Genomic DNA, 101,083 nt, shown 5'->3' with positions numbered 1-101,083 from the left:
TTCGTGCGCGAACAGGCGACGAGCAGTGATCCTGCGAGACGGCTCGAGCCGTACGCCCTCGATCTGATGCGCCGCACCCACATCGACTTCATCACCATCATGGCGCCGGATCGGACGCGGTGGACCCACCCGGATCGCTCCGAGATCGGGCAGGCGTTTCGCGGGACGATCGCGCCGGCACTGCACGGCCAGACGTTCACGGAGACCTTCGCCGGCACGCTCGGACCTTCTGTGCGCGCCGTGACACCCATCGAAGACGGTGACGGCAGGGTCGTCGGTCTGGTGGCAGCGGGCGTGACGGTCGCGAACATCTCGAGCGCGTTGGTGCCCCGGCTCGCGTCGGTCATCGCGCTGGCCCTGTCGATCGTCGCGGTGTCAGCACTGTTCTCGTGGCTGCTCAGCCGCTACCTCGACCGCGTCACGGCTGGGCGCGGGCCCGAGGAGCTCGCACGCGTGTTCGCCTCCTACGAGGGTGTGCTGCACTCCATCCACGAGGGGCTCGTCGTCATCGACCGGTCGGCGTCGGTCGTGCTGCACAACGACCGAGCCGCGGAACTGCTGAACCTGCCCGCACCGACCGAGCGCCAGGAGCCGATCCCGCTCGAGGTGCTCGACGTATCGGACGAGCTGCGGACCTTGCTCGCGTCGGGCGACCGAGCCGTGGACGAGAGGTACGTGAGTGCCGACCGGGTGCTCGTCGTCAACCAGGAGATTGCGTTCTCGCGGGCATCGGCGAAGCCCCTCGGCGCGGTAGCGACGATCCGCGACCAGACCGAACTCCAGCACCTGTCCGGCGAACTCGCGGCCACACGGACGCTCACCGACGCACTACGATCACAGACCCACGAGTTCGCCAACCGCCTGCACACGGTCGTGGCGCTCATGGAGCTCGGGCGTGTGGACCAGGCGATCCGGCTCGCCTCTGATGAGATCGACCGGCACGCGGGCGTCGGCGAACGTGACGGAGCCGGCGATTCCGGAGCCGCCACCCCCGAGGTGATCACCGCCGTCCTCAACGGCAAACGAGCCCAAGCACACGAGCGCGGCGTCACGCTCACGATCGACACGTCCGGCCTCCGAGATCCGGTGCCGGTCCCGGCCGGCGACGTCATCACCGTCATCGGCAACCTCATCGACAACGCCGTCGACGCGGTCACGGGAGACGGGGGCAGCCGCGATCCGTCCGTCGCCGTGGTCGTGACCGTCGCCGACGGGCACACCCACTTCGTCGTCCGCGACAACGGTGCCGGCATCCCGGACATCGACACCGCCTACGCGCGGGGCTGGTCGACGAAGCCGTCGGGCCCGGAGGGGCGGGGGGTCGGACTCGACCTCGTCCGCTCCGCTGTCGCGAGGAACGGCGGCGACATCACTGTCACAACCGGACCCGGTGGCAGTACCTTCACGGTTGACCTGGCACCGGGGCGGGGGACGATGTGAGCGGCGACGTCCGTGTCCTCATCGTCGAGGACGAACCGCTCACCGCGGAAGCGCACGCCGCCTATGTGACCCGCCTCGAGGGCTTCTCGGTCGCCGGTTCGGCGGCCACCGGCCGTGCCATGCTGGCCGCCGTCGCTGCCGAACGGCCAGACCTCGTCCTGCTGGACTTCAACCTGCCCGATGCCCATGGCCTCGAACTCGTCCGTGACCTGCGGGCCGCGGGGTCTGCAGTCGATGTGATCGCGGTCACAGCAGCCCATGACGCACGTGGTGTGAAGAGCGCGATCGCGCTCGGGATCGTTCAGTACCTCGTCAAGCCCTTCAGCTACCGCACGTTCGCGGAACGGCTCACCACGTACCGCGACTTCCGAAGCCGTTTCGAGGACCGTCGGTCACTCACCCAGGCAGACATCGACCAGAGCCTGAGCACCCTTCGACCGCCGATGGCAACCGAGCTCACGAAGGGCATCGCCCGCGAGACGCTCGAGCCGATCCAGACCGTCCTCATGCGATCTCCCGGTGGCGCGTCCGCGAGCGAAGTGGCCGCGGCGACGGGTACATCACGCGTGACAGCACGACGCTACTTGGAGTACCTCATCACCTCCGGACAAGTTGAGCGGAATGTGCGGCACACTGGGCCCGGAAGGCCAGAGTACGAATACCAGTGGCTGCGCTGACACGTGCTTCCTGCACTCTGCGAGCAGGAAGTTGGGTATCCATCGAGGGGCAGGCTGACGCACAGCGCCCGGCGCGAGAAGACCAAATCACTCGCGCTCCAGCCAAGCGTTAGGGTGACGTTCCCAGCCCAAAGCATCGATGCTCCACCAGGTTGGTAACCGCCGATGAGAGGATTTCGTTTCTCCTGCTCGATGCTCCGCTTGCTCCGCTGCTTTCATCGATGTCGGCGGGATGGCGCCCTCAGGCTCAGACCCATCCGTTCCGGCGCTCGAGGCGTCATGTCTGCCCGGGCTCACTTGCCAGCTGCTCTGCGTACTCGCATCACTTGTAGAAGTTCGAGCAGGTATGCCTCTGTCATGTCGATAGGTGCATGGCGAGCGTCAGTAGCCAGCGCACACAGAATGCGGTCACCACCACGATGAGCCTCGTCGACAAGGGCGTTCAGGCGGGCCTGAGCCACCTCGCGCTCGTGCTGTCCTGCGCCTCCGTGCTTCAGCCGACGGTACTGCTGGATCAATTCCAAGAGGCTGCGTTCCTCAAGCGGCACTCGACCATCCTTCGCTGGCCCTTCGACCCGGGGAAGGACCTGAGCGGCGAGATCCATGCGACGCGCAGGTCCCTCCCCGGTAGCAGCCCCCGAACGCTGCCTACCCGATCATATCGCGTTTCCAGACTGAGTCCAAAAACTCCTTCTTTCCGTAGTAGACTCCTCGGAGCTACCACGCGGGCTGGAAGCACATTCCGGCCAAGCGACCCCTAGTTGCTTGAGTGCAGCACCAATCCCCGGGGTCGGAGCCGACCCGCTCCGGCTTCGTTACCTTCCACGCGAACCCCACGTCAATGTCGGGCTTGACGATCTCGGCCTGCGGGCTTAGCCGTCCGCTAGTGGGGCCTTCGCCGGGCACTTAGCCGGGCGGGTCTGCTGAGACCCCAAGGTCCCTGGATCTTCGCCGACACCGAGCCAGCCGCTACGAGTGCGGTAGCCGATCGGCTATTGAGACGAGTGTTCGATGCAGTCTCTCGGTTGGATCAGGGGTTCGGCTCCCAGTGCTGCTGCGACGCTACGGTGGAAGCGTGATCGAGACCGAGCGCCTCCAGCTCCGCCGCTGCCGTTCCGCGGATGTCGGGGCGGTCCTGGCGTATCGGGCGCGACCGGATGTCGCACGCCACCTCTCTGCCGGCGTCTGGACGACAGCGCGAGCAGAAGCTGAACTGCGCGTGTACGAGCAGGCGCCGTTCACGGGTCCGGGGGACGAGCTCGTCCTCCTTGCCGAGACACGAGACACTGCAGCCGTCGTGGGCGAGGTCGGTCTCGTGTGGGTGAGTGAGGACCCCCGCACTGCGGAGATCGGTTACGTCTTCAACCCGGAGTTCGGTGGACGCGGACTAGCTACCGAAGCGGTGTCGGGTCTGGTGCAAGCCGCTTTCACCAGCTTCGACTTCGACCGTGTCGTTGCGACCACGGACGAGGACAACGCGACCTCTCGTGCGCTCTGCGAGCGTCTTGGTATGCAGCTGCTCTCGACGGCCATCAGTCGCGATGGCCGCCACGTCAGCGAATGCACTTACGTCATCACCCGTGGGCTGGTGCCCGCTCCGTAACCGATGGACAACCGGACAATCCGCCGAGTGATCAGCGCACTCGGGGTCTGCAGCTGAGGCGGGGTGCGCTGGAATTCGAGGTGATGATTCGTGGCCGTGTGTCGTGTTTCGGGGGCCCTACCTTCACCTGCCGCCGGCGATGCGGATGGTCGTTCCTGTGGCGTACCCGGCGTCTTCAGAAAGCAGCCACAGAACAGCGCCCGCGACCTCCGTGGGGTCGCCCATGGTCCGGTGTGACGCAGCCGGACATCTGACTCGCAGCGGGGCCTCCACGTGACGGATCGTCAAGCGGGCGTGTGGCTGTGGCGCTTCGGACTCCGGAAGGAGAACGGCGGCCGGTCGCCGATCGAGCTTGAAGAGTCCTATCACGACAGGGCTACACAATGCCATTGCGCAATGCTTCTTGTGGACTTAGGGTCTCGGTATGGCTGACGGACGTATTGACGACGCGGCGCAGATGCGTGCTCTCGCTCACCCCACACGGCTGCGCATCCTCGGACTCTTGCGGGCGAACGGACCGCAGACCGCAGCGATGCTCGGCGAGGTCATCGATGAGGCGCCGGGAACCATCAGCTACCACTGCACTCGTCTCGCCGGCGCCGGCCTCGTCGAGCCGGCGGCTGATCAGGGGAGCGATCGGCGCGAGCGCTGGTGGCGGCCCGCGCACGACTCGTCGTTCTGGGACCCCGCTGAGTCGCTCGACGATCCGGAGCGGACCTTGGCCGCGAACGCGCTCGATCACGCGGTTGCCCGTGTCTACGCCGCGAACTACGAAGCGTTCGTGGATCGGGCGGCGACCTTCGGCCGCGAGTGGGTTGCCGCGTCGACGAGCTATGACCGGGTACTGCGGCTCTCTGTCGAGGAGTTGCGGGCGATGGGTGAGGAGCTCCGGGCGGTCGTTGAGCGGTGGGCTGCCGTCAGCGCCACGCACGGCGCTGGCGACAGCTCCGAGCAGGTCTTCGTGCTGCACCAGGCATACCCGTGGCCACGCGGCTGAGCGCCAGGGGACAAGTCCGCGCATTGCTCGCAGTGCAGGTCATCTCGCGGATCGGCAATGTCGTCACGACTGTGACGGTTCCCTTCGTGGTACTCGCACGCGGGGGCTCCGCCACCGACGTCGGGATCACCGCATTCATGGCGACGGTGCCCATCGTGCTCGGTGGGCCGTTCGGCGGGGCGCTCGTGGAGCGAGTCGGGTTCATCCGATCGAGCATCGGGTCCGACATCGTCAGTGGGCTCACCCTCCTCGCGATGCCCCTCCTCGCGTGGACCGTCGGCTTGCCATTCTGGGCGCTGCTCGCGCTGGTGTTCGTCAGTGGGATGTTCGACACCCCGGGTGAATCCGCACGACGGGTGCTCCTGCCCGGGCTCGCAGTGTCGGCAGGCGTGCCGCTCGAGCGCGCGGTCGGCCAGTTCGAGGGCTCCGCGCGGTTGTCCGTACTCATCGGCGCACCGGTGGGCGGTCTCCTGGTCGGAGCGGTCGGCCCCATGGCAGCACTGGCATGCACGGCAGCGGCGTTCGGAACCGCGGCATTGCTCACGGTGGTGCTCATCAGCGGTGTCGAGTCGGCGTCCTCCGCAGACACTGCATCCACGCCGTCGCAGGGCTACTGGCAGGACATCGCCGAGGGTTTCCGCTTCTGTGTCCGGGACCCACTCTTCCGGCTCATCGTCGCGCTCGTACTGGTCACGAACCTGCTCGACGCGGCTCGGTCGAACACGCTGCTCCCGCTCTACGCGGACGATCAGCTCGGTGGCGCACAAGCCCTCGGGCTCGTTACCGGAACGTTCGGCGGGGCGGCGTTTCTCGGTTCTGTCGTGTTCGGTTACGTAGCGCACCGTGTTCCTCGGCGGCTGACGTTCACGCTGTGCTTCATCCTCGCAGGCGGCCCTTCGTTGCTGGTCCCGGCACTCGGGCTCGGGCTTCCTTGGATGCTCGGATCCGCTGCGGTGTCCGGCTTGGCGGCAGGGGCGATCAACCCGATCCTCGGCACCATCGAGCTGGAGCGGATCCCAGAGCGCATGCGGGCACGTGTGTTCGGACTGCTCGGGGCCGGCGCGTGGGCGGGCATCCCTGTGGGCGGGTTGCTCGCGGGGCTGGCGGCCGACGGATTCGGCACATCTGCCACCTTCGGAGCGGTGGCGGTGCTCTACACGGTCGTCACGATGGCACCGCTGCTCGGCGGATCGTGGCGCCTGATGGAGCGACCGCGGCCGGAGGACAGTGTGACGACCCTTCCGGACGGGACGCAGGGCCTGGAATGACGAACTCCGTCCCTCGACGATCGGCCATCGAGACGGTGTCTGCGGGTGGTCGTTAGAGTCAACGCATGAAGAATCGTCCGCTGGTCCTCGTGGCGTTTGCGTCCGTGCTCGCATCCCTGCTCCTCCGGCTGGTACCGGATGCGCAGTTCCTGGGCGGGCTGTCGCTTGCGCTGCAGATCGCCGGGATCGTGATCCTCGCTGTCTACATCGTCGGCTACTTCCGAGACCGATCACGCTCGCACCGCTGAGGGAAGCTGCGCACTGCGGGCGGCGATGAAACAACCGGCGCGGGATCTGCTGTGCCGGTGGACTCGGTGCTGGCCTACGCTCGAAGCACTGAGGCAGTCAGGGGGCGGATCCGTCCCACTACCCGTACCGAAGGGCGGCGCTCCGATGAGCAGCACCGAAGGCGTAAGGCCGGCAGATGGTGCTGCTTTGATTCGCGTCGCAGCGCAGTACCTGAATCCGCAGGAGCTTGACTCACGTGTGTCAGGCGCGGTTGCTGCAGTGATCGTCTCCCCCCAGGGGGATCAGTTCTTCGGCGTGAGTATCGATGTGCCCAGCAGCATGGGGTATTGCGCAGAAGCGGGCGCGATTGGCGCGATGATCACCGCACGGGAATCTCAAATCGCGCAGGTCGTTGCGGTGACACGCGGGGATGACGGTGCGATCGCGGTCTTACCGCCCTGCGGGCGATGCAGAGAGTTCATGTACCAAATCGACCACAGGAACGTCGACACGCAAGTCATCGTGGCGGCGGACCGTGCAGAGACCTTGGACAGCCTGTTGCCCGCCCGTTGGAACTGAGCGCGCGCGGCTCGTTGTCTCACTGAGCTGAGACGACCCGAGTAATTTGTCTCGGTAGCCGATCGGCTATCGAGACGAGATGGCTCTTTTGCCGAGGGCTCGGGTCGATCTGCGTGGTGTCCGTTCTCCCTCATGCGCGCGTTGACCTGAGGGCGGCTGCTCCGGAGCCGGTGCCACGAGCTGCTCGCCGGACGCTGTTCTGTTCAGTCCTCGGGTACGAGTGCAGTGATTGTGGAGATCTCTTCGGAGGTGAGCGTGATCTGTGCTGCGGCGAGATTCGTTCGGAGGTGCTCGAGGCTGGTGGTTCCGGGGATGGGCAGGGTGTTCGGTGCGCGGTGCAGGTGCCAGGCAAGTGCGATTTGCTGGACGGTGGCGCCGTGGTTCTGCGCGATCGGCTCCAAAGCGGCGGTGATCCGTTCCGGATCGCCGCCATCGGCGATGCTCATGGGGTGCCACGGCGAGAAGACTGCGCCGGTCTTCTCGGTCGCGCGGAGCAGGTCCACACCCCGGCGGATTCCGGCGTTGTAGAGCGCCGTCGCTGCGGCGATGGGGGTGATCGTCTGCGCGAGCTCGAATTGCTCGAGGGTGACGTTCGACAAGCCGATGTGCCGGATCAAGCCCTCATCCTTGAGAGCGGCGAGAGTGGCGACCTGTTCCTCGAACGGGACGTCCGTTGCCTGGCCACTGTGCAGGTAGTACAGGTCGATGCTGTCGACACCAAGCCGCCGCGCGCTCATGTTGGCCGACTGCCGGAGGTAGTTCGGATTGCCGACCGCGTCGAGAGTGGAGTAGTCGTAGCCGCCGCGGACGAAGCCACCCTTGGTCGCGATGACCAGGTTGTCCGGGTAGGGGTGCAGGGCCTTTCGGATGAGGAGTTCGTTCGAGTGCGGCCCGTAGACGTCTGCGGTGTCGATGAACGTGACGCCGGCGTCGACGACCGCGCGGAGTAGCGCGATGCCGCCGTCGTGGTCGGGGTATTCGCCCCAGACCTGCTTGCCGGTGAGCTGCATCGCACCGAAGCCGATACGGCCGACAGTGAGGTCTCCGCCGATGGTGAGGGTCGAGGTGGTGGGTGCGGTCATGACTGTGCCTCCCGGCCGTTCGCCGGCCAAGTTCAGAACCGAGAGGCAGTCTCTCGGTTAACTGGTAGCAGGTCTATCACATTTAGGGGAGAATGGGGCCATGACCTTGATGGCGATGCTGGAGGACCGGCGTCCGCGGCGGCTTGATGCGCGGCGGAACTTCGACGCGGTCCTCGCCGCGGCCACGGAAGCGTTCGGTGAAGCTGGCGCAGACGTGGGGATGGAGGAGATCGCGCGCCGAGCAGGTGTGGGTGTTGCGACGCTGTACCGGAACTTCCCGACCCGGGTGGCGCTGATGGAGGCGGTCTATCTGGCTTCCGTGGTCGAGCTCGTGAGCTTCGGCTCGGGTAGTGACGACGTCGATTCGTGGACGGCGTTGCGTCGGTGGTTGGAGAAGTTCGTTGACTTCATGCGGACCAAGCACCCGGTGGTCTCGGTCCTGACCGAGCAGTCTGAGGTGTACGACCCCACCCGTGACGCGATTTACGGCATTGCCGAGCCGCTGTTCGACCGCGCTCGGGAGGATGGGCAGATCCGCGGGGGAATCGATGCTGATGACGTGATGCGGGTCATCTTCGCGGTCACTGGCGGGCTCTACCGCGACGCTGCACAGCGGGTCCGTGCGCTCCAGATCGTTCTCGACGGAATCCGGTCACCCCTACCTGCCCGAGATCTCACGGGGTGATGCAGTCCAGGTATCACCGGTCACGGAAGAGGTCTTGGACGCGAGCGGCGGCCAAGCGACACGGTTAGTGGGACACGAAGGGACTTCCATGCGCACCCCGCACACTCCGTACCCGCTGCTTGATCCGACCGCCGTGCTGTGGTCGTCCCGCCTCTTGGCCGAGTCGGATCTGCTGATCATGATGCATGGGTGGAGCTACGACGAACGGCACCTGTTCGCGCTCCGCGACGAATTCCCCGAGGACCTGGTCATCGCGTCCGTGCGGGCACCGATTCCCGAGGCGGGCGGATACGCCTGGTTCCCCAGCGTCGGGAACCCGATCGGTGACCCGCAGCCGGCAGTGGCCAACGCTGCTGCGGACGCCGTCCTGGACTGGTGCGACTCGTTGCCCACGCCCCGATCGGTGGGGCTGCTGGGCTTCTCGCAGGGTGGTGCGATGGTGCTGCAGATGATGCGCCGGCGTCCCGGCGTATTCGCGTACGGGGTGCAGCTCGGCGGATTCGTCGTCAACGACACCCAACCTGGCGACGAAGCCCTCCGATCGGAGCGCCCACCGGTGTTCTGGGGTCGAGGCGCCCACGACGGGGTGATCCCCGCTGCCGCGGTACGCCGCACCGCCATGTTCAGCACGCAGCATCTCTCCGTCACGGAGCGGGTGTACCCGGATATCGGGCACGATGTTGCTGGCCGGGAAGTCACCGACCTGGCAGCCTTCGTCACCGATCAGATCGCTCGTCGCTGACCGCAAGCGAGTGCCTCGCGCCGCGGGGTTCGCGACGCGAGGCAGCCGGAGCGCCTGATCGTTCAGACGAGGAGCGCTCCGCCGTCGACGGGGATCGAGGTTCCCGTGATGAAGGGCTGCGTCATCGCGTAGAGGAATGCCTGCGCGACGTCGCTCACCTCGCCAACGCGGCCGACCGGGAGCGTCTGGGCCTGCTGGTCGAACATGGCCTGCTGGTCTTCGGCGGTCATTCCCGCCCAGAGGGGGCTGCGGATGATGCCGGGCTCGACGACGTTCACACGCGTCGGCGCCAGCTCGACGGCGAGAGCGCCGGCGAGACTCGTCGTCGCTCCGCACAGGCTCGATGCGACCGCCCACCCGGCACCCGGCCGGGTGCGAGCTGACCCGGAGGTCAGGGTGATCGATCCTCCCGGCCGGATGTGCTGCGCGGCCTTGCTGACCGCGTTGAGCGCGCCGAAGTAACGCACCTGGAAGAACCCGCGCGCCTGGTCAATGTCGAGGCCGTCGACGGGCATCAGCGTGAGGGGTTCACCTGCGGTGTAGACGAGGTGGTCGAACCCGCCGATCTTTTCAAAGAACGACGCGACGTGGTCGGCGTCGAGCACGTCGAGTGCCCGGCCCGTGGCGGAAGCGGTGAGCTCGCCCAGTGCGGCATCGACGCTGGACTGGCGGCGCGAGGCAATGACGACCTCCGCGCCGGCATCCACGGCTGCATGTGCCGTCGCGAGACCGATTCCGGAGGTGCCGCCGATGATCACGACGCGCTGATTGGTGAGGGACAAAGTGTTCCTTTCGATCGAACAGGATCGAGTGTGTGCGCTCGATCGCCAGCCCGTCCAAGACCTCTTCATCACGCGGTGAGACCCAACGGGTATGAGCCATGATGAGGGTGTGAACGCCGATCTCGACCTCCGGAAGCTGCGGTACTTCGCTGCCGTCGCGGACACGTTGAGCTTCGGTCGCGCCGCGGAACAGCTCCACATCGCTCAGCCGGTGCTGTCTCGCCAGATCCGCGCGCTCGAGCAGGAACTCGGCATGCAGCTTTTCGTCCGCGATACCCGCGGGACCGAACTCACCGACAGCGGACGTCTCCTTCTCACCGAGGCGCGCTCGCTGCTCGCTTCTGCCGCCGCGGTGCGTCGACGCGTCGCGATCGCGGCGCGCGGCGAGGACGTCTTCACGGTGGGCTTCATGCCCGGGCTGACCGTCACTGACGCAGTGCGGACGTTCCGACGCGGTGCGCCGTCCGTCGACGTCCGGGTGCTGCGTACCGGGTGGGAGGAACAGGTCGCGGTGCTGCATGACGGTCGTGCAGACGTCAGCTACCTCCGAGAACCCTTCAACAGTGCGGGCATCCAGACTGTGTTCCTCCACGAGGAGCTGAGGGTCGTGATGCTCCCGACGGGGCATCCCCTCTCCGGTGCCGACCAGGTGACGATGGAGGACCTGAGCGCTGAGGTGCTCCTGCAGGACCCGGCAGCCGTGCCCGAATGGTCCACCGCTACGCCCGTTCGGCGTGCGCTCGAAGGTGCTACCCAGCGCAGGTCACGAACCGTTGAGGAGAAGCTGGAACTCGTCGCCGGCGGTGCCGGCATCGCGATCCTGCCGCTATCAACGGCCCGGTTCTACCGCCGCCCAGACGTGGCGTTCTGCGTCATCACCGACCTGGCACCCACCGCCGTGCACATCGCCTGGGAAGCTAGCCGCTTCTCGGAGCACATCACGGCATTCGTCGACGCCGCACAGTCCATCGCTGCTCAACGCTGACGTCAGGCGTCGCAAAGTCTGCCCGGTTGAGGATCGGCTATCGAGACTGGTCCGGGCCTTCTTTGCACGCGTGCCTGTGCTGGACCGCCCTGGCAAGGTGACGGGTGGCCGCAGCTCTCTGGGCTCCCAAATTGGATGAGGCGTCAAGGGGTTGCGGGTTCTGCGCTGGTCCCTATGCTTACCGCAGTAGCAGCCCTAGACCCTGGCCGCGTCGACCGTTTCGCCTTCACTGCCGGGCAGTGTGGGCGTTGCGGGCCGGCTGAGTGTTCCTGGCTCGTGATCTGCCGGCCCGTTGAGATGTCCCGGGGTCTCGTGTCCTGGGGCGGGCGTCGATGGCCGTGTTCCGTGTTGAACGATGCGGGCCGCAGCTGTCGGAGCCGGTACCACGGCCGGCGTTGCCGACCAGCGACCCGAACGCCGATCGGCAACGCCTCCCTGGCCCTGACCCCACCGGGGTGGCGCAACTGTAGCCCCAACTGGGCTGGGACGCATCCCGTCATCCTTATCCGGTTTCGGAACCTGCCTGCAGCGGCTCCCGGTTGCGGTGATTATCGATCCGTGCCTGAACTGATGCGCCGCACCCAACGCGTGACGCAGACCGCTGACCCGGCGGTTGCTGCGGACGCGATCGCTCGTACCCATGCAGCACACGCCGTTGATGTTGACCCCGGTGGTGCCGCCTTCGCGTTCGAGGAACGGGTCCGCGGCACGCACCTGCTGTCCTTGGAGACCACAGCGTGCACCGGGGTCGTCAGCGGCACCATCGAGTCCGACAGCGCGATGGTGTTGGTGTGGTTGAAGTCCGGGAGCGGCACCATCGACGGCAGCCCTGTCCCGATCGGCCGCCCTGTCTTGTACCGGAACGAGCCTCAGCAGGTGCGGTTCGAGTCGTTCCAGAAGGACTTGATCCGCATCGACCGCGCAACGGTCGAACAGGTCGCCGCGCAACGTGGCGAGTGGGCGCCGAGACCGTTGGAGTTCCACCCGCACCACGTTCCCGAAGGGCCGACGTTGGCCGCGTGGTGGTTGATGGTCCGCACCGTCGCCGCGGAGGTGATCGGCGGGCCGGACGTGGTGTCGGAGGAGCGTGAACGCCAGCTGGCCCGGTTCGCTGCCGGCGGGCTCCTCACGGCTATCCCGCACTGGCCGGTCGGCCAGCACGCCCCGACCACTGCAGTCACGCGCTTCGCTCGAGCAGAAGCGTTCCTCCTCGAGCACGCGCGTGAACCGATCACCGTCGCCGACATCGCTGCCGCCGCAGGCCTGAGCGTCCGCGGGGTGCAGGCGGCGTTCAACCGGCACCACGGCATCACCCCGCTGGCCTACCTGCGACACATCCGCCTGCTCCTCGCCCGGGAACGCCTCGAGTCCGATCCAGAGCTCACCGTCGGAGAGGCCGCTCGGTGGGCAGGGTTCGGGCACCTCGGACGGTTCGCTGGCGCGTACCGGGACGAGTTCGGTGAGCTGCCCCGGCAGACGCTCCAGGCGTCACGTCCCTGACGCAGGCTGTCGTCTCGACAGCGACGGGCGCGGTCAGGCGCGGTCGTACGGGGGCGTCGCGATCGCCCGTTGCCACTACGAGAGTTCGGCTCCGTCGATGAGGTCGGTTTCGTGGACGGGTCGTGCGGGCCCTGCGGCTGCAGCGAGTTCCCGGAGGTGCTGCACGAAGCTGTCGTGGTCGGCTTCGAGTTCGTCTTCAGGGGCGGGGCTGACGGTGATCTGGCTCGCCGGTCCGATCAGCAACGTCTCGATCGCACCTTGGCCATCGTCATCGAAGGTGGGGACGTCGATAGTGTCGGTCTTCCCGTTCGAGCCGAGCACGGCTGCGTACTGGATCACCGCGTCTGCAACGTCATCGGCAGCCATCGTCGCCTGCCCGTTGTAGTGGATGTACTTCATGTGACCAATCATCGACGGAACCGATGAAACCACGTTCAGAACGCTCCGCTATCCGCGGGCGAGAAGCCGGGATGGTGTTGCTCGCCGGGTTGCGCCTGATGGGCTGCCGCTTGTCCCGCAGACCAACAGCGCGTGGAATCCCGAGAGAGGGCGAAGTCCTCGAAGTCTGCTCCAGGGTCGAGGCTGGTGCCCGCCCGTCCGCAGTTAGGGGGCTGCGTCGGGCGGGCACCACGGAAGGGGATCAGGCCCTCCGTGGCAACGGTAGAGCGTCAACGAGCGCCGATGGACACGGTTCCGGGGTGACGTTTCTCCGGGGAGGGTGAACGTGTCCGTTCCGGGGTATCTCTGTGGCCCCTCACACACAAAACTCAGCTCCAAGGGCCCGCCTGCTGTACGCGAGCGGCCCGGTAACCAGTTCGTATGGAGCAGAGGGATCAGGATGAGATTGAGTTTGTTCGGAGCGCGTCATCGGTCCGCGGGTCAGGAGAAGCAGCGGATGCTTCCGCAGCGATCGGCGCGGCTGCGCACAGGAGCTGTCGTCGGCGCGCTGGCGATTGCAGGGTCAGTGCTCGGCGCTGGGGCTGTTCTCGCTCCCGCTGAACCTGCCGTAGCTGCGACGGTGCCGACGGTGACGTGCACGACGGATCCGGCGATCTTCAACACCGGGTTCAACTCCTCCAGCGGTGGGCAGACTGGCAACGGCGCTGCTGACGAACGGTGGGAAGTCGCCGGCGGTTACCCCGGCTTGAACCACTCGGACGCGGACTACACCGGTCCCTCCGGAGCGACCTACCCGGCGGGTGCGACCTACGCACCGGCCTATGCCGGCAAGATCAACAACGCGTGGACCGACAGCCAGTCCGGCCGTTCGCAGTGGATCTCCGCTCAGTATGTGTCGCCGGCCGAGGGGCAGAACCAGCAGACTGGTGGCGGCAACTGGTACTACCGGTACCAGTTCAACCTCGCTGCGCAGGTCGACCCGGCATCGTTCCGGCTCGACATGTCTTGGCTGGCGGACAACTCTGTCGCGGCCGTTTGGGTGAACGACGTCGCCCAGTCGGGCGCGAACCTGCCGCAGTCTCCTGCGGACCCCTACAACGCGCCTGGCTTCATCCGCGGTCAGGAAGCGGTCACGCAGATGGCAAGCAACTGGCGGACGGGTCTGAACACCATCCTCGTGCAGGTGAAGAGCAACTACCCGGCCGAGGGCTTCAACGCCGAGGTGCGGTCCCGGGCGCTCTGCCCGACCATGCAGGTGCAGAAGACCGTCGATGGCCGCGTCGACGCCGCTGACCAGTTCACCGTGACCGCCGCGGACACAGCGGGGAGCGCTGTCACTTCCACGACGACCGCCGGCGCCGACACCACGGCAACCAGCACCCGCGTCCCCGTGACGTTCGGCAGCACCTACACGATCACCGACGCGATGGCCGAGGACTCCCCGAACGCGCTCTCCCGGTACGACGGGGTGCTCGTCTGCACGGACACGACAACCGGGCAACCGGTCGCAACCTCCGGGACGGGCCCATCGTGGACGGTCAACATCGCAACGCACGACGCGTACCTGTGCAACGTGACGAACGCGATGAAGCAGTACACGGTCACGAAGACCGCGTCGAAGGACGTCCTCTACCCGGGCGAGTCCATCGACTACTCCGTGACGGTCCGGAACTCCGGCCAGGGCGCATACCGCGAGGACGCGCCGGCGACCATCACCGACGACCTCTCCGAGGTCCTCGACGACGCCACCTACGTGGACGGCTCCGCATCCGACGGTGCCACCGTCGACGGGAAGACGCTGTCCTGGTCCGGCCCACTCGCGGTCGGCGAGTCGAAGACGATCACCTACTCCGCCGTCGTGAACGCGCCAGCAACCGGTGACCGTCTGCTGCACAACAAGGTCACCCCGCCCGAGGGCAACGGCGGCGTCTGCGACGTCTGCGAGACCGAGACCCCGGTCCGGACCTTCGCGGTCCAGAAGACCTCCAAGGCCGAGGGCGGCATCGCTCACGCCGGCGGCAAGGTCTCCTACACGGTGTCCGTGACGAACACCGGCAAGGCCGATTACACCGAGGACGCCCCGGCCTCGTTCACCGATGACCTGGCGAAGGTCACCGATGACGCCACCTACAACGACGACGTCACCGACGGCGCCACCGTCGACGGCGACACCCTGTCCTGGTCTGGTCCGCTGAAGGTCGGCGAGACCAAGAAGATCACCTACTCTGTCACGGTCCACAAGTCGAAGACCGGCGACGGATCGCTGGAGAACTCCGTTGTATGGCCGCCGGAGCTCGGTGGCGGCTGCCTGCCGGATGAGGACGCCTGCAAGACGATCGACCCCGTTGGCAGCTTCACGGTCGAGAAGACCTCGGACAAGACCACGACGGGCCCCGGCGGTGTCGTGCACTACGAGGTGACGGTGAAGAACACCGGTGAGGCCGACTACACGACCGAGCAGCCGGCATCGTTCACGGACGACCTGTCCAAGGTCACCGACGACGCCACCTACAACGACGACGCCAGCAAGGGCGCCGCGGTGAAGGGCAACACCCTTTCCTGGAAGGGTGCGCTGGCCAAGGGCAAGAGCGTCACGGTGAAGTACTCCTTCACGGTGAACGATCCCGACACCGGCAACCGGAAGCTCACCAACGCCGTCATCCCTGGTATCGGTGGCGAATGCGTGACCGCGGCGAGCTGCATCACGCGCACCACCGTCGTGGTGCCGCCCGTGCCCGTGGGCGCGGCGGTTGCGACCGGTGGGACCGCGGTGTCCGCTCCGGTGTGGCCGTGGATCGGTTCCGGCGCGGTTGCTGTTGCCGGGATGGTGACGCTGGGCCTGATGACGCTGCGTCGTCGTCAGAGCACGACGATCGGTGACTGACACCACGCATGAAGGTGGGCGGCGTCGACGGTGGGTGTTCCTCACCGTCGGCGCCGCCACGGCGTTGGCGATCGCCGTCAGCATCTTCGGCTTCACGCAAACGCAGTCGGGTCCGGTCGACCTGCACGGCAACCGTGTGCAGGCAGAAGAAGCACCGACGAGTGCCGCCTCAGCATCCGCCGTCCCGGACACCGGTGCCCACTTCGTGGTGCCCTCCGTCGGCCTCGACGTGCCACTTGGCGCGTTGAACGCCGTCAACGGCGAGGTCGTGCCACCCGGGTTCACCTCGGCGTACTGGATCCGCAACGAGGGCGTCCCGATCACGAAAGCCTCATCGGGGACCGTGTTCGTGGTCATGCACTCGTTGCGTAATGGCGGCGTCGGACCCGGAAACTACCTGATCGACGTCGCCGAGCAGAAAGCAAAGGTGCGCGCCGGGGAGAAGATCCAAGTCGCCGACGTCATCTACACGATCACCGGGTCGCATGTGGTCGAGAAAACTGACCTCGCCCAATCCGGCAAGGTGTGGGCGGATACCCCGAACCGACTGGTTGTGATCACCTGCCTGCAGCGACGCGAAGGCGGGCCCTCGACCGACAACATGGTCATCGAAGCGGTCCGCACATGAGTAATCACAAGGTGCGCCTTGCGCTGCTCAACGCCCGCACCAGACGGATGCTCCGCCACACCAGCGACCCCGCAGAGCGAGCCCTCGCACTAGTCGTCATCGTACGGGCAGCCGCAGACCACGCTGCGGTCGAGGCGTCGCAGCGTCACGGTGGTCAGGCACTGGAGGTGACGGGCTGCGAACGGATCCTGACCGCTGCACTCCAGCACCTGCACGACGTGCACCAGGCATCGCATCACCGACGCACGCCTGCAGCAGGTGCCCGCGCTGAGGACGGCTGACGTGGTGGTCGCCGACAGCGCATGGCGGGCGGGGCTTCCCGAAACGGCGCGGCGGGCGCTGCGCGTTGCGTGGCGCACGAACCTCAGCGGCGCCGCACGAACCTCAGCGGCGCCGCACTGGGGTTTCGTCGGGGTGAACTGTCACCGCTTCAGGGTGATTGCACCAGAGGTACCTCGACGCCGATCCGCCTTTTCCCGGGCCAGTCATTCGCGGTGATGACCGGCGTCGGCCAACGGGATGACGCCGCGTCGACACTGATTCCGGTGAGGTAGTGAGCATGAAGCCCGTCAAGACATCTCTGCTCGCTGCCGGTTGCGCCCTCGTCACGCTTGGGACCCTGGCTGCGTGCTCCGGCACGGTGTCCTCGGGGATCGTCGAATATCGCGTGACGACGACTGCTGATCACATCGGGAAGATCGAGTACCACACGGTGCAGCTCGGGGCTGGCTCGGTCGACTTCGAGGAGACCGTGCGTAAGCAGTCGTGGTCGAAGAAGGTCGACGGGGGCTGGTCACCCGGTGTCACCGCAACGGCGCCGGCGAACGGCACGGTGAGCTGCGAGATCGTCGATGCGGACGGGAAGGTTCTCGCGCATGAGGAAGGCCGCAATGGTGCATCCGCGGACTGCCAAGCGGGCGACACGGAGTAGCCGACGCAGCTACTTGGGAGAGGTTCGGCCGTTCGGGAACCCTGCCCGGTGGGCGTGGTCGACAGCTTGCTGCCGCGAGTTCACCTCGAGCTTTCGGTAGAGACGCCGGGTCATGGTCTTCAGCGTGTTGGTGCTGATGAACAGCGTCGACGCGATCTCGCCGGTGGTGAGCTCGGTGGTCAGTAGCGCCAGGATGTCGTTCTCCCTGGGGGTGAGGTTCGAGAGGTCCCGGCGGGCGGAGCTGATCCGGATCGCGGCGTGCGTCTCACTGCCCGACAGTTCGACGAGCTGCTGCAGATCGTCCGGGGCGATGGTTTCGTATCCGGTGTGCAGGCCGGCGTGCTGGATGAGGGCGTCGGCGCGGATGAATGCGTGGGTGGCGGTGTCGGTGTAGCCGAGTGCGAGCGTGGCGGCGGCGTGGACGAGGAGTGCGTTGGACTGCAGTCTGGGTTCGACACCGGTTTCGGTGATGGGTTGACTGAGGCGCATCGCGTCGCGGTCGCGGCGTTCCACGTGGGCCACGGCCGCAGCGATGACCCGGTCAGAGGGTGACAGCGCTGCGAGGGTGTCGAGGTTCTCCGCGACCCGTCCCCGGAGGAGCAGGACTCGGACCCGGCATGCTCGAGAGAGTCGCCCGTCGAAGCCGGCAGCCTCGAGCACGCCGGGGTGCTCTTGGACGCAGTTCGCGAGGCGTGTCTCGGTGACTGCGGCGTCGGCGACGTTGTGGGCGTAGAGCGAGTGCACCCAGAGTGCGGCAGCCCAGTACTCGCCGACTCCTGCTTCGTCAGCTTGGTCGAGGAACGCCTTCGCGGCCGCGAGGTCGTCACTGTCGATGCCCATCAGTGCCTGGGTGAGGAGCAGGGCGGCGTCGTAGCGGGTGTCCGTGACGCCGGTGTCGGCGGCTCGTGTCACCCATGTGGTTGCGAGGTCGAGGCGGCCGCGCTCGGCGTGCAACCAGGCTGCCTGGCTCGCGGCGCGCCGGGCAACCCGGAGCTGTTCCGTGGCGAGGGCGACTTCGTAGGTGCGCTCGTACTCGAGCCGGGCGCGGGGGCGGTCCGCAGCATCCAACGACCGCGCCCACTGCATGCGCAGGTGTGCCAACGACTTCCCGATCGGTGTCGCGGCGGCCGCCGGCAGTGCGTCGAGCTCGTCGAGGGCTTGCTCGGCGAGCTCGGCTGCTCGGGCCGGGTCGTCCTGGGTGCGTGCTGCTGCGGAGTCGCTGGTGAGCGCGATCAGCCGGTCCAGCGGGGATGCTCCGACCAGCGCCGATCGGTCGTGTTCCATGGCCGCGTGCACGCGGGCGGGGCGTCCGCCGATTGCGACGTGCTCGAGGTGGTTCGCGGCGATGGTCAGGCCCGGGTTGCGGATGAACGCTTCCCCGGGCAGCGCTTTCACGCCGGCGAGCAGCTGCTCGGGATCGGTTGCGGCGAGGGCATCCCAGTGCTCCTCGACGAGCTTGGCCGCTGCCGCCCACCCGTCCCGCGTCCCGGTATGCCGGACAGCGTCCGGGAGGGACGGGGGAGTGGCGGACGGAGTCGTAGGGGAATGGCTCATCGCATCAAGGAGTGTGCCGGGCCGGAGCGTTAAACGGCAACTGTTGCCATGCAACGGCCCGGTCACGCCGCCGCAGCTTGCCGGAGCACCTCCAGGGTGAACGCGTCACTCGCCGGGGTGAACGCACCCTTTCTGACCTATCTGATCGGGAGTTCACACGTGAAACTCAGCTTCGAGAGTCCCGTTCGGCCCCGATCAGGGGAGCTGCGCGTCGTGGGCTCATTCTGGGAGGAAAACCTGTGTCACCACGTCAGAAAGAACTGACAGCGACGAGGTGGGGTGGTCTGCGACGTGTCGTCGCGGGCGTCGCGCTCACCGCGCTTGCGGTCGGCGGGCTATCCGCCATCTCGCTCGCCACGCCGCCTGCAGCTGACGCAGCTCCGGGGAACCCGGGCACGCCGTCGGCGCCGACCACGGTGTACACCGAGGACTTCCAGAATGTCGCCGACATCACACCGATCCAACGGTTGACCGATTACACCGGCGCGACCGGGCAGAAGTACACAGCCAACCAGGCGTGGCTGCAGGCTTGTAATGGCTGGATCGCCGCCTACGCGCAGAACAACGCAGCTCCGGCGCAGATCGCAGACTGCACCTCCGCCGGCTCCAGCGCTGCTGCCGGTCGGGACGCGTGGAACAAGTCGCAGCAGCTGGCGTGGGCTATCGGGCAAAGCAACGGTCTTGCCCGGCCGGACTACAACTTCGCTGACACCGCCTTCACCGCGGGGAACCCGGGTGCGGGGCTGGTCGAGTTCCAGACGGCCACCAACATCCCGTTCACCGCAGCGAACCGGTTCATCTCCTTCAGCGCTGATGTCGCGGCCATCAACTGCAACGTGGCTGTGCCGCTGCTGCAGTTCCAGCTCCTGAACGACGCGGGCACTGCGACCAACGCCGGTTCGCAGGTGAACGGATGCGCGAACGGTCGCGCGATCTCCGTGCCCGCAACCGGGCCCACCCCCGCGGGCACGGTCAACGTGACGAACGCCACCTCGAACGGCGCCGTTCTCTTCAACGGTTCATCGGTGGGTATCCGCATGGTGAACAACCAGGGCTCCGGCACCGGCAACGACCACACCATCGACAACATCCGGATTCTCGACGTCACTCCGCAGCTGGACAAGGCATTCAGCCCGACGTCGATCCGCGCCGGTGGCACGTCGACGCTGACGTTCACGGTGACGAACACCAGCGAGCTCGGGGCGAAGAACGGTTGGTCGTTCACCGACAACCTCCCCGCGGGCCTGACGGTGGCGAATTCCACCGTCGGCGGCACCTGCGCCGCGACCAAGACCGCGACCGCTGGTGCGACCTCGGTTGCGATCACGGACGGTCAGCTCAACGCCAACCAGGCGTCCTGCACGATCACCGTGCAGGTGACCGGCAACAAGGCTGGTTCCTACACCAACGGTCCGGACAACGTGACCACGGTTGGCCTGAACGAGCCGGGTGACACCACGCTTACCATCACCGATCCGCCGGTGTGGACCTGCTCGGCGAACGGGTACCTGTTCCAGTCGCCGGCAGCTGGCGGTCACCAGATCTACCAGGTCGACCTCGTTTCTGGGGCTGCGACGCAGATCGGTTCGACCGCGGACAACGTGAACGCTGTCGGGTACAACACCCTCGACAACTACGTGTACGGCTGGGACGTCGACACAGCGACCATCGTCCGCGTCGCGGCAGATGGTGGGCTTACTGACCTCGGTCGTCCGGCCGGAGTTGCTGCATCGCCTGGCTTCCAGGTCGGCGACTTCGACGACGCTGGGCATCTGTTCCTCCAGCGCGGCGGCAACCAGGACGGCTCCTGGGTCGAGATCGACCTCGCTCCCGGCTCCTCGACCTATGGTCAGGTCCTCGACTCTGGTTCGGTTACGAAGCCGGCCGGAATCGCGAATCTCCCCTCCGACTGGGTGTTCGTTGACGGTGCTTTCTACGGCATCGGCAACACCACCAGCGGTACCGGGGCAGGGCAGCTGATCCGCTTCGACGCCACGACGCACAGCTACCAGAACCTCGGCGCCCTTCCGAACACTCGTGGGGGAGAGACGTACGGGGCTGGCTACGCAGATGCTGCAGGCAACCTGTACTTCAGCGAAAACTCCTCCGGTGCCATCTTCCGGGTTGACCCCACCAACCGGACCGCGCTGCGGATTTCGACGGGGCCGGCCTCGGCGGGCAACGATGGTGCACGTTGCGCGACCGCGCCGATCCCGACGATCACGGTCACGAAGACCGTTGATGGCCGTGATGTTCCGCAGGACCAGTTCACGGTTGGGCTGCGCAACAGCGGCAGCACGGTGCTGACCTCGGCGACGACGACGGGCACGAACACGACCGCGTCGACGACGGACTGGCCCGTTTCGCAGGGCGCGACGTACACGATCACGGACGCGATGGCGGCCGGCTCCGGGAGCCCGCTGTCTCGTTACGACGCGAGCGTCGTCTGCACCGATGCTGACGGGAACACTGTCAGCACGGGCGGGTCGACTGGTGCGTGGACGCTGCGGGTTGCGGACGCGACGTACTACACCTGCAACGTCACGAACGCGGCGCTGGAGGACCCGAAGCTGACGGTCACGAAGACGGCCGACACAACCGATCTGCCGCAGCCGGGTGACACGGTCACCTACACGGTGACGGCGAGGAACACCAGCTCGCAGCCCTTCACGGCCGCTGCTCCGGCACGGGTGTCGGATGACATGTCCGAGGTTCTCGACGACGCCGCGCTCGACGAGGGTTCCCTCGCCGCGACGATCGACAGTGATGCTGTTGCTGACCCCACGTTCACGTCCCCGAACCTGACCTGGTCGGGTCCGCTGGGTGCCGGGAAGTCGGTTGTCCTGACGTACACCGTCACCTACAACGGTGAGGGCGACCACGTGATGACGAACAACGCCTGCGTCCCCGAGGAAGACACCACCGAGGGCGCTGACCCGTGTGTTTCGGTCCGGATCCCCGCACCGGCGATCGATGACTGGAAGACGGTCGAGCGGAACGGCTCAACCCTGACCTACACGCTGCACTTCGAGAACAAGGGTGCGGCTACGGGGCCGGTCAACAAGGTCGACAACCTCGCCGGTGTCCTCGACGACGCCACTGTCACCACCGAGCCGGAGGCGGCCACTGGTCCGCTGACGGCGACGCGCGATGACAACATCATCCGCATCACGGGGAACCTCCCCGCGGGGCAGACGTCGACGATCACCTACACGGTGACGTTCAAGCCTGTCGACGAGCGTGGGGACAACGAGGCGAAGAACTTCCTCCTCGACCCGTACACGCCGCCGCCGTCGACGTGTACGCCGACGGACGAGCAGCGTCCGGACTGCACGGTCACGCCGCTGCCGGCACTGCAGGTGTCGAAGTCGGTTGACCCGAAGTCGGGCACCACGGTCACCGCCGGTCAGGTGCTGACCTACACGCTGACGTTCGACAACAGCACGGGCAAGGCCGACGCGCCCGTCACAGGCTGGAAGGACGACCTGTCCAAGGTCCTCGACGACGCCACCGTCACCACGCAGCCGGCATCCGCGATGGACTCCCTCGACGTCTCCGACATCGAAAACCGGGCGTTCACCGTCGGCGGCACGGTCCCCGCTGGTGAGACCGGCACCGTCACCTACAAGGTGACGGTGAAGGCCGACGGCGCTCGAGGGGACAACAACCTCGGCAACGCCCTCAGCAACGGAGGGCCCTGCGCTCCGGGGCTGTGCACGGAGAACCCAATCCCGGAGGTCGTGTCGTCGAAGACGGTCGACCCGAAGTCCGGCACCGAGGTGACGCCGGGCCAGGTGCTGACCTACACGCTCACGTTCACGAACAAGGGCAAGGCTGCCGGCGACGTCGACAAGACCGACGACCTCACCAAGGTCATCGACGACGCCACCGTCACCAAGCAGCCGACCATGTCCGACAAGGCTCTGGAATCCACCAAGGTCGCCGACGGGTACCAGTTCACCGGTACTCTCGCTGCCGGTCAGACCGTGAAGGTGACCTACCAGGTCACCGTCAAGGCCGATGGCCAGCGTGGTGACAGCCAGCTCGGGAACTTCCTCGTCAACACCGGCGGTGAGCCGGTCTGCGACGAAGACAGGACGAACTGCACCGAGAACCCGGTGACCTCGATCGTCGACTGGAAGACCGTCGACCCGGCCACCACCACTGACGTGGTGCCCGGCCAGGTGCTGACCTACACGCTGCACTTCAAGAACAACGGCGGCAAGGCTGGCACGGTCAAGAAGGACGACGACATCACCCACGCGATCGATGACGCCACGGTGACGAAGCAGCCGACCGTGCAGGGCGGGAACCTCAAGGCGACGACGTTCGGCACCGACAACCGTGCGCACGTGACCGGCAGCCTGCCGGCCGGCGCGACGGCGACGGTGACGTACCAGCTCACGGTGAAGGCTGCCGGCAAGCTCGGTGACGGCATCGCGGCGAACTTCCTCCTGAACTCGAACGAGGAGCCGCCGAAGAGCCCGGTCTGCAAGCCGACCAGCGAGCAGTTCCCGGACTGCACCGTCAACCCGATCGGTGCCCTGAAGGTGACGAAGATCGTCGACCCGAACACTGGCACGACCGTGCGCCCCGGTGACACGCTGCACTACACGCTCTCCTTCGAGAACGTTGGTGCTGGCAACGCCAAGGTGAACCACGTCGATGACATGACCGGTGTCCTCGACGACGCGGACGTCACGTCGCAGCCCGTCGCCTCGAACAAGGCGCTGACGCTGTCGAAGATCACCGACGCGAAGCTCACCATCACGGGCACCCTCGCTGCGAAGCAGAAGGTCATCGTCACCTACGCGGTGACGACCAAGCCCTTCGCGCAGCAGGGCGACCACGTCATGGAGAACTACCTCGACCCGGTCGATGGTCCGCCGCCCGCGACGAAGTGCGTCTCCACCGACCCGACCTGCACCCGCAACCCGATCGCCGCACCGCCTGCCGGGCTGGCGTTCACGGGTACGGAGCTCGTCGGTCCCGGGATCGGTCTGGCGCTGATGCTCCTCGCCCTCGGTGGCGGCCTGCTGGTCGTCCGCCGGCGCCGGAACAGCGGAGACGTGCAGGAGAACGCCTAACAAGTTCACGGGCCGGCCGGAGTGCGACTCGCACAAGTCCAACTCCGGCCGGCCCGGAACCACCGTCAGATCGACCTTGACCCCGGATCTGACGGTGCCCCTCGGGAGCGGATCACCCGAGGAGCGGGAACTCACCAACCCGCAACACGATCGGCGGGCCGTCCCCTAACGGCCCGCCGATCGTGCTCTCGGCACCACCTCGCACCACGCGAGACCACCGGACGGCGCACCCTCGCCCGTCCTCGCCCTCACGGAGACCCGCATGACCAACCCGCCGCACGGGAACAACCCGCAGTACCAGCCCCACCCGCCGACACAAGCGTTCCCGCAGCACGTCGTCGTCGGCTACCAGCCAGGCCCGCCCAAAGGCCTGAGCGTCACGAGCATGGTCCTCGGGCTGGTGTCGATCGTCCTCGGGTTCACGTTCCTGGTGCCCGTCGTCGGGTTCGTCCTCGGCATCATCGGCATCCGCCGCGAACCCGCCGGCCGCGGCACGGCGATCACCGGCCTGGTCCTCAACGGCCTGTTCGTCATCGGCTGGGCGCTGGTGATCATCTTCGTGTTCGTCATCGGCATCGGTGCCGCAACGACCTCCAGCTACCAGCAGTGACCACCACCGAACCGGCATCGACCAGCATGACCGGGCAGCCCGAGTTTCATTCCGTTGGGGAGCGCGAGGCTCTTTGTGTGCTCCTGCAGGCCGCGAAGCAAGCGGAGCTGACTGCGGTCGGTCCAGACCGGCGGGGCGCATTCCGGACCACTCGGTCGTTGATCGGTGCCGCCCGCAAACTCGGCTTCACGCTGCCCCTACTTGCCGAGATGCTCGAGGTCACCGAAGGATCCGTCCGGAACCGGACAGGACCGCCCCTCCCGATGCTGCCAGCGTCTTCCTCGCACTCATCCCCTCCGGGGCCGCGTCGCCGTGGATAGCGGAGATCCGCGACCTCGGCCACGGATCGCAGCGGGAAGTCGACGTCGTCGAGCTGCTCCGCTGGTACATCCGCAACACGGGCGGAGACGACCGTGCGTGACGTGAGCGCCGAACTCATCGTCACAGGTGCCGTGCTGTCGTCGCCGGCACTGGCGCTCTGGTTTGGCACCGGATGGATACCCACGGCGGTGATCGTGCTGCTCGGTGTGCCGCTGATCGTCGGCGGGATCGCCCTTCGCATCGGCACTCCGGACCGTCGGCCCACGGGGCCGGCCACGGGCCATTCACGGAGGGCACCGGTCGATGAGATGGTGGGGGAGTCGCGGTGACGATGCGGTCGGCGAGCGTGCGCTCCCTCGAGCGGCGGCTGGCGCGGTTGTACCGGTCGGCGGACAGCGCGGTCGCGCGGGCGGAACTTCTCGTCACGCTCGCACGCACGTTCGCAGTCCTCGCCGCCACCCACACCCACCGGGGACACCACCACAGCGACCCTGCCGTGCAAGTGGAGATCGAACACGTCCTCCACGCCGCCCAGCAGCATCTCCACGCAGCGCACCGACGTCAACAGGGGCCCTAACGCCGTTGGCGTTCGGAGAGTGATCGGCTATCGAGACACCGTCCCAATGAGCGGCCTATGGACGGGCTATGGATTTTGTGGTGGGCTGCCGGTGAGCACCCGTCCGGGTGCACCAAAGGGGAAAGCAATGATGCGAACTCTCAAGCGGTTCCTCGCAGCCGGGGCTGCGACCGCCTTCATGGTGGCGGGCCTGACACTCGGAGGGGCTACTTCAGCCTCCGCTGCGGGCAGCTGTAGCTACTTCGCCAAGCAGGCCGGCGAGCTGGTTGGCACATGCACCGGCACCGTCTACTTCAACTGGACGTGTAGCTCCGATGCGTTCAACACCTGGAACAAGAAGAAGATGGTCTACGGGTCGACGGCCAGCACGAAGCGCATCGTGGGCTGCAACCTCGGAGGCGTGAACGACTACTACGTTTCCAGCTGAGACAACAGCCGTGCGCTGATTGCTGGGGGCACACTGCCGTGCCCTCAGCAGTCATGCTGCACCCGACTATCGGACGTTGTGGGGTTCCACCCTCGACCTCTGACTACTCAGGGCCACCGAAGACGGACAGGAGTGTCCAAACGATGCCGATCATCACCAGTCCTACAGCGAGCACACGGAGCAGCCCTGGACTCATCGCACCCTGCGGACCTCGGCGATCGCCCGGACCTTACGGAGAACGATCTCCGGCTAGCGGTTGATCACAGGACACCCGCAGGATCCGTACGCTCAGATCATGAGAACTGCCCCGGTACCGCTCATGTCCGCACAGCTCATCTCGACGCACGGCTCGCTGACACCCGTGGTGATCGCCGGTGAACGGGTGGAAGCATGACCATCGGACGCCGACGTCTGTGCTTGGTGGCAGGCATTGCCCTGATCGTTGCCGGGTCGGCCGTTTACTTAGCGCGTCCGTGGCTGCAGCTCAACGTCCCGTTCATGGACGAGCACCGCGGCATCTTCCTGTTCGGGTGGGCTTTCATCGCGTCAGGCGTTCCATTGGTCGTGCATTCCCGCAGCCGGTCAGAGGACAGCGATCACGGGGATCCCCCGAGCGCTTGACATGCAGACTTCCGTGACGCCCAGATGACGATCGGCTACCGGGCCGCCGATTTGGTTTCGGATCTTCAGCCCTGTGCGGTGGGTCGGACGATGATCTCGCCCACGTCGCCGCTGTCGGGCTGCTCGATGGCGAACGCTACAGCGCGTGCGATCGCTTCGGGCGGCATCGCAATGGCATCGCGCTGCTCGATGAGTGCCGCAGCGACATCGGCGCTCGCGCCGACGCCCACGCCCTCCGTGTTGGTCATCCCTAGCGTGACGACCGTGACGCGGAGCGACGGGCCTGCCTCTTGGCGCAGCCCTTCGGAGAGGACGCGGACCGCGGTCTTCGTGGCCGCGTAGACGCCCATTGTCGGGACGACCCGGTGCGCTGCGGTGGAGGCGGTGTGGATGAAGCGACCGGACCCCTGAGCCCGGAACGCCGGCAGCGCGGCAGCAATCCCGTTGAGCACCCCGGTGAGGTTCACGTCGATCATCTGCTGCCAGTCGTCGACCCGGATCTCGTCAAACGGCGAGATCGCCATGCTGCCGGCGTTCGAGAGCAGCACGTCGAGTCGACCGAACTGCTCACGAGCAGCGCTGACGAACCGCTCGAGGTCATCTCGTTGGCGGACGTCGATGGGGACCGCGATCGCCCGTCCCCCGGACTGCGTGATCTCCTCGACCAACGACTCGAGACGCTCCGCCCGACGAGCCCCGAGGACGACGTCGGCCCCGGCGTGTGCGAGGTGCCGAGCGGTCGCTGCACCGATGCCTCTCGAAGCGCCCGTGATCGCCCTGGTCTTGCCCGAGATGCCGTTCATCATGATTCCTCGATGAGACCGTTCGTCTCGAGGACTCGTTGCGATGCGACGTTCTCAATGTCCGTGTCAACGACCGTAATCTTCGCTCCACCCGTGGCAGCGTGGTGAAGGGCGATGTGGATGGCCTCCGTCGCGAGACGGGCCCCTTGGGCGGAGGGAACGAGGCCCTACCTGAACTCGACCGTCCCTGTTTCGGCCGACGGCCGACGGCCGACGAAGCCGAACCCGCCAACAGCAAGACCATCGACGTGCGGCTGCAGCCCCGTTCGTCTCTGGTTCCATCACGTGCCGCACTCGATGAGCTCCCCGTGTTGGAGTTGAAGTTGCCGTCCGCATCGCTGTGCAACCCGCTCACTGTGGGTGACGATCACGAACGTGGTTCCCGCTTGCTGCAGCCGGTCGAAGAGGGCGAGCACGTCGTCTTCGGTCGCCTCGTCCAGTGCGCCGGTGGGCTCATCGGCGAGGACGACGGCAGGGCGCTTCGCGATGGCTCGAGCGATCGCGACGCGCTGCGCTTCTCCTCCCGACAGTCGCCGTGGGCGCTTGACGGCGAGGTGACTGATGCCGACCGCCTCGAGAGCCTCATGTGCTCGGGCTGCCGAGTCAGCGCGAGCAGGAACTCCGAGCCGGACGTTGTCGAGCACGCTGCGGTCGCCGAGGAGGCTGTGGTCCTGGGTGACGATGCCGATGTGTCGGAGTCGGTGCGCCGCCATCCTCCGTACGGTGCGCTCGAGCACGTGCCCGTCGTGCTCGTAGGTCCCGCCGAAGTCGGTGTCGAGGCCGGCGAGGATCCGGAGCAGCGTGCTCTTGCCGGATCCGCTGCGCCCGGTGATCGCGACTGAGTGATCGTCTTCGCGAAGGTCGAAGTCGAGTCGGTCGAACAGTGCTCGGGTTGATCCGTCCGGCTCGGTGATGGTCTTCGAAACGTCGCGCAGCACGATCATCGTGGGGTACCTCTTCGGGGTTGGGGGGTCAGTTCGATGCGGACGGCTCGTCGGCCGAGTAGGCCGTCCGCCGCACACCAGAGGAGCAGAGCGGTGCCGGCTCCGAGTCGAGCCATCGCACTGTCGTTGGGGAGCAGCGCGCTGATTGCGAGGAGCAGCCCGAGCGCGGCGGTGTACTCGGTCAGGCGGCTTGCGCGGAATAGTCGGTTCGTGGCATCCGGGCTCCTCCCGAGGAGATGGTGGACCCGCGCCACAGGCGCTCGACGGTGATGCAGGAGCCGGCGAAGGAAGGCCGTGATGATGCCCACGCCCGCGGTGAGGACGGCGAGCAGCGCGATGATGAGCAGCAGGTTGTCCTGGATGAGCTGGCGGACGAGGGAGAGCTGCACGAGGTAGGTCGGAACTCCGAGCAACGTGTACGACCGGAAGCCGGTGTCGTCTCCGATCGCGTCGAGACGCGCGACGACGGCTCCGAAATCGAGGCTGTGATCGGCGGCGAGATCGGCGTTGAGCACCTGGAACACCAGGCGCCCGAACAGCTCGGGATCCAGTCGGTCCAGTGCTGCTCGGTCGAGTCCGGCGAGTGTCGGCGGGTAGGGCACGATGACGGTGTCGTCGAGGTAGTGGTTGGCCTCACCGCGGAAGTACATGGCGCTGTCCGGTTGGAGGAAACCGACGACTTCGAGCTCCTGCTCCTGCAGGATGACCGCTCCGGTGAATCGCGCTCCGACCTCGTACACGCCGCGGTACTCGTTGCCGAGCAGCACCGGGATCCGGCCAGATCCCCAGTCGACAGCGTCCCAATCGATCGGCACGCCGTCCTGAACGGAGAGCCCCGCGAACTCGTACGCGGTCTCGTTGAGCTGGATGGACTTGATGTCCTGAACGGTCCTGCCGGACTCGTCCTGGTACTTCCCCTTGAGCGTGTACTCGGTGCCGTAACCGACGTCGAAGCGGTCGTCGCCGCGGAAGTCCTGGACGGTGACGGGTTGGTCGTACGAGGAGATGAAGTCGAATCCGGGCTCGGCATCGATGCGGTCGGCGAATGCTGCGACTGCGTCGACCGCGTGCTGGTCCTGCCGGATCGCTTCGAAAGCGTCCGGGTCGAGATCGTCGACCACCGTGTAGAGGTCGACGTCGGCATCAGCGGACAGGCCCTGAGCCACGGCCTGCGAGGTGGACTGGGTGAACGACGCCACGTTGTACCAGCAGAGTGCGAGCAGCACGAGCAAGACGATCTTGGCGACGATGATCGTCCAGTTGGACCGGAGGTCGTTCAGCAGTTCCATCGTCGGGTTCCCTGCCAGAACGAAGCGACGGACACGGCAAGCACGACGGTTCCGACCGCGACGACTGCGGTGGTGACGTCGAGGTCGAGGGGGGTGGTCTGCCTGACGACTGCCGCGCCCGCGAGGGCGGTCGTACAGGCGGCGCTGCCGATGACAGCGACTCTGGCGGCCGCGCTGCGAAGGGTGGTCAGCGGTCGGATCCCGGTGGTGAAGCGGACGGCGGCGGTGCGGAGTTCCCATCGTCCGGCCTGAAGACCTGCGACCACGGCGATGAGCATGACGACGAGTGCGCCGAGCGCGACCAGGACCGGCGAAACGGCGTCGACGTTCGTCCTGCGGTTCGTGCCGTCGTCGATGATCTCGACGCTCCTGCCGGGGAACTCTGCGCTGTAGTGGCGGACGCTGTTCGGGCCGTCCAGGAGTAGCCGCTGTGGTGACGCCGAGAACCGCGACGGATCAGCGAGGACCACATCGTCGGACAGCAGGCTGTCGGCCCGGACGCCGAGTCGCCCCACCACGTTGTAGGTCTTGCCACCGACCGCCATGTCATCACCGTGGACGCTGACGTCGGCGCCGGCGAGGGCTTCGCCGGCGCGCCCGGTCAGTGCGTGCCCGTCGTGCAGTGGGACGTCTGCCCACTGTCCGGACAGGATCGCAACGGCGCGGACACGATCCTCGAGTTCCACGAACACCTTGGTTCCCGGTTCGAACGCGCTCCGCGCCCGCTCGAGATCGTCGAGTGTCGCGGTCACCCACGCGCTCTGGCCCGTACGGAGGTCGTTGCCTTCCGCCGCGATCACACGTCGGCGAGCGTCGAACACCCCGATCAAGACCGTCAACAGCATGGCCAGCAGCAGCAGGCCCGCGATCGCCGTGATCTGTTGCTTCGTCACGTCTTCTCCTCACGCCACAGCGGGTGCGAGCCGTCGACTCGCACCCGCTGCGATGTGTCACCTGCCGTAGTAGGTCTTCGCGGTACCGACACCGTTGCCGGGCTGGTTCGGCCGGTACGGCTTCCACACGGTCACGGCTTCGGTGCCGGACCTGCCCCACTTCCGGCCAGAGTCAGCGATGATCCTGCTGCCGTGCTCGAGTCGCGCGCGCGTGTAGTGCCGCACGCCTGCCCAGGTGGTCCAACCGTGCGAGCGCTTGTGCGTCGTCCCGCTGATCGTCTTCCGTTCCGATGCGCCACGGTGGTTCACCGCGAACACCGACATCCCGGTTTCTGCGCCCTCGACGGTCGCGCTGGTCTCAGACCATCCGCCGACGACCCCTCGCCCTCGACGTCGCTCTGCGCATGCGCGGGGATCGCGCCGAGGAACACCGTCCCCCCGACGGCGACTGCGGCGAAGCCTGCGGCGATTCGCCGAGTCTGTTGACCGATCGTGTTCATCGACTACTCCCTCTCTTGATGCTGACGTTCAGCCGTTAACATGTCAGACGTAGAACGTTTTGTCTAGGAAGTGTCTTCGGCCGCAACCCTCCTGCGGACGCGTGACGGGGGATCTGCAGCGCGACCACGGGCGGACTGGAGGCCCGGTGCCAGCTGGCACCGGGCCTCCAGTCCGTCCGTCATCTGCCCGTGACGGGTGACCGCTCAGGCGGGGTCAGCCACGCAACCGGCGTCGCCGACTGCGCAGCGTCCACACGAGTCCACCGGCCGCGAGCAGTGCCGCCGCCAACAGCCCGAGGGGGAGCAGGTTCGCGCCCGTCCAGGCCAGTGCACCGCCCGGGTCGCTGCCCGCATCCGCGCCTCCGTTGCCCGGCGCTGCCGCGCCCGGTGTACCGGATCCGTTGTCACCCGGCGTCGGAGCGCCGCTGCCCGGCGTGCCTGCACCCGGCGAGGTGGTCGGCGCCGGAGCAGCCGCAGCCTCCACGGTGAAGGCGGCCCTCGCCAGGGCCACACCGTCGACCGACGCGGTGACGGTCACTCGACCGGACGCGGTGCCCGGCACCCGCAGGTCGGCCGAGAACGCACCACTCGCGTCGGTGTGCGCGGTGGCACCACCGATGCGTGGTGCGGTCGCCAGCGCCACGTCGGTGTCCGCCGGGAACCCGGCGCCGGTCACGGTCTGGGTGTCGCCGGCGTCCACCCGAGGCGACTCGACCTGCAGGACGGGGGTCGCCGCCGCCTCGCTGCTGAAGGCGACGACCGTTCGCTTCGTCACGGACCGTTCGTCGACCGGCACGCTGATGGTGCGGGTGTCGGCGTCGTAGGTCCAGGCGGTGTCCGCGATCACCCGGCCGTCGATGGTGACGGTGCGGGGGCGGTCCGCGTTCGTGAACGTCGCCGTCCACGAGCGGTCCTGCACCTGGCCGGCGAAGGAGCCGTCGGCGGGGGCGATGGCGAGCGAGCCGCCGGTCGCCTGCTGCGTGTAGCGGACGGCGGTGGAGGCGCTGCCCGCCGCGGCCTTCGCAGACGCGGCGGCCGTGGTCATCGCGCTCGACTCCGCGGCGGCTCCCGGAGTGCTGTCCGCAGCGCTGTCTTCGCCGGCGTCTTCGTGCAGGTCGAACGAGCCGTCCGCGCCGGTCGCCACCGTCAGGGTGACGGCGTCGAGCGGTGCGGCGTCGTTCCGGACCTGCTCCGAGCGGGTGGGGACGATGCCGCCACTCTTCACGAACACCGGCATGCTGTTCAGGTCGGTCGTCACGTCGGCGGTGGTGCCTCCGGCGTACGTCTTACCGGTGAACCAGTCGGTCCACGAGCTGCCGGCCGGGAACCAGACGGAGCGGGTCGCCTTGCCGGAGTCGTCGTGCGCGGTGGTGACCGGGGCGACGAGCACGTCCTGGCCGTACAGGTACTCCGAGCCGGCCTGGGCGTAGGACTCCTGCGCCCCGGGGTACTGCAGGTAGAGCGGCTGCAGGATCGGGGTGCCCGTCTCGGTCGCCTGGGCGGCGAGCGTGTAGGTCAGGGGGACCAGGGCCTCGCGGAGGTTCAGGAACCGCTTCGCCGACGCCTCGGCAGCGGCCGGGTACTGCCACGGCAGTCGGTCGCTGTGGTTGCTGTGCAGGCGGTCGATCGGCTGGAAGGTGCCGAGCTGCACCCAGCGAGCGTAGAGGTCCTCGGGCAGCTGGGTCGTGCCCTCCTCGGCGCCCTCGATGCCGTACTGCGCACCGTTGTGGCCACCGATGTCGTGGCTGACCGAGGCCAGACCGGTCGCGGCGGACTCACCGGGGGTGTAGCCGACCTCGGCGAGCAGCATGTCCCACGACGACGTGGTGTCGCCGGTGAAGTGCACAGTCGTGCGCTTGTCCGCCCACGGGCCGGTCGGGACCGCCTGCGGGTTGCCGTAGCCACCGGCGGTCAGCGAGCCGTACGCCCGCGAGAACGCGAGCCCGCGGCCGCCGAGCGCCTGGTCCGTGTACTTCGCGTACTGCTGGTTGATGAACGCGTCGGGGGTGACGCCGTTCGCCGAGTACTTCGAGTTCTCGCTGCAGCACCAGTCGAGCCACCACATGTCGACGCCCTTCGGCTGCAGCGAGGTGTGCAGATCGAAGTACGCCTTGAGCTGGTCCGGGTCGGACCAGTCGAACAGGTACCGGTCGCCGTCGCCCTTGGTGAGCTTGCCCTTCGCGGTGGCCTGGGCCTTCGCGAACTGCGGGTCCTGGCTCGAGATCGACGGGTGGATGTTGAGGGTGTTGTGGATGCCTTCGGCGTGCCAGTCGGCGAGCAGGCCGGTCATGTCCGGGATCCGGGACGGGTCAACCGACCAGCCGTTCCACTTGCTGTCGCCCTGGTTGGTGGGGCTGCCGATCTTGTAGTCGGTGTCGATCGCCATGACGTCGACGGGGACGCCTTCGTCCTGGAACTGCTTCGCGATCGCCAGGTAGTCGGCCTGCGAGCGGTCGTAGTACTCGGAGTACCAGATGCCGTACGCCCAACGGGGGAGCAGCTTCGTCGGACCGGTCAGGACGGCGAGCTCCTGCAGGGCATGACGGTAGTCGCTGCCGTACCCGAAGACGTAGCCGTCCTGGTAGCGCTCGCCGCCGTGGTCGCCGGCGGGGATGACGGTGTCGGTCGCCTGGTCGTACAGCGCCGAGGCGCTGTCGTCGAGGAGCGACCAGCCGTCCTGGTAGAGCAGGCCCGGGTTGGTCTTCACCGATCCGTTGGCGGTGTCGAGGTCCCGTCGGTACCCGCCGAGCGGTGCGTGTGCGGCGAGGACCGGCGACGCGGTGTTGACCACAGCGACGGTGTCGAAGTTCACGTTGCAGTTGTTCGTCACGGTCGGGCACCCGATCACGACGTCGTTCGTGCCGGCGGCCAGGTGCACCGGCACGGTGGCGGTGTTCCAGTAGTCCCAGCCGCTCGTCCTCGGGAGCGGTGCAGTGGTCGACTGCTGACCGGTCGGGGCCGCGGTGAGCGTCGGGGTGCCGGCTGAGCCGTTGGCGTAGCGGACCTGCAGGGCGTAGTCGCCCGCGGCGGGCACCCCGGTGATGTGGGTCGTCAGCTGCGCCCCGGCACGCTCGAACCCGGCGACGAAGCCGACTCCGGCGAAGCCGTTGTGGTTGGTGGCGGTCGTCGCCGGAGCGGTCCGTGCCGAGTCCTCGGCCTGGCACACGGTGCCGAACGCGCAGTCCTCACCGGTGACCGTGGTCGACGGTGCCGGGTAGGCGGCACCCGTGCTGACCAGGGCCAGGCTGTCGACGTTCACCCGGCCGGAGTCGTCCGCGGTGCGTTCGATGCGCACACGGTGCTCGCCTGCGGGCAGGTCGAGCGTCGTGGCGGCGGTGGTCTTCCAGTCGTCCCAGTTCGCGCCGGGTGCGAGCCGGATCGTCTTCGCGGCGCCGCCGTCGACGGTCAGGCTGAGGGTGCGGGTGGCGACCTGGCCGTCGCCGCCCTGCGAGTTCGCGTAGCGCAGGGCGAGGTCGTACGAGCCGGCCCGTTCCGCCGTGGTCGTGAAGGTCATCGCGTTGCCGACGGACTCGAAGCCCGCGGCGAACCCGGCTCCGGTGAAGCCCGTGTGGTCGGTGGCGAGCGACAGGCCGGTGAGCCCGAGCGTCTCGGCCTCGCAGAGCGATCCGATCGTGCACGAGGGGGTGGGCGTCGACACCCACGGCGTGCCGGTGACCCGCTGCCCGGAGGCCGTGGTCACGGTGGTCTGCAGGGAGTCCTGCGTGAATGCCCCCGAGCCCTCCTTGTACCGGACGGTCATCGCGCCCGTGTCGAGGGTCAGCCAGCCGTCCCGCTCGGTCTTCGTGAACGTCGTGGGTGCGAAGTCGTCGCGGCCGATGACGTTGAAGGTGCTGCCGTCGGTGAACTGCGAGTCACCGGCGTACTCGGTGCGGATCAGGGTGGGGGAGAGCACCTCGAACCGGGCCTGGCCCGAGACGACGGTGCGGTCGGCTGCGGGGTCCGCGGCGGCCGGGATCGCGGCGATCCCGAGCATGCCGAGGGCGGTCGCAGCGACGATGCCCGACGACAGCGCACGGCGCAGCCCTCGGGATCGGAAGGAGATGGGGCGCAAGTGGGTGCTCCTCGTGGACGTCGTCGTCCATCGGGCCGTGCAACGGCCGTGACCTGCGGGCCGTCCCTGCGGCGGCCCGTTTACAACGCTGTAAACCATACGACCAGGAGGGCTCCCGAGGAAGGAGCAGCTGGGGGTCGGCTCGTTTCGCGGCTTCCGCCGCCCTGGTGAGCGGCGTGGTCGCGTCGTGCGTGGCCGTGGACTCGAGCCGCTGACGGACTGGAGGCCCGGTGCCAGCTGGCACCGTCCCTCCAGGCACGGCCGTCACCCCGCTGGCGCGGTGCGCCGGTACCGGCTGGTGGGGCCCACCTCCAGGCACGGCCGTCACCCCGCTGGCGCGGTGCGCCGGTACCGGCTGGTGGGGCCCACCTCCAGTCCGGCCGTCACCCCGCTGGCGCGGTGCGCCGGTACCGGCTGGTCATGTCGAGAAGCCGCGACTCCGCGTCGGAGTCACTCGGTGGGGCGACGCCGGCGACTCAGGATCAGAGTCCCGGCACCGGCCAGGAAGAGCAGCGTCGCGAGCAACGCCGGTCCGGCAGGCGACTCTGCACCGGTCGCGGCCAGCGTGCCCGTCGCCCGGGCTGTCGGTGTGCCGGCGCCCTGCGCCGCCGGAGTCACCGTCGGCGTCGTCGCCGGGGTCGGCGTGGGCTCCGCGGTGGGCGTCGCGGTCTGCCCTGACGCGGCTGCAGCGATCAGCGGGCTCTCGGACATCGCCGTGCCGGTGAGGCAGTGCTTGAGCTCGGTCTCCTTGACCCAGTGCGACCCTGCGGCGACCGCACGGCATCCGGAAACGAACGCGATCTCCCGCTCGTTGTAGAGCATGCGCACGAGCGGCGTGTAGGCCGCTCCGGTAGCGGGGTCGATGCCTGCTCGTGACACGACGTCCCACTGCACGTTCGCCGCCATCGGCGTCACCTGGGAGCCTCGCCACGGGTTGGTGGCGTCGTCGTAGACGTCGGCGTCCGAGGTCGGAGCAGCGTTGTCGGGCGCGGCGACGGTGGAGCCCGGCAGACGCAGCAGCGCAGCGAACGGGATGATCGTCTCGGCGTGCGCGAAGCGGAAGGTCGCGACCACGTCGCCGCCGGCGACGCGGGCGTCGATCGTGGCGAAGAAGTCGTCGAGCAGGGGCTCGGCGATCGAGTAGGTCTCGTCGTGCCCGGCGAGGCTCGGACCCTTCTCGTAGAAGTCCTCGGCGTCGAGCAGGTACGCGAACCACTCGGCATCCGCCGGCCGGCCAGCGAAGTATTGCGCGAAGTCGAACTGGTGCGGAGCGACGTTCTCCTCTTGCATGTCGGCCGCGATGATGTACAGGTTGTACAGCGACATCGCCGCATCGACGGTGCTCGTGATCGACTTCTTCCGATCGCCGCAGGCATCGGGATCGGCCTTCGTGTCGGCGCCGGGCGCGCACGCCACCGCGCCGCCCTTCGAGCCGTCGGCGGTGTTGTACCAGGTGTGTGCCTTGTCCGTGCCGATCGCGGCGATGAACCCGGGCGTGAAGATGCCGGAGAGCAGGTCGTTCGCCGCTTCGACGGATCGCGGCTTCGCCTCGATGTACTGCATGGCTGCCGCGATCGTGCCGCCGTCACCGGTCTGTTCGGCGACGTAGTCCTCGTACGCCTGGGCGCGCTGGCGCTCGGGCGACCCTTGCACCTTCTCGGTGCCGTCCGGGTTCTCGACGTCGTGGAAGTAGAGCAGGTCAGGGCGCGGTTCGAGCGTGACGCCCGCGGCCCCGAAGCCCCGCAAGAAGTTCTCGCCCGACTCCGTGGCGCGAGACTCACCCGAGGTCTCGGCGACCACTCGCCCGCCCGTCTTCGCCGCAGCTGCGAACAGCTGCTTGTTGCGCTGCGCGGCTCGCGCTCCGATGCCCTGGTGCTGGGCGGCGCCCCGACCCGTGAGCATGCCGTAGCCGTTCGCGACGTTCGCCGCGGTGATGGCATCGAGGTTCGCGGAGAACTCCCTCCCGATCTCCGGCGTCAGGAACCCGTTCTCGGCCTGCGCGGTCGCGGCGAGACGGTGCAGCAGCGCGTCGTACTTGTACGCGGAGAGTCCCCGGGATCCGTGTCGGGCGACCGACTCCGTGGCGACGGGTGCGTAGCCCGTCGGTGCCGGCGAGTAGGCGTCGATGTCCGACTGGCTGGGGGCGATGTAGGGCTGCTTGCTGCTGTAGAAGCTGGCCTCGTCGGCGTGCGCCGGTGTCGCGAACACCAGCGAGGCGAGGGCAGCGACGGCAACGCAGGACAGCGCGGTGCGGGTGTTCATGGGTCCTCCGGTATCGGGACCCTCGGGTGGCGGTCCGACAAGCAGGGTTAGCGGCAGCGGGTGAACAGCCCTTGACCCGGGGGTGACCGGACGGTGCTGCCGGGCACGGCAGCACGCGTGGGACGCCACGACAGGAGCGCGGGCCCTGGACGCGTGCCGCTGACGGACTGGAGGCCCGGTGCCAGCTGGCACCGGGCCTCCCGTCCGTCAGTTGCGGGCCACCGAAATCTGCTTGTAGCTGCGAGGAGACATCAGACCTTCCTGACTTGCACTGGCTGGCGCCCTTGTCGAGGACGAACGGGTTCCACCCCGAGAGCGGGTTCCGGGGAGCCCGTACCCATCATCGGATGGTGACGACGAGCTTGCCTGACCGGGTCCCGTCCTCCATGTCGCGGTGGGCCTGCACGATCTCCTCGAGTGGATACACCTTCGCGATCGGGACCTGCACGGTGCCGGCTGCGACGGTGTCGAGGAACGTCTGCAGCACCGATGCCGGCAGGTCGCTCGCTTCGCCGGAGTACGCGGTGAGGCGCACCCCGTTGGGGATCACCGCCATCGGGTAGAAGTCGGGGATGGTCCAGACGTCGGAGAGCATCCCGCTGAACGACACGGTGCCGTGGACGGCTGTGGCCCGGAGCGTGTCGGGCAGCGTGCCGGTGCCGATCAACTCGACCGCTCCGTTGACGCCGTCCGGCACGATTCGACGGACCGTGTCGGCGATCCTGCCCGTGTCCACCACGACGTGGTCCGCACCAGTGGCGTGCAGTCGCTCGGCGCGGTCCGGGTTGCGAGTGGTGGCGATGACGGTCATGCCCTGCTGCTTCGCCAGCACGATGCACGCGAGCCCGACTGATGACGTGCCACCACGGACCAGGATCGTGTCGCCCCGGCGGGCGTCGACGCCGACGGTGAGCGACCCGTGTGCAGTCTGCAGCATCTCCGGGACGGCACCGATGGTGGCCCAGTCGAGGGCGCTGGTGAACGGCACGACGCTGCTGGCTGGGACGAGGGTGTACTCGGCGTAGCCGCCGTCGAAGTCACGGCCCATGCCACCCATGAGCGCCGCGACCGTAGTCCCCACTGCGTGCTCACCACCCGGGGCTGCCTCCACGGTCCCGACAGCCTCGATCCCGGGCACCCGTGGGAAGGTCCCGAAATGGCCCATGCCGCGGCGGAAGTGCAGCTCGGACCGGTTGAGCCCGAACGCTTCCACACGGATCAGCACCTGGCCTGGGCCTGGGATCGGGATCGGCAGCTCACGGAGGTGCAACACGTCGGGGCCACCGGGTGCGTCGATCACGACGGCCCGCATGGTGGCCGTCATCGCCTTGCCTCCAACGTCGACTGCAGGCGGTCGAGTGCCGCGATGCCGTCTGCGATCGCCGCGGCATCGGCATCCGAGAGCACGGCGTCCAGCGCTTGGTCGAACCGCTCGTCCGCGAGGGCGAAGGCGTCTCTCCCCTGGGGTGAGAGCACACTGCGGACACTGCGCCGATCGTCCGGGTCCGTCGCACGCTCGAGGAAACCATCGGCGGCGAGCCGGTCGAGCAAGCGACTGGCTGCAGCGATCGACGTCCCGACGCCGGTCGCGACGTCCTGCACCCGGGCGCCCGATGGGGCTGCCTGGACGATCCGCAACACTTCCAGTCGGGCCAGGCTCAGCACACCCTCGCCCCGCATCCGCTTCTCGACCGTGTTCCACACGTCGGTCTCGTGCCGCACCAGCGCGGCGAAGTACTCGTGAAGACGCGCCGCTCGCCCAGTCCGGTCATCCGGGGCGTCGATTCCATGGAGGGGGGCGAGGTCCGTGCTCATGCTTCGACTCTACGGCATCTAGTTGCTATGTAAAGTAGTTGTCCATGACCACAGGCACACGCCTCTCCTTCCTGCGATTCGTTGACTTCATCAACAGCGCCGACCCGTCCATCGGTGAGACGGTCATCGCACCGGAAGCGGCGTTCTTGACGCCGTTCTCGCCCGAGCCGCTGCGCGGACTGCCGGGGTACCTGCAGATCCTGACGATCATGCGGGGCGCGTTCTCTGACATCCAGTGGAGCATCGACCGCATCGTTGTCGAGGGCGACACAGTCGCAGCACGTTTCGAACTCCGCGGCACGCACGACGGCGAGTTCCTCGGTGTCCCCGCCACGGGGAGGACGGTGGTCGCGAACGCGAGCAACTTCTACCGTTTCGACGAGGGACTGATCGTCGACGAGGTCGGCCAGCCGGACGTGCTCGGCATCCTCGGGCAGATCGGGGCGCTCCCGCCGTCGTCGCGGAGGTCCGGAGCGCAGCCGTCGACGGACCGGGGGTGATCGCCGCATCCGGGCACGGGCGTCACTCCGCTACCGCGCGCGGTTCTCGGAGAGTTGGATGGAACGATGCTATGCCGCGTTCCGCTTCGTGTGCTCGCCCTTGCGTTCGGTCTTGGGGCTCTGGTCGCGGGGTTCGTGATGGCGCTCCTCGGTGCGGGCGTCCACTCCGTCGGACTCGTAGCCGGAGGGCTGGTCATCGCGGCGATGGGATTGCTGGCTGCGATCGTCGGTGCGATCGGCTTCGCACTCCACGGGTCCGCCCGACCCCGGCGTGACCGAACGAAGCGCTGAGGCGGCCCGACCGCTCCTGTCTGGGATCTGGTCATGGACGGGGACCAGTGGCTGGGTGAACAAGGTGTTGATGTCACGGCCGCTCCGACCCGTCGCCATGAAGCTCACCCAGGTCGCCGAGACCGATCGCGAGTTGCCGGTCCTCCTCGATCGCTGAGCCCGCAGCGCGCGTCGTCATCGCGCGCGAGCGCCGCCGTCGTCATCGATCTCGGGCATCACCGTCGCCGTCGAAGTCCTGCCGGTTGCCGGCGATCACCTGCTGGTGTTCCCGCACCCAGTCGGCGAGGGCGAGGGCCACGTACTGCAGCGACCGTCCGAGGTCGGTGAGCTCGTACTCGACGCGGGGCGGCACCTCGGCGTGGACCGTCCGCGAGACGAGCCCGTCGCGCTCGAGTGCGCGCAGCGTCACGGTCAGCATCCGGCGTGAGATGCCGGGGATGACCTCGGAGAGCTCGGTGAACCGCCGCCGCTCGTCGCCGAGCACCCCGATCACCAACAGCGTCCACTTGTCGCCCATCCGGGACAGCAGTGACCGGAAGAGTTCCGGGTCCTCGCTCGTGCACAGCTCGGCCATCGTGGGCATCGACTGGTGGAGCCGGGCCTGCAACGTCTCCAGCGCGGTCTGGTCCGTCATGGGGTCTCCCGTGGTTACTGCCGGGTAACAGGGGATCGTTTGCGGTAACGGGAACCCGGCGGGCAGGGTTACCCATCGTAACCGAAGCCCGGGTCGCCGACCCGGGAACGATCGAAGGAGTGTCATGACCCTGTTCCGCCTGGACGCCAGCATCCGCACCGAGGGCTCCACCAGCCGAGCGCTCGGTGACATCGTGGAAACCGAGTGGAGTGCCGTGCACGCGGGCGCCGAGGTGACCCGCCGTCACGTCGGCACCGACCCCGTGCCCGCCGACAGCTGGGCCGACGCCGTCGCCGCATCCGCGACGCCCGAGTCCGAGCGCACGGCGGCCCAGGTCGCCGCGGTCGCCCTGGCCGCCGAGCTGACCGACGAGCTCGCCGGTGCCGACGCGCTGCTGTTCGCCGTGCCGCTCTACAACTTCGGCGTCTCGCAGCACTTCAAGTCCTACGTCGACCTCGTGCTGACCGACCCGCGGATGGCACCCGGCGCCGTGCCCGCGACCGTGGGCAAGCCGGCCGTCCTGGTCACGGTGCAGGGTGGCAACTACTCCGCTGGCACACCCCGGGAGGGCTGGGACCACGCCACAGCCTGGATGCGCCGCATCCTGGAGGACGTCTGGCAGCTCGACCTCGAGGTGGTGACGCGCGAGTTCACGCTCGTCGGGGTGAACCCCGCCCTCGACCAGTTCACCGAGCTGGCCGACGAGTTGCGGGTCCGCGCCGAAGAGCAGGCGGCCCAGCACGGCCGCACGTTGGCGGCCATGCCGAAGGCTGCGTGAAGCCGGCTCCTACGACGCGAGCATCTGCGCCACCACCGCGTACAGCTCCCTGGGGTCGCCGGCGAGCATCTGCTTGATCAACGCGGCCTGCTCGTCGACGACCACCTCGTAGTCGTCGCGCTCGACCCCGTCCAGGGTCGCGCGCGCCACGTCCGCCGGGTCGGTCTTGGCCATCGAGATCCCCGCGGTCATGTCGGTGTCGGCCACTCCGAGGTGCACGGACATCACCGTGGTCCCTTGGCCGGCCAGCTCGTGCCGCAAGGCGTTGCCCATGTTCCACAGGGCGGCCTTCGACACCGCGTAGGCGGAGGCTCCGGGCATGGCGAGCCAGGAGGCGCCTGAGGCGATGTTCACGATGCTCCCACCGCCGTTCGCCGCCAGGACCGGCGCGAACGCGCGGATCACGGACAGGGTGCCCCAGACGTTCGTGTCCATGTCGGCGTGCGCTGCGTCCAGGTCGCCCAGCAGGGTCGCCGTGGTCGCGATCCCGGCGTTGTTGATCAGGAGATCCACGTCGGTCGCGACCGCGGCGGCCGCTGCGACGGACGCGGGGGAGGTGATGTCGAGGGCGAGATGCTCGACGCCCTCGAGGTCGATCAGTTCGGGGCGTCGGGCGGTCGCGTACACCTTCGCCCCGCGTGCGATCAGCTGTGCGGCGAGGTGGCGTCCGATACCGCGGTTCGTGCCGGTGACGAGGGCAGTGGCTCCAGAGAGGTTCATGCCGCTACGGTAGAACCTGACGTCAACGTGAGGATCAAGACCGAGGGACAGAACGATGCGGATCGGCGAACTCGCAGAACGGGCCGGCGTCAGCGTCCGGTCGCTGCGGTACTACGAGGAACAGGGGCTCCTGGAGTCGGAGCGGACCAGCGGCGGACACCGGGAGTACCGCGAGCCCGATGTCGCGCGGGTGCGCTTCATGCAGATGCTCTACGCGGCGGGCATGCCGAGCCGCCGGATCATCGAACTCCTGCCCTTCCTCGACACCGGGGTCGCCACGCGGACGATGCTCGACCACTTCGACGAAGAGGGCGATCGCATCCGACGCCAGATCGAGGCCCTCACCGCTACCCACGATCGCCTCGCACGACTCCGCGACATCGCTGCGGAGTCCGTCGCGGGGCGGCCGCCGGAGGAGTGCCGCTCGTCGGCGAACGCCGCCGCCGCCTGAACACACCCGACTAGCTGGCGGCGGGTTTGCTGAACAGGTTGACGACGTTGCCGTCCGGGTCACGGACCAGTGCGGAGCGGTTGCCCCACGGCATCGTGGTCGGCTCCAGGACGACGTCGTCGCTGCTGAGCTGCAGTCCGGCGAAGTCGCCGTCGACGTCGGCGACCTCGAACTCGATGAGCACGGAACGGTCCGTCGCCGGCGTCAGCGCGCCCCCGAGCATGGCGACCGTGGCAGTGCTGGCGATCGCGAGGGTCCCACCCGGGCCGCTGAACTGCGCGAAGACCGGTGCGGGGCGCTCGGCCTGCTGGCCGGTGACCCGCTCGTAGAAGGCGACCATTCCCTCGAGGTCGTCGGTGATGATGCGGACGGATGTGAACGTCATGGGGTTCCTCACGGTGGTGCTGCTGACTCGGAGTGACCAGCTTCTCCGGCGGTCGCGACACCGTCCTGTCGGTGTTTCCGGAAACCGAGACGCAGCTACCCGTCGAGGACCGGCCGGAGTCGTCCGTACTGGATCGCCAGGTCCTCGGAGCGCAGGACACGCTGCGCGGGCCGCTCGTCGGTGACCTCGACCGACAGCATCCGGTCGCCCCGGAACGCCCGCACCCCGTCACGCATCCGGCACCAGGCGATCAGGTACCACTGGCCGTCCTTCCCGATCGACCCCAGCGGTTCGACGTCGCGGACGGACTCGGCTCCGCCGGCATCCTGGTACCGGAGCCGCACGACTCGATCCGCACGCAGGGCCGCCGCGAACTCGGCCGGGGCGACCGTGTCCTCCTCGCTCTCCAGGAAGTGCACCCGGGACGCCAGTGTGCTGGCTCGTGCGGCGTCCCCGGCGGGCATGACCGCGAGCGTCTTCCTGGCCGCGGTGTGCGCGGCGTGCCGGAACGGGCTGCGCCCCAGCGAGCCGAGCCCGATCAACACCGCGAGGGCTTCATCCGGCGTGAAGCCCGCCGGGCCGAGCGTCGCGGACGCGTCGATGACGTACCCACCCGCCCGGCCGGGCTCCGCCCAGATGGGCACACCCGACTGCTGCAACGCGGAGATGTCCCGTTCGATGGTCCGCACCGACACCTCGAACCGTTCCGCGAGACGACGCGCGCTCCGCGGGTGCGGGGAGACGGCGCGCAACTCTTCCACGAGGCCGTAGAGCCGGTCGGTGCGGTTCACCTCGTCATCTTCCCTCGCGCGTCGACCTTCCGTCCGATCCACGCCGTCTCGTGTGACGGGTGTTCGCGGGGCTCGCGTTCGTCGGCGCACGCGGTCGCGGCGTGCGCGGCACTGGACGCGCGCCACTGGCGGACTGGAGGCACGGTGCCAGCTGGCACCGTGCCTCCCGTCCGTCAGTGGTCCTGGACCGGGCCCGTCGACCCGCGCACGGGCGCGCTCACTCCGCGGAGCGCAGCTCCTGCACGTCGCCGTCGGAGCACTTCGAGACCCCGGTGATGCTGTAGCGCTGCGGGTAGGCGTTGAAGCCGATCGAGGTGACGGGGCCGTCGACGCCGCGGATCCCGGTGAGCGGGTCCGCGCCGCCGCTCTCGAACCGTTCCGTCGTGATCCCCTTGGCCTTCCAGAGTTCCTCGACGGTGCGGATGTCGGCTGCCGGATCGCCGCCCCCGTCCGTGCCGCTCCGCTCCAGGATGTACACGAAGCGGGCGCCTTCCTGGCCGCCCGACCGCGTGCAGACCTCGGCAGCGGGGCCGCGGTAGACGGTCCAGTCGCCGCCGACCGCGTCGGTCGACTCCTTGACGACATCGACGATCGACTTCTTGGCGTCGGACGGATCCACGGTCTTGCCTCCGGGGGTGTTGCTACAGCCGGTCATGGTCAGCGCCGCTGTCAGGACGAGGGCGACGCCGGTGCTGGTGCGGGCGAGGCCGCGGAATCGTTCGTTCACGGTCACAGTGTCCACTGCGGATTCTCCAGGAGCGACTCCTGGAACTGGGTCGGCCCCTTCGGCTGGGCTTCCGTCATGAGCTCGGGGTGCCCGGTCGTGGCGAAACCGATGTTGGTGAGGGACTCGGTGTTGGGGTCGAGGTAGCCCCGTTCGTCCTCCGTGTGCGTGCCGTGGTCCTCGACCGGGTTGAGCGCGCCCGAGCCGTCCGCGCCGAACGCGGTGGCCCCGAAGTCCGGATCGGTCGGGTCCTGGCTGTGCACGGGGCTCAGTCGTCCGGTCCACGCCCACTGGTCGCCCTTCTCGGGGTCGATCGCCCAGACGTCCCGCGCCTGTCCGGCGTACACGTGGTCGGCGTTGAGGTCGTCGGCGTCCTCGATGGAGTTCGGGAGGCCGGCGGACCCGATGGTGGTGAACGAGTCGACCTGCACACCGCTCTGAGTGAGGGCGTACGCCGACGTGGTCGAGCCGTAGGAGTGGGCGACGACGTTCGTGGTGGGCCCGTCGTCCTGGCGGACCGCGTCCAACCCCCGGATGGACGCGGCGAGCTGGTCACCGCCGGTCTCGGCGTAGTCGCTGCCGAGGACCCCGAAGTCGAGCTTGCCGGAGACGACCGGCTGCGGCGGGGTCTTGTAGCCCATCCACGAGATCACGGCGCGGTCTTCGGGCCCGGTGTCCGCCTGCTGGTCGTAGAGGTGCTGGGCGGAGTCGGTCCACCCGACCATGCCGGTCGTGTCGGAGCCCATCCCCGGCACGGCCCACGTGACGTTGTCTGCGGTGTCGAGGTCGCCGACCGACACCGCCGCCAGGGGCGGGACGTCGTCCGTCAACGAGACGATGAACCGTTCCCCGGCCTTGCTGCCCTGCTCGAACTGGCTCGCGGTGTCGATCGCCCGCAGCGCCTCGAGGTTCTCCGACGCAAGCATCCACGACGTCCCGTTGTCGTACGCGACCGTGGACCGGAGGTCTTCCACCTCTTGCTCCGCTGCCCGGATGCGGGCATCGAGCACGACCCGGTTGGCGGTGTCCCGCGCCCAGTAGTCCACACCCTCCAGGTTGCCGAGGACGCTCAGGACCGGCAACGGCAGCGCCCTGAGGTCGTTCGCGTCCGCCGCCGAGTAGCCGAGTCCGGCCCAGAGTGCCGCGACCTCGGCCGCGGAGAGGTCCGGGTCCAGCATCTGCTGGAACGCCGGCGGCAGCTCGGCGGCAGCGGAGACGTCGAGGGTCGCGTTCGAGATCGACCCGTGGCCTCCGGCCTGCTCGAAGGCGTCGGCGATGCGGTCGGCCCAGGCGGCGTCCGCGTCGTTCTCCTCGAGCAGGCGTTCGAATCCGTGCAGGAACGTCGAACCGTCGATCTTCGCCCACCCGCAGCTCGCCGTGAAGCCGGTCCATGCGTTCCGCAGCGTGGTCTGTTTCGTGGACGCTGCTCGGTCGAGTGCACGGGAACCGCTCGCGAAGGACTGGAGGTGCCCCGGATCGGCCGAGCTCGTGCCGCCCGACGTCCCGCCGCCGGTCCGCGTCCGGGTCCGCGCCGAGAACGACGCGGAGATGCTCGGCGGAGCGATCGGGATCTCGGACGGCTTGAGGTCGAAGCTCTGCATGCCGGGCAGCCGGAGGACGCTGATCGGGTCCTCGGCCGACTCCCGGTCCCGTTCGTCCTGCCGGACCTGCCACGCGGCGAGGTCGGCCTGCCGCTGCCGTTCGTTCGCGGCGGCGGTCGTCGTCGCGTCGACCTGCGTGCTCAGCTCGTCGAGCACGGAGGCGAGCTTCGGACGGTCGTCCGCTTCGATCTGCGCCGATTCCTCGAAACGCTTCGCGTACGCACCGTCGAAGTCGTCGAGCGCGTTCTCGACGCCGGTGCGTCGTGCGGCGCTCTGACCGCGCAGCGTCTCGGCAGCGCCGGACGCCGCCTGCGCCAGCAGATCGGCTGCAGCGTCGTCGTACTGGATTTCCCCCACGGTGATCCCCCTTGCGCCTGTTCCCCGACGCGATCCCGACTGTACAGGGCGGGTGCGCGGAGCGCACCGATGACCGTCAGCGAACCGTGAGGATGCGGGCCGGCAGCGTCAGCGAACCGTGAGGATGCGGGCCGGCAGCGTCAGCGTGGCGTGAGGGGAGCGCTCGCTCCGTCGGCCCTCCGGCATGATCGGCAGGTTGCCCGCGTGCACCGCGGCTACGATCACCCCGGCCCACCCGCGGGCCGCACGCACCACGGAACCAGGAGGACACCGGTGGCCCTCATCGACAACGGCATCTACGTCAACGGAACCCGGACGGACTCCCCGGCGGACCTCGGGCGCACCTACGAAGCGCTCGACGCCGCGGGGAGGGGCGCGATGGCGTGGATCGGGCTGTTCCGTCCGACCGCCACCGAGCTGGCGTCCGTCGCCGACGAGTTCGGGCTGCACCCGCTCGCCGTCGAGGACGCGCACAAGGGGCACCAGCGGGCGAAGCTCGAGCGCTACGGCGACACCCTGTTCGTGGTGCTGCGACCCGCCTGGTACGACGAGGACGAGGAGACGGTCGAGTTCGGTGAGGTGCACCTGTTCACCGGGCGCGACTTCGTCGTCACCGTCCGTCATGCTGAGCAGCCGAACCTGGCGGACGTGCGGAAACGACTCGAAGCCGATCCGGAAGCCCTGGGGCGCGGATCCGAGGCGGTGCTCTGCGCGGTGCTCGACGAGGTCATCGACAGCTACGCCCCCGTTGTCGCCGGGCTGCAGGACGACATCGACGACATCGAGGACGACCTGTTCGACGGGGACGTCGACCCGTCGTCGTCACGGCGGATCTACCAGCTGCTGAGCGAGGTCATCGGGTTCCAGCGCGCGATCGGCCCGCTGCCCGAGATGCTCAACGCCCTGCTGCGGGGCGCGCAGAAGTACGGCACGGACACCGAGGTGCAGAACCAGCTGCGGAACGTGCTCGACCACGCGATCCGCGTCACCGAGCGGGTCGACACGTTCCGGACACTGCTCGAGAACGCGCTCACGCTGCACTCGACCCTGGTCACGCAGGAGCAGAACGACGCGATGCGCCGGATGACCAGCGCGAGCCTGGCGCAGGGGGAGGAGAGCCGACGGCTGGCACGTGCGTCGATGGAGCAGGGCGAAGAGGTGAAGAAGATCTCGTCATGGGCGGCGATCCTGTTCGCCCCGACCTTGGTCGCGTCGATCTACGGCATGAACTTCGAGCACATGCCCGAGCTGCGGTGGGCGTGGGGGTACCCGGCGGCGATCGTCGCGATGGTCCTGCTGGCGGTCGTGCTGTGGGCGGTGTTCAAGCGGAAGCACTGGCTCTGAGGTTGTGTGACGACCGGAGGGGCAGTTGACTGAGCGCGACTGGAAGAGGTTGCTCCGATGGAGAAGCAGACAGCACTGATCGTCGGGGCTTCACGCACCCTCGGTCTCGGGATCGCCAGGAGCTTGCTCGACCGCGGCTGGAACGTGATCGGCACGGTCCGGGGGAACTGGCACACGCCGCTGCACGACCCGGCTCCGGATGCTGGCGATGCCCTCGAGATCGAGGTGATGGACATCACTGTCCCCGAGCAGGTCCTTGCAGTCCGTGACCGGCTGCAGCACCGCACGCTGGATCTCGTGTTCGTCAACGCCGCGATCGCCGACGAGGACCTGCCGATCGCCGAGGTGCCGACCGAGGTCTTCGTCGACGTGATGGTCACCAACGCGCTGAGTCCGATGCGCGTTGTCGAGGCGTTCGCACCGCTCGTCCGTGACGGCGGCTCCGTCGGCGCGATGTCGTCGACCCAGGGCAGTATCTCGATGAACGAGCACGGTGGCCACGAGGTGTACCGGGCGAGCAAGGCGGCGCTGAACCAGCTGATGCGGAGCTACGCCGCGCGCCGGGCGGGCGACGCGGTCTCGCTGTTCCTCATGGACCCGGGCTGGGTGCAGACGGAGCTCGGGGGAGCGGGGGCGACGCTCACCGTCGACGAGAGCGCACCGGCGGTCGTCGACACCCTGGTGCAGCACGCCGGCCAGCCGGGTCTCCGTTTCCTCGATCTCCACGGCGGCACCGTCCCCTGGTGAGCCGTCCCGGGGCCGGGCTGCGGCACTCGACGGGTGACGACGACGGACTGGAGGCACGGTGCCAGCTGGCACCGTGCCTCCCGTCCGTCTCGGCTCACGTCCGGCTCAGAGCCCGTGAGCGCGCCGTCGACTCCGTGACGCGGTCCGTCATCCCTCGCGGACGTCCGCTGTCCGGACAGCTCGCACCCGCAGGAAGTCGAGCTTGTCGGCGTCGGGGCCGCTCTCGGGCGTGGAGTAGACGACGAGCTTGATGTCGGAGTCGGGCACGGTGACGACGTCGCAGTCCAGGACCACGTCCCCGACGATCGGGTTGTGGACCGTCTTCACGAGCGACTGGTGGGCCGCGGCTCGTCCTTCGTCCCAGTACGCGGCGAAGCGTTCGCTCTCGTTGCGGAGTCGACCGATGAACGCCCGGAACCCGGCGTCCGCTCCGAGGTTCCCCGCCGTGCGCCGGAGGTCGGCGACGAGCGCCCGCTCGAACGGCTCCGGTCCACCGTGCGCCGTCGCGATCTCGGCGATCCGATCGTCGAGGAAGGTCTGCACGATCAGGTTCTGTTCGGGGTCCTTGCGCACCGACGGCGCGTCGAACAACGCCTGCCAGAGCGGCGTGGAGTGCAACAGGGTCCAGTCGGCGGCGAACACGGCCAGCGGCAGGTCACCCATCCGGACCAGCATGCGCTGCACTCCGGGCGGGATGTGACGGGACACCACACCAGCCCGGGGAGACGCCAGACCGGCCGCGCGGTGGAACAGGTCCGTCTCGGCGCGGTCGAGCTGGAGCGCACGGGCGAGTGCCTGGACGACCTGGGCCGAGGGGGTGCGGGAGCGGCCCTGCTCCAGCCGCATCACGTAGTCGGCGCTGACACCGGCGAGCTGCGCGAGTTCCTCACGGCGGAGTCCCGCCGTCCTGCGCCGACCGTACGACTCCATCCCGACGTCCTCGGGGGTCAGCCGGCCTCGCCACGATCGGAGGAGATCGCCGAGGGCTTCGACCTGGTCTGTGGACACCCGACCATTCTCCGCGAGTGGACCCGCCGGTGGGTAGGACTGTCCTTCCGTGGCTGGAGATCCCGCAGCGTCGCACGCTGGTCACCTCACCACCACGAGAGGACCACGAAATGACCGCTACAGCGAACGGGTACGTCACCGTCATCTGGGAGACGAAGGCCAAGCCCGGCCGGGAAGCCGACCTCAAGACGTTCATCACCGCTGCCGTCACACCGTCACGCAACGACGCCGGGAACATCGACTACGAGGCACACGAGGTCGACGGTGAGCCCGGTGCGTTCGTCATCTACGAACGATGGGAGAGCCGGGAACACCTCGACGCGCACCTCGGGGCACCGCGCATGCAGGAGCTCGTGCCGCAGATGCTCGAGCTGATCGACGGGTCGATCGAAGACGGCATCACACTCCTGCGTCCCTTCCGTCCCGCCCGCTGAGACCGACCGAACTCCGGAGGAGAACCATGACGAACACCCTCATCACCGGCGGCAACAAGGGCATCGGCCGCGAGACCGCCCGGCGGCTGATCGCGGCCGGGCACACCGTGTGGATCGGCGCCCGCGACACCGATCGCGGACGGCGAGCCGCCGACGAGCTCGGCGCCTCGTTCGTGCAGCTCGACGTCACGGACGATGCCTCCGTCGCCGCGGCCGCCGCCACGATCGGTGACCAGGCGGGGCACCTCGACGTGCTCATCAACAACGCCGGCATCCTCGGGGACGTCACCGCACCCGAGGACATGACCGTCGACCAGCTGCGCGCCGTCTACGAGACGAACGTCTTCGGCGTCGTCCGTGTGACGAACACGTTCCTGCCGGTCCTCCGGCGGTCCGCTGCGCCCTCGGTCATCAACGTGACGAGCGGCCTCGGGTCGTTCACGATGATCCACGACCCCGAACGCGTCGAGTCGCAGTACCCGCTCGCGGCCTACGGGTCGTCGAAGACCGCGGTCACGATGCTGACGATGCAGTACGCGAAGACGACGCCGGACGTCCGCTTCAACGCGGTGGACCCCGGCCAGACCGCGACCGAGTTCACCGGTCACCTCGGGCACACCGTCGAGGAGGGCGCGGACGCGGCCGTCAGGGTCGCGACCCTCGGCGCCGACACACCGACCGGCACCGTCACGGATCGCGAGGGCGCCCTGCCCTGGTGACCGCGCGGCGGTCCCCGCGCCGTGACGGACTGGAGGCACGGTGCCAGCTGGCGCCGTGCCTCCAGTCCGTCCGCTGGTCACCTCGCGCGACCGACGCAGGCTTGTTCACCCAACCGACGCATGCGCGTGGCAGGGTGGTCCGGGGCGTCGTCGCCCGCAGCCCAGCCAGCCGCCAGCGGAGCACGATGCCAACACCCGACCTGATGATCGTCACGGACCTCGACGGGACGTTCCTCGACCACCACGACTACTCGTTCGACGCGGCCCGGCCGATGCTCGAACGGCTGCGGGCAGACGACGTCCCCGTCGTGTTCTGCAGCAGCAAGACGCGGGCCGAGGTCACGGCGCTGCAGGCCCGCACCGGGCTCGACGGGCACGCGTTCGTCGCGGAGAACGGCGCGGTCGTGGTCGCTCCCGGCAGTCGTGCGCTCGCGGGGCCGTCCGACGGTGACCTCGGCCGGCTGCACGCGGCGCTCGGCCGCATCCGCACCACACTCGACCTGGGCTTCTCGACGTTCTCGGGCGCGACCGACGAGACCGTCGCCGACTGGACCGGGCTCGACGTCGCAGCTGCGGGCGCGGCCCGGGCACGCGAGGCGTCGGAAGTGCTGCTCTGGCACGCCGGGGACGACGACCGGGCGGACGCGTTCCGCGCGGCGCTCGCCGCGGTCGGGCTCGACCTGGTGCGGGGCGGACGGTTCTGGCACGTGCTGCCGGCGGGTCGTGACAAGGGCGCGGCGGTCCGGATGCTCATCGCCGACCACGAGCGTCGGACGGGAACGGTCCCGCGCACCATCGGCCTCGGTGACGGCCCGAACGACACCGCGCTGCTCGACGCCGTCGACGTCGCGGTCGTCGTCCGCGGACACGGTCCGGCACCTGGGCCGCTGGCCGACGACCGCCCCGAACGCGTGCACCGCACCACCGCCTCCGGCCCGGAGGGCTGGACCGAGGGCATCGCCCACTTCACCACCCCGTCCGTCAGGAGCCACCGATGAGCGACTTCCACCAGAACGGCGTCATCACGACGTTCCACGACCTCGGTCGCCGCAGCACCGCGAGCCTCGAGGAGGACCTGCGGGGCTTCGCCGAGAAGCGGCCGATGAGCCTGATCCTGCCGGCGCTGTACTCCGAGCTCGAGCGCCCGGCGCTGTCGCGGATCGTCGACGAGCTGGCCGAGGCCGACTGGCTCAGCGAGATCGTGATCGGGCTCGACCGGGCCGACCGTTCCCAGTTCGAGCACGCCCGCGAGTTCTTCTCGCGGCTGCCGCAGCGGCACCGGATCCTGTGGAACGACGGGCCGCGGCTGCGCGAGCTCGACGCCGAGCTGGAGCGCGCGGGACTGGCACCGGGGGAGCCTGGCAAGGGCCGGAACGTCTGGTACTGCACGGGCTACGCCCTGGCGTCGGAGCGGGCGGACTGCATCGCCCTGCACGACTGCGACATCACCACGTACGACCGCGGCATGCTCGCCCGGCTGTTCTACCCGGTCGCCAACCCCGCGTTCGACTACGAGTTCTCGAAGGGCTACTACGCCCGGGTGGCCGACGGCCGGATCAACGGTCGCGCCGCACGGCTGCTCGTCGGCCCGCTGCTCCGGTCGCTCCGCCAGGTCTACGGGGAGTCCGAGTACCTGGAGTACCTCAGCAGCTTCCGGTACCCGCTGTCCGGCGAGTTCGCGATGCGCGCGCACGTGCTCAACGGCCTGAAGATCCCCGGCGACTGGGGGCTCGAGATCGGCATGCTGTCCGAGGTCTACCGCGACTACGCGACCCGGCAGGTGTGCCAGGTGGAGATCGCCGACGCGTACGACCACAAGCACCAGCCCCTCGCCGAGGCCGACGGCACCGGTGGCCTCGCCCGGATGGGCAACGACATCGTGCAGTCGCTGCTCCGGAAGCTCGCGACGATGGGGGTCCCGCTCACGTCCGACTCGTTCCGGGTGCTCAAGGCGACCTACTACCGGAACGCGCTCGACATCGTCGAGGTCTACCGGCACGAGGCCGAGATGAGCGGGCTCGCGTTCGACCAGCACGCTGAAGAGGCCGCGGTGGAGCTCTTCACCAAGGCGATCCTCGACGCCGGCGGTGCCTTCACGGCGCGGCCGAACGACAAGCCGTTCATCCCGAGTTGGAGCCGGGTGCGCTCGGCGGTGCCGGACGTGCTCGACCGGCTGCGGGATGCGGTGGAGGCGGACCAGCAGGACTGAGCGCGCGCCCTGGGCACGCGCCCTGGGCGCGCGTCGACGGCGGACGGGAGGCACGGTGCCAGCTGGCCCCGTGCCTCCCGTCCGTCGGTCTGGCGCCGTTCTCAGGCCGCGCCCTGCGGCGTCCAGCCGAGTTCCGGACCCAGCCGTTCGGCGATGTCCGTGATGATCTGCGCGTAGTCGTCGGGCTCGAACGAGAACGGGAGTGCGAAGGCGACCTCGGTGACCGCCTGGTAGCCGACGTCGGCACGCAGCCGGTCCGCGATCTCGGCCGACGTGCCCACCAGGTCGGCGGCGAAGAGCATCCCGGCGGGCCCCATCGGCACGCCGACGCGACCCGAGCGGCTGTCGACGTAGGCGCGGTAGCGGGCCTCTTGCTCGCTCGTCGCGGTGTCGGTCGGGATGACGACCAGGCCCTGCGAGACGCGGGCAGCAGCGGGGTCGGGGTGGACGGCGAGGTAGGCGTCGATCTGGGCGCGCTGGTTCGTGGCGAAGTCCGTGCCGACCTCGCTGCGGGTGACGCTCGAGGTGAGCAGGTGGAAGCCGTTCTCACCCGCCCAGACGGCCGACTTCGTGCTGCCGGTGCCGTACCAGATCCGGTCGGCCAGGCCGGCGCTGTGCGGCTGGACGGTGCTCGCGAACTCCTCGATGCCGCGGCGTTCGACGGTCTCTGTCGCCGTCACCGGGTCACCGCGCACCAGGTCGCGGAAGCGCAGGAGCCGGTCGTTGCCGAAGTCCTCGTGCTCCAGGGTGCCGGGGTAGATCGCGTCGCGGTAGAGGTCGAAGTTCATCGGGGTGCCGACCGAGAAGCCGGGGTTCAGGCGGCCGCCGAGCAGGACATCGACCGTGCTGAGGTCCTCCGCGAGACGGAACGGGTTCTCCGCGCCGATCGGGGTGACCGCGGTGCCGAGGTCGATGCGCGAGGTGCGCTGCGAGGCGGCGGCGAGCACCGCGACGGGGGAGGAGATGCCGTGCTGCAGGTGTCGGTGGCGGAGCCAGGCGCTGTCGAAGCCCAGGGCCTCGGCGCGCTCGATCACCCGCAGGGTGTCCTCGTGGCCCTCCGACGGTCGGGCGGGGTCGAACGACCCGATCGTCAGGAAGCCGAGACGTTGCAGGGGAGTTCCGTCGAGGGGCATGGGTCGATCGTGCCAGACCATCGGGTGGATGGCAGGGTGGATCCGTGCACATCACCCTGGCTTCCGCGACCGACATCGTCATCTCCGGCATCCGGTTCCCGGAGGGGAACCGCTGGCATGGCGGTCGGCTCTGGTACTCGGACATGCACACCGGTGAGGTCTTCTCGGTCGACCCTTCCTCGACCGACGGCCCCCGGCTCGAAGCCACGGTCGCGGGACAGTCGTCGGGGCTCGGGTGGCTCGCCGACGGGCGGTTGATCATCAGCTCGATGGAGTCCCGCACCGTCGTCGCCGTCGAGCCGGACGGCAGCACCTCGGTGTTCGCCGACCTGTCCACCATCGAGTCGTCGCTCGTGAACGACCTGGTGGTCGACGCCCAGACCGGCCGGACCTACATCGGGGCCTTCGGCTACGACCTGTACGCAGGCGAGGGGCTGCGCCCCGGTCCGCTCTACGCGATCGACCCCGACGGCTCGGTCCGCCTCGCGGCCGAGGGTCTGGTCTTCCCGAACAGCGCCAACATCCTGCCCGGCACCCGGACCCTGGTGGTCAGCGAGACGTGGGGTGGCCGGCTCACCGCGTTCGACATCGAGGACGATGGGTCGCTGACGGGTCGGCGCGAGTGGGCTGCCCTGCCCGGCGGCGTGACCCCGGACGGCAGCACCGTCGACCGTGACGGCGCGATCTGGGTCTGCTCGGTCGACACGGGGGAGTTCCTGCGGGTCGTCGAGGGCGGCGAGGTGACGGACCGCATCGACGCCCCCGGGGAGTGCGCGATCGACTGTGCGCTCGGTGGCGAGGACGGTCGCACCCTCTACCTGGCGACCGCCGACAGCTACGACCCGGCCGTGACGGCGACGACGCGCGCCGGTCGGATCAGTTCGGTGCGGGTCGAGGTGCCGGGGTGGTGAACGCGAGCGACCTCGCCGAGGCGACGCGTCGTGCCGAGTACTAACGTCTGACACCCGCGGCCGGGCAAGCGGCTCGGCGTCGACGCGCGTCCGCTCGGTGCGAGGTTGTACGCCTGGTGCGAGGCGGCAGGGTCACACCAGGCGTACAACCTCGCACCAGGCGACAGGGGGACACGCCCGCCACCCCGCACCCCCGCGTCACCCGCACCCCTCCGGGTACGGCAGACTCGACCGACAAGCATCCAGGAGTGATCGTCATGTTTGTCGCCGCCATCGTCTTCCTCGTCATCGCGCTTGTCGCGCTCTTCTTCCGGACACGGACCTACACCACTCCCGGGCGGCCCGCCACGCCGGGCCGAGAGGCACGCCCCGCAGTCCCCACCCGTCGTCCGAACCGCATCGCCACGTGGACCGCAGCCGCGGCCGGAGTCCTGTTCGTCGGGCTCACGCTCGGCAGCACCCTGTACGCCCAGGACACCGGTGAGTCGAAGGTCCAGGTGGACATCTCCGGCAACATCGTCGGGCAGACCACGGACTCCGGGTTCCACTTCAAGGCGCCGTGGGCCACGCTGCACACGTTCAACATCCGGAACCAGACGGTCACCTACATCAACGCGGTGAACGGCTCCGACTCGGACAACAACGGCAACGTGCGCTCCGGCCCGTTCGTCACGGTGCAGGACCAGGACGGCGTCTCCTCGAACGTCAGCCTCAACCTGCAGTACAGCATCGACGCGAAGTCGGTCACCGACATCTACCGGTCGTACAAGACCGAGGAGAACTTCAAGACGCAGTTCATCGGCAACTCGGTGCGCAGCGTCGTCCGGCAGGTCCCGAACGACTTCACGACCATCGAGCTGATCACCAAGCGGGGCACGGTCGAGAAGGCGATGATCCAGGCACTCGAGACGCGCTGGAAGGGCTCGGGCGTGCACGTCGACAACTTCGCCCTGCAGGAGATCACCCCGCCGAAGTCGGTCATCGACGCCTACGCCACGGCGCAGCAGGCGCAGATCCAGGTCACGAAGGAGCGCGCGCTCCTGGATGCGAAGAAGGTGCAGGCGCAGCAGCAGGTCGCCGAGGCGCAGGGTCAGGCCGACGCCAACGAGGTCCTCAACGAGCACCCGCTCTCCGACGCCGCCCTCAAGCAGCGGGAGATCGAGGCCCTCAAGAGCGCCGGCGACAATGGCTCGCTGATCGTCGTGCCGCAGGGCACCGACAACATCCTGAGCCTGCCGGGGACCTCTGGTTCGAAGAGCAAGTAGCGCGCGCCGAGACGCCGCCCATTCGCCGAGACGCCTCCGTTTTCGGCGGCGTCTCGCGCACGGGGCGTCGTCGAGGGAACACGACGGCGTCTTCCGAACCTGAGGCGCTCGCCGAGACGGACGGGAGGCACGGTGCCAGCTGGCACCGTCCCTCCAGGCACGGCCGTCGCCCCGCTGGCGCGGTGCGCCGGTACCGGCTGGTGGGGCCCACCTCCCGTCCGTCCGCGTTGCGGGCTCCAGGGCCCCGCTCAGGCCGCGCCGTGACTGGCGCGGCTGCGCCGCGAGAGCGAGTCGATGATGACGGCCAGCAGCAGGACCGCGCCCGTGATCATGTAGCGGATCGACGAGTCGAGGCTCAGCAGGGTGAGCCCGTTCGAGATCGACTGGATCACGATGATGCCGAGCAGCGCCGACCAGGCGCTGCCGCGGCCACCGAACAGGCTGGTCCCGCCGATGACGGCTGCGGCGATCGCGTTGAGGTTCGTGTCACCGGCGCCGGACGAGAGGCTCGCCGAGTTGAGGCGGGCGGCCGCGAGGATCCCGCCGACCGTGGCGAAGAGCGAGGTGAGCATGAACACCGAGATGTAGATGCGGTTCACCCGGATGCCGGAGCGCCGTGCGGCCTCGACGTTGCCACCGACGGCGAAGACCGAGCGGCCCCAGCGGGTGCGCTTCAACACGAAGTTCATCAGCACGACGAGCACGATGAAGAACACGAACGAGGTGCCCGTCCCGAAGTCGCGCGACAGGTACCAGACCATCAGAGCGAGGCCGAGGAACAGCGCGACGGACTTCACGATGGTCAGGGACACCGCACCGGTGGACAGACCGGCGCGGCGACGGCGAGCGGCGCGGCGCATCTCGGTGAAGAACAGCCCGCCGGCGGCCAGGACGGCGAGCAGGTACGCCAGCCACGGCGGCAGGTACGAGGCCGAGGCGAACTGCACGATCGGCGAGTCGTACGGCAGGTTGATCGAGCCGTTCGGCCCGAGGATGAGCAGCTGCAGCCCGAGGAACCCGAGCAGTCCGGCGAGCGTGATGACGAAGCTCGGCACCCCGAAGCGGGTGAACAGCAGACCGTAGAGCAGACCGGCGGCGGCCCCGACGGCGAGGGCGACGGTGATCACGAGCCACAGCGGCCAGCCGAGCGTGGTGAGCCCCTGGCCGAGGATCGCGGCGGAGAGCCCACTGACGCTGCCGACGGACAGGTCGATCTCGCCGAGCAGCAGCACGAGCACGATGCCGATCGCGATGGTGCCGACCGCGGCGCACTGCAGGGCGAGGTTGACGAGGTTGCCCGGGGACAGGAAGTCGGGGGAGAGCGCCTGGAACACCGCCCAGATGACGACCAGCCCGACGACCACGGGCAGCGAGCCGATGTCACCGCCGCGGACCCGTCGGACGAACGCCTTCGCCGCGCCACCGATCCCCTGGTCACGCAGGAGCCGCTCGTCCTGCAGGTCCGCGGCTGAGGGTGTCGGGGTCGCTGCGGTGAGGGTCTCGTCGGTCTTGCTCATGCGGAGGTCTCCTGCTCGGTGCGGGCGGCGGCGCGACGGGTGACCGCGTTGTCGGTGGCGCCGGTGATGGCCGCGATGATCTCCTCGTAGGAGACGTCGTCGATGCGGAACGTGCCGTTGTTGCGACCGAGCCGCAGGACCGCGACCCGGTCGGCGACGGCCTGGACGTCCGCGAGGTTGTGGCTGATGAGGACGACGCCGAGACCGCGCTCGCGCAGGCGTTCGACGAGGTTGAGGACCTCGGCGGTCTGCGCGACACCGAGTGCGGCGGTCGGCTCGTCGAGGACGACCACCTGCGGGTCGCCGATCAGCGAGCGGGCGATGGCCACGGTCTGCCGCTGCCCACCGGACAGCGACGCGATCGGGATCCGCACCGACGGGATCCGCGCGGCGAGCTGCTGGAGGAGCTCCCACGATCGGCGCTCCATCTCCTCTTCGTCGAGGAACGGGTGGGCGATCTCGCGCCCGAGGAACAGGTTCGAGACCACGTCGAGGTTGTCGGCGAGGGCGAGGTCCTGGAACACCGTGGCGATGCCGAGGGTCTGGGCCGCGGCGGGGTTCGGGACGGTGACCTCGTCGCCGCCGAAGGTGATCGTGCCCCCGTCCGGCGTGTAGACCCCGGCGAGGATCTTGACGAACGTCGACTTGCCGGCGCCGTTGTCGCCGACGATGGCGACCACCTCACCCGGGTAGACGTCGAAGTCGATGTCGCTGAGGGCCTGGACGGCGCCGAACCGCTTGGTGATCCCGCGCAGGGACATCACCGGTTCGGCGGAGGGGTGTGCTGCTGGTGACGCGTTGCTCACGGGTGTCGTGCTCACGGGTGTCGTCCTCGATCGGTGAGGCCCGCCCGGTCCGCAGTCGGACCGGGCGGGCAGAGGGGGGTCGGACCTACTTGATGCCGGCGCTGTCGCAGGCCGACTTGTACTGCGCGGTGCAGATCTTCGACACCTCGTACAGGCCGTCCTTGACCACCGTCGACTGGACGTTGTCCGTGGTGACGGCGACCGGGTCGAGCAGGGTCGACTGGACGCTGGCGCCCCCGGCGGTGTCGACGGTCGTGTCGCCCTTCGGGGTCTCGCCCTTCGCGAACTGGATCGCGAGGTCGGCGGCCTTCGACGCCTCGGGCTTGAAGGCCTTGTAGACGGTCATGTACTGCTCACCGGCGAGGATCCGCTGGATGCCCGCGAGCGAGGCGTCCTGCCCGGTGACGGGCGGGAGCTCGGTGACGCCGGCGGACTTCAGGGCCGCGATGACGCCGCCGCCGGTGTCGTCGTTCGCCGCGTAGACGCCGGCGATCTTGTCCTTGCCGAGCTTGCTGATCTGGCCGGCTGCCCAGTCCTGCGCCTTGGCGGGGTCCCATCCGGGGGTGTCGTACTCGGCGAGCACCTCGTACCCGCTGTCGTCGATGACCGAGTGCGCGCCCTTCTTGAACTGCGACGCGTTGTTGTCGGTCGGCGAGCCGTTCACCATGATGATGCCCGAGCCCTCCGGGACCTTCTTCGCCTTGAGGGCGTCGACGAGGGCCTGGCCCTGGAGCTCACCGACCTTCTCGTTGTCGAACGAGATGTAGTAGCTCAGGTCGGGGCTGTTGATGAGCCGGTCGTAGGAGATGACCGGCACCTTCTTGGCCTTCGCCTGCTGGACGATGGACGCTGCTGCCTCGCCGTCGAACGGGTCGAGGACCAGCACCTTGACGCCCTGCGTGAGCATCGACTGGGCCTGCTGCAGCTGCTTCGACGCGTCGCCGTCGGCGTTCGCGTAGATGACCGAGCAGCCGCTGCACTGGCGCTTCACTTCGGCGGTGAAGAGCGGACGGTCGGCGCTGGCGTAGCGGGCGGTGACGGAGTCGGGCAGGAGCAGGCCGATCTTGGCCTTCGACGCGTCTCCGCCGCCTCCGCCGGAACCGGTCCCGGCGTCCGCGCCGTTGGAACAGCCCGCCAGGGTGGTGATCGCGAGCAGCAGGGCGCTGACGCCCAGCATGGCTCGTGTGGTGGATTTCTTCATTGAAACGTCCTCCAACAGTGGACCGCCCCCATCGGCGGTGCCCTGAGTGTGACAGCGAGCGTTCTTGGCTGCAAGAGTTGAACACAAGGACCGCGGGCCGTGACGAAAACGTTATCCGGCGGGCGCGGGGCGGCTCGGCGGGCACGGCGCGGAGCGGCCCGGCCGGCACGGCCCGAGTCGGCTTCGCCTAGCGTGCGCGCGTCACGTCCACGGCTTCGATCGCCAGCGCCAGCGCGCCGGTCACCGCGGCCTTCTCACCGAGCTGCCCCTGCACCACGTCCGGCGTGCCGTCCACGTCGACGATCAACGACGACTCGAGGGCGTGCCGCATCGGACCGAGCAGGAGCTCCCCGGCACGCGCGAACTCGCCCGTGACCACGACCCGTTCGGGGTCGAGGACGTTGCAGAGCCCCACCGCCGCGGAGCCGATCGCCCGCCCCGCGTCGGCGACCGCCCGCATGCACACCTGGTCGCCGCCCATCGCCCGGAGGATCAGGTCCGCGAGCTTCAGGGTGCCGACCTCGTCGCGGACGCCCTCGAGCACGGCGGGCGCTCCGGCGACCGCTTCGAGGCAGCCGCGGTTGCCGCACCGGCACAGGGGCCCGTTCGGCAGCACGGGGGTGTGCCCGAACTCGCCGGCGATGCCGTGGTGCCCGCGGAACAGGTGTCCGCCGAGCACGAGTCCGGCGCCGACGCCGTTCCCGACGTCGAGCGTCACGACGGTGTCGCGGCCACGGGCCGCCCCGCTGCGGTGTTCGGCCAGGGCGGCGAGGTTGGCGGAGTTGTCGACCTGCACGGGCTTGTCCATCCGGCGGGCGAGGGACCGGCCGAGCGGGATGCCGTCCCAGCCGCGCAGGATCCCGCCGCGCGCCGTCATCCCGGTCCGGGCGTCGATCGGGGCGGCGACGGCGAGGCCGACGGAGAGGACCTCGTCCATCGACGACTCGATGGACTCCACCATGTCCAGCACGAGCAGCGCGGTCTTGTCGAGCTCGGCGTCCGCCCGGTGGTCCCGCGCCAGGGGCATGTGCCGCTCGGCCAGGACGGTGCCGTTGAGGTCCGACAGTGCCAGCCGCAGGTGCCGCGGGGAGACGTGCACCCCGGCGACGAGCCCGAGGCCGTGGGGCAGGGTCACGCGGAGCGCCCGTCGGCCGCTCGAGGTGCTCGGCGTCGCGTGCAGGGCACCGGTCGCGACGAGTTCCTTGACGATGTTCGAGACGGTGGCGGGGGAGAGGCCGGTGACGCCGGCGAGCTCGACCTGCGTCAGCCCGCCGTGACGCTTCACCGCGCTGACGACCCGGCCCCGGTTGGCTTCACGCAGTGAAGCTTGGTTCCCCGGACTGCGGCGCGGCTCTGACACGGGGACAGCGTAACGGGCGGGTCCGGAACGCTCGCCGTGACGGACTGGAGGCACGGTGCCAGCTGGTGACGGGCCTCCAGTCCGTGCCCGGCCACGTCCACGGCCCGCAGTCGCCGTCAGACGCGTCGCGCGGTCCGGTCGAGGCGCGGGGTCGGGATGCCCAACGCACCGGCGGTGCGGCGGACGTCCTCGAGGACCGCCAGGGGTTCGGCGGCGGCGGGATCGTCGTGTGCCGCGAGGCTCGCGCGGGCGATCGGCACCAGTGCCGTGGCCGCGGCGACGAGGGTCGCCGTCGTCACCGGCCGTCGGACGGGCAGCGTCGAGGAGCGGTGTCGGGAGAGGTCGACGCCCCGCGCCTCGAGGACCGGGAGGAGCTCCCGGCCGGTCAGGAACGCGTCGCGGAGCGCGTGCCGATCCCCGATCATCGTCGCCATGCCGCCGCTGCGCAGCGCCGCGGAGAACATGCCGGCGTCGAGCACGAAGTGCAGCCACAGCCAGCCACGGATGTCGTCCTCGTCCTGCACGGTGAATCCCGCCCGCTGGAACACCGACCGCACCAGCTCCCGCCGGTCCGGAGCCGCGCCGGTCGTCCCGAGCCGGATCGACCGGAGGACGGCACCGTGCAGGACCCCGTCGGCGTCGAACCCGCCGCCGGCACCCGGGAACCCGAACAGCACCCGGTCCGCGGTGAGCGGGGCGACCGCGGCGAGGGGCTCGTCCCACACGTTGCCGAGGACCAGCACGGTGGCGTCGCCGATGCGCGGTGCGAGGGTGGCCACGGCCTCCTGCAACCGGTGGTGGCCCACGCTGAGGACGACGAGGTCGTACGCGTCGTCCGTCCCGATCGACTCGAGCAGTCGCGTGGTCGACGTCGATCGGGTCCGCCGCCCCAGGGGACCGCGGCGGCCGTCGATGACATCGGTCTGCACGGTGTCGCCGTACTCGGCAGCGCGGCCGGGCCGCACCAGGTGGTCGACGTGGTGCCCGGACTGCTGGAGGGCCTGGCCGTAGATCGTCGCGACGACGCCCCGTCCGAGCATGAGGATCCGCATCAGCCACCTGTCCGCTATTCTGGAGACGATCTCCACTTGGAAGATATGGAGATCGTTTCCACTTGTCAAGGAGTTCCCGTGCCGGTCGAGAAGCCGCTGCCTGCCGAGAAGCCGTTGCGCGCCGACGCCCGCCGGAACCGCGACGCGATCGTCGCCGCGGCGCGGACGGCGTTCGAGCGCGACGAACAGCTCCGGTTCGACGACTTCGCCGGACGCGCGGGAGTCGGCGTCGGCACCCTGTACCGACACTTCCCGACGCGTGAAGCCCTGGCGGCAGCGGTCTACCGGGGCGAGGTCGAGGCGCTCTGCCGGCGCGCTCGTGACTCGACACGCCCCGCGGGTGAGGGCCTCGACGACTTCCTGCGCGGGTTCGTCGAGTACGTGGTCGACCACGCGGCACTCGCGCGCACCCTGGCCGCCGTCGTCGACGCCACCACGCAGGCCGAGGGCGGGGGCGAACTGGAGCGCACGCTCGCCGAGCTGATGGCGCGCGCGACCGCTGACGGCACGATCCGGGCCGACGTCGCCCCCGGGACCGTGCTCATGCTGCTCCACGGCATCGGGGCCGGGATCGACCGCCCCGGGTGGGCGGCGGACGCCCGAGTCGCCGCCGACCTGATCTCCCGGGGGCTCCGGGTCCGCTGAGGCACGACCGCCGGCGCGGCCGCGTCGGCGGTCCGTCAGCGCAGTCGTGTGCCCGCAGTGCTGCGGGCGCGGAGCAGCACGGCCGCGGTGGCAGCCGCGGCCAGCAGGACGAGCGCCCACGCGACGGTGGCGACCATGCCGGCGGGGTGGACCACCGACTGTCCGACCGCGGCCTGCACGGTGAGGAGCACGATACCCGCTGCCCACGCGACGGCGACGACGACCACGATCCGCACCTGCGTGATCGGCTGGGCCAGCCACGGCAGGCGTCGACCCGCGGCGGCGAGGACGAGTGCCACCAGTGGGAGCACCTGCAGGGCGTGCATGCCGATGAAGTGGGCGACCCGGTAGTCGCCCCCGACGGTGCTCCACCCGAGCAGCGGTACCCCGGGGCCGCCATCGGCGATCCCGACCGTGTGGGCGCCGACGATCCCGTCCGGGGCGGCGAGCTGGGTGGGGGTCGGGCCGGTCATGAGGAACGCCACACCGATGCCGCCGAGGGCGATGACGGCACCGGCACGGACGGCGACCGTCAGCGCGGGGGTGGGCAGCCGCAGGAAGAAGAGCGCGATCGAGGTGATGAACGTGCAGAGGTACAGCGTCGTGATCGCCGTCGCCATCACGCCCCAGACGACGACGTGCACGCTGTTCGACACGTTGAAGTGACTCGTGGTGCCGGTCGCGGCGGCCCAGACGATGAGCACCTGTTCCACCACCAGGGCCACGGCCACCACGGTGCCGAGTCGTCGCGCCAGCGTCCGCCACTTCGGCAGGTGGGCGATGAGCCATGCCCAGGTCACGGCGTAGAGCAGGATCGAGAGCGAGAACTTCAGGGGCTTCGTCCACGCCGGCGCCCCCAGGATGGTCTGCGGATCCACGACGAGTCCGACGAGGCAGATCGCGGTGGACACGAGCATCAGGCCGGCCACGGCCATGAGTGCCGCGTGCCACGCCACCGCGCGGCGCACTGCGGCGATCACCGGACCACGCTCCGGGCGTGCAACAGGGCAGCCGCCACGACGTCGGCGGTGGGTGTCGGGTGCAGGCCGAAGGTCCGCTCGAACGCCGACGAGTCGAACACGTACGGCTCGGTGTACTGGTACCGCAGTTCGAGCGTCTCGCGGGCGGAGACGTTGAACAGCGCACCGAAGCGCAGTGTCGCCGACGACATCACGGCGGTGCGGGCCGCCGGGACCCCGGCGAGCTCGACGTACTGCCGGCCGGTCAGCGCCGGGGCGGTCGGCAGGTGCCAGGTGCGGCCCTTCGCGCGCTCGTCGGTGCCGAGGACCACGAGCGCGTCCCCGATGTCGGTCGTCGCGGTGAGGGAGTGCGGCTGGTCGGCGTCGAGCAGCCAGGTCTGGCGCTTGCCGGCGGTGATCCGGTCGAGGACGAAGCCGTTGAAGACGCTCGTCGTCGCCCCTGGGCCGGTGAAGTCGGCGCTCCGACCGATGGTGACGGCCAGTCCGCGGTCGGACGCGACCCGGAGCCGCTCGAGGGCGGCCGCGCGCACGGCACCCTTCCGGCCGGAGGGGTTGATCGGGGTGTCCTCGGTCATCGGCCCGGTGACGCGGCCGTAGGCGTAGACGTTGTCGAGGTACACCAGGTGGGTGCCCTCGGCCAGGGCTGCCTCGACGGTGTTGTCGACGATCCTCGGCCACTGGTCGGCCCAGATCGTCGACGAGTACGGCAGTCCGGCGACGAGGTACGCGACGTCGGCTCCGTGCAGTGCGCGGCGGACGGCGGTGGGGTCGAGCAGGTCGGCGATGACGTGGTCGGCTTTGGCTTTGGCTTCGGCGCTCTCGTTGTCGGCTGCCGTTGCCGTTGCCGTTGCCGTCGCCGTGGCCGCCGGTCGCCGGCCGACGGACACGGCGGCGACGTCGTGCTCGCGGAGGGCTCGGAGCGTCTCGCGCCCGACGACACCGTTGCCGCCCAGGACGACGTGCACCGGAGCGCTCATGCGCCGGCCTCGTCCGTGGTGCTGACCGGGAACAGGTCGTGGGTGGCGTCCTGCTGCGCCAGGCGCCGCAGGCCCGCGAAGAGCGGATCGCCGAGGACGGTGCCGATCACCATCAGCTCCGCCATCGCGGTCCGGCCGTCGCGGTCCTGCAGCGCGGCGACGTCGGCACGTGCCGCGCTCGCCGCTGCCGACACGTAGGCGTCGAGGTAGTCGTCCGGGGCGTCGAAACCGATGGTGCGCAGACCGTCGAGCGCGCGAGCCGCGGTCTCGAGTCCGGGGTTGTCCGACGTCGCGCACCAGCCGGCGGCCGACACCCGTTCCTCGATCCGGGCACGGGCCTCCGGGGTCGCTTCGGACTCGGGTGACCGCGGGGTGGTCATCGCGTACTGGGCGACGGCGAAGACCTCGGCCAGCGGTGCGGCCTCGGCGTCGAGGACGGCCAGGACCTGCTTCGTGACGGCAACCGAGAGCCCGCCGGTCTCCAGGAGCGCCCGCACGAGCCGGACCCGCTCGACGTGCCGGTCGTCGTAGGCGGTCTGGTTCGGCGCCGACTTCTCGCCAGGGGGCAGGAGGCCTTCGCGTTGGTAGTACTTGACGGCGGTGACCGGCGTGGACGCCGCTCGGGCAAGTTCGGATATGCGCACTATCGGAGAGTAACGCTATCCATGTGCGGACCACAAGAGCGCGAACCTGGCAGTCCACCGGTGCATGTGCGCAGACCGGCACGCGGGCCGCTGGCATGTCATACTCAGCGAAGCAGCACGACCGGCCGTCGGCCGGTCCCTGCTCGCAGGGATTCGTCTCCTGCACTTGCCGCTCCCAGCAGGTCGAGCACCACGTCCCCGGTCGATGCGCCGCGCCCCTTCCCCGGCTGCGGCTGCCAGCAGCTCATCGAGCTGTCCGCCCGACGTGGTCGACGCAGATCCGACGTTCGACGTCGCAGAGAGCACACCATGAAGAAGATCATCACCGCCTCGATCATCGGCGCATCCGGCGTGGCACTCCTCCTCGGGGGCGCGGGCACGTTCGCGCTGTGGAACTCCAGCGCCGAGACCGCGGGCGGCACCATCGTCGCCGGAGCGCTCTCGATCAAGCCGACGACACAGACGGCGAGCTGGACCGTCAACGGCGGGTCACCGCTCTCGACCCTGGACGGCTACCCGATCGTTCCGGGCGACGTCGTCACCTACTCGCAGGACATGGTCGTCACCGCGAACGGCAAGGGCCTGAAGGCGACGCTGGCCGTGGACCCGGCCTCGGTCGAGGCCACCTCGACGTCGGCCCCTGCGGACGTGGCACTGGCGAAGTACCTGTCGGCGAACGCGGTGCTGACCGCGAGCGGTGACGGCATCTCCGGTACGGCGGCTCCGTACACGGTCACCGGGCAGACCGGCACCCAGCAGGACATCACGGTCGGCGTGACCATCGCGTTCCCGAAGAGCACCACCGCCGGTGTCGAGGACGGCACGCAGAACGGGTCGGTCGACCTCGACGCGATCGCCGTGACCCTGACCCAGTCGTGATCCGTCGGCGTCGGGGGGCCGTGATGGCCGGGTGGCCGACGGCGACGTTGCTCGCAGTCGCCGTGGTGGGGGTCGCGACGGTCGTCGTGATCTCGACCGGCGGCGGCACGTTCGCACTCCTCGACGCCCGGTCGTCCACCGAACCGGCGACGATCACCTCGGGGTCGGCGGACCTGTCGCTGAGCAGCCTCGCGTTGCCCACGGCACCGCTCTGGCCCGGGGCCACCGAGTTCGGCGTGGTCACCGCGACGAACACCGGCGACGTGCCGCTCGACCTCGACATCGCGATGGGGCGCGTCCCCGTCGCGACCGCCACCGCCTCCGCCGTCCGCAGCGACCTGCGGGTGACGGCCGGACCGGCCGCGTCCGCGTCGGTCTGCCGGTCCGGCGGCGTGCGTCCCACCTGGTCCGGCACCCTGGACTCGACCGAGCCGCGGTCCGCGGGCGTCGCGCTGCGCCCGGGCGCGGCCGTCGTCCTGTGCCTCGCCGTCGCGATGCCCGCCGACGCGGCTGCGTCGCAGCAGGGCCTCAGCACCGACTTCACCACCACCATCAGCGGGACGCAGGCACGATCATGACCGACAGCACGCGGCGCCGACGGGTCCTCCTGCTCGGTGCGACGGCCGCAGCGGTCGTCGCGCTCGAGCTCGTGAGCGGCGGGACCGCCTGGGCCTCGTGGACCGCCCCGGCCCAGGTCGTCCGAGCGACCGCGACCACCGGGTCGGTCGCCGTCGGCATCCGCGGCGGCGAGGGCATCGCCACGACGTACTCCTCGGCCGCCCTGTCGCACGGTGCGACCGTGACGGTCCTGAACTCGGGCTCCGTCCCCGCGACCACCTCGCTCGCACTCAGCGCGACCGCCGGATCGGCGTTGTCCGGCGCGCTGCGGGTCGACGTCTGGCACCCGACGACCGGCAACCCCTGCTCGGGCTCCCCGTCGACCGCTGCGACCACCGGGACCGGCACGACGATCGCACCCGTGGTCGCGTCGCTGGACGCCGGTGGCAGCACCTCGTACTGCGTGCGGACCTCGGTCGGCCAGGGGCAGCGTTTCGACCTCTCCGGAGGCGCGACCACACTCGACGCGACCGTCACCGCCCGGCAGGGGGCCTGGACGGGCACCGCACACGCCCGCGCGACGCAGACGGTCGCCGCCACCGTGACGCCGACGATGCCGTCGAAGGCCGGCGAGACCGACAGCCGCATCGCGCTCACGTGGGGAGCCCCCGCGGACACGGTCGGCATCGGCTGGTACGCCGTCTACCGGGACGGCGTCCTGGTCGGCACCACCCCGGCGTCCGTCCGGTCCTTCACCGACACCGGCCTCCAGGTCTCCACCTACTACGCCTACACGGTCCGCGCGGTCGCCTCCGGAGCCGCGGGTCACGTGTCACCGCCGTCGCCGGGCGTGCAGCACGCCACCGGGTGGTTCACCTCGACCGGCCGGTACGCCCTGCAGAACGACGCCACCGGGAAGTGCATCGCGGCCGGCGGGACCACCTCCGGGTCGCCACTCACCACCACGACCTGCTCGACCAGTGCGACGCAGACGTGGCGGTTCACGCCGGAGGACGCCTGGCTGCGGGTCAGCTCGTCGTCGAACACGTCGCTCTACTGGGACGCCCCGAGCGACCGGTCCGCGGTGCTCCGTCCGGACAACGACATCAGCGCCCAGAAGTGGACGGCCGAACCGGTCGGGGCGGGCAGCGGACTGTTCCGGTTCCGCAACCGGAACGACCTCTGCCTGACGGCGGCGGGCGGGTACGGGACCACGCATGCGATGACCGTGGCGGACTGCGGCACGTCGGGACTCCAGCTGTTCTCCTTCCGGGCGACGTCGTGACGGACACCCTGCCGGAGCCGGAGCCGGAGCCGGAGCCGGAGGCTGCTCGGTGGTCGAGCGGCCTCCGGCTCGCGGGGCAGACCGCCGCGGTCCTGCTCCTCCTGGTCGTCGTGGGCATCGCCGCGCTGGCGATCGTGGTCCCGCGGATCACCGGGTCCGTCCCCCTGACCGTGCTCACGAGCTCGATGGAGCCGGGGATGCCGCCGGGCACCCTCGCCGTCGTGCGTCCCGTGGACCCGGCGGACATCGGCGTCGGCGACATCGTCACCTACCAGATCCGTGTCGACCGGCCCGGTGTGATCTCGCACCGGGTGGTCGCCGTCGCCATCGGCGCGGACGGCCGCCGACTGTTCACCTTCAAGGGCGACAACAACTCCGCGGCCGACCCCGAGCGGGTCGTCGCCGAACAGGTCATGGGCCGGGTCTGGTACTCGATCCCCGGCCTCGGGTTCGTGAACACGACCGTCGCCGGCAACGCGCGCGCCTGGCTCGTACCGACCCTCGGCGCCGCGATGATCGGCTACGCCCTGCTGCTGGGCGTCCGGGCGTTCGCCGTCAACGGAGCCCGCGGAACGTCGCGCGGACGTCGGCGACGAGCAGCTCCGGTTGCTCGAGCATCGCGAAGTGCCCGCCGCGCGCGACCTCGTTGAAGAACACCAGGTCGGTGTAGCGGCGCTCCGCCCAGCGGCGTGACCGGCGGACGTACTCGCCCGGCATGATGCTCAGGCCGACGGGCAGGGTGAGCGGTTCCTCGATGGTGCCGGGCGTGGCCCAGCCGGTGCGGGTCGCCTCCCAGTACATCCGCGCCGAGGACGCAGCGGTGTTCGGCAGCCAGTACAGCATGACGTCGTCGAGGATCTCGTCGAGCGGGAAGAGCCGTTCCGCGTCGCCGTGTTCGTCGTGCGAGCCGCCGACGTCCTGGAACATCGCGTAGATCCACGACGCCAGCCCGACGGGGGAGTCCGCCAACGAGTACCCGATCGTCTGCGGGCGGGTCGACATCTGCTGCGAGTAGGCGGACAGCTGCTGCCAGTAGTACCCGCTCTCCTGCAGCATGACCTGCTCCTCGCGCGAGGCCTCGCGGGCCTCGTCGTCCGTCGGCATGAAGAGCGCCATGTTGAGGTGGACGCCGGCGAGGCCGATGTCCTCGGCGGCCTGGAGGGCGGCGAGCTCGGCGGTGACGCTGGCGCCGAGGTCACCGCCCTGGGCGAACCAGTCCGTGTAGCCCAGGCGGGACATCAGCGCCGACCAGGCCTTCGCGGTGCGGGCGGTGTTCCACCCGGTCGTGGTGGGCTTCCCGGAGAACCCGAATCCGGGCAGGCTCGGGATCACGAGGTGGAAGGCGTCCGCCGCGTCACCGCCGTGCGCGACGGGGTCGGTCAGCGGGCCGATCGCGTGCCGGAACTCCAGGACCGAGCCGGGCCAGCCGTGGGTGAGGAGGAGCGGACGCGCCCCGGGGACCGAGGACCGCACGTGCAGGAAGTGGACGTCGAGCCCGTCGATCCGGGTCGTGTGCTGGCCCCAGGAGTTCAGCAGAGCCTCGGTCCGGCGCCAGTCGTAGGCGGTCGCCCAGTGGTCGACGAGCGCGCGGACCTTCTCGAGGCGCGGGCCCTGCGAGGTGTCGTCGACGGTCTGGGCGTCGGGCCAGCGGGTCGTGAGCAGGCGCTGGCGCAGGTCGTCGAGGTCGGCCTGCGGGGTGTCGATGGTGAACGGGGTGATCGCTGCGGTGTCCGGCATGGGGTCCTCGTGTCTGCGTCGTGAGCGATTCGATCTCGCTTCCAGATGATCTTTGCACAAGACGATCTTGTTGCGGTACGGTCTCCACCATGGACAGTCCGACGCCGACCGATGTGCTCCCCGAGATCGACTGGGGCGCCGAGGGGATCGAGACCGAACTCGGGTGGGCCCTGCCGCTGGCCTTCCAGGGCTTCACTCGGCTCGGCAGTGTGGCGGTCGCCGACGTTCCTGGTGGTCCCCGCGGGTACCAGGTGCTCGTCGCGATCACCACCGAGGAACCGTCGTCACAGCTCGGGCTCGCGCAGCGCCTCGGGATCGACAAGACCCAGATGACCTACATCGTCGACGCGCTCGAGTCGGGCGGGTTCGTCGAGCGCCGCCCGGCCCCGACCGACCGTCGGGTCCGGCAGGTCCACCCCACCGACGCCGGACGGGCCCTGCTCGACCGGACACGATCGGCCCTGCGCGACGCCGAAGGCGTGCTCATGCGCCACCTCGGCGACGACGAGCAGACGACGCTGCGCCACCTGCTGGCCCGCGTCGCACTCGGCGCCCCTGGATCGGCCGCCGCGGACCCCACGTTCCACCACCCCCTCGCCGTCCCGGAGCGATCCCGACGGCGCACCTCGACGACCCCGTCGACCCCCACAGAGTGAGGCCCCGCCCATGACCACCACCATCCTCGTCGCCGGCGCCACCGGCGACCTCGGGCACCGCATCGTCCGCGAGCTCACCCAGCACGACGCCCGGGTACGGGCACTCACCCGTCCGGGCAGCAGGGCCGCCGAGCAGCGCTTCGCCGACGACCCCCGTGTGGACGTCGTCACCGCCGAGTACGGCGACCACGACGCCCTGACCCGGGCCGTCAGTGGTGCCGACGTCGTCGTCTCCGCGGTCAGCGGGACGCGCCCGGTGATCGTCGACGCGCAGCGCGCACTGCTCGCGGCGACCGTCGCCGCCGGGGTCCGGCGGTTCATCCCGTCCGACTACTCGGCCGACTACCGCCGGATCACGCCCGGGACCAACCGCAACTTCGAGCTCCGCCGCGAGTTCGCCGCCGACCTCGACGCCGCGCCGGTGCAGGCGACGTCGATCCTGACCGGCATGTTCACCGACCTGCTCACCGGCGAGGCCCCGATGATCCTGTTCGGCCGCCGGCTCGTGCTCTTCTGGTCGTCGGCGGACCAGGTGCTCGACTTCACCACGAAGGACGACGTCGCCCGGGTCACGGCGCTCGCCGCCCTGGACGACGACGCTCCGCGCGTCATCGAGATGGCCGGGGACCGGGTGACCGCCCGCGACGTCGCCCGCACCGTGAGCGAGCTGACGGGGGAGCGCTTCCGGCTGCAGTGGGCCGGCACCACCGGGACCCTGTCCGCGATGAGCGCCGTCGGCAAGCGCCTGTCGAAGGACCCCGACGAGACGTTCCCGGCGTGGCAGGGGATGCAGTACTTCGTGAGCATGTTCAGCGGGCAGGCGCAGCTGCACCATGTGGACAACGACCGCTACGGCGTGCAGCCGTGGACGAGCGTCCGCGACGTGCTCCGTGCACACCTCAGCGGGCAGGGCCACCCGGCGACGGACTGACGGGCGCGGTGCGCGGTCGTCGGCGGCGGAGCAGGAACGCCAGCCCGACGACGACCGGCACCAGCGCGAGTGCGGCGAGCCAGACGAGCACGTCCCACTCGGGTGCGAGCGGCACGCCGAGCGCGCTCGACGAGGTCCGCCAGACCTGGTCGCCGGGGCCCTCGTGCTCGTCCATCCCCGTGACCGGGAACAGCAGTGCCGTCACGACCGCCCAGCCCACCAGTACCGCGACGGCGATCAGTGTCCACGGTCGCGGACTCGCCGCAGGGTCCGTGCGCGTCATCGGACGACGGCCCTGTCCGCCCCGACCACCCGGAGCCACCACTCGTTCCACCGTGCGCTCCGTCCTGTCCGCCATCGGTGGCTCCACGATGCCGCACGCCGGGCCGGACCGGTGTCTCGATCCGGCAACGACTCGACCGAGCCGACAGGCGGACTGGAGGCCCGGTGCCAGCTGGCACCGGGCCTCCAGTCCGTCAGCCTGTCGCGGTGACCACATCGCTCACGCCACGACGGTCACCGCCACCGGCGGCAGCCGTCGCTACCGGATCTCGAGGTCGTACAGGGAGTAGCCGTACGGGGTCGCCCGTTCGATGCCGTGCACGCGGACGTACCGCCACGAGCCGTCCAGGCTGTGTCGGTCGGTCCCGCCGTCACCGTCGGTCTCGGTGGCGAGGGTCGTCCAGTCGTCGTCGCCCGCGTTCCGGGCCTCGATCCGGTAGGAGCGTCCGAAGGCGTCCTCCCACCGGAGCACCGCGCCGTGCAGGCGGTGCGGTGCGCCGAGGTCGACGGCGAGCCACTCGTCGTCCGTGTGTGCGCTCGCCCAGCGCGAGCCCGGGTCGCCGTCGACGGCGTTGCGTGCGGGGACGCCGTCGCCCTCGTCGGCCGACGACGAGACGGTCGCCCGCCGTGCGAGGTCCGGCGTCGGTTCGCCCTGCGTCGAGTAGACGCGGAGGTCCCAGAGGGAGACGCCGAACTCGGTGTGGCGACGGTCGGCCACGAGCCGGACGAACCGGCCGCTGACCTCGTCCTCGTCGAAGCGGTGGGCCACGTCGCCGCCGGACCCGTGCTCCTCGTCGGCGACGGTGCGCCAGGTGTCGTCGGCGTCGTCACGGACCTGGATCCGGTAGGCGTCGGCGGACGCGGCCTCCCAGTCGAGCTGCACCTGGTCGATCGGCACGACCTGGCCGAGGTCGACGGCCAACCACTCGCCGTCGCGCGCGGCGCTGGACCACCGGGTCCGGCCGTCCCCGTCGACCGCGTTGCCACCGGCCAGGTCGCGCCGTTCGTCGGAGGAGGTGGTGACGGGCTTGCCGGCCGCCACGTCGCGGGCGGGCGAGGGTGCGGTTCCGTCGTCGTCGGTCGCCTCGTCGAGGGTCGTGACGGTGGCCGTTCCGGATGCTCCCGGCACAGTGGCGGTGACCGTTGCGGTCACACCGCCCTCGGTCGCTGCGGTGACGACACCTTCGCCGTCGACGCTGCCGCCACCGTCGACGGTCCACTCCGGTCGGGCCGGGTCGAGCCGTCCGCCGAACCCGTCGTGGTCGAACCCGTACGCGGCCATCCGGACCTCGTCGCTGCGACGGACGGTCGCGGCCCGGGGCGCGACGAGGACGTCCTCGACGTCGACGGTGGAGGCCGCCGGGGTGCCGGACACGTGGACCTCCCAGATGGAGTAGCCGTACCCGGTGAGCCGGTCGGTCAGGTGCAGGCGCACGAACCGGGCGGTCGCCCCGACGGTGACGGTGTCCGCGTCGGGGGTGGTCTTGTCGACCGTGCGGACGTCGCGCCACTCGTCGTCGGCGGTGTCGCGGACCTGCACGACGTACCGTGCGGCAGCGGCGTTCTCCCAGTCCACCTGCACGGTGTCGAGGTCGGTCAGGCGGCCGAGGTCGATCGTGTAGTCGACGTCGTCGACACCGTGGGCGCTCTCCCACCGCGTGCTGCGGTCGCCGTCGACGGCCTTCCCCGCGGTGTTCCCGCCGTCCGTGGAGCTCGCGACGACGTCGGCACCGGCCGCGGCGTCGGGGATCGACGTCACCGAGGCGACGACCGCCGACCCCTCGACACCGCCACCGGTGGCGACGACGTACCCGGAGCCCGCGGCCGTGGTGGTCACGGTGCCGTCGGTGCCGGCGCTCCCGGCGCCGGTGTACGACCAGGTGACGTCGGCGGGCAGGGCCGCCGGGTCGCCGTACTGGTCGTGGCCGGCGGCACGGAACCGCTGCGGCGTCCCGACGACGAGCCGGTCGAAGCCGGGCGTGACGTCGATGCCGGTCAGCACCGGTGCCGGGGCGACCCGGAAGGCGTACGACCCGTGCACGTCGCCGACGGTCGCGGTGACCGTCGCGTGCTCCGCCCGCGCCGAGGCACGGTGCACACCGGCGTCACTGACCGTGCCGGTGTCGGTCGACCAGGAGACGTCGTCGAGCGCGACGGTGGCGCCGTACTGGTCGTAGCCGGTCGCGGTGAAGGTCGTGGTGGCCCCGGGGACGATCGTCTTCGGGTCGCCCTCAGTGCTGACGACGACCTCGGTGAGCCGTGCGTCGAGCTGCGACGTGATCTGCGTCTGTGCCGGGACCGCGATCTGCCCGATCACCTCCGTGCCCTCGTAGACGTCGTAGGTGTGCTGCACGGTGTCCGGGTTGTCCAGCACGTAGCTGATCGTCCCGTCCGGGGCGCGGAACACCTGGCTGAGGGGATCGGAGGTGTGCCGGTCGGTGACCTCGGTGCCGACGGTCCGGTTCGACATCGCCTGGTGGTACACGATGCCGGCCATCGACTGCCCGGTGACGGCCGGGTCGTCGGCTGCCCACAGTGCGGCGTGCACGTCGGCGTAGGTGTCCGGGTCGTACTGCCCGAGGAACCCGAGGACGACGTTGCCGAGGGCGTCACCCATGCCGCTGAACACCCGCGCGGCGTGCTCGGTGTCCGTGCCCGGGGTGTGGTCGGTGAGGTCGACGCCGTACAGCTGGTCGATGGTCGCGGTGTCGGCGCGGAAGTCCTCCACCAGGAACGGCATCAGCGGGGACGGCGTCGGCCAGTCCTGGGGCTTCCGGTCGGCGGTCGGACCGTCGAGCTCGGCGGGCACCAGCGAGTCGGGCAGGTTCTCCGGCGTCCAGTACCGGTCCGGGAACACCACCCGTCCGTCGTCGTCCACGCTCACCAGCAGGGTGTCGGTGGCTGGGACGTACAGCGGGTTCGCCGCGGTTCGCCGGGTGACGTACCCGGGGTGGTTCGCCTCGACCGCGCGGATCGCGTCCTGCAGCTCACCGATCGCGGCCGGGCGGTCGCGGGTGATCTTGACGTCGCCGTAGCTGCCGACGCCCCACCACTTCTTCGTGAGCATCTGGATGCGTGCCGCGTTGCCGTCGGTGACGCCGGCCTGCCCGATGGACTCCGGGCGGGCGGCCATCATCTCGCGCATCAGGGCCTTCGAGAAGCCCGGGTCCCAGCCGAAGTAGTCGAACCACGGGGCGATGGGCATCCACTGGATGCCGAAGATCCACGCGGGGTCGCCGGAGAAGTACGTGGAGTGGGCCTGGCCGGAGTCGAAGAGGATCCCCGCCTGCCCGTGCTCGTACTCCTCGGGGAACGCGCCGTTGCCGTCGTACGACGCCGACGCGGGGTTGCCACGCACGTTCTGCCAGTAGGCGCGCACGGCGGCCCGCTCGGTCACGTACTGCACCGCACCGGCTGCCTGCATCGCGTCGTCGCCGAGGACCGAGCCGAGCAGGAAGAGCCCCGCCTCGGACTGGATCGCCTCGGACGACGACTCCTGGTTGTTGCCACCGGGCGAGGACACCCCGCCGGCGTTGGATCGGCCCTCCCACACGCCGAACGTCCGCATGTGCGGGAACCGGGCGTCGTCGCGGTCCCAGTTCGCGTACTGCTTCGCGACGAGCGTCGCCATGCCCTGGTACTTCGCCGCCCAGTCGTGGTCGACCCGGCCGAGCATGGCGGTCGCGACGGCGAAGTACCCGTAGTGGAAGTGGTTGTCGTTGAACTGGGCCGACCCGTACGAGTCGGCGAACCCGATGAGGGCCTTCCACGTCGGGTACATCGCGAAGAAGTGCTCCGCCTCGCCGTCCGTGTACGTGTACCAGTCGGTCAGGGCGCGCTCGAGGGTGTCCTGCAGCTTCCGGGCGTCCTCGGTGGCGCCGATCTGCCGCGCGATCGTCATGTACTCGGCGAGCTGCAGGACGTCCTTGCCGCCCCAGTACGTGTCGCCGCCGTACGTCGTCTTCGCGGCGTAGTCGTGCAGGTACTCGCGCATGATCTTCTCGGAGTACGGGTCGTCACCGACCGCCTCGGGCGTCGCACCGACCGGGGTGATGCCGGTGAACGCGTAGTCGAGGGTCCAGCCGCCGTGGCCGACCGTGGTCCGCATGGTGCCGCGCGGGGTCTCGTAGGTGGCACCGGTGAACCGCAGGTTCGTGGTGGCGTCGGCGTACTGGTGCTGCAGCCATCCCTGCACGGTGTCGTGGTCGTCGCCCTGCAGGGTGTCGGTGCGGATCGACCACTGCTGGCGGACGTTCGCTGCGGCCGGGTCGTACGAGTACGCCATCGTGGTGTCGCGGGGGACGGCGAACGCGGTGCGGTGCAGGTCGTCGAGCGTCAGACCGCGCTCGGGGACGGCGCTGAGCACCAGGTACGGCGTGCCCGCGGATGCCTCGAGGGCGTTCCCGACGCGGGTGAAGGTCGTCCGGTCCGGAGCGTGCACCCCGAAGACGTGGCCGTCCTGGCGGATCTCGAACCGGTCCGTCGTCACCGGCAGGTCGAGCGGCTCGCCGTCGGCGTCGGTGACCTCGGCGCCGTCCTGCAGGGTGATGCGCGGGGTCATCCCGTGGAACTCGAACCACTCGTACGGCGAGCCCTGCATGCTCGTGACGTCCATGTACTGCCCGCCCGGGCCGTCCTTCGGCATCCGCCAGCTGACGTTCCAGTCACCCCAGCGGAGCGCGTCGGCCTCCTTCGCGGTGAACGTCGTCGAGAAGCGCTCCGCGAGGCCGTCCGGGGCGTCGGTGAGCAGGAGCTGGTCGACCATGACGTGCGCCCATCCGGCACGGAGGTCGTCGACGATCCGCAGCTGCGCGGACTGTCCCCGGTGGTCGGAGACGTCCCAGCTGTCCCAGCGCAGCTGCTCGCCGTCCGTCCCGGTGCTGCTCGCGACGACGTCGCCGTCGATCAGGAGCTGCACGGCTTCGTGGTCGGGGTGCCGGCCACCGCCGACGAGGAACGCCAGGGTGGACCGGTCGATCGTGAAGGTCGGCGAGGTGAGCGTGCCGGTCGCGCCGTCACCGTCTTCGTCGCTGAAGGAGTTCAGGAAGCGTCCGCCGAGCCACCCGGACACCGCGCTCTGCCCGGTGGCCGTGCCGGTGGCGGTCGAGGTGAACGCGTCGCCGGTCGCGGTCCAGCCGTCGGGCAGGCCGTCCTCGAAGTCGGCGAGGGTGCGGTCGCTCGCGTCCGGCGTCGGCTCCACGGTCCCGCCCACCGTCACCGGGGCCTCGAGCCGCATCGCGGTGCCGTCGCTGTTCCACCGCGTCGGGATCGTGACCTTCGTGCCGGCGGCGCTGTTCGAGGACACGAACGGGTACGCCCACATGTCCCCGGAGTACTTGCTGACCAGCAGGTCCGTCCACCACTGGTTCGTCGGCACGGGCTTGCCGGCCTGCGACGGGTCGATGTACAGCTTCTGGCCCAGCGTCTTCCGCACGTCGGCGATGTCGGTGATCTCGTCGGGCGGGGTCGGCGCGTAGGAGCCGGAACCCACCCGCACGCCGTCGGCGGCGGGACCGACGCTGGACGGGCCTCCCGGCTGTTCCTCGGGCGCGACCGCCGCGGCGGACGGCTCGGCCGGTGACCGCGGGGTGTCGGGCGTTGCGGCGTTCGCCGGGGTGACGACGAGCGCCAGCAGCGTGGCGGCGGCCAGCGCGGTGGCGGTGGCGCTGACGGTCGCTGCGCGGAACGACCGGGTGCGGACGGCGGGACGCGGTGAGGTCACCGGGGACTCCTGTCGGAGGGGGTCGGCCGGACACGGCGGTACACGGCCGTGGTCGGCTGGGTCTGGTGGTGCGGGGCCTGCACACGGACTGATCGGCAGCGCCGGGCGAGCCGTCAGCGGTCCGCGTCCTGCGGATGCCGACGCGGACCAGGGAGCGGCGCTCCGAGCCGCGCCGTGCCGCGCGCTGGTGCCGCGACGGGCGCGGCCCTACCGTGAGCCCATGACCACGATCGGACTGCGCCGGATGGTGCCGCGCGACCCCGACCAGCGGCACCGCGCCGCCAGCCCCCTGGAACTGCTGTTCGACCTGGTGTTCGTCGTCGCGGTGGGCTTCGCCGCCACGAACCTGCACGAGATCGAGATCGAGGGACACGTCACCTCCGCCGTGCTGTCGTACGGGCTGGTGTTCTTCTCGATCTGGTGGGCCTGGATGAACTTCACCTGGTTCGCCACGTCGTTCGACACCGACGACTGGCTCTACCGGGTGATGACGTTCGTGCAGATGGCGGGGGTGCTCGTCCTCGCCGCCGGGGTGCACGCGGCGATGGTCGACAACGACTTCACGATCGGCATCACCGGGTACGTCGTGATGCGGCTGGCCCTGGTCGGACAGTGGATCCGCGCCGCCGTCTCCTCCACCCGCTACCGGCCCACCGCCACCCGGCACGCCGTCGGCATCACCGTCGTCCAGGTGCTCTGGGTGGTCTCACTCGCGCTGCCCGACGACGTCTGGCCGTACGCGGCGCCGTTCCTCGTGCTCGCCGAGTTGCTCGTGCCGGTCTGGGCGCAGACCTCGACGGGGACCGCACCGTGGCACACCCGGCACCTGGCCGAGCGGTTCTCGCTGTTCACCCTCATCGTCCTCGGCGAGGGGCTGGTGGCCTCGGCCGGGGCGGTGATCGACGCCCTCTCGGACACCGAGCACCTCGGGGCACTGCTGGCGCTCGCCGGTTGCGGGCTGGTGATCACCGTCGGCATGTGGTGGATCTACTTCTCCCGCGAGCAGCACGCCCACATCCGCTCGCTGCCCACCGCGCTCGTGTTCGGGTACGGCCACTACTTCGTCTTCGCCGCGGCCGGTGCGCTGCCCGCCGGCATCGAGGTCGCGGTCAGCGCCGACGCCGGCCACGTCGAACTGTCGTCCGCCTCGGTCGCCGCGACCGTTGCGGTGCCGGTCGCGGTGTTCGTGCTGTCGATCTGGGCGCTGGCGATCCGGCCGTCGCTGTCGGCCCGGGCCAACGCCGCGGTCGTCGTCCTGACGCTCGTGGTCCTCGCGTCCATCGCGGTGCCGGCGGTGTCGCTGCCGGTCACGGCGCTCGCCGTGGCGGCGGTCGTCGTGACCCTCGAGGTCGCGTCCGCACGGAACGACACCTGACGGGGTGACGGACGGGAGGCACGGTGCCAGCTGGCACCGTGCCTCCCGTCCGTCAGATGGTCGCGTCGACGGCCCGTGCGCGGTTCCGTCTCTGGTGCGAGGGCACGTTCGTCCCACCGAACACGGAACCTCGCACCACACGGCGCGCGCCGCGTCAGCGCTCGGGCTGCTCCGTCGCCGACGTGTCGGCCGATGTCGGACGCGCGTCGAGGCTCGGGTCGACGGCCGGGTCGGCCGAGACCGACTCGGGCCGGACCGGGAAGTCGTCGAGCGCGCCCGCGCCGACCGTCGGCGCTGCGGCTCCGCGGCCACCGCGCACGCGGCTCTTCACCGCGGCCCACGGACGGCCGAGGCCGGACCGTACCGGACGCTCGGTCGGCGCCTCGACCTCGAGTCCGTAGTACGCGCCGACGTGCTCGAGCAGGACCTCGCGCTCGGCCTTGTCGTAGGCACGGCGCTCGCGGGTGAAGGCGATGATCGTCGACCAGCAGGTCAGGATCAGGACGACGCTGAACGGCAGGGCGGTCGTGATCGCGGCCGTCTTCAGCGCGTTCAACCCGCCGCTGAGCAGCAGCGCGACGGCGAGCAGCGCCGCGACACCGGCGAAGAAGACCCGCAGCCAGTTCTTCGGCTCGATGTCACCACCCGACGCGATCATCGCCATCACGAGCGAGCCGGAGTCCGACGAGGTCACGAAGAACACGCCGATGAGCAGGATCGCGCCGTAGGTCAGCACCATGCCGGCGGGCAGGTCACCGAGGACCGCGAACAGCGACCCCTCGATGTCGACCGTGCCGTCCGAGCCGATCAGGCCGCCCGAGCCGTCGGTCTGGCGGTGGATCGCGGTGCCACCGAGGACGGCGAACCACAGGAACGTGAGCGCGGTCGGCACCAGGAGGACGCCGAACACGAACTGTCGGACCGTGCGGCCCTTGGAGATGCGGGCGATGAAGACACCGACGAACGGCGCCCACGACATCCACCAGCCCCAGTAGAAGGTGGTCCAGGCACCCTGCCAGGCCACGCCCTCGGCACCCTGCTGGGCGGTGACGTTGAACGACAGGCCGACGATGTTCTGCAGGTAGGAACCGATCGACTGCACGAAGTCGCGGAGCAGGAACTGCGTCGGCCCGACGATGAGCACGAACAGCAGCAGCGCGGCGGCGAGGATCAGGTTGAAGTTCGACAGGATCTTCATGCCCTTGGTGACGCCGGTGACGAGCGAGACGATCGTGACGGCGGTGATCACGGCGATGATCGCGATCTGGCTGACGAGGCTGCTGTCGGCGATGCCGGCGCTCTCGAGTCCCGCGCCGATCTGGATGACGCCGAGGCCGAGCGAGGTCGCGACGCCGAACAGCGTGCCGACCAGTGCGATCACGTCGATCAGGTTGCCCCAGCCGCCGCGCACGCGGTTGCCGAGCAGCGGTTCGAGGGCCCAGCGGATCGACACCGGGCGACCCCGGCGGTGGATCGCGTAGGCCAGGGCGAGGCCGAGGACGACGTAGATCGCCCACGCGTGCAGGCCCCAGTGCAGGAACGTCTGGGTCAGTGCCTGCTGCGCGAGCTCGTTCTCGCCGCCGGTGACGCCGGGGCGCGGGGAGGCGAAGTGACTGAGCGGCTCGGAGACCCCGTAGAAGACGAGGCCGATGCCCATGCCGGCGGCGAAGAGCAGCGAGAACCACGAACCGGTCGAGAACTCGGGCTCGTCCTGGTCCTTGCCGAGCTTGATGTCACCGAAGCGGCTGAACCCGACGAACAGCGAGAAGCCGACGAAGAACGCTGCGATCAGCACGTAGTACCAGCTGAAGTTCTTGACGATGCCGTCCTGCAGTCCGAGGAACAGCGCCTCGGCGGTGGACGGGGAGATCAGGGTGAACGCCACGAACCCCAGCACGATGACGGCGGCGGGCCAGAACACCCACCGCCGCAACTGCGGTGTGGTCGTGACGGGTCCGGGCAGGGGAGGAGTGGTGCTTGCCATCCGTCCATGGTGCCTGCTCGTGGTTCTGTGCGTTCACGCAGGCGTGTCGCGGGCGCCGCCGTGGTGCGCCCCCGGTGCGCCCCGTGCGAGGTTCCGCACTCGGTGCGGCGCTCCGGCCCTCGCACGGAGTGCGGAACCTCGCACCAGGTGGCGGCGCGCGGCGGTGGACGCGCTGCGCGGCGGACGGGAGGCGCGGGGCGGGCTGGCACCGTGCCTCCCGTCCGTGGGGCGCACCGACCACTGTCACAGGCGATTACAACGTTGACGTACGCTTTACAGCGCTGTAAACAGGAGCCTGCGCGACGATGCGCAACGAGGGAGAGACCCGATGGTGGGAAGCAGGACCGCAACACTCCAGGCCGCGCTGAGCCGGCGGGGGTTCCTCGCGGGCGCGGCCGGTGGCATCGCACTCGGCACCATGGCGCTCGCCGGGTGCGCGACCCCCGGACGCGCAGCCGGTGGTGGTACGACGCTCCGCTTCTACGAGCAGAAGCAGGAGGTCATCGCGTACTTCGACAAGCTGCTGCGGCGGTTCGAGGGGGAGCACGCGGGGTTCTCCGTCGTGCACGACAGCACGGGGGCGATCGCCCCGCAGTTCGTGCGCGGCGAACCCGCCGACGTCGGGTGCTTCAACGACAACCTCGAACTCGCGCGGTACATCTCGCGCGGCGTGCTCAGCGACCTCAGTGACCTGCCGTCGGCGGCGCGCGTCCGCCCGGACATCGACACCCTCACGAACCAGTACGCCAAGTTCGAGGACCGTACGAGCGTGCTGCCGTACTCGCTCGCGGCGGCCGGGGTCATCTACAACAAGCGGATCTTCGCCGAGCACGACCTGCCGGTCCCGACGACGTGGGACGAGTTCGTCGAGGTGTGCCGCACCCTGCAGAAGGCCGACATCACCCCGATCTACGCCACCGACCGCGACACGTGGACGCTCTGGCAGGGCCTGTTCGACTACTCGGTCGGCAGCCTCGTCGACACCGGGTCGTTCTTCCGCAAGATGAAGGCGCTCGGGCCCGACGTCGGCCCCGACTCCGAGGTGTCGTTCGAGCAGGACTTCGCGGTGCCGATGGAGCGCGCGAAGACCATCTCGTCGTTCTTCAACCCCGACCACGCCACCCGGGCCTACGCCGACGGCAACCTGGCGTTCGGCAAGGGCGAGGCCGCGATGTACCTGCAGGGCCCGTGGGCGCTCGGGCAGATCGCGCTCATCGACGAGGATCTGCCCGTCGGCACGTTCGCGCTGCCGGTGTCGAACGACCCGGCAGACCGCAAGGCGCGCGTCAACATCGACCTCGGACTCTGGATCCCGACGGCGTCGCAGCACCCGGACGAGGCGAAGGAGCTCGTCGAGTTCCTCATGCAGCCCGACGTCATCGACGCCTACAACCGCGACAACCTGGCGTACTCGCCCCGCATCGACGCCCCGCCGCAGCAGGACGAGCGTCTCGCCGGACTGCAGCAGTACGTCGACGACGCGGCGTTCTACCAGGGCGCCGGCACCTTCATCCCCACGTCGATCCCGCTCGGCAACTACCTGCAGTCGGCGATCCGGAGCGGGGACTTCACCTCGATGCTGCAGCGGCTCGACTCGGACTGGCGGCGGCTCGCCGGCCGTTCCGCGACGGTCTGAGCCGGACCAGGACACAGGAGCCACCATGACCATGCAGACCCCGCTCTCCCGCGACACCGACCCGGCGACCTCCGGACCGGCGACCGCGGCGTCCCGCACGCACCGTCGTGTGGGTTCCCTCCACCGCACGGAGGGCATGTACTACCTGTTCCTCGTGCCCGCCCTCGTGCTGTTCACGGCGTTCGTCGTCGCCCCGGCCGGCGTCGGCGTCTTCTACAGCTTCACCGACTACCTGGGCTTCGGGCAGTGGAACTTCCTCGGCATCGAGAACTACAAGGCGCTCGTGTCCGACCCCGCGATCCTGGCGTCGTACGGGTTCACGCTCGGCTTCGCGGTCGTCACCGTCATCGTGACGCAGGTCGTCGCGCTGTCCCTGGCGATCGCCCTGGCGAAGAAGATCCGGTTCGCCGCCGGGCTGCGCTCGATCTTCGTCATCCCGATGGTGATCTCGGGGATCATCGTCGCCTACGTGTTCAACTTCCTGTTCTCGAACACCGTGCCGGCCCTGGCCACGAGCGTCGGCTTCGGCCCGCTCGAGCAGAGCATCCTCGGTGACCCGAACCTCGCCTGGCTCGCGATCGTGATCGTGTCCGCCTGGCAGACCGTGCCCGGCGCGCTCCTCATCTACACGGCGGGCCTCACGTCCATCCCCGAGGAGCTGTACGAGGCCAGCTCGCTCGACGGGGCGACGGGCTGGAAGCAGCTGCGCGCGATCACGCTCCCGCTGCTCGGCGGCTTCATCGTCATCAACACCGTGCTCGGTGTGAAGGGCTACCTCGGCGCGTACGACGTCATCGTCGGCCTGACCAACGGCGGCCCCGGCAGCGCGACGAGCAGCGTCGCGATGACCATCTTCGGCGGCTTCACCGGCGGCGACTACGCCTACCAGATGGCGAACGCGACCGTGTTCTTCATCATCACCGTCCTCATCTCCGTGCTGCAGCTCGCGGCGACCCGCGGAAGGAATCTGCGACTCGCATGACCGCCATCGACACACGACCCCCGACCGACACCCGCGCGGTGACCACCGGCGGCTCCGGCTCCGGCCGCGGCCACCGCCGACGCCTCGGCGGCACGAACTGGACGCTCACCGTGGTCCTCGGCCTCGCGTCGCTGACCGTGCTCGTCCCGCTCTACGTCACCCTCTCGATGGCGTTCAAGACGACCGAGCAGTCCGTCGACGGCAACGCGCTCTCGCTGCCGTTCCCGCTCAACCCGGGCTCGTTCGCCGAGGCCTGGCAGCTGACCCGGTTCCCGGTGTCCTTCTCGGTGTCTCTGGGCGTCGCGGCGCTCACCGTCGTCGCGACGCTGCTGCTCAGCTCGTTCGCCTCGTACGCGATCGTCCGGAACTGGCACAAGCGGTTCTTCCGGTACTCGTTCGTCTACCTGCTCGCGGCGATGTTCCTGCCGTTCCCGGTGGTGGCGCTGCCGCAGATCAAGCTGACCGCCGAGATCGGGCTCGACAACCCGATCGGCGTCGGGATCCTGCACGCCATGTTCCAACTGTCGTTCAGCGTGCTGCTCTACTCGGCGTACCTGCGCTCGATCCCGGTGGAGCTCGAGGAGAGCGCCCGGATCGACGGGGCGTCCACGTGGCAGATCTTCTGGCGGATCATCCTGCCGCTCCTCGGTCCGATGAACGCGACGGTCGGGATCTTCGCGTTCCTGGCGTCGTGGAACGACTTCATGATGCCGTCGCTCATCACGGCGGACCCGGGGTTGCAGACCCTGCCCGTGGTGCAGAACATCTTCCAGAGTCAGTTCGGCACCAACTACAACGTCGCCTTCGCCTCGTACCTGATGGCGATGGCGCCCACGATCATCGTCTACCTGTTCGCGCAGCGCTGGGTCATCAGCGGCGTGACGCAGGGTGCGGTCAAGAGCTGAGAGGCACCACGTGAGCACCACCAGCACCGACACGACCAGCAGCACCGGCACCGGCACCGTCCTGCCCACCATCCGCCCGTTCCCCGGCTCGGACCCGGTCGCCGACCCCGCGGCCGTCGTCAGCGGCGGCCACTGGCGCATCACCGTCCTCGACGCGGGGGCGTTCCGCGTCGAGTGGAGCGACGACGGCGGGTTCGAGGACCGCGCCTCGACCTTCGCGATGCGCCGCCGGCTGCCCGTCCCGGCGTTCACCGTGGAGCACACCGGCACCGGCGTCGTCGTCACCACCGACCGCGCCCGCCTGCGCTACGACGGCCGCCCGTTCAGCCCCAGCGGCCTGGTCGTCGAGACCACCGGCCCGGACGCCAACCGCTGGCGCTGGGGACAGGAGCCGCGCGACCTCGGCGGCACCGGTCGCACCCTCGACGACGTGGACGGCCGGATGCCGCTCGAGCCGGGGATCCTGGCGCGTGACGGCATCACCGCGCTCGACGACAGCGAGTCGTTCCTGTTCGCCGACGACGGCTGGATCGGCACGCGGGTCCCCGGTCGCCGCGACGTCACGGTGTTCGCCTACGGCCGCGATTACGACGCTGCGCTCCGCACGTACCACGCCGTGTCCGGGCCGCCCTCGCGGATGCCGCGGTGGGCGCTCGGCAACTGGTGGAGCCGGTACCACCCGTACAGCGACACCTCGTACCTCGAGCTGCTCGACCGCTTCGCCGACGAGCAGCTGCCGTTCTCGGTCGCCGTCATCGACATGGACTGGCACCGGGTCGACTCGGTGCCGCCACGGTTCGGCAACGGCTGGACGGGGTACTCGTGGGAGCCGTCGCTGTTCCCGGACCCCGAGGCCTTCCTCGCCGAGCTGCACCGCCGGGGGATGCGCACGACCCTGAACCTGCACCCGGCCGACGGCGTGCGGGCGTTCGAGGACGCCTACCCCGCGGTGGCGCGGGCGATGGGCGTCGACCCGGACACCGAGCAGCCGATCCCGTTCGACCCGACGGACCGTCGGTTCCTGCAGGCCTACTTCGAGCAGCTGCACCGCCCGCTCGAGGAGCAGGGCGTCGACTTCTGGTGGATCGACTGGCAGCAGGGCCGCGAGACCGGGCTGCCCGGCGTCGATCCACTGTGGCTGCTCAACCACTTCCACCTGCTCGACTCCGCACGACACGCGCCGTCGGGCGGAGACGCAACCGCGGACGCAGAAACCGCCACCACCGCCGAGGCAACCGCAGTCCCGGCCCCCGTCGACGGCATGACCTTCTCGCGCTACGCGGGCCCGGGCAGCCACCGGTACGCCGTCGGGTTCTCCGGTGACGCCGTCGTGTCCTGGGCGTCCCTGGCGTTCCAGCCCGAGTTCACCGCCACCGCCGCGAACATCGGCTACCCCTGGTGGAGCCACGACATCGGCGGACACACCCGCGGCGTCCGCGACGACGAACTCGCCACCCGGTGGGTGCAGTTCGGGGTGTTCTCGCCGATCATGCGACTGCACTCGGCGAACAACCCGTTCATCCGCAAGGAGCCGTGGGTGTTCCCGGCCGAGGCGCGCGCCGCGATGGGGGAGGCGCTCCGCTTCCGCCACCGCCTGGTGCCGTACCTGCACACGATGAACCACCGCACCGCCGAGGGCACTGCCCTGGTCCGCCCGCTCTACCACCTGGAGCCCCGCCGCGACGAGGCGTACCGGGTGCCGAACACCTACGCCTTCGGGTCCGAGCTGCTCGTCGCCCCGATCGTCGCCCCGCGCGACCCGGTCAGCCTGCACGGAGTGGCCCGGGCCTGGCTGCCGCCGGGCACCTGGACCGACGTCTTCACCGGCACGGTGTACGCCGGTGACCGGTTCGTCGACCTGCACCGCACGCTCGACACGGTGCCGGTCCTGCTGCGCGCCGGGGGTGTGCTGCCGCTCGCCCCGGAGGACCAGCTCGACGCCACCGCGAACCCGACCGCGTTCGAGGTCCTCGTCGCCCCCGGCGCCGCCGGGTCCTTCACCCTGGTCGAGGACCGCGAGGGCGACGGTGACCACGGTGCGGAGACCCGGCTGACCTGGGACCCCGACCGCGCCGAGTTCCGGGTGCACGCCACGACCGGTGCCCTCGACGTCGTCCCCGCCCACCGCGAGTGGCGGATCACGTTCCTCGCGGCTCCGGCCGACGGGCAGGAGACGTCGGCGCGGTCCGCCGACCGGTTCTCCGTGGACCTGTCGGTGGATTCGGCGTCGGGCGGCTCGGTCACGCTGGTCGGCGCACCCGTCGTCGGGGTCGATGCGCGCGACGCCGTGCGGCGGGCCCTCGAGGGCGCGCAGGCCGGCAACCCGGAGAAGCTCGAGGCGTGGGAGGTCGTGGCGAAGGACCTGCCGCGCGCCGACCGCATCGTCGAGCTCGGCACCGTGGGCCTGCCCGACGCCCTCCGGGACGTCGTCGTCGAGCTGCTCGGCAGCGTGCACCCGGGGGAGTCGGCGCCCGCGGGCCGCTGACGGAGAACGACGGGGACGAGGCCGGGAGGCCCGTGGCGGCGCCGCCACGGGCCTCCCGTCCGTCGTCAGGCGCCCTGGTGCGCCGCCCGGTCGGACGTGCCGTCCGCGTACGGCGCGCTCTCGCCGACCAGCAGCCGGTGGCCGACCGTGACGAGGCGGCCGGGTACGTCGGATCCGTCCATCCGCTCGACCAGCAGGTCGAGCGCGGTGTCGGCGAGCGCGACCGTGTCGGGCGCGACGGAGGTCAGGCTCGGCACCAGGCTCGACCCGAGCCCGATCGCGTCCCACCCGACGATCGCGACGTCGCCGGGCGCGTCGAGGCCGCGCAGGCGCATCGCCCGGAGCGCGCCGAGCGCGGCCAGGTCGTCACGGCACAGCAGGCCGTCGACGCGGAGCCCGGCGTCGAGCGCCGCGCCGAAGGCGAGCTCGGCGCCCGCGGCGTCGCCGATCTCGCGGGGGACCAGGAGTGCGTCGTCGAACGGGAGGCCGGCGTCGAGGAGGCCCGCGCGGTAGCCGTCCAGACGCAGTCCGGACGTGCGCGACGACGGTCCGGTCTCGTGCCCGAAGAACCCGATGCGCCGACGGCCGAGCGCCACGAGGTGTGCGACCGCCTCGGCGGCTGCCCCGGCGTTGTCGATGACGATCTGGTCGGCGTGCGGGGGCCGGACGTCCTCGCCGAGGAACACCACGGCCGTGTCCCCGCGGATGCGGTCGATCGCCTCCGGCGTGAGCACCTGCGGGTGGATCACCACGCCGTCGACCATGCCGGCCTCGCGCCCCCGCACCGCCGAGCGCTCACCGTCCGGGTCGCCGCCGGTCTCCTCGAGCAGGAGCTGGTAGCCGCGTTCGGCGCAGACCCGCGAGAAGACGTGTGCGAGCTCGGCGAAGTACGGGCGACGGAGATCCGGGAACGCGAAGGCGAGCATGTTCGAGCGACCGGTCGCGAGTGAGCGGCCCGAGACGTTCGGCCGGTAGCCGAGCTCGTCGATCGCGGCCTGCACCCGGCTGCGCATCGGGTCGCTGACGTGCCGGTAGCCGCGGACGACGTTGGACACGGTCTTCATCGACACGCCGGCGTGTGCGGCGACGTCCTGCAGCGTGACCTTGCCCATCCGCTCACCGTAGCGGGCGGAGGGTCGACGGACCCGTCGGACCGGCCGCGCTCGTCAGGGGACGAGTCGGCGCTGCACGATCGAGCGGGCGACCTCGGAGAGCGGCTCGTGGTGCTCGAGCGCGTACCCCCGGATCACCGCGAAGGCGTCCTCGATCGAGACACCCCGCAGGTACGACACGACCCCCTTGGCCTGCTCGATGACCTCGCGCGAGCCGATCGTGCGCTGCAGCTGCGCCCGGACGGCCTCGTGCTCCCGCAGGGAGCGCTCATGCAGGATGCCGATCGTCGCGACGTCGGCCAGGGCCCGTGCGACCCGCAGGTCGGCCTCGGGGAGGGCACCGGTGTCGGTCCCGAACAGGTTGAGCGTGCCGATGACGTTGCTCCCCAGTCGGAGCGGGACGGCGTGCACCGAACGGAACCCCAGCGCCAGTGCGCCGGTCCGGAACATCGCCCACTCCGCAGGGGCGGCGTCGATGTCCGGGCACGTCACGGTCCGGCCGGTCGCGAAGGAGGTCATGCAGGGCCCGGCCTCGGCGTCGAGCTGCAGGACCTCGACGAGCCGGGTGGCCTCCGACGTGGACGCCACCACCTCGAGTTCCTGCTCGTCGTTCGCCAGCAGGATGCCGGCGGCGTCGATCCCGAGCACGTCGGCACAGGTCTCGACGAGCGTCTGCAACAGTTCGACGACGTCGTAGGCGTCCACCAGGGTGTCTGTGATCGTCGTGAACGTCTCGACGATCCGGGCTTCCCTGCCTGCTGTCGTCACTGGACCTCCTCGATCAGGTCGCCGCGTTTCTCGAACCGGACCGTGCCGTCCAGGATCTCCTCCGCCACGCGACGCATCGTCGTCCGGCGGGCGAACGCGTGTCCCTGCAGCAGCAGGTACGCGTCCTCGGGGCTGATGTCGAGCTGTGCGAGGACGACCCCGGTGGCCTGGTGCACCACGCGACGCGACGACGGGCTCCGGTCCAGCAGGGCGTCGTCCTCGTCGGCGATGGAACGGAGGGCTCGGCGGAGGACCCGGCGACTGACGGCCGAGGCGAGCGTCATGGCCTGCCGGACGGTGTCGTCCTCGATCGTCGCCGGCTGCGGGACGTACACGTCGACCGCACCGAGCGGGAAGGGCCCAAACGCGACCGGGAACGCGAACACTGCGCCGACGGGTTCGCGCCGGACGGCTTCGTTGAAGGCCGGCCACTCCGGGTTGGGACGCTGCACGAGGTCGGTCGCGAGGACCGGGGCGTCGGTCGCGAGGGCTGTCCAGCACGGGCCCTCGGACAGGTCGAACTGGATCTCGTCGACGCGGGTGGCGACCTCGTCCGTCGCGGACACCGTCTCGCTGGGGCAGAGGGCACCGAACGTCGAGATGGCGACACCACCCATGGGCAGTGCGAGCGCGAACGGCCCACTGAGTTGATCGTCGGCGATGTCCGCCGAGCGGAGCGCGCGGAGTGCACGCTCGAATGCGTCATCCATGGGCGCCTTCCCTGCCGTCTCTCGATCCTACGCGCAGGGCGGTTTCGGACGATCCGGACGGCGCAGTCGTGTTCGGCGGTGGGCCGGCGCGCCAGGCCGGGAGCTCGGCGGGCGGGTACGACCCCTGCTCGTCCTGCACGCGGAGCATCGCGTCCAGGGCCACCAGCGTCACACCGGAGGTCTCGCGCACCACCGTCCGCACCGCGTTGCCGAGCAGGAACGCCATCAGGTCCTCGCTGCCGCCGTCGGGCCGGTAGTCGCGCCACGGTCCGCTGCCGGCTCGCTGCAGGGCACCGGCGAGCACCGCCGTCGGGTCGTCGACGTCGACTTCGCAGTCCAGCACCAGGCGGAACCGCCGCTGGTTCCGGTCCGACAGGCTCGGCGCCCCGTCCTCGTCGTCCTCCGGCACGAAGGACCGCAGCGCGGACGACGGTGCGATGCCGTAGGCCGCCCGGAACGCAGCGGCCATCCGCCCCGCGTTGCTGAACTGCCACCGCTCGGCGATCTCGGCGATCGTCCGGCGGTCCGGCGCTCCCGATGCCGCCTGGAGGTCGCGGCGCACGCCCTCGAGCCGGACGGCCCGCAGGTACACGCCGGGCGTCTGACCGAGCTCGGCCTGGAACCGCTTCTGCAGGCTCCTGGGCGACAGCTGGACAGCAACGGCGATGTCCGTGACCGTGATGTGGGTGGCCGCGTGCTCCTGCACGAAGCGAACGGCGTCCCGCACCGCACGTGAGAGCCGGGGTGGCCCGTCCGGCACCGCGGTGCTCCCGTCGCTCATGGGCCGACCGTACGACACCGCTGCACCGTGCGCTCCCAGCACCGCCGTGCAGACCGCGGATGATCCGCCCTACGCGGTCTGCTGTCAACCCCTGACGTGACGGGAAATGTCCTGCCGATACTGAAAGTGTCTCGTGCACCGCCGGTTGAAGCGGTGCGCCACATCGGACCAACAGGGAGGCGCGATGGGACACGCACAGGGAACCTCGACCATGATGAGCGACTCGGTCGTGTGGAAACAGGTCGTCCACACCGACCGGATCCGCGCGCTCGCCGCGACGGACCCGACCGACATCCGGGTGCAGCCGGTCGACTCCGGGTGCTGGCGCGTCGTCGACGCCGCAGCGGCCTGGGGCGGCCCCGACATGCTCCTCGGGTTCATCGAGCGCACCGGCGACGGTTTCGACTGCACGCTCATGGCGGCACTGCACGAGCACGACCGGCGCGCGACGCTGCAGGACGCCCGCGCCTGGTTCGAGCACCGCTGCGGGCAACACCTCGATGAGGCACCGTGCTGACCGCGGTCCACGGCACGGACGCGGCCCGGACCGTCACCGCCAGGATCGACGGTCAGCGCCGTCGGACCGAACGTTCGGGGAGCGACCGTGCCTTCGCGGCACGCGTCCTCGCCCAGGCCGGACACGGGCGGGACGTCGCCTTCGACGCCGAGGAGGACCCGTTCCGCCTGCCGTTCCGGTTCCGGTACCGGACCCGGCGGGACGGTTGCGTCAGCCTCGTGACGGCGTCGGCGACCTCCGGGTTCTCGGGGGTGTTCGAGCCGATCGACCGGATCGTCGTCGGGTGGTCGAGCACCGGGGGCGTGCGTGTCGGGGTCGACGACGAGACCGTGCTCGAGACCCGACCCGGTACGCCGGTCCTCATGCCGACGACGGGGGCGTTCTCGGTGCGCGCCCCGAAGGGCACACTCCAGCTGGTCAGCATCGACCGGTCGCTCCTCGACCACGTGCGCGGGTCATCGGGGGGAACGGCGCCGGAACTGCCGACCCACGGGGCCGAGCCGCCAGGCGGCGCGCTCGAGCACCTGCGTCGGTGCGTCGAGCAGGTCGCCGTGACGGCCACCCGCGACGGCTTCACGTCCGGTGCCCGCACAGGTGCGCAGGTGGCACTGGTCGAGGCCGTCCTCGGAGCGTTCGGCGCGCGGGTGACCGCAGTCGTCCGGCGTTCCGTCACCCCGTCGACGGTCGAGCTCGCCGAGGCCTACCTCGACGGGCACTGCGATCGGGTGCTCTGCCTCGCCGACATCTGCGACGCGGTCGGGGTCAGTCCGCGCACGTTGCAGACGGCCTTCATGCGGGAGCACGGTGTCTCACCGATGACGTTCCTGCTGCGGATGCGGCTCGACCGCGTGCACGCCGCGCTCGAGTCCGGCACCCGTCACGAGACCAGTGTGGGGGAGGTGGCGATGGCCTGGGGGTTCCGGCACCTGGGGCGGTTCTCGGGCACCTACTTCCGTCGTTTCGGGGAGTACCCGGGTCAGACGTTGCGCGCATCGTCCGGCCGCTTCGCAGACGGTACGGAGCGTCACGCGGGCTGATCGGAGGCGCCCACAACGTGTTCCGGACACCACGGTGAACACGCAAGTTCGGCCCCTAGGGTCGCCACAAGCGCACTCGCGTGAACTCCCTCGAACCGGTTGAAGGACCGATCCGTACCGGAAGGCGGTCCACATGACCACCACTCCGCTCGCTCCGGGTTACACCCGCACTCGTCCCGCTACGGGAGCCCGCAAGGGCACCTCGACCTACTCCGCGCTCCTGGCGCAGGTGAAGGAGAACGGCTTGCTGCGCCGTCGTACCGGTTTCTACTGGGCACTGTTCGGCGCACTCGTCGGCAGCCTCGCCCTCGCCTGGGTCGCGTTCGCGTTCCTGGGTGACTCGTGGTTCCAGCTGATCGTGGCGGGTGCGCTGGGCGTGCTGTTCACGCAGTTCGCGTTCCTGTCGCACGAAGCCGCGCACCGTCAGGTGTTCGAGTCCCAGAAGTGGAACGACCGTGCGGGCCGCTGGCTCGGCACGTTCCTGGTGGGGCTCAGCTACTCGTGGTGGATGAACAAGCACACCCGCCACCACGGCAACCCGAACACGGTCGGCAAGGACCCGGACATCGCCCCGGACGGCATCCGGTTCCTGCCGGAGGACGCCGCCGCCGTGAAGGGCGGCGCGATGAAGACCTTCATGCGCTTCCAGGGGTGGCTGTTCTTCCCCCTCCTCACGCTCGAGGGCATCAACCTCCACCGCTACGCCGTGGTGTCGATCGTCACCGGCAACGGCACGAAGGCCGACGTCAAGAACCGCATCATCGAGGGCGCCCTGCTGGTGGCGCGGTTCGCGATCTACCTGACGGTCGTGTTCTGGTTCCTGCCGTTCGGGATGGCGTGTGCGTTCCTCGGGGTGCAGCTGGCCGTGTTCGGCGTGATGATGGGTGCCTCGTTCGCCCCGAACCACAAGGGCATGCCGACCATCGCCCACGATGCGAAGGTCGACTTCTTCTCCCGCCAGGTGCGCACGTCGCGCAACATCCGTGGCGGCTGGTGGGTGTCGTTCCTGATGGGTGGGCTGAACTACCAGGTCGAGCACCACCTGTTCCCGTCGATGCCGCGTCCGGCGCTGAAGCAGGCCCGGCTGCTCGTGCGTGACCACTGCGACACCCTCGACGTGCCGTACACCGAGACCACGCTGCTGCGTTCCTACGGCATCGTCGTCCGGTACCTCAACCGCGTCGGCCTCGCCGCCCGCGACCCCTTCGCGTGCCCCATGGTCACGCAGCTGCGCATCCACTGACGCCGTGCTGAGCGCCATGCCCACGGGCACCGTCAAGTGGTTCGACCACAGCAAGGGGTTCGGGTTCATCCACCCGGACGACGGGTCCCAGGACCTGTTCGCGCACTTCTCCAGCATCGTCGCGGCGACCGGCTCCCGGCCGCTCGCCCAGGACGACCACGTGCAGTACGAAGTCGGCCCCGGCAAGAAGGGCCCGCAGGCGGACAACATCTCGTTGATCCGCTGATCGGCACCGTCACGAGCAACGCCCCGACCGCTCCGGTCGGGGCGTTGCTCGTTGCGCATGTGGCCACGGCGCGCCGAGTCTCGCCCTGCCGGACAGTTCACGCGCACGTGAGCGCGTGAGGTGTCGCCCAGCCCGTGACGACGCCGGCCGCCGGCCCGGCGTCCCACAGGACGGACGGGAGGCCCGGTGCCAGCTGGCACCGGGCCTCCCGTCCGTCTGCGCGCACGTTCTTTCCCATCGCGGGCGCGTTGGTTCGCAAGAACGGGCGTACCTGGTCGGAAGAACCCACCAGGTACGCCCGGTTCAACCAGGTACGCCCGGTTCCACCAGGTACGCCCGGCTCCGCTCGGTATGCCCGGTACCACCAGGCACGCCCGGTTCCACCAGGTACGCCCGGTTCCACCAGGCACGCCCGGTTCCGCCAGGTATGCCCGGTTCCGCCAGGTATGCCCGGTTCCGCCCAGGTGTGCCCGGCGCGCAACGCGAGTCGGCCCGGACCACGCTGCTGCGTGGTCCGGGCCGACCTTGGTGGTGCGGGGTGTTACTTGATCTGTGCGGTGATGGTGGCGGTGCCGACGAGGAGGCCGCGCTTGACGGCGTCGGTGCCGAAGGTCTTGTTCAGCAGGCCGGCGGCGTCTTCGGAGATGTGGACGGTGGTGCCGGTCAGGATGGCGTTGTCGCCCTCGAGCTGGAGGGGCTTGAGGGAGCCGCCGTGCAGCTCGAACAGGAACGCGTTGGCCGCGGCGACCTTGCCGTTGACGAGGACGTCGCCGTAGAGCTTGGACGAGCCCGGGTTCACGACGAAGTTCTCCAGCGTGACGGTGGTGTCGCCGGCCTTCAGGGTCAGACCCGAGTCGTCGTGGTTCAGCAGGCCCTGCACGTACGGGCGGTAGTCGCCGTCGGGGGACCAGTAGGTGACCGACCCGGCGGTGATCGGGAACGACACCGACCCGTCTTCCAGGGTCGCGTCGCCGGAGACGCCGGGGGTGAGCTTGAGGGCGGTGAGGGCGTCGGTGAAGCCGGAGTCGAGCTTCACGGCGGTGGAACCACCGAGGACCTCGGGCACCGAAGCGACGGGTGCGGGGATCTTCGACTCGGACGAGGACACCGTCTGCACGTTCGGGGTCGCGGCCTGGGCGGAGGAGATCCCGAACGCGGCACCGCCGAGGACGAGGGCACCGGTCGTGGCGAGGGTGATGGAGGTCTTGAGGCTCTTACGCATCGTGATCAGTCCTTTGCTGTTGTCGCGCTCGGCGCGGTTGCTGTGTGCGCGCCGAACACACCCTCGAACAGGGTGGAGAACCAGCGGTGTGCGGCTGGTGAGCGCTCCGGGTGGTTCCCGGTCGTTGCAGGTGATTCGGCGTCGTCCGCGAGTCGGATTGGGACGAGTTCTCCGACCCCGTCGCCTCTAGGCTCGGGCCATGCGGGGAACGACGATCCGACCGACCACCGAGGACGACTGGGAGTCTGTCCGGGCACTGCGGCTCGAGATGCTCCGGGACACCCCGAAGGCGTACGGCGAGCGGCTCGCCGACGCGGAGCGGATGCAGGAGCGTGAGTGGCGTCGACGCGGCCGCCGAGAGCACGACGTCGGCGGGACGACCCTCGCCGCGATCGACGCCGACGGCCGGTGGCTCGGGACGATGGGCGTGTTCGTACCCGGTCCCCGGGTCGGGCCACTCCTGGTCGGCGTCTACGTCACGCCCTCGCACCGGGGTCGTCGTGCCGGCGTCACCGATGCGCTGCTCGACGAGATCGAGGAGTGGGCGGCCGCGCACGGGTCGGCCCTGCGGCTGCACGTGCACGAGGGGAACGCCCGTGCGCAGGCCTTCTACGCCCGGCGTGGCTACGAGCCGACGGGGGCGACCGAGGCGTACGTGCTCGACCCGAGCGAACGGGAGATCGAGATGATCCGGCAGCTGCGGGGATCGCTGTGACCGGCGGGACGCCCGGGGCTGCAGGGCCCGCCGTGCGGTGGCTGCTGTCCGACGTGGGCGGAGTCCTCGAACTCGTCGACGACGCCGCCTGGCCCGGACACTTCCGGGCGCGGTGGGCCGAGCGTCTCGGGATGACGACGGACGACTTCTCCGCACGCCTCGTCGCGGCCGACCTGCCCGACACCTCGCGTCGGACGGGCGTCGTCGACCGGTACTGGGCCGGGATCGACGCGGCACTCGGGCTGACGGCCGACCAGCTCGCCGTCATGCGTGCCGACTTCTGGGATGCGTACTGCGGAACGCTGAACCAGCCGTTGTACGACTTCCTCGCCGGACTCCGCGGCACGATCGGCCTCGCGATCCTGTCGAACTCGGGCGATGGTGCCCGAGAAGAAGAGGAGCGACGCTTCGGGTTCTCGGCGGTGTTCGACCCGATCTGTTACTCCCACGAGATCGGTGTGAACAAGCCCGATGCCGAGGCGTTCCGCATCACGCTCGAGCGCTTGGGGGCGGACCCGGACGAGGTGTTCTTCGTGGACGACGTGCCCGAGAACATCGAGGCCGCACGTACGCTCGGCATCGGGGCACACCTGCACGTCGATACTGACGAGACGATCCGGGTGCTCGGTGCGGTCGTGCGGGGGAGCGCGCGGGAATGACCGTCGGCATCGTGTTCTTCGACGTCGACGGAACCATCGTCACCCCCGGTTCCAGCAGCAGTTTCCTGGCCGCCCGGTTCGGGCACCAGGACGCGCTCGACGACGCAGAAGCCAGCTACGCCGACGGTGCGCTCACCAATCAGCAGGTGAGCGAGATCGACGCCCTCGCGTGGCGAGGCACGACCACCGCGGCGATCGACCGGTGGCTCGACGATCTGCCGGTTCTGCCCGGAACCGAGACCGTCGTCGAGTGGTGTCGCGCCCACGGCGTCGAACCCGTGCTCGCGTCGCTCGCGTGGCAGCCCGTGACCCGTTCCCTCGCGCGGCGGTTCGGATTCGTCCCGAACGGCGGGCCGCGCGTGGGGGAGCGCAGCGGCGTCCACGACGGCACCGTCGCCGAGCACTTCGACGAGTTCGACAAACGGGACCGGGCGCTCGCGCTCGCTCGCGACATCCGTGTGCCGATCGAACACTGCTGCGCCATCGGCGACAGCCGATCGGACATCCCGCTCTTCCAGGCGCTCCCCAGTTCGCTGGCGCTCAACGCGAGTCCGGCGGCACGTGCCGCCGCGAGTGACTCGGTCGACGCGGACGATCTCGCACTCGTGATCCCGTGGCTCGAGCACTGGATCCAAGAACTCATCTGATCAAGCTGCGCCGCGAGCAGGACAGCTGCTCCCGCGCCGGCTCCGAGCCGGATGCGGCATGATCGATCCGTGTCTTCTGTGAACCCGACCGACGCGTACCGTGCAGCCCGCGACCAGCTCCTCGCCGCGGACTCTCCCGAAGCGGCACGTGCCGGGTTCCGGTGGCCGGACGTCGGCGAGACGTTCAACTGGGCGACCGACTGGTTCGACGTGATCGCCCGCGACAACAGCCGGACCGCGCTGTGGATCGTCGAGGAGGACGGTCAGGAGCAGCGACTGAGCTACGCCGAGATGGCCGCACGGTCGGATCGGCTCGCCGCGCGCCTGGACGGCTTCGGTGTGCAACAGGGCGACCACGTCCTCGTCATGCTCGGCAACCAGGTCGAGCTGTGGGAGACCATGCTCGCCGTGATCAAGCTCGGTGCGGTCATCCTGCCGACGTCGACGATGCTGGACACCGCCGACCTGCAGGACCGCGTCGACCGTGGCTCGGTGGCGCACGTCGTCACGAACAAGAGCGAGACGCACAAGTACGACGACGTCCACGGTGCCTTCACACGCATCGTGATCGGCGGTCCCGCCGAGGGGTGGACTGAGTACCCGGGTGACCTGGGCGAGCCCGCACCCGCCGACGAGGTCCGTCCCCACGTCGTCACCCGCACGACCGACCCGTGCCTGGTGTACTTCACGTCCGGCACGACGTCGAAGCCGAAGATGGTCGTGCACACCCAGACGTCGTACCCGGTCGGGCACCTCAGCACCATGTACTGGCTCGGCGTCCGGCCCGGCGACGTGCACCTGACGATCAGCTCACCCGGGTGGGGCAAACACGCGTGGAGCTGCTTCTTCGCCCCGTGGATCGCCGAGGCCACCGTGTTCATCCACAACACCGCGCGGTTCGACCCCGTCGCGCTCCTCGCGCAGCTCGAACGAGCCGAGGTCAACACGTTCTGCGCGCCGCCCACCGCGTGGCGGATGATGCTGCAGTCCGACCTCGGCGCCAAGCCCCGGGCGCTCCGCGAAGTCATCTCGGCCGGGGAACCGCTCAATCCCGAGGTCATCGGCCGCGTCGAGGCGGCGTGGGGCCTCACCATCCGCGACGGCTACGGGCAGACCGAGACCACCGCGATCATCGGCAACGCCCCGGGCGCCCCCGTGACGCCCGGTGCGATGGGCAAGCCGCTCCCCGGCGTCACCGTCACGCTGATCGACCCGCTCACCGGCGAACCGGGCGACGAGGGCGAGGTCTGCCTGGACCTCACCGAACGGCCCGTCAACCTGATGGCCGAGTACCTCGGCGACCCCGACCGCACGGCGTCGTCGATGCGCGACGGCTTCTTCCACACCGGCGACATCGCCGTCCGCGACGCCGACGGCGAGCTGACGTTCATCGGCCGCACCGACGACGTGTTCAAGTCCTCCGACTACAAGGTGTCGCCGTTCGAGGTGGAGAGCGCCCTGCTGCAGCACCCGGCCGTGGCCGAGAGCGCGGTCGTCCCGGCTCCCGACGACGCCCGTCTCAACGTCGTCAAGGCGTACGTCACGCTGGCCACCGGATGGGAGGCGTCGGCCGACACCGCCAGGCAGGTCCTGGAGTACGCGCGCACGGCTCTCCCCGCCTACGCGCGCGTCCGTCGGGTCGAGTTCGCGGCACTCCCGAAGACCATCTCGGGCAAGATCCGCCGCGTGGAGCTGCGGGAGCGCGAGGAGCAGTCGGTGACCAACGGCACGCGCGCCGAGGGGGAGTGGCGCGACGACGAGTTCCCCGGCCTCCGCGCACCCCGCCCACAGGTCGGCTGAACCGCACGGGCACCCAGGGCTCGACACATGGAACTGATCGGGGACGTCTCGCGCGGCGACTGGTTGCTGGCCCGGGCCGGCGTGTTCGCCACGTTCGGCGGCGTCGCGGGCACCGGCTTCGAGGCGTACGTCCGGATCCTGCATCCGCTCCGAGCGGATCGCGAAGACCGTACGACCGTGGACGAGTACGACGAGCACCCGGTCCTCGAGTCGGCCGAGTGGCGCTGGGCCGACGTCGCCGCGCGCACCCGTCGGGCGATCAACCCGCTCGTGTCGTGGCAGACGCTCAGCGGTCGGGACGACGAGTCGGACCTGCCCTTCGAGGACGGCTGGGTCGTCCATCCACCCGAAGCGGGCTGGTACGAGCCGAAGCAACTCGCCGCGCTCACCGGGCTCCTCGCCGACGCGACGTCGACGCCGGACGACCTGGTCGGGGCGATCTGGGACGGGTGGGGCGACCTGAACGGGACGTCGACCCTGGCGTTCGGGTGGCAGGGGAGCGGCGAGCCGACCGCAACCGAGCGCGCGGAGATGCAGGCGCACATTGCCCGGAGGCAGGCGCAGCACCGGCGGGAGCAGGCTGCCCTCCGGCAGTCGCTCGCGGGTCCGCGGTTCGCCTGGCCCGACCGGGAGTGCATCCTCTTCTCGACGTCCCTGCCGGAGCTCAGCGATCCGTCGTGGACGGAGGACGCCCGCGTCGGGACGTACGTCGACTTCGGGCACACCCCGCAGATGCTCTGGCCCGAGGGGCACGAGTGGGTGCTCGCCACCGAGATCGACTGGGACTCGACGATCGTCGCCGGCCCTCGGTCGCTCGTCGACGCGATCCTCGGCGACGACCGGTTCGAAGCGTTCGAGGTCGACGCGGAAGCGTCCCTGGGCTGATCACGCCGGCACGGTCGCCTCCGTGGTCACCCGGCGGACACTCCGGGTCGACGCGGCGGCCACGGTGGCGACGACGATGACGACGGCACACCCGATCAGGGTCGTGGTCGTCCCGGCGGCGTGCGCCAACGGTCCCACCAGGGCCTCGCCGAGCGGGACGGCGACGAACGACCCGACCATGTCGTACGAGTAGACCCGCGACAGCACAGCCCGGGGCACGTTCGACTGCAGCGCGTGGTCCCAGGCGATCGCGAACAGTTCGATGGCCACCCCGCCCAGGGCGAACGCGACGAGCAGGGTCGGCAGGGCCGGTGCGATGCCGAGCGCCAGGACGGGGATCGCGGTCACGGCCATCAGCGCGACGCCGATGCCGAGGGCGTGCCGTGGCCGCCACCGCAGCGCGATCAGCGCTCCGAGCGCCAGACCGACGGTCTGCGCGGCGACGACGAGCCCCCAACCCGCCCTGCCGAACGAAGCGTCCGCGACCACCGGACCCAGCACGGTCGTCGCGCCGACGAAGGCGGCGTTGAGCACCGCGAACTGGGCGACCACCGTCCAGACCCAGCGTCGTCCCGAGAACTCGGCCCATCCCTCCCGGATGTCCGCGGTCACCGACGGACGGTCAGCCGGCGCGACGGACGGGCGACGTGGAAGTCGGATCCGCGCGTACAGGGCTGCAGCGACGGCGAAGCCGGCGGCGCCCGCCGCCAACCCCCACCCGGCGCCGACGAGTGCGACCATGCCGGCGCCGGCGGAGGCCCCGACGATGGTGCCGGCGTTGATGCTCAACCGGATCACGGCGTTCGCCGGGCGGAGCAGCGCCTCGGGCACGGTCTCGGGGACCATGGCAGCGGTCGTCGGCAGGCTCACCGCGGCGACCGCACCGTTCAGGACGCTCAGGACGACGAGGAGCGGGACGGTCGCGGTGCCCGTCAGGACCAGCCCGGCGACGGCGCCCTGCGTCAGGGCAGCTCCGAGTGACGTGGCGACGAGCACGACGTCACGGGGGAGACGGTCCGCGATGACCCCGCCGAACAGCAGGACGGCGACGTTCGCGACCGATCGCGCGGCGACCACCAGCCCGAGGTCGACGGGGGACCCGGTGAGGTCGAGGACGGCGAACGCCAGGGCGATCGGGGCGACGGCGTTCCCGACGATGCTCACCGTCCGGGCGGCGAGCAGCCAGCGGAACGGTGCGTGGCCGAGTGCGCCTCGTGTCGACGCGCTCACGGTCGCCGCATCGGGAACATCGAGACGGTCATCGACACCGGAACCGTGCCCGGGGTGCGGGGCCGCTGCGCCGCGGCGTGGAGCAGAGCGGACGTCTGGCCGACGTGGTGCACCACGCGGCGCCACGTCTCCGGGCTGACCCACAGTTCGGCATCGGTGGAGACGCCGGGCCCCGTGGTCCGTTGCTGCACCCGTCGCCGGAGCTCGTCGACCTGCGCCTCGATGTACACGAGCTGGTCCTCGACCGAGACGTCGTCCGCGCCACCGTCGTCGCCACCGCCACCGCCACCGCCACCGCCACCGCCGCCGGATCGGCCATCGGGGTCGAACGGCTGGGCCGACGACTCGTGCCGGTACCGCTTCGCCTCGCCGCCACGGAGCCGGACGACCTCGACGACGGTGACCAGCCCCGCCCGCTCGAGCACGCGCAGGTGGTAGCTCGCTGTGGCCTGCGAGAGCCCGAGCTCCCGGGCGGCCTCGGCGGCGCTCATCGCGGTGCTCGTCACGAGCGAGAGCAGGCGGAGCCGGATCGGGTGGGCGGTCGCCCGGAGGGACTGGAGGCTCGACATGCGGCAATGCTCTCCTGACCCGGAGACACCGTCAAACGGCCCTTTGGGGGTTGTCGGGAGTCGGCTGCGCACCGATCCTTCGCGTCCAGCGACAGTTCACGGCCCGCCGCACGCGAGAACTGTCGCCCAGCGCGAAAACCCGCGCGACCCGCGCGACCCGCGCGACCCCCCCGCCC

92 protein-coding genes and 1 pseudogene are annotated in these 101,083 nt (G+C 69.8%); 51 read left to right on the top strand and 42 right to left on the bottom strand.

Translation table 11 applies throughout. The features are described from left to right. Both KK097_RS10300 and KK097_RS10295 read left to right on the top strand, forming a co-directional pair. On the top strand, positions 1 to 1,440 hold a 1,440-nt coding region (locus tag KK097_RS10300), incomplete at its 5' end, for a sensor histidine kinase (RefSeq protein WP_214544638.1). Further along, positions 1,437 to 2,117, top strand: a complete 681-nt coding sequence (locus KK097_RS10295) for a response regulator (RefSeq protein ID WP_214530118.1) — start codon at positions 1,437 to 1,439, stop codon at positions 2,115 to 2,117. The genes KK097_RS10300 and KK097_RS10295, both read left to right, overlap by 4 nt. Positions 2,118 to 2,410: 293 nt before the next feature. On the opposite strand, the gene KK097_RS10290 is transcribed toward KK097_RS10295, so the two are convergent. Next, positions 2,411 to 2,665, bottom strand: a complete 255-nt coding sequence (locus KK097_RS10290; protein WP_214530117.1) for a hypothetical protein — start codon at positions 2,663 to 2,665, stop codon at positions 2,411 to 2,413. A 527-nt stretch (positions 2,666 to 3,192) separates the two neighbouring features. Between KK097_RS10290 and KK097_RS10285 the strand changes: the two genes are divergently transcribed. The 5 genes from KK097_RS10285 to KK097_RS10265 all read left to right on the top strand — a co-directional run bounded on the left by KK097_RS10285 (position 3,193) and on the right by KK097_RS10265 (position 6,792). Then, complete coding sequence (locus tag KK097_RS10285; protein ID WP_214530116.1) at positions 3,193 to 3,720, top strand: GNAT family N-acetyltransferase; 528 nt, start codon at positions 3,193 to 3,195, stop codon at positions 3,718 to 3,720. Positions 3,721 to 4,144: 424 nt separating this feature from the next. Next, on the top strand, positions 4,145 to 4,717 hold the full coding sequence (locus KK097_RS10280) for an ArsR/SmtB family transcription factor (protein WP_214530115.1): 573 nt from the start codon (positions 4,145 to 4,147) through the stop codon (positions 4,715 to 4,717). Then, positions 4,702 to 5,985 (top strand): MFS transporter, encoded by a 1,284-nt coding sequence (locus KK097_RS10275; RefSeq protein ID WP_214530114.1) that lies wholly within the window; start codon positions 4,702 to 4,704, stop codon positions 5,983 to 5,985. The genes KK097_RS10280 and KK097_RS10275 overlap by 16 nt, the downstream gene beginning before the upstream one ends. 65 nt (positions 5,986 to 6,050) lie before the next feature. Next, complete coding sequence (locus tag KK097_RS10270) at positions 6,051 to 6,233, top strand: hypothetical protein (RefSeq protein WP_214530113.1); 183 nt, start codon at positions 6,051 to 6,053, stop codon at positions 6,231 to 6,233. A gap of 145 nt (positions 6,234 to 6,378) precedes the next feature. Beyond that, positions 6,379 to 6,792, top strand: coding sequence for a hypothetical protein (locus tag KK097_RS10265; RefSeq protein ID WP_214530112.1), 414 nt, complete (start codon positions 6,379 to 6,381; stop codon positions 6,790 to 6,792). Between the two features lie 203 nt (positions 6,793 to 6,995). Here KK097_RS10265 and KK097_RS10260 read toward each other — a convergent pair whose 3' ends face one another. Continuing rightward, positions 6,996 to 7,874, bottom strand: coding sequence for an aldo/keto reductase (locus tag KK097_RS10260; protein WP_214544636.1), 879 nt, complete (start codon positions 7,872 to 7,874; stop codon positions 6,996 to 6,998). Between the two features lie 100 nt (positions 7,875 to 7,974). On the opposite strand from KK097_RS10260, the gene KK097_RS10255 reads away from it, so the two are divergent. Both KK097_RS10255 and KK097_RS10250 read left to right on the top strand, forming a co-directional pair. Continuing rightward, on the top strand, positions 7,975 to 8,559 hold the full coding sequence (locus KK097_RS10255) for a TetR/AcrR family transcriptional regulator (protein WP_214530110.1): 585 nt from the start codon (positions 7,975 to 7,977) through the stop codon (positions 8,557 to 8,559). 88 nt (positions 8,560 to 8,647) lie between these two features. Then, on the top strand, positions 8,648 to 9,301 hold the full coding sequence (locus tag KK097_RS10250; RefSeq protein WP_214530109.1) for an alpha/beta hydrolase: 654 nt from the start codon (positions 8,648 to 8,650) through the stop codon (positions 9,299 to 9,301). A 62-nt stretch (positions 9,302 to 9,363) separates the two neighbouring features. Here the strand turns inward: KK097_RS10250 and KK097_RS10245 are convergent, their stop codons facing one another. After that, a complete protein-coding gene (locus tag KK097_RS10245; protein WP_214530129.1) occupies positions 9,364 to 10,083 on the bottom strand; it encodes an SDR family oxidoreductase in 720 nt (239 codons plus the stop codon). Positions 10,084 to 10,192: 109 nt separating this feature from the next. Between KK097_RS10245 and KK097_RS10240 the strand changes: the two genes are divergently transcribed. Together KK097_RS10240 and KK097_RS10235 are read left to right on the top strand one after the other, a co-directional pair. After that, a complete protein-coding gene (locus tag KK097_RS10240) occupies positions 10,193 to 11,068 on the top strand; it encodes a LysR family transcriptional regulator (protein WP_214544634.1) in 876 nt (291 codons plus the stop codon). Between the two features lie 558 nt (positions 11,069 to 11,626). Then, on the top strand, positions 11,627 to 12,568 hold the full coding sequence (locus KK097_RS10235; protein WP_214544633.1) for an AraC family transcriptional regulator: 942 nt from the start codon (positions 11,627 to 11,629) through the stop codon (positions 12,566 to 12,568). Between the two features lie 75 nt (positions 12,569 to 12,643). On the opposite strand, the gene KK097_RS10230 is transcribed toward KK097_RS10235, so the two are convergent. Then, complete coding sequence (locus tag KK097_RS10230; protein WP_214530106.1) at positions 12,644 to 12,967, bottom strand: hypothetical protein; 324 nt, start codon at positions 12,965 to 12,967, stop codon at positions 12,644 to 12,646. A 628-nt stretch (positions 12,968 to 13,595) separates the two neighbouring features. Between KK097_RS10230 and KK097_RS18685 the strand changes: the two genes are divergently transcribed. From KK097_RS18685 to KK097_RS10215, 3 genes are all read left to right on the top strand, one after another. Continuing rightward, a complete protein-coding gene (locus KK097_RS18685; RefSeq protein ID WP_214544632.1) occupies positions 13,596 to 15,851 on the top strand; it encodes a DUF7927 domain-containing protein in 2,256 nt (751 codons plus the stop codon). Between the two features lie 34 nt (positions 15,852 to 15,885). Beyond that, the gene (locus KK097_RS10220) at positions 15,886 to 16,479 is read left to right on the top strand and encodes a class F sortase (protein ID WP_214530104.1); all 594 of its coding nucleotides are present in this window, start codon (positions 15,886 to 15,888) and stop codon (positions 16,477 to 16,479) included. Positions 16,480 to 17,038: 559 nt separating this feature from the next. Then, a complete protein-coding gene (locus KK097_RS10215; RefSeq protein ID WP_214530103.1) occupies positions 17,039 to 17,410 on the top strand; it encodes a hypothetical protein in 372 nt (123 codons plus the stop codon). 9 nt (positions 17,411 to 17,419) lie between these two features. Here the strand turns inward: KK097_RS10215 and KK097_RS10210 are convergent, their stop codons facing one another. Beyond that, positions 17,420 to 18,964, bottom strand: coding sequence for a helix-turn-helix transcriptional regulator (locus tag KK097_RS10210; RefSeq protein WP_214544631.1), 1,545 nt, complete (start codon positions 18,962 to 18,964; stop codon positions 17,420 to 17,422). A gap of 467 nt (positions 18,965 to 19,431) precedes the next feature. Between KK097_RS10210 and KK097_RS10205 the strand changes: the two genes are divergently transcribed. The 5 genes from KK097_RS10205 (at position 19,432) to KK097_RS10185 (ending at position 26,607) form a co-directional block, all read left to right on the top strand. Beyond that, the gene (locus KK097_RS10205) at positions 19,432 to 24,051 is read left to right on the top strand and encodes a DUF7927 domain-containing protein (RefSeq protein ID WP_214544630.1); all 4,620 of its coding nucleotides are present in this window, start codon (positions 19,432 to 19,434) and stop codon (positions 24,049 to 24,051) included. A gap of 262 nt (positions 24,052 to 24,313) precedes the next feature. After that, entirely contained in the window at positions 24,314 to 24,661 is a 348-nt protein-coding gene (locus KK097_RS10200; protein ID WP_214530100.1) for a DUF4190 domain-containing protein, read from the top strand. Between the two features lie 422 nt (positions 24,662 to 25,083). Next, complete coding sequence (locus KK097_RS10195) at positions 25,084 to 25,311, top strand: hypothetical protein (RefSeq protein ID WP_214530099.1); 228 nt, start codon at positions 25,084 to 25,086, stop codon at positions 25,309 to 25,311. Between the two features lie 375 nt (positions 25,312 to 25,686). Next, a complete protein-coding gene (locus KK097_RS10190; protein WP_194589912.1) occupies positions 25,687 to 25,986 on the top strand; it encodes a hypothetical protein in 300 nt (99 codons plus the stop codon). 390 nt (positions 25,987 to 26,376) lie between these two features. Then, entirely contained in the window at positions 26,377 to 26,607 is a 231-nt protein-coding gene (locus KK097_RS10185; RefSeq protein WP_214544629.1) for a hypothetical protein, read from the top strand. A 65-nt stretch (positions 26,608 to 26,672) separates the two neighbouring features. On the opposite strand, the gene KK097_RS10180 is transcribed toward KK097_RS10185, so the two are convergent. The 10 genes and pseudogenes from KK097_RS10180 to KK097_RS10135 all read right to left on the bottom strand — a co-directional run bounded on the left by KK097_RS10180 (position 26,673) and on the right by KK097_RS10135 (position 39,185). After that, positions 26,673 to 27,410, bottom strand: a complete 738-nt coding sequence (locus KK097_RS10180; protein ID WP_214544628.1) for an SDR family oxidoreductase — start codon at positions 27,408 to 27,410, stop codon at positions 26,673 to 26,675. Then, a pseudogene (locus KK097_RS18810) lies at positions 27,410 to 27,559 on the bottom strand (GNAT family N-acetyltransferase); the annotation flags it as partial. The pseudogene KK097_RS18810 and the gene KK097_RS10180, both read right to left, overlap by 1 nt. A 132-nt stretch (positions 27,560 to 27,691) precedes the next feature. Then, positions 27,692 to 28,354: an ABC transporter ATP-binding protein gene (locus KK097_RS10170; protein ID WP_214544627.1), complete on the bottom strand. Its 663-nt coding sequence runs from the start codon at positions 28,352 to 28,354 to the stop codon at positions 27,692 to 27,694. Then, the gene (locus KK097_RS10165; protein ID WP_214544626.1) at positions 28,351 to 29,643 is read right to left on the bottom strand and encodes a hypothetical protein; all 1,293 of its coding nucleotides are present in this window, start codon (positions 29,641 to 29,643) and stop codon (positions 28,351 to 28,353) included. The genes KK097_RS10170 and KK097_RS10165 overlap by 4 nt, the downstream gene beginning before the upstream one ends. After that, entirely contained in the window at positions 29,631 to 30,536 is a 906-nt protein-coding gene (locus tag KK097_RS10160) for a hypothetical protein (protein WP_214544625.1), read from the bottom strand. The genes KK097_RS10165 and KK097_RS10160 overlap by 13 nt, the downstream gene beginning before the upstream one ends. Before the next feature lie 57 nt (positions 30,537 to 30,593). Beyond that, positions 30,594 to 30,860 carry a hypothetical protein gene (locus tag KK097_RS10155; protein ID WP_214544623.1) on the bottom strand — a complete coding sequence of 89 codons (267 nt, stop codon included), beginning with the start codon at positions 30,858 to 30,860 and terminating at the stop codon, positions 30,594 to 30,596. Between the two features lie 390 nt (positions 30,861 to 31,250). After that, on the bottom strand, positions 31,251 to 35,108 hold the full coding sequence (locus KK097_RS10150) for a TIM-barrel domain-containing protein (RefSeq protein WP_214544621.1): 3,858 nt from the start codon (positions 35,106 to 35,108) through the stop codon (positions 31,251 to 31,253). A gap of 450 nt (positions 35,109 to 35,558) precedes the next feature. Beyond that, a complete protein-coding gene (locus KK097_RS10145; protein ID WP_214544619.1) occupies positions 35,559 to 37,370 on the bottom strand; it encodes a histidine-type phosphatase in 1,812 nt (603 codons plus the stop codon). A gap of 340 nt (positions 37,371 to 37,710) precedes the next feature. Next, on the bottom strand, positions 37,711 to 38,694 hold the full coding sequence (locus KK097_RS10140; RefSeq protein ID WP_214544617.1) for a zinc-binding alcohol dehydrogenase family protein: 984 nt from the start codon (positions 38,692 to 38,694) through the stop codon (positions 37,711 to 37,713). After that, positions 38,691 to 39,185, bottom strand: coding sequence for a MarR family transcriptional regulator (locus tag KK097_RS10135; protein WP_214544615.1), 495 nt, complete (start codon positions 39,183 to 39,185; stop codon positions 38,691 to 38,693). The genes KK097_RS10140 and KK097_RS10135 overlap by 4 nt, the downstream gene beginning before the upstream one ends. Before the next feature lie 44 nt (positions 39,186 to 39,229). Between KK097_RS10135 and KK097_RS10130 the strand changes: the two genes are divergently transcribed. After that, positions 39,230 to 39,685, top strand: coding sequence for an ester cyclase (locus KK097_RS10130; protein WP_214544614.1), 456 nt, complete (start codon positions 39,230 to 39,232; stop codon positions 39,683 to 39,685). A gap of 490 nt (positions 39,686 to 40,175) precedes the next feature. On the opposite strand, the gene KK097_RS10125 is transcribed toward KK097_RS10130, so the two are convergent. Further along, the gene (locus tag KK097_RS10125) at positions 40,176 to 40,610 is read right to left on the bottom strand and encodes a winged helix-turn-helix transcriptional regulator (protein WP_307858402.1); all 435 of its coding nucleotides are present in this window, start codon (positions 40,608 to 40,610) and stop codon (positions 40,176 to 40,178) included. A gap of 124 nt (positions 40,611 to 40,734) precedes the next feature. On the opposite strand from KK097_RS10125, the gene KK097_RS10120 reads away from it, so the two are divergent. Further along, entirely contained in the window at positions 40,735 to 41,388 is a 654-nt protein-coding gene (locus KK097_RS10120) for an FMN-dependent NADH-azoreductase (RefSeq protein WP_214530088.1), read from the top strand. A 9-nt stretch (positions 41,389 to 41,397) separates the two neighbouring features. Here the strand turns inward: KK097_RS10120 and KK097_RS10115 are convergent, their stop codons facing one another. Further along, positions 41,398 to 42,108 (bottom strand): SDR family oxidoreductase, encoded by a 711-nt coding sequence (locus KK097_RS10115; RefSeq protein WP_214544613.1) that lies wholly within the window; start codon positions 42,106 to 42,108, stop codon positions 41,398 to 41,400. Between the two features lie 55 nt (positions 42,109 to 42,163). Here KK097_RS10115 and KK097_RS10110 point away from each other — a divergent pair, with 55 nt between their 5' ends. After that, positions 42,164 to 42,559: a MerR family transcriptional regulator gene (locus KK097_RS10110; protein ID WP_214530086.1), complete on the top strand. Its 396-nt coding sequence runs from the start codon at positions 42,164 to 42,166 to the stop codon at positions 42,557 to 42,559. Between the two features lie 10 nt (positions 42,560 to 42,569). Here KK097_RS10110 and KK097_RS10105 read toward each other — a convergent pair whose 3' ends face one another. The 4 genes from KK097_RS10105 to KK097_RS18680 all read right to left on the bottom strand — a co-directional run bounded on the left by KK097_RS10105 (position 42,570) and on the right by KK097_RS18680 (position 46,417). Next, entirely contained in the window at positions 42,570 to 42,944 is a 375-nt protein-coding gene (locus KK097_RS10105; RefSeq protein WP_214544612.1) for a VOC family protein, read from the bottom strand. Positions 42,945 to 43,039: 95 nt separating this feature from the next. After that, positions 43,040 to 43,735, bottom strand: a complete 696-nt coding sequence (locus KK097_RS10100) for a helix-turn-helix transcriptional regulator (protein ID WP_214544611.1) — start codon at positions 43,733 to 43,735, stop codon at positions 43,040 to 43,042. A gap of 217 nt (positions 43,736 to 43,952) precedes the next feature. Beyond that, positions 43,953 to 44,462: a hypothetical protein gene (locus tag KK097_RS10095; RefSeq protein WP_214544610.1), complete on the bottom strand. Its 510-nt coding sequence runs from the start codon at positions 44,460 to 44,462 to the stop codon at positions 43,953 to 43,955. A gap of 2 nt (positions 44,463 to 44,464) precedes the next feature. Beyond that, positions 44,465 to 46,417 carry an alpha/beta hydrolase gene (locus tag KK097_RS18680; RefSeq protein WP_214544609.1) on the bottom strand — a complete coding sequence of 651 codons (1,953 nt, stop codon included), beginning with the start codon at positions 46,415 to 46,417 and terminating at the stop codon, positions 44,465 to 44,467. A 273-nt stretch (positions 46,418 to 46,690) separates the two neighbouring features. On the opposite strand from KK097_RS18680, the gene KK097_RS10085 reads away from it, so the two are divergent. Beyond that, a complete protein-coding gene (locus KK097_RS10085; protein WP_214544607.1) occupies positions 46,691 to 47,761 on the top strand; it encodes a magnesium and cobalt transport protein CorA in 1,071 nt (356 codons plus the stop codon). Between the two features lie 57 nt (positions 47,762 to 47,818). Further along, positions 47,819 to 48,508: an SDR family oxidoreductase gene (locus KK097_RS10080; protein WP_214544605.1), complete on the top strand. Its 690-nt coding sequence runs from the start codon at positions 47,819 to 47,821 to the stop codon at positions 48,506 to 48,508. Between the two features lie 147 nt (positions 48,509 to 48,655). Here KK097_RS10080 and KK097_RS10075 read toward each other — a convergent pair whose 3' ends face one another. Then, positions 48,656 to 49,516, bottom strand: a complete 861-nt coding sequence (locus KK097_RS10075) for a helix-turn-helix transcriptional regulator (protein WP_214544604.1) — start codon at positions 49,514 to 49,516, stop codon at positions 48,656 to 48,658. 110 nt (positions 49,517 to 49,626) lie between these two features. Between KK097_RS10075 and KK097_RS10070 the strand changes: the two genes are divergently transcribed. The 4 genes from KK097_RS10070 to KK097_RS10055 all read left to right on the top strand — a co-directional run bounded on the left by KK097_RS10070 (position 49,627) and on the right by KK097_RS10055 (position 52,878). Next, a complete protein-coding gene (locus KK097_RS10070) occupies positions 49,627 to 49,950 on the top strand; it encodes a putative quinol monooxygenase (RefSeq protein ID WP_214544603.1) in 324 nt (107 codons plus the stop codon). 26 nt (positions 49,951 to 49,976) lie between these two features. Then, positions 49,977 to 50,669, top strand: a complete 693-nt coding sequence (locus tag KK097_RS10065; RefSeq protein ID WP_214544602.1) for an SDR family NAD(P)-dependent oxidoreductase — start codon at positions 49,977 to 49,979, stop codon at positions 50,667 to 50,669. A gap of 185 nt (positions 50,670 to 50,854) precedes the next feature. Next, on the top strand, positions 50,855 to 51,667 hold the full coding sequence (locus KK097_RS10060) for an HAD-IIB family hydrolase (protein WP_214544601.1): 813 nt from the start codon (positions 50,855 to 50,857) through the stop codon (positions 51,665 to 51,667). Continuing rightward, positions 51,664 to 52,878, top strand: a complete 1,215-nt coding sequence (locus KK097_RS10055) for a glycosyltransferase family protein (RefSeq protein WP_214530073.1) — start codon at positions 51,664 to 51,666, stop codon at positions 52,876 to 52,878. The genes KK097_RS10060 and KK097_RS10055 overlap by 4 nt, the downstream gene beginning before the upstream one ends. A 101-nt stretch (positions 52,879 to 52,979) precedes the next feature. On the opposite strand, the gene KK097_RS10050 is transcribed toward KK097_RS10055, so the two are convergent. Then, complete coding sequence (locus tag KK097_RS10050) at positions 52,980 to 54,011, bottom strand: LLM class flavin-dependent oxidoreductase (protein ID WP_214544600.1); 1,032 nt, start codon at positions 54,009 to 54,011, stop codon at positions 52,980 to 52,982. Between the two features lie 44 nt (positions 54,012 to 54,055). Between KK097_RS10050 and KK097_RS10045 the strand changes: the two genes are divergently transcribed. Beyond that, positions 54,056 to 54,922: an SMP-30/gluconolactonase/LRE family protein gene (locus KK097_RS10045; RefSeq protein WP_214544599.1), complete on the top strand. Its 867-nt coding sequence runs from the start codon at positions 54,056 to 54,058 to the stop codon at positions 54,920 to 54,922. Positions 54,923 to 55,179: 257 nt separating this feature from the next. Further along, on the top strand, positions 55,180 to 56,187 hold the full coding sequence (locus KK097_RS10040) for an SPFH domain-containing protein (protein WP_250893128.1): 1,008 nt from the start codon (positions 55,180 to 55,182) through the stop codon (positions 56,185 to 56,187). A 248-nt stretch (positions 56,188 to 56,435) separates the two neighbouring features. Here KK097_RS10040 and KK097_RS10035 read toward each other — a convergent pair whose 3' ends face one another. The 5 genes from KK097_RS10035 to KK097_RS10015 form a co-directional block, all read right to left on the bottom strand. After that, complete coding sequence (locus tag KK097_RS10035; RefSeq protein ID WP_214530069.1) at positions 56,436 to 57,704, bottom strand: sugar ABC transporter permease; 1,269 nt, start codon at positions 57,702 to 57,704, stop codon at positions 56,436 to 56,438. Then, complete coding sequence (locus tag KK097_RS10030; RefSeq protein WP_111038920.1) at positions 57,701 to 58,465, bottom strand: ATP-binding cassette domain-containing protein; 765 nt, start codon at positions 58,463 to 58,465, stop codon at positions 57,701 to 57,703. The genes KK097_RS10035 and KK097_RS10030 overlap by 4 nt, the downstream gene beginning before the upstream one ends. 130 nt (positions 58,466 to 58,595) lie before the next feature. Beyond that, positions 58,596 to 59,711 carry a sugar ABC transporter substrate-binding protein gene (locus tag KK097_RS10025; protein ID WP_214544597.1) on the bottom strand — a complete coding sequence of 372 codons (1,116 nt, stop codon included), beginning with the start codon at positions 59,709 to 59,711 and terminating at the stop codon, positions 58,596 to 58,598. Between the two features lie 187 nt (positions 59,712 to 59,898). Then, a complete protein-coding gene (locus tag KK097_RS10020; RefSeq protein ID WP_214530067.1) occupies positions 59,899 to 61,071 on the bottom strand; it encodes an ROK family transcriptional regulator in 1,173 nt (390 codons plus the stop codon). Between the two features lie 116 nt (positions 61,072 to 61,187). Beyond that, a complete protein-coding gene (locus tag KK097_RS10015; RefSeq protein ID WP_214544595.1) occupies positions 61,188 to 62,123 on the bottom strand; it encodes a ketopantoate reductase family protein in 936 nt (311 codons plus the stop codon). 78 nt (positions 62,124 to 62,201) lie between these two features. Between KK097_RS10015 and KK097_RS10010 the strand changes: the two genes are divergently transcribed. Then, complete coding sequence (locus KK097_RS10010; protein ID WP_214530065.1) at positions 62,202 to 62,768, top strand: TetR/AcrR family transcriptional regulator; 567 nt, start codon at positions 62,202 to 62,204, stop codon at positions 62,766 to 62,768. 35 nt (positions 62,769 to 62,803) lie between these two features. Here the strand turns inward: KK097_RS10010 and KK097_RS10005 are convergent, their stop codons facing one another. From KK097_RS10005 to KK097_RS09995, 3 genes are read right to left on the bottom strand one after another with little or no spacing between them, the layout of a single operon-like run. Further along, entirely contained in the window at positions 62,804 to 63,748 is a 945-nt protein-coding gene (locus KK097_RS10005; RefSeq protein WP_307858426.1) for a hypothetical protein, read from the bottom strand. Continuing rightward, entirely contained in the window at positions 63,745 to 64,725 is a 981-nt protein-coding gene (locus KK097_RS10000) for an NAD-dependent epimerase/dehydratase family protein (protein WP_214544593.1), read from the bottom strand. The genes KK097_RS10005 and KK097_RS10000 overlap by 4 nt, the downstream gene beginning before the upstream one ends. After that, entirely contained in the window at positions 64,722 to 65,369 is a 648-nt protein-coding gene (locus KK097_RS09995) for a MerR family transcriptional regulator (RefSeq protein ID WP_214544592.1), read from the bottom strand. The genes KK097_RS10000 and KK097_RS09995 overlap by 4 nt, the downstream gene beginning before the upstream one ends. Before the next feature lie 309 nt (positions 65,370 to 65,678). Here KK097_RS09995 and KK097_RS09990 point away from each other — a divergent pair, with 309 nt between their 5' ends. The 4 genes from KK097_RS09990 to KK097_RS09975 are packed head-to-tail and all read left to right on the top strand — an operon-like array spanning position 65,679 to position 68,741. Next, positions 65,679 to 66,248, top strand: a complete 570-nt coding sequence (locus KK097_RS09990; RefSeq protein WP_214530062.1) for an alternate-type signal peptide domain-containing protein — start codon at positions 65,679 to 65,681, stop codon at positions 66,246 to 66,248. Continuing rightward, positions 66,245 to 66,826 carry a hypothetical protein gene (locus KK097_RS09985; RefSeq protein WP_214544591.1) on the top strand — a complete coding sequence of 194 codons (582 nt, stop codon included), beginning with the start codon at positions 66,245 to 66,247 and terminating at the stop codon, positions 66,824 to 66,826. Before KK097_RS09990 ends, KK097_RS09985 begins: the two co-directional genes overlap by 4 nt. Continuing rightward, positions 66,823 to 68,091, top strand: a complete 1,269-nt coding sequence (locus KK097_RS09980; RefSeq protein ID WP_214544590.1) for a ricin-type beta-trefoil lectin domain protein — start codon at positions 66,823 to 66,825, stop codon at positions 68,089 to 68,091. Before KK097_RS09985 ends, KK097_RS09980 begins: the two co-directional genes overlap by 4 nt. Then, positions 68,088 to 68,741, top strand: coding sequence for a signal peptidase I (locus KK097_RS09975; protein WP_214544589.1), 654 nt, complete (start codon positions 68,088 to 68,090; stop codon positions 68,739 to 68,741). Before KK097_RS09980 ends, KK097_RS09975 begins: the two co-directional genes overlap by 4 nt. Here the strand turns inward: KK097_RS09975 and KK097_RS09970 are convergent. After that, positions 68,647 to 69,828 carry an epoxide hydrolase family protein gene (locus tag KK097_RS09970; RefSeq protein ID WP_214544588.1) on the bottom strand — a complete coding sequence of 394 codons (1,182 nt, stop codon included), beginning with the start codon at positions 69,826 to 69,828 and terminating at the stop codon, positions 68,647 to 68,649. The genes KK097_RS09975 and KK097_RS09970 overlap by 95 nt on opposite strands. A gap of 89 nt (positions 69,829 to 69,917) precedes the next feature. Here KK097_RS09970 and KK097_RS09965 point away from each other — a divergent pair, with 89 nt between their 5' ends. Together KK097_RS09965 and KK097_RS09960 are read left to right on the top strand one after the other, a co-directional pair. Beyond that, complete coding sequence (locus KK097_RS09965; RefSeq protein ID WP_214530058.1) at positions 69,918 to 70,484, top strand: MarR family winged helix-turn-helix transcriptional regulator; 567 nt, start codon at positions 69,918 to 69,920, stop codon at positions 70,482 to 70,484. Positions 70,485 to 70,494: 10 nt separating this feature from the next. Then, positions 70,495 to 71,415: an NmrA family NAD(P)-binding protein gene (locus KK097_RS09960; protein ID WP_214544587.1), complete on the top strand. Its 921-nt coding sequence runs from the start codon at positions 70,495 to 70,497 to the stop codon at positions 71,413 to 71,415. On the opposite strand, the gene KK097_RS09955 is transcribed toward KK097_RS09960, so the two are convergent. Both KK097_RS09955 and KK097_RS09950 read right to left on the bottom strand, forming a co-directional pair. Further along, positions 71,384 to 71,698 (bottom strand): hypothetical protein, encoded by a 315-nt coding sequence (locus KK097_RS09955; protein ID WP_214544586.1) that lies wholly within the window; start codon positions 71,696 to 71,698, stop codon positions 71,384 to 71,386. The two genes, KK097_RS09960 and KK097_RS09955, sit on opposite strands and share 32 nt — an antisense overlap. A gap of 258 nt (positions 71,699 to 71,956) precedes the next feature. Next, positions 71,957 to 77,419: a discoidin domain-containing protein gene (locus KK097_RS09950; RefSeq protein ID WP_214544585.1), complete on the bottom strand. Its 5,463-nt coding sequence runs from the start codon at positions 77,417 to 77,419 to the stop codon at positions 71,957 to 71,959. A gap of 220 nt (positions 77,420 to 77,639) precedes the next feature. Between KK097_RS09950 and KK097_RS09945 the strand changes: the two genes are divergently transcribed. Beyond that, complete coding sequence (locus KK097_RS09945; RefSeq protein ID WP_214544582.1) at positions 77,640 to 78,794, top strand: low temperature requirement protein A; 1,155 nt, start codon at positions 77,640 to 77,642, stop codon at positions 78,792 to 78,794. A gap of 154 nt (positions 78,795 to 78,948) precedes the next feature. Here the strand turns inward: KK097_RS09945 and KK097_RS09940 are convergent, their stop codons facing one another. Continuing rightward, positions 78,949 to 80,778, bottom strand: coding sequence for a BCCT family transporter (locus KK097_RS09940; protein ID WP_250896631.1), 1,830 nt, complete (start codon positions 80,776 to 80,778; stop codon positions 78,949 to 78,951). Positions 80,779 to 81,106: 328 nt separating this feature from the next. Here KK097_RS09940 and KK097_RS09935 point away from each other — a divergent pair, with 328 nt between their 5' ends. Genes KK097_RS09935 through KK097_RS09920 form a run of 4 tightly spaced genes read left to right on the top strand, consistent with a single transcriptional unit; the run spans position 81,107 to position 86,786 of the window. After that, a complete protein-coding gene (locus KK097_RS09935; RefSeq protein ID WP_250893114.1) occupies positions 81,107 to 82,414 on the top strand; it encodes an ABC transporter substrate-binding protein in 1,308 nt (435 codons plus the stop codon). A gap of 25 nt (positions 82,415 to 82,439) precedes the next feature. Next, a complete protein-coding gene (locus tag KK097_RS09930) occupies positions 82,440 to 83,396 on the top strand; it encodes a carbohydrate ABC transporter permease (RefSeq protein WP_214530053.1) in 957 nt (318 codons plus the stop codon). Further along, positions 83,393 to 84,301 carry a carbohydrate ABC transporter permease gene (locus KK097_RS09925; RefSeq protein ID WP_214544580.1) on the top strand — a complete coding sequence of 303 codons (909 nt, stop codon included), beginning with the start codon at positions 83,393 to 83,395 and terminating at the stop codon, positions 84,299 to 84,301. Before KK097_RS09930 ends, KK097_RS09925 begins: the two co-directional genes overlap by 4 nt. A gap of 10 nt (positions 84,302 to 84,311) precedes the next feature. After that, positions 84,312 to 86,786, top strand: a complete 2,475-nt coding sequence (locus KK097_RS09920) for a glycoside hydrolase family 31 protein (protein WP_307858425.1) — start codon at positions 84,312 to 84,314, stop codon at positions 86,784 to 86,786. A 65-nt stretch (positions 86,787 to 86,851) separates the two neighbouring features. Here KK097_RS09920 and KK097_RS09915 read toward each other — a convergent pair whose 3' ends face one another. Genes KK097_RS09915 through KK097_RS09900 form a run of 4 tightly spaced genes read right to left on the bottom strand, consistent with a single transcriptional unit; the run spans position 86,852 to position 90,157 of the window. After that, positions 86,852 to 87,898 carry a LacI family DNA-binding transcriptional regulator gene (locus tag KK097_RS09915; RefSeq protein WP_214544578.1) on the bottom strand — a complete coding sequence of 349 codons (1,047 nt, stop codon included), beginning with the start codon at positions 87,896 to 87,898 and terminating at the stop codon, positions 86,852 to 86,854. Between the two features lie 54 nt (positions 87,899 to 87,952). Further along, entirely contained in the window at positions 87,953 to 88,666 is a 714-nt protein-coding gene (locus KK097_RS09910) for a GAF and ANTAR domain-containing protein (protein ID WP_214544576.1), read from the bottom strand. Beyond that, the gene (locus tag KK097_RS09905) at positions 88,663 to 89,376 is read right to left on the bottom strand and encodes a GAF and ANTAR domain-containing protein (protein WP_214530049.1); all 714 of its coding nucleotides are present in this window, start codon (positions 89,374 to 89,376) and stop codon (positions 88,663 to 88,665) included. Before KK097_RS09905 ends, KK097_RS09910 begins: the two co-directional genes overlap by 4 nt. Further along, a complete protein-coding gene (locus KK097_RS09900) occupies positions 89,369 to 90,157 on the bottom strand; it encodes a helix-turn-helix transcriptional regulator (protein ID WP_214544574.1) in 789 nt (262 codons plus the stop codon). The genes KK097_RS09905 and KK097_RS09900 overlap by 8 nt, the downstream gene beginning before the upstream one ends. Positions 90,158 to 90,341: 184 nt before the next feature. On the opposite strand from KK097_RS09900, the gene KK097_RS09895 reads away from it, so the two are divergent. The 4 genes from KK097_RS09895 (at position 90,342) to KK097_RS09880 (ending at position 93,180) form a co-directional block, all read left to right on the top strand. Beyond that, complete coding sequence (locus KK097_RS09895; RefSeq protein WP_214544573.1) at positions 90,342 to 90,674, top strand: hypothetical protein; 333 nt, start codon at positions 90,342 to 90,344, stop codon at positions 90,672 to 90,674. Beyond that, complete coding sequence (locus KK097_RS09890) at positions 90,668 to 91,711, top strand: helix-turn-helix domain-containing protein (RefSeq protein ID WP_214544571.1); 1,044 nt, start codon at positions 90,668 to 90,670, stop codon at positions 91,709 to 91,711. The genes KK097_RS09895 and KK097_RS09890 overlap by 7 nt, the downstream gene beginning before the upstream one ends. A gap of 133 nt (positions 91,712 to 91,844) precedes the next feature. Beyond that, a complete protein-coding gene (locus KK097_RS09885; RefSeq protein ID WP_214530045.1) occupies positions 91,845 to 92,954 on the top strand; it encodes a fatty acid desaturase family protein in 1,110 nt (369 codons plus the stop codon). Positions 92,955 to 92,970: 16 nt separating this feature from the next. After that, on the top strand, positions 92,971 to 93,180 hold the full coding sequence (locus tag KK097_RS09880) for a cold-shock protein (protein WP_214530120.1): 210 nt from the start codon (positions 92,971 to 92,973) through the stop codon (positions 93,178 to 93,180). Positions 93,181 to 93,721: 541 nt separating this feature from the next. On the opposite strand, the gene KK097_RS09875 is transcribed toward KK097_RS09880, so the two are convergent. Beyond that, positions 93,722 to 94,402 carry a hypothetical protein gene (locus KK097_RS09875; RefSeq protein WP_214544569.1) on the bottom strand — a complete coding sequence of 227 codons (681 nt, stop codon included), beginning with the start codon at positions 94,400 to 94,402 and terminating at the stop codon, positions 93,722 to 93,724. A 199-nt stretch (positions 94,403 to 94,601) separates the two neighbouring features. Between KK097_RS09875 and KK097_RS09870 the strand changes: the two genes are divergently transcribed. The 5 genes from KK097_RS09870 to KK097_RS09850 are packed head-to-tail and all read left to right on the top strand — an operon-like array spanning position 94,602 to position 99,108. After that, complete coding sequence (locus KK097_RS09870) at positions 94,602 to 95,117, top strand: GNAT family N-acetyltransferase (protein ID WP_214531294.1); 516 nt, start codon at positions 94,602 to 94,604, stop codon at positions 95,115 to 95,117. Next, positions 95,114 to 95,776 (top strand): HAD family hydrolase, encoded by a 663-nt coding sequence (locus KK097_RS09865; RefSeq protein ID WP_214531293.1) that lies wholly within the window; start codon positions 95,114 to 95,116, stop codon positions 95,774 to 95,776. The genes KK097_RS09870 and KK097_RS09865 overlap by 4 nt, the downstream gene beginning before the upstream one ends. Next, positions 95,773 to 96,423, top strand: coding sequence for an HAD family hydrolase (locus tag KK097_RS09860; RefSeq protein WP_214544567.1), 651 nt, complete (start codon positions 95,773 to 95,775; stop codon positions 96,421 to 96,423). The genes KK097_RS09865 and KK097_RS09860 overlap by 4 nt, the downstream gene beginning before the upstream one ends. A 51-nt stretch (positions 96,424 to 96,474) precedes the next feature. After that, entirely contained in the window at positions 96,475 to 98,223 is a 1,749-nt protein-coding gene (locus KK097_RS09855) for an AMP-binding protein (protein WP_214544565.1), read from the top strand. 27 nt (positions 98,224 to 98,250) lie between these two features. Further along, positions 98,251 to 99,108 carry a hypothetical protein gene (locus KK097_RS09850; RefSeq protein ID WP_214544563.1) on the top strand — a complete coding sequence of 286 codons (858 nt, stop codon included), beginning with the start codon at positions 98,251 to 98,253 and terminating at the stop codon, positions 99,106 to 99,108. Here the strand turns inward: KK097_RS09850 and KK097_RS09845 are convergent, their stop codons facing one another. Together KK097_RS09845 and KK097_RS09840 are read right to left on the bottom strand one after the other, a co-directional pair. After that, entirely contained in the window at positions 99,109 to 100,338 is a 1,230-nt protein-coding gene (locus KK097_RS09845; RefSeq protein ID WP_214544561.1) for an MFS transporter, read from the bottom strand. It abuts the gene before it with no gap. Next, a complete protein-coding gene (locus KK097_RS09840) occupies positions 100,335 to 100,907 on the bottom strand; it encodes an ArsR/SmtB family transcription factor (RefSeq protein ID WP_214544559.1) in 573 nt (190 codons plus the stop codon). Before KK097_RS09840 ends, KK097_RS09845 begins: the two co-directional genes overlap by 4 nt. Positions 100,908 to 101,083 lie beyond the last annotated feature (176 nt).

It is taken from the genome of Curtobacterium flaccumfaciens, from assembly GCF_018598405.1.
Lineage (GTDB): Bacteria > Actinomycetota > Actinomycetes > Actinomycetales > Microbacteriaceae > Curtobacterium > Curtobacterium aurantiacum.
This window is presented reverse-complemented; position numbering and strand designations above follow the sequence as displayed.

What these genes read in the sequence shown, in the direction of transcription:
- KK097_RS10280 (WP_214530115.1), top strand. Translation starts at nt 4,145, where the DNA reads ATGGCTGACGGACGTATTGACGACGCGGCGCAGATGCGTGCTCTCGCT.
- KK097_RS10270 (WP_214530113.1), top strand. Translation starts at nt 6,051, where the DNA reads ATGAAGAATCGTCCGCTGGTCCTCGTGGCGTTTGCGTCCGTGCTCGCA.
- KK097_RS10265 (WP_214530112.1), top strand. Translation starts at nt 6,379, where the DNA reads ATGAGCAGCACCGAAGGCGTAAGGCCGGCAGATGGTGCTGCTTTGATT.
- KK097_RS10260 (WP_214544636.1), bottom strand. Translation starts at nt 7,874, where the DNA reads ATGACCGCACCCACCACCTCGACCCTCACCATCGGCGGAGACCTCACT.
- KK097_RS10255 (WP_214530110.1), top strand. Translation starts at nt 7,975, where the DNA reads ATGACCTTGATGGCGATGCTGGAGGACCGGCGTCCGCGGCGGCTTGAT.
- KK097_RS10250 (WP_214530109.1), top strand. Translation starts at nt 8,648, where the DNA reads ATGCGCACCCCGCACACTCCGTACCCGCTGCTTGATCCGACCGCCGTG.
- KK097_RS10230 (WP_214530106.1), bottom strand. Translation starts at nt 12,967, where the DNA reads ATGAAGTACATCCACTACAACGGGCAGGCGACGATGGCTGCCGATGAC.
- KK097_RS10215 (WP_214530103.1), top strand. Translation starts at nt 17,039, where the DNA reads ATGAAGCCCGTCAAGACATCTCTGCTCGCTGCCGGTTGCGCCCTCGTC.
- KK097_RS10210 (WP_214544631.1), bottom strand. Translation starts at nt 18,964, where the DNA reads ATGAGCCATTCCCCTACGACTCCGTCCGCCACTCCCCCGTCCCTCCCG.
- KK097_RS10200 (WP_214530100.1), top strand. Translation starts at nt 24,314, where the DNA reads ATGACCAACCCGCCGCACGGGAACAACCCGCAGTACCAGCCCCACCCG.
- KK097_RS10190 (WP_194589912.1), top strand. Translation starts at nt 25,687, where the DNA reads ATGATGCGAACTCTCAAGCGGTTCCTCGCAGCCGGGGCTGCGACCGCC.
- KK097_RS10185 (WP_214544629.1), top strand. Translation starts at nt 26,377, where the DNA reads ATGACCATCGGACGCCGACGTCTGTGCTTGGTGGCAGGCATTGCCCTG.
- KK097_RS10180 (WP_214544628.1), bottom strand. Translation starts at nt 27,410, where the DNA reads ATGAACGGCATCTCGGGCAAGACCAGGGCGATCACGGGCGCTTCGAGA.
- KK097_RS10170 (WP_214544627.1), bottom strand. Translation starts at nt 28,354, where the DNA reads ATGATCGTGCTGCGCGACGTTTCGAAGACCATCACCGAGCCGGACGGA.
- KK097_RS10165 (WP_214544626.1), bottom strand. Translation starts at nt 29,643, where the DNA reads ATGGAACTGCTGAACGACCTCCGGTCCAACTGGACGATCATCGTCGCC.
- KK097_RS10155 (WP_214544623.1), bottom strand. Translation starts at nt 30,860, where the DNA reads ATGTCGGTGTTCGCGGTGAACCACCGTGGCGCATCGGAACGGAAGACG.
- KK097_RS10145 (WP_214544619.1), bottom strand. Translation starts at nt 37,370, where the DNA reads ATGAACACCCGCACCGCGCTGTCCTGCGTTGCCGTCGCTGCCCTCGCC.
- KK097_RS10140 (WP_214544617.1), bottom strand. Translation starts at nt 38,694, where the DNA reads ATGACGGCCACCATGCGGGCCGTCGTGATCGACGCACCCGGTGGCCCC.
- KK097_RS10135 (WP_214544615.1), bottom strand. Translation starts at nt 39,185, where the DNA reads ATGAGCACGGACCTCGCCCCCCTCCATGGAATCGACGCCCCGGATGAC.
- KK097_RS10130 (WP_214544614.1), top strand. Translation starts at nt 39,230, where the DNA reads ATGACCACAGGCACACGCCTCTCCTTCCTGCGATTCGTTGACTTCATC.
- KK097_RS10125 (WP_307858402.1), bottom strand. Translation starts at nt 40,610, where the DNA reads ATGACGGACCAGACCGCGCTGGAGACGTTGCAGGCCCGGCTCCACCAG.
- KK097_RS10120 (WP_214530088.1), top strand. Translation starts at nt 40,735, where the DNA reads ATGACCCTGTTCCGCCTGGACGCCAGCATCCGCACCGAGGGCTCCACC.
- KK097_RS10115 (WP_214544613.1), bottom strand. Translation starts at nt 42,108, where the DNA reads ATGAACCTCTCTGGAGCCACTGCCCTCGTCACCGGCACGAACCGCGGT.
- KK097_RS10110 (WP_214530086.1), top strand. Translation starts at nt 42,164, where the DNA reads ATGCGGATCGGCGAACTCGCAGAACGGGCCGGCGTCAGCGTCCGGTCG.
- KK097_RS10105 (WP_214544612.1), bottom strand. Translation starts at nt 42,944, where the DNA reads ATGACGTTCACATCCGTCCGCATCATCACCGACGACCTCGAGGGAATG.
- KK097_RS10080 (WP_214544605.1), top strand. Translation starts at nt 47,819, where the DNA reads ATGGAGAAGCAGACAGCACTGATCGTCGGGGCTTCACGCACCCTCGGT.
- KK097_RS10070 (WP_214544603.1), top strand. Translation starts at nt 49,627, where the DNA reads ATGACCGCTACAGCGAACGGGTACGTCACCGTCATCTGGGAGACGAAG.
- KK097_RS10065 (WP_214544602.1), top strand. Translation starts at nt 49,977, where the DNA reads ATGACGAACACCCTCATCACCGGCGGCAACAAGGGCATCGGCCGCGAG.
- KK097_RS10060 (WP_214544601.1), top strand. Translation starts at nt 50,855, where the DNA reads ATGCCAACACCCGACCTGATGATCGTCACGGACCTCGACGGGACGTTC.
- KK097_RS10055 (WP_214530073.1), top strand. Translation starts at nt 51,664, where the DNA reads ATGAGCGACTTCCACCAGAACGGCGTCATCACGACGTTCCACGACCTC.
- KK097_RS10050 (WP_214544600.1), bottom strand. Translation starts at nt 54,011, where the DNA reads ATGCCCCTCGACGGAACTCCCCTGCAACGTCTCGGCTTCCTGACGATC.
- KK097_RS10040 (WP_250893128.1), top strand. Translation starts at nt 55,180, where the DNA reads ATGTTTGTCGCCGCCATCGTCTTCCTCGTCATCGCGCTTGTCGCGCTC.
- KK097_RS10035 (WP_214530069.1), bottom strand. Translation starts at nt 57,704, where the DNA reads ATGAGCAAGACCGACGAGACCCTCACCGCAGCGACCCCGACACCCTCA.
- KK097_RS10030 (WP_111038920.1), bottom strand. Translation starts at nt 58,465, where the DNA reads ATGTCCCTGCGCGGGATCACCAAGCGGTTCGGCGCCGTCCAGGCCCTC.
- KK097_RS10025 (WP_214544597.1), bottom strand. Translation starts at nt 59,711, where the DNA reads ATGAAGAAATCCACCACACGAGCCATGCTGGGCGTCAGCGCCCTGCTG.
- KK097_RS10015 (WP_214544595.1), bottom strand. Translation starts at nt 62,123, where the DNA reads ATGCGGATCCTCATGCTCGGACGGGGCGTCGTCGCGACGATCTACGGC.
- KK097_RS10000 (WP_214544593.1), bottom strand. Translation starts at nt 64,725, where the DNA reads ATGAGCGCTCCGGTGCACGTCGTCCTGGGCGGCAACGGTGTCGTCGGG.
- KK097_RS09990 (WP_214530062.1), top strand. Translation starts at nt 65,679, where the DNA reads ATGAAGAAGATCATCACCGCCTCGATCATCGGCGCATCCGGCGTGGCA.
- KK097_RS09980 (WP_214544590.1), top strand. Translation starts at nt 66,823, where the DNA reads ATGACCGACAGCACGCGGCGCCGACGGGTCCTCCTGCTCGGTGCGACG.
- KK097_RS09970 (WP_214544588.1), bottom strand. Translation starts at nt 69,828, where the DNA reads ATGCCGGACACCGCAGCGATCACCCCGTTCACCATCGACACCCCGCAG.
- KK097_RS09965 (WP_214530058.1), top strand. Translation starts at nt 69,918, where the DNA reads ATGGACAGTCCGACGCCGACCGATGTGCTCCCCGAGATCGACTGGGGC.
- KK097_RS09960 (WP_214544587.1), top strand. Translation starts at nt 70,495, where the DNA reads ATGACCACCACCATCCTCGTCGCCGGCGCCACCGGCGACCTCGGGCAC.
- KK097_RS09955 (WP_214544586.1), bottom strand. Translation starts at nt 71,698, where the DNA reads ATGACGCGCACGGACCCTGCGGCGAGTCCGCGACCGTGGACACTGATC.
- KK097_RS09945 (WP_214544582.1), top strand. Translation starts at nt 77,640, where the DNA reads ATGACCACGATCGGACTGCGCCGGATGGTGCCGCGCGACCCCGACCAG.
- KK097_RS09940 (WP_250896631.1), bottom strand. Translation starts at nt 80,778, where the DNA reads ATGGCAAGCACCACTCCTCCCCTGCCCGGACCCGTCACGACCACACCG.
- KK097_RS09935 (WP_250893114.1), top strand. Translation starts at nt 81,107, where the DNA reads ATGGTGGGAAGCAGGACCGCAACACTCCAGGCCGCGCTGAGCCGGCGG.
- KK097_RS09930 (WP_214530053.1), top strand. Translation starts at nt 82,440, where the DNA reads ATGACCATGCAGACCCCGCTCTCCCGCGACACCGACCCGGCGACCTCC.
- KK097_RS09925 (WP_214544580.1), top strand. Translation starts at nt 83,393, where the DNA reads ATGACCGCCATCGACACACGACCCCCGACCGACACCCGCGCGGTGACC.
- KK097_RS09915 (WP_214544578.1), bottom strand. Translation starts at nt 87,898, where the DNA reads ATGGGCAAGGTCACGCTGCAGGACGTCGCCGCACACGCCGGCGTGTCG.
- KK097_RS09905 (WP_214530049.1), bottom strand. Translation starts at nt 89,376, where the DNA reads ATGGATGACGCATTCGAGCGTGCACTCCGCGCGCTCCGCTCGGCGGAC.
- KK097_RS09900 (WP_214544574.1), bottom strand. Translation starts at nt 90,157, where the DNA reads ATGAGCGACGGGAGCACCGCGGTGCCGGACGGGCCACCCCGGCTCTCA.
- KK097_RS09895 (WP_214544573.1), top strand. Translation starts at nt 90,342, where the DNA reads ATGGGACACGCACAGGGAACCTCGACCATGATGAGCGACTCGGTCGTG.
- KK097_RS09885 (WP_214530045.1), top strand. Translation starts at nt 91,845, where the DNA reads ATGACCACCACTCCGCTCGCTCCGGGTTACACCCGCACTCGTCCCGCT.
- KK097_RS09880 (WP_214530120.1), top strand. Translation starts at nt 92,971, where the DNA reads ATGCCCACGGGCACCGTCAAGTGGTTCGACCACAGCAAGGGGTTCGGG.
- KK097_RS09875 (WP_214544569.1), bottom strand. Translation starts at nt 94,402, where the DNA reads ATGCGTAAGAGCCTCAAGACCTCCATCACCCTCGCCACGACCGGTGCC.
- KK097_RS09870 (WP_214531294.1), top strand. Translation starts at nt 94,602, where the DNA reads ATGCGGGGAACGACGATCCGACCGACCACCGAGGACGACTGGGAGTCT.
- KK097_RS09860 (WP_214544567.1), top strand. Translation starts at nt 95,773, where the DNA reads ATGACCGTCGGCATCGTGTTCTTCGACGTCGACGGAACCATCGTCACC.
- KK097_RS09855 (WP_214544565.1), top strand. Translation starts at nt 96,475, where the DNA reads ATGCGGCATGATCGATCCGTGTCTTCTGTGAACCCGACCGACGCGTAC.
- KK097_RS09850 (WP_214544563.1), top strand. Translation starts at nt 98,251, where the DNA reads ATGGAACTGATCGGGGACGTCTCGCGCGGCGACTGGTTGCTGGCCCGG.
- KK097_RS09840 (WP_214544559.1), bottom strand. Translation starts at nt 100,907, where the DNA reads ATGTCGAGCCTCCAGTCCCTCCGGGCGACCGCCCACCCGATCCGGCTC.